This window comes from Streptomyces sp. NPDC012935 (genome assembly GCF_042900345.1).
In the GTDB taxonomy this organism is placed as follows: Bacteria; Actinomycetota; Actinomycetes; order Streptomycetales; family Streptomycetaceae; genus Streptomyces.
Genome location: NZ_JBIBBC010000003.1, coordinates 57174 through 169778 on the forward strand (window position 1 = coordinate 57174; position 112605 = coordinate 169778).

Here is a 112605-nt window from a genome sequence, read left to right on the forward strand (position 1 = left end):
CCCCCGGCTCGTCCAGTATGGCGAGCTATCGTCCGAGTTTGTACGGTGCCGGGCGCGAGCCGGGGCCGAGTCGTGCCATGGCGCGCAGGATGTGTTTGGGCGGGAGTTGCCAGCGCAGACGTGCGGGAACAGCGCGCAGCAGGGTGCCCGTGGCACGCAACTGACGGGTGACGGTGGCGGGTTCCGGCACCGGTCTGCCGTACAGCTCGTGGGCGTACGGCGGCAGAGCGGCGTACGCCAGCTGCGCCACGCGCCGCCACAGCACCTCGCGCGCCGGGACGAGAAGGGGATGCGTCGGCGGGCGGAGCAGGAAGTCGTCCACCGCGCGTGCCTCGGATCCGCACGCGAGCTCGGGCCGCACCTTGTCGAAGTACGCCGCCATCTCGGCCTGGTTGGCCGGTACGGCGTCGGGGTCCAGGCCCACCAGGCGGGCGCTGACGCGGTGTTCGTCGATGTAGCGGTCGGCCTGCGCGTCGGTGAGGCGGAAGCCGGAGCGCCGCGCGACCTGCAGATACGAGTCGATCTCCGCACAGTGCACCCACAGCAGCAGCTCGGGCTCGTCGACACCGTACCGCTCCCCCGTGTCCGGGTCGGTGGCGCTCAGCATGCTGTGGATCTTCCGCACGCGCGCGCCGGCCTTCTCGGCGGCCTCGGTGGTGCCGTACGAGATCGTCCCGACGAAGTTGGCGGTGCGCAGGAGGCGGCCCCAGGCGTCGTGCCGGAAGTCGCTGTTCTGCATGACGCCGCGGACGGCACGCGGATGGAGGGCCTGGAAGTAGAGCGCGCGGATTCCGGCGACCCACATCATGGGGTCGCCGTGCATCTGCCAGGTCACGGAGCTCGGGGTGAACAGCCCGGGATCGCCCATGCCCGCAGGCTAACGCCGTACCCTCGGCATCCCCAGCCCGATCCACGAGATGATCTCCCGCTGGATCTCGTTGTTGCCGCCGCCGAAGGTGAAGATGACGGCCGAGCGGTAGCCCCGCTCCAGTTCGCCGTGGAGCACCGCGCCCGCCGACCCCTCCTTCAGGGCGCCGGGTGCGGCGACGATCTCCATCAGCCAGGCGTACGCGTCCCGGCGCGCCTCGGAGCCGTAGACCTTCACCGCGGAGGCGTCCTGTGGGGTGAGCGTGCCGTCCTGCACGGCGCTCACCATCTTCCAGTTCAGGAGCTTGAGCGCGTCGAGTTTGGCGTGGGTCTGGGCGAGCCGGCGGCGCACCCAGGGCAGGTCGACCACCCGGCGGCCGTCGGCGAGCTTGGTCTCCATGGCCCAGCGCTGGACGTCGTGCAGCGCGCGGATGGCCATCGTGCCGTGGGCGGCGAGCGTGACGCGTTCGTGGTTGAGCTGGTTGGTGATCAGGCGCCAGCCCTGGTTCTCGGCGCCGACGCGGCGGGAGACCGGGACGCGGATGTTCTCGTAGTAGCTGGCGGTGGTGTCGTGCGAGGCGAGGGTGTTGATGAGGGTGCAGGAGTAACCCGGGTCCGTGGTCGGGACGAGGAGCATGGTGATGCCCTTGTGCGGCGGGGCGTCCGGGTCGGTGCGAACGGCCAGCCAGACCCAGTCGGCGGTGTCGCCGTTGGTCGTCCAGATCTTCTGCCCGCTGACGACGTACTCGTCGCCGTCGCGCACGGCTCGTGTCCGCAGGGCGGCCAGGTCCGTGCCCGCGTCGGGCTCGCTGTAGCCGATCGCGAAGTCGATCTCGCCGGAGAGGATCTTCGGCAGGAAGTACGCCTTCTGCTCCTCCGTGCCGTACTGCATGATCGTCGGGCCGACGGTGTTGAGCGCCATCAGCGGCAGCGGTACGCCCGCCTGGGCCGCCTCGTCGAAGAAGATGAACTGCTCGATCGCGGTCAGACCGCGTCCGCCGTACTCCTTGGGCCAGCCCACTCCGAGCCACCCGTCCGCGCCGAGCCGCCTGATCGTCCGGCGGTAGTGGCGCTTCTGGGCGGCCGGGTCGGTGATGGGGGCACCTCCCACGCCTTTCGGGCTGTGGGGGAGGGTCTGCGCGAGGTCCGGCACCAACTGGGCGAAGTAGTCGCGCAGTTCGGTGCGCAGCCGCTGCTGCTCGGGCGAGTATTCGAGATGCACGGCGCCTCCAGGCTCCCCAAGGCCGGTCCTGTCGGCGCACACCGTAGAACGTGTTCCAGAAATTGGGAATGGCGAGGAGCGACGGGATGCGGTGCGGCCCGCTGCGGCGCGGCGGTGCAACCCGTCAGTCGAGCGTGCTCATGAAGTCCGTGCAGGCCCGTGCGCAGTCCCGGCAGGCCTTCGCGGCGTCCTCGGCGCCCGGGTGCCCGTCGAAGACGTGCGCGCACTCCAGGCACACGGACCGCGTCCACTCCAGCTGGACCCGCAGGGCCGCCTCGGCGTCCCCGTCCATGCGGCCCTGCTCGGACAGCACACGGCAGGTCGCGTCGCACACCTCGGCGCACAGGATGCCCTTGCGTCGCACGAGGTCCTGATCCTCGGCCGCGTCCGGGTCGACGAGGCTCGCTCGCAGGGCGCAGGTCCGGGCGCACTCGGTGCAGGCCTGTGCGCACGCGAAGCGGTCCTCGAGGAACTGGACGAGCTCTTGCTGGGATGCTGTCGATGTCACAAGGGGCGGGTAGCCGGAGCCGGGCGCACCAAACCCCGACTCTCTCGCCCGGCAGCCGGGCGTTCCAGCTGGTCGCGGCAAACGGGTTCTTCAGGGTTGCCGGACGTGTTCATCGAGGTGCCAGGGGTACCCGCGAGCCCATGGACACGACTTGGATGGACATCGCCGCAGCTCGGGGCGCGCTCGCCGTCGGGTTGCTCGTCGCCGGTGTGGTCGTCGTGGCGCTGCTCATCGGCGCCTTTGTCCTGGGCGCCCGGATCAGGCGCCGGGAACCGCGTCCGCCCCGTCCGGAGGAACAGCCCAGGCTGCCCGACGGGGGCCCGGTCCACGAGGTCCGGGAGCGCCGGGAGCCCGCCGAGGTGCCCAAGAGCGACCAGCGGGTCACCCCGCACGACCTTCCCGCCCACGGCAACATGCCCTCCCGGACCAGCCCGTCGCAGGAACGCCCGCGCTGGAGCGAGGGCGGGAGCGGATCGTTCGGCAGCGGCGGTACGTGACGCCGCGACCGGCGGAGGACCTGCGCCTCACCCGGTGTGGCCGGTCCCGTCGACGAACCGTCGTGCCAGGTCGCGATGGTGCTCCACCACCCCTGCGACCTGGGCGCCGGTGACGGTGGCCCCCGGCATGCCGCCCAGTCGTGCCATCTGCTCGGCGAGGCTCAGGTGCTCCGCGCGGGCGTGCCGACGACAGGCCAGGCAGGTGACGCTCTCGGGCCGCGGTGAGGTCATCGCGAACGGCACCGCAGCCCGCAACCGGTGGCGACCCTCTCCGGCAGATCGCCTACCAGGCCGAACGTGCCGGCCAGAAGATCGCGCACGCGGGCGTCGTAGCGGGTCGCGCTCTGTTCGACGTGGATGTGCGGATCGACACCGTCCATGCGCCCATCCTGCCAGTGGGCGTGCGACGCCCGCCGCCGGTCAGTACGGTGCTGTTCTGGCGTTCGAAGCTGGGAGGCGGCATGGCCGGCAACAAGGCGGAGAAGCTGCCGCGCAAGGCGTACGAGAAGGAACTGCTGCGCCTGCAGCTGGAGTTGGCGAAACTGCAGGAGTGGGTGCGGGCCGAGGGCGCCCGGCTGGTCGTGGTCTTCGAGGGGCGGGACGCGGCGGGCAAGGGCGGCACGATCAAGCGGGTCACGGAGCACCTCAATCCCCGGGTCGCGCGGATCGCGGCGCTGCCCAAGCCGACCGAGCGCGAGCGGACCCAGTGGTACTTCCAGCGGTACATCGGGCATCTGCCCGCCGCCGGGGAGATCGTGCTGTTCGACCGCAGCTGGTACAACCGCGCCGGTGTCGAGCACGTCATGGGCTTCTGCACCAAGGAGGAGTACCAGCTCTTCATGCGCCAGTGCCCGGTCTTCGAGCGGATGCTGGTGGAGGACGGGATCCTGCTGCGCAAGTACTGGTTCTCGGTGAGCGACGAGGAGCAGCAGGAACGCTTCCGGCGCCGGCTTGAGGATCCCCTGCGGCGCTGGAAGCTGTCCCCTATGGACCTGGAGTCTGTCGCCCGCTGGGAGGAGTACTCGCGGGCCAAGGACGAGATGATGGTGCACACCGACATCACCGAGGCGCCCTGGTACGTCGTCGAGAGCGACGACAAGCGCCGGGCCCGGCTGAACATGATCGCCCACCTGCTGGGCTCCGTGGCGTACCAGGCGGTCCACCCGCCCGAGCTGGACCTGCCCGAACGTCCGGAGTCGACCGGCTACCGGCGGCCGCCCCGCGATCTGCGGAACTACGTCCCGGACCATGCGGCGAGCCTGTGAGCCTCACTCCCCGCCTGAGCCTCACTCCCCGCCTGAGCCTCACTCCCCGCCTGAGCCTCACTCCCCGCCTGAGCCTGACTCCCCGCCGGACCGGACGACGGCGACCGGGCACTGCGCGTGGTGGAGCAGGGCCTGACTGACCGAGCCGAGGAGCAGCCCGGCGAACCCGCCCCGGCCGCGCGCCCCGACCACGACGAGCGCGGCGTCGGCGCTGGCCTCGACGAGGGTGTGGCGGATCCGGCCGCGCACCAGCCTGCGGCGCACGACGACGTCCGGGTACCGCTCGCGCAGTCCGCCCAGCGCCTCGGCGAGCACGCGCTCCTCCTCGTCACGCAGCCGGCCCTCGTCGTACGTCACGAAAGGCGGGTCGGCGGGACTGTCGTAGGCCCGCTCGGACCGGGTGCTCCAGGCGTGCAGCGCCACCAGGTCCGTGCCGTGCGCGGCCGCCACGGCGAAGGCGAACTCGACGGCTCCCCGTGCCGCGGGCGAGCCGTCGACGGCGAGGAGCACGGGCCCCTCCGGGTCCGGCCTGCCGCGCACCACAAGCACGGGGCAGGCCGCGTGGGCGGCCATATGACCGGCGGTGGAGCCGAGCAGCAGGGCGCCGAATCGGCTGTGGCCACGGCTTCCCACCACCGCAAGGGACGCGGTGCGCGACTCGATCTCCAGCACCGTCACCGGTTCCCCGACGACGACGTCCCGCGTGATCTCGACGTGCGGCGCCAGCTCGCGCGCGCGCTCCTCGGCCTTGGTGAGCGTGCCGTCGATCAGCTCACGCATCCCGGCGCCGCTCGGCTCCCAGGGCCGGCCGCCGTGCGGGATGTGCGCGGCCGGCCAGCCGAAGGCGTGCACCAGCCGCAGCCCCACGCCGTGCAGTCCGGCCTCGCGCGCCGCGATCTCCACGGCCGCCATGCTCGACGGCGAACCGTCCACCCCTACGACAACCGGGCCGTGCATCGCGCTCCCCTTTCCGCGCGGTATCCACCTTCTACGCAGGATCCGCGAGGGCTGTCCTTCCAGCCTCTCCCCGTCGGCCGCTTCCCGCACCGGGCCGGCGTCACGAATTCGAAGCCGACGACGAGCCGGTCAGTCGGGCAGGACGAAACGCCCCGTTCCCCCGGGGGGCAGCGACACACCGCGACCCGGCAGCCGCACGTCGATCGGTGAGCCGTCGGAGGACGGGACCTCGATCTCCAGCAGCCCGCGTTCCAGGCGCAGCCGTACACCCCAGTGCCCCTGGTAGCGCAGGGGGAACCCGTAGGAGGACAGCTCTGGCAGCGGTACGGGGTCCAGCCACAGGGCGCCGCCGCGGGTCTCCAGGCCGGTCAGTCCGCGCTGTACGAGGTCGAGGGTGCCGGCCATGGCGCCGAGGTGGATGCCCTCGCCGGTGGTGCCGCCCTGGACGTCGGCGATGTCGCCCTGGAGGGCCTCCTGGACGAACTTCCACGCCTCGCTGCGCCGGCACCGGGCCAGGACCCAGCCGTGGACCAGCCCGCTGAGGGTGGAGCCGTGGCTGGTGCGGTGCATGTAGTAGTCGACGGTGCGCTGCCACATGTGCTCGTCCAGCCGGACGCCCAACCGGTGGAACAGACTGCCCAGTTCGGACGGGGCGAAGAGGTAGCCGAGCATCAGCACGTCGGCCTGCTTGGAGGCCTTGTAGCGGTTGACGGTGTCACCCTCCGCCTCCAGGATCCGGTCCAGCCGCCGGATGTCGCCGTAATGGCCGCGGTAGCCGTTCCAGTCGAGCTCGGCGAGGTCGCCGTAGCCCGCGAACTGGCTGATGACGTCGTCGTGGAAGGGGACGTGGAGGGTGTGCGAGACGTCGTCCCACCGTTCGAGCTCGCCGACGTCCAGTCCGGTGCGTTCGACGAGTTCGCGCCGACGGGGCTCGGGCAGGCTGTCCAGCAGCTCCAGCGTGCGGGTGAGCACCCAGGCCGCGGTGACGTTGGTGTACGCGTTGTCGTCCAGGCCGGGTGCGCCCGCGTCCGGGTACGCCTCGTGGTACTCGTCGGGGCCGACGACGCCCTTGATGCGATGGCGGCCCAGGCTGTCGTCGTAGACGGCCTTGTCCGCCCAGAAGCGTGCGATCTGCAGGAGCATCTCGGCGCCCTTGGTGTGCAGGAACTCCATGTCGCCGCTCGCCTCGCAGTACTGCCACACGTTGTACGCGATCGCCGAGCCGACGTGATGCTGGAGCCGGGAGTGGTCGGGCAGCCAGCGTCCCGAGCGCGGGTTGAGATGGAGCTGCTGGGTCTCCTCACGGCCGTCGCTGCCGCTCTGCCAGGGGTACATCGCGCCCTTGTGACCTGCCGCCCTGGCGCTGGTGCAGGCCTGTTCGAGGCGCCGGTGGCGGTGCCGGAGCAGGGCGCGGGAGACCTCCGGGAAGTGCATGTTGAGGTAGGGCAGCACGAACAGCTCGTCCCAGAAGACATGGCCACGGTAGGCCTCGCCGTGCAGTCCGCGGGCGGGGACGCCCACGTCGAGGTCGGCGGTGTGCGGGGAGAGCGTCTGCAGGACGTGGAACAGGTGCAGCCGCAGGATGCGGCCCGACTCGCCGGGGATGTCGAGCGCGGCGCGCCGCCAGAGCTGGGCCCAGGCGGTGAGGTGCGACCCGACCAGGGTGTCGAAGCCGGGGGCCCGGCCCACCCGGTCGACGGCGGCGTGGAGCGGGTCGCTGATGGCCGGGTCGCGGGAGGTGTGCAGGGCGACGGTCTTGTCGACGGTGACGGTGCGGCCAGGGGGCAGGTCGATGGTCAACCGCTGGATGGCGTACGGCCGTTCGTGGCTGCTCGTGACCGCAACGTCGGCGTCGGTGGTCAGCCTGGAGGCGATACCGATCCGGATGTCGGAGGTGCGGGTGCGGCAGCGCAGCCAGACCGTGTCCGGGGCGGCGGTGCCGGAGTGGATGTGCGTCAGATGGCGGCCGTCGAGGTCCCGGTAGCGGGCCACGCCGGAGTTGGTGACGCCCCCGTCCAGGGCCGCCTCCACTTCGAGCGGGCCGGAGAATCCCTCGGCCGTGAACTCGGTGCGCAGCGCCGCCAGATGGGGGTCGGCCATGTGCACCAGCCTCTGCTGGCGCACCGTCAGCACCCGGTCGTCGCCGAGGCCGTACCGCGTCCGGCGTTCCAGCAGCCCCACGGACAGGTGCAGCATCAGCCGGTGGTCGAGCACGTCCGCGGTGTCGGGGACGATCCAGTCCCCGTCAGGGAGGCGGAAGCGCAGGGGCAGCCAGTTCGGGACGTTGACCATGTCCTCGTTCTCGACCTTGCGGCCCGCGATCTTGGAGGTGAGCCGGTTGTAGATGCCCGCCACGTACGTCCCCGGATAGTGCACGTCGTCGGCGACGCACTCGGGCAGCGCGCCCCGGCTTGCGAAGTAGCCGTTGCCGAGCGTGCACAGCGATTCCCGCAGTCGTTCGTCACGGGGCTTGTAGCCCTCGTACTCCCAGCTCCAGCCCGTTCCGTCGATCTGCGAGCCCAGATCCGTGCCATCGGCCGCCGAGATCAGCCCTGCTTCCTCGGCCGCCGAGCTCAGGGCAGCTCCCTCGGCTTCCAGGCTCCGGTCCATCACGTCGGCGCTCCTCCCGCGCAGAGTTCTGCGAGGTCCCGTACGACGATGTCGGCGCCGTGCCGCAGCAGCCGCGCCCCGGTCTGCGCACCTGCGGTCCGGTCCACGCCGACCACCAGGGCGAATCCGCCGCGCCGGCCCGCCTCCACGCCCGCCAGGGCGTCCTCGACGACGGCGGCCTGACCGGCGGGGGCGCCGAGCCGGCGGACCGCCTCCAGGAACAGGTCGGGCTGCGGCTTGCCCGCGAGGCCCAGACGAGCCGCCTCACCGCCGTCCACCAGGGCGTCGAACAGGTCGAGCACTCCGGCCCGCTCCAGCAGCTCACCGGCGTGCCGGGACGCGGAGGCGGCCGCCCGGGGCACGCCCGCCGCGCGCAGGGCCCGCACCAGCCGTACGGTCCCCGGGTAGGCGTCGACGCCGTGCTCGCGCAGCCGCTCGGTGAAGAGGCGTTCCTTGTCCTCGGCGACGGCACGCACCGTCTCGTCCGAGGCGTCGATGCCGCGTGCGGCGAGGAAGGCCGCGGCGCCGTCGAGGCGGGACCTGCCGTCCACATGACGCAGATAGTCGTCCCCCACGTCGAAGGGGCGGCGCTGATCGGGGTCCTCGGGCGGGTGGGCGTGCAGGTAACCGTCGAAGGCCACTTTCCAGGCAGCTGCGTGCACCCGGGCCGAGTCGGTGATCACTCCGTCGGTGTCGAAGACGACGGCGTGCACGTCGCGCAGGGCGGGGGCGAGCGCCTCGCGCGCCCGGTCGGGGGTGAGGGGACTGTGCATCACTCACCCCCGCCGCGGCAGGCCGGCATCAGGGCCGGGTGTGCGGCAGCGCCGCGCGCATACGGCATCCGGGGGATGGCCGCGTGCACCGGCGTCACAGAACGCGAACCGCACGGCGCCCTCACCTCCAGTGGACTGCGCTCCCGCGCCCGGCGGGATCCGCTCATGGGTACCCGCCGGGCTCGCGTTGTCACCTCCTGACACCGCTACCGCCGCCTCCCGCCGCCGCAAGCCGCCTCACTCCGCCTCCCGCCGCCGAGTGCGCCGACGGGCCCTGGCGCATCAGCCGCGCGCATGGTGTGCTGGAGGTGACGGGAAGGACCCAGACCGGCGCGGGGAAGCGGATGACGGCCGTGCACCGCGCAATCAGGATCCGCGAGAAGTGGATAGGGCCCTTCCCGCCCCCGTGTCCTGCTCCGCCCAGTGTCCTGCTCCACCCCCGAGATGTCGCCCGCGCGCCCGTGCGTGCGTCAGTCGCCGCGGTACAGCGCTGTGAGCAACTCGATCGCAGCCTGAGCTGCGGGATGCGGGTCGTCGCGCCACCAGGCCAGCCGTACGGCGATGGGTTCGGCGTCCCGCAGCGGCCGGTAGACGACGCCGGGGCGCGGGTACTGGTGGGCGGTGGCCTCGGCGGTCATGCCGACACACCGGCCGGTGGAGATCACGGTGAGCCAGTCGTCGACGTCGTGCGTCTCCTCGGTCGCCGGACGCGATTCGGGCGGCCACAGGTCGGTCGTGGTGGTACCGGTGCGGCGGTCGACGAGCAGGGTGCGTCCGCAGAGGTCGGCCAGCCGGACCGAGCGGCGCCGGGCCAGCGGATCGTCGGCGGCCACGGCGCACAGCCGCCGCTCGAGTCCGACGATGGCGGTCTCGAACCGCCGGTCGTCCACCGGCCTGCGCACGACGGACAGATCGCAGGCTCCTTCGCCCAGACCCGCGGTGGGCGAGTTGGCGCGGACGAGCTGCAGGTCCGTGCCGGGGCGGGCGGCGGCCCAGCGGCGCTGGAAGGCCGGTGTGTGCCGGCCGAGCGCCGCCCAGGCGTAGCCCATCCGCAGCCGGGCGTGCCCGGAGGCGGCCTCCCGGACCAGGTCGTCCACCTCGCCGAGCACCCGTCGGGCGTGCGCCAGGACCCCCAGCCCGGTCGCCGTCGGGGTCACCTCGCGGGAGGTCCGCCGCAACAGCCTTACGCCCAGGGCACGTTCGAGCGAGGCCAGCGAGCGGGAGACGGCCGCCTGGGAGACACCGAGGGCGATCGCGGCGTCGGTGAACGTACCCTCGTCGACGATCGCGACAAGGCAGCGCAGCTGCCGCAGCTCCAGATCCGTGACCCGATCCATGAGTCAAGCGTATAGATGGCTCTGCGGACGCATTTTGCGCAAAGATCAAGTGGTCGCACGATCGGCGCATGCGCACCCGTTCCGCACCCGCGCCCGCCACCGCGCCCGCGTCCCTTCCTGCGTCCGCGCCTGCTCCGGCGCCCATACCCACGCTCTCCTTCGATGGCCGCAAGCAGACCGGCGAACGTCTCGCCGGAGTGGCCACGATGGTCGGCAGCGGACTGTCCACACAGACCGGCGCCGCGATCGGCTCCCTCGCCTTCCCGGTCCTCGGCCCGGTCGGTGTCGTCGCGGTGCGCCAGTACGTCGCCGCCGCCGTCCTGCTGGCCGTGAGCAGGCCGAGGCTGCGTTCGTTCACCTGGAGTCAGTGGTGGCCGGTCGCGGCGCTGGCCCTGGTGTTCGGCACCATGAACCTCTCGCTGTACTCGTCGATCGAGCGCGTAGGCCTGGGGCTGGCGGTGACGCTGGAGTTCCTAGGCCCGCTCACCATCGCTCTGGCCACGTCGCGCCGCCGCGTGGACGTGTGCTGCGCGGTGATCGCCGCGGCCGGTGTCGTCATCCTCATGCGCCCGCAACCTTCGACCGACTACGTCGGGCTGGTCCTGGGCCTGCTGGCGGCCGTCTGCTGGGCGTCGTACATCCTGCTCAACCGGACCGTCGGCCGGCGCATCCCCGGAGCCCAGGGCGCGGCCGCCGCGTCCGGCATCTCCGCCGTGATGTTCCTGCCGATCGGCGTCGTCATCGCCGTCCAGCACCCGCCCACGGCCGACGCCCTGGCCTGCGCCGTCGCCGCCGGGCTCCTCTCCTCGGCCGTGCCGTACCTCGCGGACCTGTTCACCCTCCGCCACGTCCCGGCCCGGGCCTTCGGTCTGTTCATGAGCGTCAACCCGGTCCTCGCTGCCGTGGTCGGCCTGATCGGTCTGGGTCAGGACCTGGGCGGGCTCGAGTGGGCGAGCATCGGCGCCATCGTCGCGGCCAATGCGTTGAGCATCATCACGTCACGGGACTGACGCGGGGCGGCCTTGAGGTGATCGGGGTCGTGCAGCGCGGGAACGTGGACGCGCGAGTGCCGCCGCATGCACCGGTGGCCCCGCGTGGATCAGATGGCCTCGCGGATGGCCCGTTCGAAGCCCTCGACATGGCTGCGGGCGAGCTGGGCCGCCTTGTCGGGGTCACCGGCGACGATCGACTCGACCAGCGGTCCGTGCTCCTCGACATGGCCGGCCATGTCGGACAGGCGGTCGACGAACAGGCACCAGATGCGGGTCGCCAGGTTGTCGTGGCGGACGAGGGTGTCCTCCAGGTACGGATTGTGCGTGGCGGCGTAGATGGCGCGGTGGACCTGAAGGTCCAGGTGCATGAGTTCGGCGGCGGCGCGCTGCCGCGGCCCCTCGCTCTCCAGCTCCACCCGCAAGGCCGTCAGGACTGCCCGGTCCGCGGCCGTCGCACGGCGTGCGGCCTGGGCGGCGGCCAGGGGTTCCAGTTCCAGGCGCACTTCGGAGATGTGGGCCAGGTCGGTGATGTTGACGTCGGTGGCGAAGGTGCCGCGTCGGGGGTAGGTCGTGATGAGCCGCTCATACTGGAGCCGCTTGAGCGCCTCTCGCACCGGCGTCCGTCCGACGCCGAGCGACTGCGCCAGCTGGTCCTCGTTGATCGGCGCTCCCGGGCGGATCTCGAGCATGACGAGCCGGTCGCGGATGGCGCGGTAGGCCCGCTCGGCGAGGGACACTTCCTCGCCTCTCGGCGCGGTCGCCACGTTCTGCATGAAAGCCCCCTTGACCTGTCCGGCGAGCTCTCATACCGTACAGCAGAGGTTGATATATCAGTTGCTCATTAGTTGGCTCCCAGGATGGTGCACAGATGGCAGCGAACCCGTCGATCACCACGTCCACCTCTCCCCTGTCCCTCCCGCTGAGCGAGCTCGACCCGGATGTCGCCGCCGCCGTCGACGCGGAGCTCCGACGGCAGCAGTCCACCCTGGAGATGATCGCCTCGGAGAACTTCGCCCCGGCCGCCGTCATGGAGGCCCAGGGCTCGGTGCTGACCAACAAGTACGCCGAGGGCTACCCGGGCCGTCGCTACTACGGCGGCTGCGAACACGTCGACGTCGTCGAGCAGTTGGCCATCGCCCGCGTGAAGGAACTGTTCGGCGCGGAGGCCGCGAACGTGCAGCCGCACTCCGGCGCCCAGGCCAACGCGGCAGCGATGTTCGCCCTGCTCGAACCGGGCGACACGATCCTCGGCCTCGACCTGGCGCACGGCGGTCACCTGACCCACGGCATGCGCATCAACTACTCCGGCAAGCTGTATGACGTCGTGCCGTACCACGTGCGCGAGTGCGACCTGCGCGTCGACATGGACGAGGTCGAGCAGCTCGCTCTCGCGCACCGGCCCAAGATGATCGTCGCCGGCTGGTCGGCCTACCCCCGGCGGCTGGACTTCGCCGCGTTCCGGCGGATCGCCGACGCGGTGGGCGCGTACCTCATGGTCGACATGGCGCACTTCGCCGGCCTGGTGGCCGCGGGCCTGCACCCGAACCCGGTGCCGTACGCCGATGTCGTCACGACCACCACGCACAAGACCCTCGGCGGCCCGCGCGGCGGGGTGATCCTCAGCCGTGCCGGTCTGGCCAAGAAGATCAACTCGGCGGTCTTCCCGGGCCAGCAGGGTGGCCCGCTGGAGCATGTCATCGCGGCCAAGGCGGTGGCCTTCAAGGTGGCGGCGGGCGAGGAGTTCAAGGAGCGCCAGCAGCGCACGCTGGACGGCGCCCGCATCCTCGCCGGACGGCTGCTGGCCGATGACGTGGCCGAGGCCGGGATCACCGTGCTGACCGGCGGCACCGAGGTCCATCTGGTCCTCGTCGACCTGCGCAACTCCGCGCTCGACGGGAAGCAGGCCGAGGACCGGCTGCACCGCATCGGCATCACCGTCAACCGCAACGCCGTGCCGTTCGACCCGCGCCCGCCGATGATCTCGTCGGGGCTGCGGATCGGAACTCCGGCCCTGGCCACCCGCGGCTTCGGCGAGACGGAGTTCCGGGAGGCCGCCGACATCATCGCCCAGGCCCTGATGGCGGAGCAGCTCGGCGACGAGCGCGCCGGCCTGCTGCGGGACCGGGTCGCGAAGCTCGCCGGCGCGTTCCCCCTCTATCCCCACCTGACCGGGAATCCCGACCTGATCGGAGACGCGGCATGACCGCCCAGCCGCTGCCGGAGCACCCGGACTTCCTCTGGCGCAACCCCGAGCCGCGCACCTCCTACGACGTCGTCATCGTCGGCGCCGGAGGGCACGGCCTGGCCACCGCGTACTACCTCGCCAAGAACCACGGCATCACCAACGTCGCCGTCCTGGAGAAGGGCTGGCTGGCCGGCGGCAACATGGCGCGCAACACCACGATCATCCGCTCGAACTACCTGTGGGACGAGAGCGCGGCGATCTACGAGTACGCGCTCAAGCTGTGGGAGGGCCTCCCGGAGGAGCTGGACTACGACTTCCTGTTCAGCCAGCGCGGCGTCCTGAACCTCGCGCACACCCTGCAGGACGTCCGCGAGGGCGTGCGGCGCGTCAACGCCAACCGCCTCAACGGAGTCGACGCCCAGTGGCTCGAACCGGACGAGGTCGCCAAGGTCTGCCCCATCCTCAACGTCTCGTCCCGCACCCGCTATCCGGTCCTCGGCGGCACCTTCCAGCCCCGGGCCGGTATCGCCAAGCACGACCACGTCGCCTGGGCGCTCGCCCGCGGGGCCGACGAGTTGGGCGTGGACCTGATCCAGGGCTGCGAGGTCACCGGCTTCCTCAAGGACGGCGAGCGGGTCGTGGGCGTCGAGACCAACCGGGGCCGCATCCTCGCCGGCCGGGTCGGTCTCGCGTCCGCCGGGCACAGCAGTGTGCTGGCCGAGCGGGCGGGCGTACGGCTGCCGGTGCAGTCACACCCGCTGCAGGCGCTGGTCTCCGAGCTGCACGAGCCGGTGCACCCGACGGTCGTCATGTCGAACCACGTGCACGTCTACGTGTCCCAGGCCCACAAGGGCGAGCTGGTGATGGGCGCGGGGGTCGACTCGTACAACGGCTACGGCCAGCGCGGCTCCTTCCACGTCATCGAGCAGCAGATGGCCGCCGCCGTGGAACTGTTCCCCGTCTTCGCCCGCGCGCACGTGCTGCGGACCTGGGGCGGCATCGTCGACGTCACCCCGGACGCCTCCCCGATCATCGGGACGACGCCCGTCGAGAACCTCTACGTCAACTGCGGCTGGGGCACCGGCGGTTTCAAGGCCACCCCGGCCGCCGGCTGGACCTTCGCGCACACCATCGCCACGGGCGAACCGCATCCGCTGAACGCTCCCTTCGCCCTCGAACGTTTCGCGACGGGCGCGTTGATCGACGAACACGGCGCGGCAGCCGTGGCCCACTGAAAGCCTGTTGAGAGAAGGTCACCGTGCTGCTGATCAGCTGCCCATGGTGCGGCCCCCGCGACGAGACCGAGTACCACTACGGCGGACAGGCCCATGTCCCCTACCCCGAGACGCCGGCCGACCTCACCGACGAGCAGTGGGCCGAGTACGTCTTCTACCGGGACAACCCCAAGGGACCCTTCGCCGAGCGGTGGATGCACAGCACCGGTTGCCGGCGCTGGTTCAACGTCCTGCGCGACACCGTCACCTACGAGGTGCTGAGCTCCTACCGGCTCGGCGAGCCCCGCCCCGAACTGCCCCAGGCCGGAGGGAACGACCGATGACCGACCAGCGATTCCGGCGGCGGCAGGGCGGCCGTATCGACCGTGCCCGCGTGCTGCGGTTCACCGTCGACGGGCGGGAGCTGACCGGTCACCCCGGAGACACCGTCGCCTCCGCGATGCTGGCGAACGGTGTTGTCGAGGTCGCCCCGTCGCTCTACCGCGGCCGCCCGCGCGGCATCGTCGCCGCGGGCGTGGAGGAGCCCAACGCCCTGGTGCAGATCGACGGTCCGTGCTCGGAGGGCATGCTCCCGGCCACGACCGTGGAGCTGTACGACGGGCTCTCCGCCACCACCCTCTCCGGGATGGGCCGGCTCGACCCGGCCCCCGACCCCGCCGTGTACGACAAGAAATACGTCCACACCGACGTCCTGGTGATCGGCGCCGGACCGGCCGGACTCGCGGCCGCCGCCGCTGCCGCCGGCTCCGGCGCCCGCGTGATCCTGCTCGACGACCAGCCCGAGCCCGGCGGTTCGCTGCTCTCCGGCACCCGGACCGGCCTCGACTGGGTCGCCGAGGTGCGCGCGGCACTCGGCGCCGCCCCCGACGTCGTGGTCCTGCAACGCACCACGGCCTTCGGGTCGTACGACGACAACTACGTACTGGCCCTCCAGCGGCGCACCGACCACCTCGGAGCCGATGCCCCCGACCCGTCCGAGGGCGTCTCGCGTCAGCGGCTGTGGCACATCCGGGCCCGCCAGGTCGTCCTGGCGACCGGGGCCCACGAGCGTCCGCTGGTGTTCGCCGGCAACGACCTGCCCGGGGTGATGCTCGCCGGGGCAGTGCGTTCGTACCTCAACCGGTATGCGGTGGTGCCGGGTTCGAGGGCTGTCGTCAGCACGACCAACGACAGCGCGTACGACACCGTCGCCGATCTGCACGCCGCCGGGCTGGACGTCGCCGTCGTCGTGGACGCCCGCCCGGAACTGTCCCACAGGGCCTCCGAGGTCGCCGGGGCGACCGGGGTGCGGGTGCTGACGGGCAGTGCGGTGGTGTCCGCCGCGGGCGGCGGACGGCTGACCGGAGTCACCGTGCAGGCCCTCGACGAGGACGGCGAACTCACCGGTGCGGCCGAGTCGTTCGACTGCGACCTGCTCGCCGTCTCGGGCGGGTGGAGCCCGGTGGTGCATCTGCACAGCCAGCGTCAGGGCCGGCTGCGCTGGGACGAGGAGCTGGTCGCGTTCGTCCCTGACGGGACCGTGCGGGACCAGCACGTCGTGGGTGCGGCGCGTGGGACGTACGACCTCGACGGCTGTCTGGCCGAAGGGGCACGGGCCGGTGCGCGGGCCGCGACGGACGCCGGGTTCCCGGTCCCCGTGCCGTCGCCCGGCGCTGCGCGATCCGCGCCCGGTCCGGTGCGCGCACTGTGGCTGGTCCCCGCCCCCGACGGCGAACCCGCCACCTGGGACATGCACTTCGTCGACCTCCAGCGCGACGTCACCGTCGCGGACGTCTGGCGGTCCACCGGCGCCGGCATGCGCGGCGTGGAGCACGTCAAGCGGTACACCTCGCTCGGCACGGCGAACGACCAGGGCAAGACCTCCGGCGTCAACGCCATCGGCGTGATCGCCGAGGCCCTCGGCGGTTCACTGGGCGAGATCGGCACCACGGCCTATCGGGCGCCGTACACGCCGATCGCATTCGCGGCCCTGGCCGGGCGTGAGCGCGGCGAGTTGTTCGACCCGGAGCGCATGACGTCCATCCATACCTGGCATGTCGCTCAAGGGGCGGTGTTCGAGGACGTCGGACAGTGGAAGCGGCCCCGTTACTACCCCGGGCCCGGCGAGGACATGGACACGGCCGTGGCCCGCGAGTGCCGGGCGGCCCGTGAGGGGGTGGCGTTCATGGACGCCTCCACTCTCGGCAAGATCGAGATCTGGGGCACGGACGCCGGCGAGTTCCTCAACCGCATGTACACGAACGCCTTCAAGAAGCTGAAGCCCGGGACGGCCCGCTACGGGGTCATGTGCAAGCCCGACGGCATGATCTTCGACGACGGCGTGACCCTGCGCCTCGACGACAACCGCTACTTCATGACCACCACGACCGGCGGTGCCGCCGGGGTCCTGGACTGGCTGGAGGAGTGGTTGCAGACGGAGTGGCCCGAACTCGACGTCCACTGCACCTCGGTGACCGAGCAGTGGGCGACGATCGCCGTCGTGGGGCCGCAGTCACGCGAGGTCGTCGCCCATCTCGCCCCCGACGTCGACCTGTCGAACGAGGCGTTCCCCTTCATGGCCTTCCGTGAGACCACGCTGGCCTCCGGCATACCGGCCCGTATCTGCCGGATCTCCTTCTCCGGTGAACTCGCCTACGAGATCAACGTCTCCGCGTGGTACGGCCTGGCGGTCTGGGAGGAGGTGTACGCGATCGGCCGGCCGTACGACATCACCCCGTACGGCACCGAGACCATGCACGTCCTGCGCGCCGAGAAGGGCTACATCATCGTCGGCCAGGACACCGACGGCACCGTCACCCCGCAGGACGCGGGCATGTCCTGGGTGGTCTCCAAGCAGAAGGAATTCATCGGCAAGCGGTCCTACTCCCGCGCCGACACCTCCCGCACCGACCGCAAGCAACTGGTCGGCCTGCTGCCGACCGACCGCACGACCCGGCTGCCCGAGGGCGCCCAGCTCGTCGCGCCGGACGTCTCCTTCGAGAGGGTGCCCGTGCCGATGCTCGGCCACGTCACCTCCAGCTACCACAGCCCGGCCCTCGGCCGCCCGTTCGCCCTGGCCCTCGTCGCCGACGGGAGGGCGAGGATCGGCGAGACCCTGCTCGCCCCCGTGGGCGAGGCCCTGGTGCCCGTCGAGGTGACCGACTTCGTCCTCTACGACCCCGAAGGGACCAAGCGAGATGGCTGAGCCCACGACCGACACAGGCGCCGGCCCGGTGGCATCGCGCACCAGCCCCCTGGCGCATCTGGAGGAACGGATGTGCGCCGCGACCGTCACCGGCGCCAGGGGCGTCACGCTGACCGAGCGGCCGTTCCTCTCGATGGTGAACCTGCGCGTCGATCCCGCCTCCGGGGCGGCCGACCGCGTGGCGAAGGCCCTGGGGGCACCACTCCCCCAACTGTGCGGCCACACCACCGCTTCCGACGCCCGCACCATCGCCTGGCTCGGTCCCGACGAGTGGCTCGTACTCTCCGAAGGCGCTTCCGTGGCCACCGAACTGAAGGAGGCACTCGCAACGGACCCCGGTTCGGTCGTGGACGTCTCCGCAAACCGCACCACGCTGGAGCTGAGTGGCCCGAGCGCCCGGGAGGTGCTGGAGAAGGGCTGCGCGCTGGACCTGCACCCTCGAGCCTTCGGCCCCGGCCGGGCGGTGTCGACCACGGTGGGGCCGGTAGCGGTGCTGCTGTGGCAGGTCGACGACGAGCCGACGTACCGGCTCTTCCCGCGGTCCTCGTTCGCCGACTACCTGGCCCGCTGGCTCATCGACGCGATGAGCGAGTACCGGGGGCCGGAGGTCCCCTGACAGGGCCCAGGCTTTCGTCCGGTCCCAGGGTTCGTCTCCCCGACTACGAGGAGTCAGGCAGGCTGACCGGGCTCAGGGACGACGGCCGCCGGCCCGACGGCACGATGGAGGGCCTCGCGGCAGGCCACGATGGTGGGGTGCCGGCCGCGGCCTCGTCGTACGGCGGTGAAGATACGGCGTGTCCGCTGCCCACGGATGAGTGCCGGGCCACCAATGCCTCAACCGATACCGGTGCCCGTCCCGCCGGCGGGGGCTTGTGGCGGACCGGCCTGGTCACAATGTCCTCAACCCGAAGATCATCGTCCACACCGGCCTCCTCCCCGCTCTGGCCCCGCCGCGCCTGCCCGCCGCCTGGTCCCTGACGCTCCTCGTCCTCCCCCACGCCGTCCTCAGCCGCGCGTGGCTGGGCACCTACGTGTTCCTGCTGTCCAGGGCCAGGCGCGTCCTCGAAACGCCGCGGACCCGCCGTGCGCTCGGGCTGATCACAGGCGTCGCTCTGATCGGTCTGGGCCTCGCGCTCGCGACGGCCTCCGGCTGATCGCCGATGCCACCCGGCTCGGGAAGCCACGGGCGCCGGTGGACGGCACGGCTGCGCCGCCTCCGTGCGAGGGAACTGTCACAGGAGGGAACTGTCACAGAGGGACAGCACGTTGTCGGAGAGAACGGGCGGGTTCATGATGGCCGGTCGGGCGCCTGCGCCATCAGGTGTCCGCGAGCAATCCGTGCTGCGTGATGCGCCGGTCGGTGATCGCCGGGCCGCGACGGGTGACGCCATCCGCAAGGTGGCGGGCTCGCAGTTGAGCGCTGTATACGGGGATGCGGAGCTGGTGCGTCAGGGGACATCGGCGATGGCGCCGTCCGCCGCGCGAGGAGGAGGAAGTGCCGGCCGGCGCGCGAGGAGAGGGATTGCCGGCCGCCGCGCGGGGAGAGGGAGTGCCGGCCGCCTCACGAGGAGGAGGGAGTGCCGTCCGGATGCACGACCAGGAGGCCCTACAGCTGCCACCGCACCAGGAGCGGAGGGTCGCGGGCCGCTACCTGCTGCTGTCGCGCCTCGGCGAGGGCAACATGGGAAAGGTGTGGCGGGCACGTGACGAGACGCTGCACCGCGACGTCGCCGTCAAGGTGGTGCATGCCCCCGCCGGGCTGTGTTCGAGGACGCCCGCGCGGGACAGGGGCGCGCCCTCGGTCACCTGCGCACGTGACCTTCGCTGCCGCAAGGGCGATACTGCCGACATCAGGGCTTCGGCGACGACACGCCCTGTCGCCGGAACCTCCCGAACCCACCCACGACCGCCACGGACCGCCAGGATCGAAGCCTTGCCCCACCTGCCCTGACCTGGAAAAGAGCAGGTCAGGAGGCCTGGCGCCAGTCTCACCAGGAGGTACCCATGAAGATGCTGATCAACGTCGCGGAGACCGTGGTCGCGGACGCACTGCGCGGAATGGCTGCCGCTCATCCCGAGCTGGTCGTCGATGTGGACAACCGGGTGATCGTCCGGCGGGACGCGCCCGTGGAGGGGAAGGTCGCCCTCATTTCCGGCGGCGGGTCGGGGCACGAGCCGCTGCACGGTGGATTCGTCGGTCCGGGGATGCTGTCGGCGGCGTGTCCGGGTGAGGTGTTCACCTCGCCGGTGCCGGATCAGATGGCGCGGGCCGCGGCCGCCGTGGACAGCGGGGCGGGTGTGCTGTTCATCGTGAAGAACTACACGGGCGACGTCCTCAACTTCGACATGGCCGCCGAGCTGGCCGAGGACGAGGGCATCCAGGTCGCGAAGGTGCTCGTCAACGACGACGTGGCGGTCACCGACAGCCTCTACACGGCCGGGCGGCGCGGCACGGGCGCGACCCTGTTCGTGGAGAAGATCGCCGGTGCCGCCGCCGAGGAGGGGCAGCCGCTGGAGCGGGTCGAGGCCATCGGGCGGCAGGTCAACGAGAACTCCCGCAGCTTCGGCGTCGCCCTCAGCGCCTGCACCACCCCCGCCAAGGGCAGTCCCACCTTCGATCTGCCGCCCGGAGAGCTGGAGTTGGGCATCGGCATCCACGGCGAGCCCGGCCGGGAGCGGCGCGCGATGATGACCTCGGGCGAGATCGCCGACTTCTCGGTGGGCGCGATCCTGGACGACATGACCCCGCGCAATCCCGTGCTCGTCCTGGTCAACGGCATGGGTGCGACACCGCTGTTGGAGCTGTACGGCTTCAACGCCGAGGTCCAGCGGGTGCTCGCCCAGCGCGGAGTTACCGTCGCCCACACGCTGGTCGGCAACTACGTCACCTCCCTCGACATGGCCGGCGCCTCGGTCACCCTGTGCCAGGTCGACGAGGAGCTGCTGCGGCTGTGGAACGCGCCGGTGAAGACGCCGGGCCTGCGGTGGGGTATGTGATCCGGAGCCGGACGACCGCAACGCACCTGCCATGCAAGGAGATCCAGTGCTCAACGCCGATTTCTTCCGCCGTTGGATGACGGCGACCGCCGCCTCCGTCGACCGTGAGGCGGAACGGCTCACCTCCCTCGACTCACCCATCGGGGACGCCGACCACGGCAGCAACCTGCAGCGGGGGTTCACCGCCGTCTCGACGGCGCTGGAGAAGGAGGCCCCGCAGACGCCCGGCGCGATCCTGATGCTCGCCGGGCGGCAGCTGATCTCGACGGTCGGCGGGGCGTCCGGTCCGCTGTACGGGACCCTGCTGCGCCGGACCGGCAAGGCCCTCGGGGACGACGGCGAGGTGAGCGAGGACCAGTTCGGGCAGGCGCTGCGGGCCGGGGTGGACGCGGTCATGACGCTCGGGGGTGCGGCGCCGGGCGACAAGACCATGATCGACGCGCTGGTGCCGGCGGTGGACGCCCTCGGTGACGGTTTTGCCGCAGCGCGGGCCGCGGCCGAGGAAGGTGCCCTGGCGACGACGCCGTTGCAGGCCCGCAAGGGCCGGGCGAGCTATCTCGGCGAGCGCAGCATCGGCCACCAGGATCCGGGCGCCACGTCATCGGCGCTGCTGATCGCGGCACTGGCGGAGGCGAACGGTGAGTGACGCGAAGAAGGACGAGGGACTCGTAGGCGTCGTCCTCGTCTCGCACAGCGCGCAGGTGGCCGCGTCGGTCGCCGAGCTGGCCCGGGGGCTCGCAGGCGGCTCGACGACCGTGCCGGTGGCCCCGGCAGGCGGCACCGAGGCCGGCGAACTCGGCACCAGCTCCGAACTGATCGCCGCCGCTGCCGCCTCCGTCGACCGCGGCGCCGGAGTGGCGGTCCTCACGGACCTGGGCAGTGCGGTCCTCACGGTCAAGGCCCTCCTCGCGGAGGGCGACGAACTCCCCGACAACACACGCCTGGTGGACGCCCCGTTCGTCGAGGGCGCGGTGGCCGCGGTCGTCACGGCAGCGGCGGGCGCCGACCTGGCGGCGGTGGAGGCGGCGGCTGCGGAGGCGTACACGTACCGGAAGGTGTGAAGCGGCCTGCGGCAGCCGTGGCGGCCGGGGCCCCTCGCGGGCAGTGTTCCGGCTACCGGGATGCGCGCAGCGGGGCCCTGGCTGCCGCTGTGCCGGACGGCGGTCGACTCCTGCGGCCCGGGTCGACCGTTGCCTGGGCCGCCGAACTCCACGGGGCCCGATCACCGGCTCCGTGAACCAGTGACGGGCGCTCATGGCAGCCGCTGCACCGGCCCGATTGCCGCCGCGTGAACCGCTGACAAAGACTCCCGAGGGCTCTCGGCAACCACCGACGAGTCCGGCCTCCCCCTCGTGGCCCGCCGCCCCCGCGCGCCACGACCGCACCAGGCCGCCCCCGAGCCCCTCCGTCAAACGGGCTCGGCGCCCACACCCCGCGCACTCGCTGCCGTTCCCTGCGGGCGGCATCCCCGCACCACCGCGAGGGTGGTGGCCGCCGCTCCAGGGCCCCCGGCGAGTCGCGCCCGCCGCTGTGGCTGCCCGCCGAGGCGGCCGGCTTCATGCCGGCCGGCGGCCCCTCATCCGCCGAGGGCGACACGGCCACCGCCTGAACTGCCGCCAGGGGCCGGGGGCCTGAGTCCACGACAGGACCCGGCCGCCCGGCCGCCCGCGTCCGGCGCGGGGGCAGCGACGACAGCGGTCCCGCGCAGGCGACATGAACTCCCCAGCCCTCAGGGTGAGTTCAGCGGTGAGGAGCTTCAGCATACGTAACACCACGTACGGGCGACCAACGGCCATTGACGACCGCCCTCTTGATGTGATCGCGTCAGCCGCGTCATATTGGTCCGGACCATTGCCGCGAGGCCGCCCCGGGAGGCAGAGTCGTGCGACGCGTTCTGGCACTCGTTTCAGCCCTCGGGGTGGCGCTCGCGCTGCTGTCGTCCTGTGCATGGGGCGGCACGGACGGGGACGGTGCCCCGCCGCCCGGGGCGCCCACGGGTGTCACGGCCGCCGCGGGCAGCGCGACCAGCGTGCATGTCATGTGGACCGCGGTCTCCACGGAAGGCGGCGTCCGCGTCTACGAGGTGTTTCGGGGCTCCACGAAGGTGAAGGAAGTGCCGGGCTCCGCGCACATGGTGGATGTCACCATGCTCAAGCCCGCCACCACCTATGCGTTCACCGTCCGGGCCCGTGACACGGACGGGCGTATCGGGCCGCCGAGCAAGGAGGTACGGGCGACGACTCCCAGGGCCGTGGCCGCCGACCGTGCCGCCCCGACGCGGCCGGGGAAGATCACCGGCCGGGCGGTCGGCAGCCGAGCGGTTCAGCTGTCGTGGTCGGCGGCCACGGACGACCGGGACGTGGTGTCGTACGACATCCATCAGAGCGGCACAAAGATCCACAGTGTGGGCGGCAACCAGACGGCAACGGTGGTCACGGGGCTCAGGCCGGGCACCCGCTACTCCTTCACCCTCCGGGCCCGCGACGCGGCCGACAACCTGTCACCGGCCACGGCGCCCGTACGGATCACCACGCCCGGCACCGACGACGGTCGCGGCACCGCGCCGACCGCCTTCCGGGCGACGACGCATCGCGCGGACGGGGCGTACCACCTCGACCTGAGCTGGGTGCCGCCGCGCACGGACGGCGTCGTCGCGGAGTACCAGATCCAGGTCGACGGCAAGGCGGCCACCTCGTTGGTGTACGGCGGAAACCCGCCGCGCGACAAGGCCGCGTACAGCTTCTACCTGGGCCCCGACTCCGGGGTCAGCCACCGGGTGCGGATCCGCGGCAGGCTACCGGACGGCACCTGGGGTGGCTTCTCCGCGGAGCGGACGGTGACGACCGGCGCGCAGGGCTGACAGCCGGTCCTGCCTCCCCCGGATGCAGCAAGGAGTCACCTGACCGGGGGCGGCCCGCATGCGGGGCGGACCCGGGGCGCGTTGGCTGCCCCTGAGGCAGCACGGGCGTTCCCGACCCTCGGCGGCGCAAGGGATGTACCGCCAACCGTGCCGCCGGAGGGCATTCCATGCGCAATTCATCGCTCTTCCTCCGCTCGGGCCTGACCGTGGCAGCCGCCTCACTCCCCTTCGTCGTGGCCGCCGGTCCGGCCGCCGCGCAATCGGGGATCTCCGTGAGCACCACCGGGTCCACGGTCTCCGTCACGACCAGTGCGTGCACCAATGTCAACGGCAGCTGGGGCACCGCCTCGCTGCTCACCAGCAGCCAGGCGAACTTCGCGCAGGGGCGTCAGGTCTCCCTGTCCGGCACGGACCGGCTCCAGTCGGCGGCGTGGTCCAGCGTGAACCCCGGCACCTACACCGTCATCGTCGTGTGCTCCAACGGCTCGACGGCGGGCACCCAGTCGGTCATCGTCTCGACCAGCCCGACCCGCACACCCACCCCCAGGGCCTCGCCCTCGCGCGGCGTGATGGGCGGTGTGGGCGGTTCCTCGACGGACTTCGGCACCCTCACGCTGGTGGGCGGCGGCGTCCTGGTGGGCGCGGGTGGCCTGGCCGCGGCCTGGTATCTGCGCCGCAAGGCCAAGCCGTACCGGCTCTGAGGGCCGGGTCCCCGGCGCAACTGCAGGCCGGCCGGCTCACGCAGGCTCACGCCCCGGCAGCTCGGCGAACTCGTCCAGCGCGTGCGTGAGCCACTGCGTCCAGAAGGTCTCCAGATCGATGCCGGCGCGCAGCACCAGGTGCCGCAACCGGTCCTGGGAGCTGTCCTTGCCGGGCGGGAAGTCGCGCTGCTCGATCTGCTCGTACTCGGCCAACTGCCGCTGATGCAGATCGAGATGGCGGCGCAGATCGGCCTCGATGCCCTTGATGCCCTCGGTCCCCACCACCGCCGCGGCACGCATCCGCAGCAGCAGGGTGTCGCGGTGGGGCCTCGGGTCCTGGGACGCGGCCGTCCAGCGGGCCAGTTCGGCGCGGCCCGCGGGCAGGACCTCGTAGGACTTCTTCTGCCCCCGGGCCGGCTGCTCGCTCGCCAGGGCGCGGATGAACCCCTCGGCCTCCAGTTTTCCCAGCTCCCGATAGATCTGCTGATGCGTCGCCGACCAGAAGTACCCGATCGACTTGTCGAAGCGACGGGTCAGCTCCAGCCCCGAGGACGGCTTTTCGAGCAGGGCGGTGAGGATCGCGTGCGGGAGTGACATGGGGCTCATCCTAGGGACGCGAGAAGGTCGTCCTACGAGTGCGGCCACTCGCTCCTACAGGCTCGCCGCCAGCTCCGTCCCCTGCTTGATGGCACGCTTGGCGTCCAGCTCGGCGGCCACGTCGGCGCCGCCGATGAGGTGCGCGCTGCGGCCCGCGGCGACGAGCGCCTCGTACAGGTCGCGGCGCGGCTCCTGCCCGGTGCACAGCACGATCGTGTCGACCTCGAGGACCGTGCTCTCCTCGCCGACGGTGACATGCAGTCCGGCGTCGTCGATACGGTCGTAGCGCACGCCCGGGACCATGGTGACGCCCCGGTGCTTGAGCTCGGCCCGGTGGATCCAACCGGTGGTCTTGCCGAGGCCCGCGCCGACCTTGCTGGTCTTGCGCTGGAGCAGGTGGACGGTGCGCGGCGGGGCGGGCCGCTCGGGGGCGGCGAGGCCGCCGGGGCCCGTGTAGTCCATGTCGACGCCCCAGTGGCGGAAGTACGTCTCGGGGTCCTCGCTCGCCTTGTCGCCGCCGTCGGTGAGGAACTCGGCGACGTCGAAGCCGATGCCGCCCGCGCCGAGGACGGCGACGCGGTCACCGACGGGGGCGCCGTCGCGCAGCACGTCGAGGTAGCCGACGACGCTCGGGTGGTCGACGCCGGGGATGTCCGGGGTGCGCGGGGTGACGCCGGTGGCGACGACGACCTCGTCGTAGCCGGCGAGGTCGTCGGCCGACACCCAGGTGTTCAGCCGTACGTCCACGCCCTGCCAGTCGAGCTGGTGGCGGAAGTAGCGCAGGGTTTCGTCGAACTCCTGCTTGCCGGGGACCTTGCGGGCGACGTTCAGCTGGCCGCCGATCTCGCTCGCGGCGTCGAACAGCGTGACCTCGTGGCCGCGTTCCGCCGCGCTCACGGCGCAGGCGAGACCGGCGGGTCCGGCGCCCACGACGGCGACCCGCAAGCGCCGCCGCGTCGGGGACAGCGTCAGCTCGGTCTCGTGGCAGGCGCGCGGGTTGACCAGGCAGGATGTGATCTTGCCGCTGAAGGTGTGGTCGAGGCAGGCCTGGTTGCAGCCGATGCAGGTGTTGATGGCCTCCGGTTTCCCGGCGGCGGCCTTGGCGACGAAGTCGGGGTCGGCAAGCATCGGGCGGGCCATCGACACCATGTCCGCGCAGCCGTCGGCCAGCAACTCCTCCGCCAGTTCGGGGGTGTTGATGCGGTTGGTGGTGACGAGCGGGACCGACACCTCGCCCATCAGCCGCTTGGTCACCCAGGTGTAGGCGCCGCGGGGCACGGACGTGGCGATGGTCGGGATGCGCGCCTCGTGCCAGCCGATGCCGGTGTTGATGATCGTCGCGCCGGCGGCCTCGACGGCCTTCGCGAGCTTGATCACCTCGTCGAGGGTCGAGCCGCCGGGCACGAGGTCCAGCATGGACAGCCGGTAGACGATGATGAAGTCCTCGCCGACGGCCTCGCGCACCCGCCGCACGATCTCGACCGGAAAGCGCATCCGGTTCTCGTACGCGCCGCCCCAGCGGTCGGTACGGCGGTTGGTCTGCCGGGCGATGAACTCGTTGATGAGGTAGCCCTCGGAGCCCATGATCTCCACGCCGTCGTACCCGGCGTGGCGGGCGAGGCGGGCTGCACGTGCGTAGTCGTCGATGGTCCGCTCGACCTCGGCGTCGACGAGCTCGCGAGGCTGGAAGGGGCTGATCGGCGCCTGGATCGGGCTCGGGGCGACGAGGTCCTGGTGGTAGGCGTACCGGCCGAAGTGCAGGATCTGCATCGCGATCCGGCCGCCCGCGCCGTGCACGGCGTCGGTGATGACGCGGTGCTGCTCGGCCTCCGCCTCGGTGGTGAGCTTGGCGCCGCCCTCGTAGGGCCGCCCCTCGTCGTTGGGCGCGATGCCACCGGTGACGATGAGCCCCACTCCCCCGCGCGCCCGCTCGGCGTAGAACGCAGCCATGCGCTCGAAGCCGCGCTCGGCCTCCTCCAGGCCCACATGCATGGAGCCCATGAGGACGCGGTTGGGCAGCGTGGTGAAGCCCAGGTCGAGCGGGCTCAGCAGGTGCGAGTAACGGCTCATGGGGACCCTCCGTGGGCGGTGTCGTGCCTGACGTAGTTGTAGAGGACCGCACCGGGTTTATGCAACTAGTTGCACAACCAGGAAGGGGTGACACCGACCACTACCGCCGCTCCCGGCACCGCCCGGGCTCGGGCACAGTGACGCCATGACCGCACACGGTGGCCCCATGACCGCACACGCCGACGTGATCGACCTCGCCCAGCGCCTGATCCGCTCCCCCAGCCGCGCCGGCATCGACGACTACGGGCCCGTCCTCGGCGTCCTGGAGGACTGGCTCGCCGGGCGGGAACTGCCGTATCGCCGCCTCTACGGCGAGACGGGCAGCGCCGTCGGCCTGCTGATCGAGGTCGCGGGTGACCGGCCGGGTCCCTGGTGGGCACTGGACGCCTGCGTCGACACCGCCCCTTACGGCGACGAGGCCGCCTGGTCGTTCGCGCCCGACTCCGGCGAGGTCGTCGACGGCTGGCTGCGCGGCAGGGGCGCCGCGGACTCCAAGCTCGCCGCGGCGATGTTCTGCGGCATCGCGGCCGAACTGCGCGGCCGGGCCGACGCCCTGCAGGGCGGGCTGGCGGTGCTCCTCGACGTCGACGAGCACACGGGCGGCTTCGGCGGCGCCCGTGCCTACCTCGCCGACCCCGCGGCGCCCCGACCGGCCGGGGTGATGATCGGCTACCCGGGGCTCGATGAAGTCGTGGTCGGCGGGCGGGGCCTGTGGCGGGCCACGATCGCGGTGCACGCGGCCTCGGGCCACTCGGGGTCACGCCGCTCGACCCCCGGCGCCGTCTCGCGCGCGGCGCATCTCGTACGGTTCCTGGAAGGAGCCGAACTCCCCGGCCCCAACGGCGAGTTCCCGCTGCCGCCGAAGCTGACCCTGACCTCCTGCCACGGCGGCCAGGGCTTCTCGGTGGTGCCCGACCGGTGCGAGCTGGGCGTCGACATCCGCACCACCCCGGCCTTCGACGCCCGCGCCGCCGAGCAGCTGGTCCGCGAGGCGGTGGCCGAGCTGGACGCGAAGGTGTCAGCACCGCGGCCGACCACCGTCACGCCGGTGGCGTCCTGGCCGCCGTATCGACTGGGCACGGACCGGCAGCCCGCCGCGGCGCTGCTGGATGCCGCCGCCGGGGAGGGCCTGGTCGTGCGGCCGAAGACCGCCGGCCCTTCGAACATCGGCAATCTGCTCGCGGGCGAGGGCATCCCGGCCACGGCCGGCTTCGGCGTCCGGTACGAGGGGCTGCACGGCGTGGACGAGCGGGCCTGCCTGGAGGACCTGCCCGCCGTCCACGCCGTCTACCGGCGTGCCGTGCTCAGCCTGCTGGGCCCGTCCTCATGAGGGGCCGGACAGGCGCGTCACGACACGCCGGTCCGGCTCTCCAGCACCACATGCAGCTCCCGCTCCTGGTCGCCCGAGGCCGAGGTCAGGTCGTGCACCGTGAACATGGAGTCCAGCGTCGTACGGAGCCGTTCGATGGCCCAGTAGCCGCCCTGTGCGTCGGCCTCGACGGACGCCGAGAGCCGGGCGGGCACCGGGCACTCCTGGGCGTCCGTCACCTCGAACGTGCCGAGCCACACCATGGGGCGCGTCTCATGAAGCTGCTGCGGCACGTCCTCGGGGGTCCGGTCGGACTCGAAGCACGCATTCAGCGCGTCGAACACGATCCGGGCGTCTTCCTTGCTGCATCCGCTGATCTCGACGGAGACGGGTTCCTCGTGCAGTCGTTCACGGACCATCGTGATCGCTCCTCTCGTGGCCGCACCGCGGTGCCACGGGTTGCCCGCGGAACCGGACCCCAATCCCAAGAAAAGCACCACGTTCGGCCCGGCACTACCGGCGGAACCACACCGTCCGCACACAGGGCCGGCCCTGGTCGCGCGTGAACCGGCAGCTCATCGCGTGAACCGGTACGTCTTGCTGTCCGTCAGCACGCAGAATCCCGGCGAGATGACGATCACGCGCAGGGTGCCGGTACGACGGTCGTAGTCGATGCCCTCCGTCTCGAACTCACCCGAGCAGGAGCTGCGCAGCGGGAGCTGGCGCAGGGCCGTGACGTGTCCGGTCACGTCGGAGGAGCCCGGCTCGGCGGAGAGGTCGATCTGGAGCAGCGGCTTGGTCATGCCGAAGAGGGTGCCCGCGGGGTCGTCGGAGGCGCACAGCAGCGTCGTGGCGCCGAGGAAGTCGCAGCCCTGGATGTCACGTACGGCGCGGTCCAGCCGGATGCTGGACGTCCAGGGGAGGTTCGCCGACGGCGACGTGCCGGGGTTGACGCCGGGGGTCGGGTGGACCAGCAGGCGGGTCATGGTGCCCCACTCGCCCGAGACCATCCACTGGCCGCCGGGCGTGATGGCGACGAAGGAGTTGTTCAGCGCCTCCCCGGAGCCCAGCGCGTGGACGTATTCGGACCAGGTCCCGCCAGGCGCCTGCACCCGGAACATCTTCGCGCTGCCGGAGTCCGCCTGGTACGGCTCGATGTAGTAGCCGTTGTAGGAGGCGTCGGGGTCGCCCACGTGGTTCCAGCCGCGGCTGCTGACGGAGACGGGGATGGTGCCGATGCCCGTGTAGCGGTTCGGGCTGTTCGCCGGGACCTCCACGGAGGTCAGCCCCTGGCTCTCGGTCAGCGGGTCGGCGCGGTCGGAGCCCACCTCCGTCCAGGTGTCGGCGGCCTGCGCGGGCGTCGCGGTGGACAGCACGGCGGCGGAGGCGAGGGCGACGAGGCAGGTCAGAGCGGTTTGACAACGTTGCCGGACACGCAGGGCCATGGGACCGACTCCTTGGGGGGTGGGTGCGGGTCGGCGGACAGTCTGGCGGGCTCGAATGGTCATGTACAGACCAAGCAAGAGAACATGCGCTGTCTGATCGGCCACAGTCACGTGCCCCGGTGATGACTTCGGCGGACGCCTGCCGCCGTGTTGAGGGATGGTGGAAGAGAACGACCAAGGGGGGCCCGGAGACGGTTGAACGCGGTAGAACAAGGGGAGTCGGCACGGGGGAATGGCGTGCCGCGCGGAGGATGGGCGAAGGCGGTGCGGATGTCAGCAGCCGAACGTCCCGTGGCCGGCGGCGACGAGCCGGTGCGCGGGCCGGTAGGGCCGAGCGGGTTGCTCGATGTGCTCGGCGTGGCCTCGGTCGTGCTGGACGTCGAGGGCCGCATCGTGCTGTGGAGCCCCCAGGCCGAGCAGTTGTTCGGCTATCCCGCGCAGGAGGCGCTGGGCGAGTACGCCGCCCGGATCATGGTCCACGAGCAGTACGTGGATCTGGTCGTCAAGTTGTTCGCCGACGTCATGGAGACCGGCGAGGGCTGGGCCGGGGCGTTCCCGATCCGGCGCAAGGACGGCAGCACGCGGCTGGTGGAGTTCCGCAACATGCGGCTGCTGGACGACCAGGGGGACGTCTACGCACTGGGGCTGTGCGCCGACCAGTCGACGGTCCGCCAGGTGGAGCGGGACGTCGCACTGTCGACCCGGACGATCGCCCAGGCTCCGATCGGGCTGGCCGTCATGGACACCGAGCTTCGCTACGTCACGGTCAACCCGGCACTGGCAGAGCTCAACGGCATCCCGGCCGACGAGCACCTCGGCCGCACGCCACGTGAGCTGCTGCCCGACCCCGACGCCGCCGAAGCCATCGAGGCGGCTCTGCGCGAGGTCTTGCGGACCGGCGACGCGCTCATCAACCAGCGCATCATGGGCCGGACCCTGGCCGACCCGGACGTGGAGCACTTCTGGTCCATCTCGCTGTACCGGCTGGAGGACTCCGCCGGGACGGTGCTCGGTGTGGCCGGCATGGCAATGGACATCACCGAGCAGCACCAGGCGGCCGTCGAGGCCGAGACGGCTCGGCGGCGTCTGGCCCTGATCGCCGACGCCACCGCGCGCATCGGCACCACGCTGGAGCTGGACCGCACGGCACACGAGCTGGCCGAGGTCGCCGTGCCGGAGCTCGCCGACGTGGCGGCCGTGGATCTGCTGGAAGCCGTGGTGGAGGGCAGACGCAGCAGCCTCGGGCCCGCGGAGTCGGCGGTGATCCGCGCCCTGGCCGTCAAGGCGGGGCACGACACGGTGGCCCTCGACGCCGCCGACCCGCCCGGCCAGGTCGCCCGCTACGGTCCCGACCGCCTGGTCACGGAGTGCGTGCGCACCGCCGGCCCGATCATGGTGGCGCACGTCGAGGAGAAGGACCTGCCGCGCATCGCCCGCTCCCCCGAGGCCGCCGTCCAGCTGAGCCGCGCGGGCGTGCACTCCTATCTGGCGGTGCCGCTGATCGCGCGCGGTGAGGTACTCGGCGCCCTGGATCTCAAACGCACCCGCAATCCGCTGCCGTTCAGCGAGGACGACCTGTTGCTCGCCCGTGAGTTGGCGTCCCGGGCGGCCGTGCAGATCGACAACGCCCGCTGGTACCAGAACGCCCGCGACACCGCCCTCACCCTGCAGCGCAGCCTGCTGCCCAGCCATCCTCCGGTGACCGGCGGCCTGGAGGTCGCCTCCCGCTACCAGCCCGCGGGCGCCAGCGCCGAGGTCGGCGGCGACTGGTTCGACGTGATCCCCCTGGAGGGCGGCAAGACCGCGCTCGTCGTCGGCGACGTGATGGGCAGCGGCATCGACGCCGCGACGACCATGGGCCGCCTTCGCACGGCGACGCACACGCTTGCCTCCCTCGACGTCGAACCGGCCCGGCTCCTGGAACACCTCGACAAGATCACCGAGGGCCTCGACCACTCCATCGCCACCTGCGTCTACGTCGTCCACGACCCGCAGCAGCGCCAGTGCCGGATCGCCAACGCCGGACACCTGCCGCCGGCCCGCCTCCGCCCCGGCCACAACCCGCAGTTCCTCGAACTGCCCACCGGGGTACCGCTGGGCGTGGGCGGAGTCCCGTTCTCCACGACAACCGTCGAGCTCGAACCGGGTGACCGCCTGGTCCTCTACACCGACGGCCTCGTCGAGACCCGTCAACACCCGCTCGACGAACGCCTGGCCGCTCTCCTCCAGCTCCTCGACGGCCCCGACGGTCCGCTGGAAGAAGTCTGCGACCTCCTGCTGCGCACCCTGCACCAGCCCGAGAACTCCGACGACGTGGCACTGCTCATCGCGCGTGTTCTGCCACCGGGTTGATCGACGGGCGCCGCCGAGGGGTGCGTGAGCAAGGACACCCGATCCTGGTCCGCGTGCCGCTTTCCCAACAGGCCCTAGTGGTCGGCCCCGTTGAGGCCGACCACGACATTCGCGTACAGCTCGTCCGAGACGATCAGACGCGCCGACAGCCCACTGCGGGTGAACGCCTCCAGGGCCGTCGACGCCTGGCGTTCGCTCGTCTCGATCAGCAGGCAGCCGCCGGGGGCCAGCCATCGGGGAGCCTCGGCGGCAACCCGGCGCAGGACGTCGAGCCCGTCCGGACCGCCGTCGAGGGCGACGTGCGGCTCGTGGTCGCGGGCCTCCGCAGGCAGGAGTGCGACTTCGTCGGTGGGTACGTACGGCACGTTCGCCGCGAGTATCCCGACCCGGCCGCGCAGGGTGCCGGGCAGCGCCTCGAACAGGTCCCCGGTGTGCACCTGACCGCCGAACGGGGCAACGTTGCAGCGGGCGCAGCACACCGCCGCCGGGTCGATGTCGGCGGCGTGCAGCTCGACCGGGCCGAGGGCCGCCGCCAGCGCCGCGCCGACCGCGCCCGAGCCGCAGCACAGGTCCACGACGACGGAGGCGTCCCGGGCGTGGGCGAGGGCCTGCTCGACCAGGAACTCGGTACGGCGACGGGGGACGAAGACGCCGGGTTCCACGGCGATGCGCAGGCCGCGGAACTCGGCCCAGCCCACGACGAGTTCGAGGGGCAGGCCGGTGACACGCCGGTCCACCATGGCGGCCAGCTCGTCCGGGGTGCCGGCGGCGGCCACGATCAGCCGGGCCTCGTCCTCGGCGAAGACACAGCCGGCTGCACGGAGTGCGGTCACGACGGCGTCGCGCGTGAGCGGCGCGGGAGCAGACGGCAAGGCAGCCGGGGGCAGCGGAGAAGACGAGGGTGACGGGGAGGAGAGAGAAGGCATGGAAGCCGAGAGCCTTTCGGAAGCCGAAGGATGCTCTCGCGGTCGCCTACCGGCGGTGATCCGCGCCGATTCGAGGGGAGAGCACCCGACCTGACACAGCGGTAATGGGTCTCACCTCCTGGACTCCGTGCGGCGGGGACTGTCCCGGCCGGAGAGAAACCCTACCCCAACGATCACTAGCGCTCCCGCGCCTCGGCGAAAGCGGGCCACCGGAACGCGTACGGTTGAATGAGCAAGAATGAGCAAGCACTGATCACGCTCGACCCGCGGGCCGCCGACGGCGGCCTGGAGGCACCACCCGTATGAACGTCACCCGAGGCTTCACCGGACGCCCACGCGTCCGCAACGCCGCACTGCCGCCCGGTCAGTACGACGCGGGCGACGACTGGCCCGTCCTGTCCGCCGAGGTCACGCCCGAGCTGACGCCCGCCGAGTGGAGTTTCCGCATCGACGGTCTGGTCGAGGAGCCACGCGGCTGGAGCTGGGAGCAGGCGCACGAGCTGCCGACGTCCGGGTACGAGGGCGACATCCACTGCGTGACGAGCTGGTCGAAGTTCGGTGTGCGGTTCGGGGGCGTCTCGATGGACGCCTTCCTTGCCGTGGTCCGGCCCCATGCGTCCGCCACACATGCCGTCGCCTATTCACACACCGGCTACTCCACGAACCTTCCGCTCGCCGACCTGACCGGCGGACGGGCCTGGATCGCCTGGGAGTACGACGGCGAGCCGCTGGCCCCGGAGCACGGTGGCCCGGCACGGCTGCTCGTGCCGCACCTGTACTTCTGGAAGAGCGCCAAGTGGATCGCGGGCCTGCGGATCCTCGACCACGACGAGCCCGGCTTCTGGGAGCAGAACGGCTACCACGCCCGGGGCAACCCGTGGGAAGAGCAGCGGTACTCCGGTGACTGAGGCGATGGACGACGTGACTGAAGCAACCCTGGCAACCGTGGCGTTCGCTCCCCCGACCCGTTTCGCGGTGCCCGGGCGGATCGCCGTCGGCGACCAGGCCGCGGCGACGTGGCAGACCGCCACGATCACCGAGGTCCGCCGCGAGACCCCGCATGCCGCTACGTTCCGTCTCGCGGTACCTGCCTGGGTCGGTCATCTGCCCGGCCAGCACCTGATGCTGCGCCTGACGGCACAGGACGGCTATACCGCCCAGCGCCACTACTCGATCGCGTCCGCACCGGACGATTCGGGCCACATCGAGCTCACCGTGGACCATGTCGAGGACGGTGAGGTCTCCAGCTGGTTCCACACGGTGGCCGAGCCCGGTGACACGGTCGAGGTGCGCGGCCCGGTCAGCGGCTTCTTCGCCTGGCCCGGCGACCGGCCCGCACTGCTGGTCGGCGCCGGCTCCGGCGTCGTACCGCTGATGTCGATGGTGCGGCACCACCGGGCGCGGGGCCTGGACGTGCCGCTGCGACTGCTGGTGTCGGCGCGCAGCCCCGAGGAGCTGATCTACGCGCGGGAGTACGGCGCGGAGACGACGCCTGTGTTCACGCGCAGTGCGCCGCAGGGTGTGCCCGTGGGACGTATGGCCGCCGCACATGTGGCGCCACTGCTGGCCGAGCAGCCACCCGGTGGGTGGGAGGCCTATGTGTGCGGCTCCAACGGATTCGCGGAGCACGCCTCGAGGCTGCTCGTGGCGGCAGGTCAGCCTGTGGACCGCATCCGGATCGAACGATTCGGCTGAACGGCCCCCCGCACAGCGACGCATTTCGTCCGGGATCGTCAGGAACCATGTCCGGCGTACGGGGTACCTGGACGCCATGCGATATCGGGTGCGTGGCTGGCGCTGGCGGCGCAGTCCACTGCGGCGCCGGTCGGATGTCGTCGAGGCGTGGACGGTGCTCACCGTGACCCTCTTGCTGCTCTTGGTCGCGCCACTGGTCGGGGTGCTCGCGGCATGGTGGGCTCATGACGGCGCCAGGACCGTGGCCCGGGAGCAGCGGGACGATCGCCGGCACGTCAGGGCCGAGGTCATCGGCAAGTCCGCCGACGCGGTTCCCCTGGCGCAGGGCGGACGGCAGCCGTCAGCCAGAACGACGGTGCGCTGGACCGAGCCGGGAGGCGGTCCGCGTACGGCCACGGCGCGCGTCCCGGCGGGCACGCGGGCCGGCGACACGGTCGACCTGTGGCTCGACTCCCGGGGCCGGAGCACGGCCCCGCCTGCGAGCGGCATCGCCGTCTGGCAGCACACCGTCACCATCGGCGTCTGTGCCGCGGGGGGCGCGGTCGCGGTGATTCTGCTCGGCCATGCCGTCGTACGCCGCAGCGCGATGCGGCGGCGGCTGGCCGAGTGGGAGCAGGAGTGGGCCCAGACGGAGCCCGACTGGTCGCACCGGCGGGCGTGAGCGCGGCGCCAGCCTGACGCCGCCTGCCGCCTGCCGCCTGCCGCCTGCCGCCTGCCGGGGGCCATCTACCGTCTGCCGCCTGCCGCGGGCCACGCACGATATGCCGTCTGCCACCGGCCACCCGCCAGGGGCCAGCGGGCCTCGGGCCATCTGCCGCCCACCGCGGCCATCTACCGTCTGCCACCTGCCACCCACTACGCGCCAGCGGGCCAACGGGCCAACGGGCCAGCGGGCCGTATGCCGCCCACCGCGGGCCATCTACCGTCTGCCACCCGCCACCCGCCACCCGTCACGGGCCACGGACCGCGCACGATATGCCGCCCACCGGGGGCCACCTACCGTCTGCCACCCGCCCCCCGCCGTCTAGGCACGCCGCTGCATCCGCCGCGCGATCCGTTCGTGCCCGCGCAACGCGTCCGCCAGGCCGGCCAACCGGGGCTCGCCGCGGTCCACCAGGATCCGGCCGCCGACCACCGTGGTCCAGGCCCGGGCCGGCCCGCAGCGCAGCCAGGCCTCCACGGGGTCGCTCAGCGCGCCGGCGAGGGCGACCTCGTGCAGGTCCCAGACGACGAGGTCGGCGCAGGCCCCGGGCCGCAGGTGGCCCAGCTCGTCGGCCCGGCCCAGGCAGCGCGCCGAGCCACGGGTGGCGATGTCGAGGGCGTCGCGTGCGGTCATCGCGCCGGGTCCGCCGCGGTAGCGGCCCAGCAGCAGTGCCGCCCTGGTCTCCATCCAGAGGGAGGCGTGGTCGGTCGAGGCGGAGCCGTCGCAGCCGATGCCGACGGGCAGGCCGAGCTCGCGCATCTCTTTCACGCGCGCGGTGCCGCCGCCGATGAGCATGTTGGAGCTGGGGCAGTGCGCCACGCCGACGCCCGCGGCGGCGAGTCGGCGCAGCTCGTCGCCGGTCGGGTAGATGCAGTGCGCGACCCAGCTGCGGTCACTCATCCACCCCGTCTGCTCGAAGTACTCGACGGGACGGCAGCCGTAGGTCTCGAGGCAGTACGTGTCCTCGTCATGGTCCTCGGCGAGGTGTGTGTGCAGCCGTACGTCGTGGCGCTCGGCGAGTTCGGCGGTCGCCGTCATCAGCGACTTGGTCACCGAGAACGGTGAGCAGGGCGCGAGCGCGACCCGCACCAGCGCGCCCGGTGCGGGGTCGTGGTACGTCGTGATCAGGCGCTCGCTGTCGGCCAGCACCTCGTCCTCGGTCTGGGTGACGCTCCGCGGCGGCAGGCCTCCGTCGTCGACGGAGCGGGTCATCGAGCCACGGGTGGCGTGGAAGCGGAAGCCGATGTCGCGGGCGGCGCGGATCTCGGCGTCGACCAGGCGCGGGCGGGGATGGACGTAGAGGTGGTCGGCGGACGTGGTGCAGCCGCCCATCAGCAGTTCGGCCATGCCGACGTACGCCGACACGTACGCGGCCTCCTCGTCGAGGTCCGCCCACAGGGGGTAGAGGGTGGTCAGCCAGTCGAACAGGGAGCCGTTCACAGCGGGCGCGTAGGAGCGGGTGAGGTTCTGGTAGATGTGATGGTGGGTGTTGACCAGGCCCGGGGTGACCAGGCGTCCGGCTGCCGAGACGGTGGTGCGGGCCTCGGGCTCGCTCCCGGCGGTACCGACGCCGGTGACCCGACCACCGGTGACGGCCAGCCAGCCGCCCGGGATCTCCCGGTCCCCGTCCACGATGAGCAGTTCGGCGTCCTTGACCAGCAGTTCCGCGGCCCCGACCGGGGGTTGACGGCAGACGTCATGGCGCCATCGTAGGCACACGGCACGGGAAAGTTCTGGCGAGTCGTCCGATCACCCACGTACGGTGTGATCATCCGCAGTCACTCTTGGCAAAGGCGGTCCTCCATGGCCCTGTTCGACCTTCCGCTCGACGAACTGCGCGAGTACCGCAGCAAGTCCGTCGAACCCGAGGACTTCGACTCGTTCTGGTCCAAGACCCTTGAGGAAGCGCGCGAACACGATCTGGACGCCCGCTTCGAGCCGGTCGACACGGGGCTGGCCACGGTGCAGGTGTACGACGTGACGTTCGCCGGGTTCGGCGGTCACCCGGTGAAGGGCTGGCTGCGGCTGCCCGCCGGGGCCACCGAGCCGGTGCCGCTGGTGGTGGAGTTCCTCGGGTACGGCGGCGGGCGCGGCCTGCCGCACGAGAACCTGCTGTGGGCCTCCTCGGGCAGGGCGCACTTCATGATGGACACGCGGGGCCAGGGCAGCGCGTGGGGCGCCGGTGGTGGCACGCCGGACCCGGTGGGTGCGGCGCCCGCGTACCCCGGGTTCATGACGCGTGGCGTCGACGCGCCCGAGAACTACTACTACCGCCGGGTGTTCACCGACGCGGTCCGTGCCGTCGAGGCGGCCCGTTCCCACCCGCTGACGGATGCCTCGCGCACGGTCGCGCTGGGTGCGAGCCAGGGCGGCGGCATCACGATCGCGGTCGGCGGCCTGATCCCGGACCTGACGGCGATCGCGCCGGACGTGCCCTTCCTGTGCGACTACCCGCGCGCGGCGACCCTGACGGACCGCCACCCGTACCGGGAGATCGCCCTCTACCTCAAGACGCACCGGGGCCGCACCGAGGACGTCCTGCGCACCCTGTCGTACTTCGACGGCGTCCACTTCGCGGCACGCGGCCGGGCCCCCGCCCTGTTCTCGGCGGCCCTGGAGGACCAGACCTGCCCGCCGTCCACCGTCTTCGCGGCCTTCAACGCCTGGGCCTACGACGAGAAGGCCATCGAGGTGTACGACTTCAACGACCACGAGGGTGGCGGCCCGTTCCACGAGGCGGCCAAGCTGGACTGGCTGCGCACGCACGGCTGAGAGGTCCGGCATGCGGACGCGTGAGGCCGCGGAGCGCTTCGTCCGGGTCTGGCAGCGGGCTTGGACGGAACACGACGTGGACGCCCTCGTGGAGCTGTATGCCGAGGGCTGTGTCCACCGCTCGATGCCGTTCCGCGCGCCGCACCGCGGGCGGGCGGCACTGGCCGAGTATCTGCGCTGGTCGTTCGCCACTGAGCGGGTGACCGACGTGCGCTTCTCCGCGCCGCTGGTCGGCGAGGACGGGGTGGCCGTGGCCGAGTTCCGGGTCTTCGCCGAGGAGGACGGCGCGCCGGCCACGCTGGCCGGTTGCGTCTTCGTGCGGTTCGACGCCGCCGGGCTCGCCGTCGAGACCCGCGACTACTGGCACACCGTCGAGGGCCACCGGGAGCCGGACGGCGCGCTGTTCTTCGGGTGAGCTCGGTCCGTTCGGTGCGTTCGGCGTGTTCGGCGTGTTCGGCGTGTTCGACTCCTTCCGTCCAGTCCGACCAGTCGGTACGTTCAGGGAGCCCGGTCACGCGGTCGCGGTCCGGGTTTCCGGTGGACGTCTGCGGACGACTAGGGGTGGGCCATGGCGGAGCACGAGGCACAGGTGCACGGGCACTGCGATCCGCGGTTCGCGGCGGTGCGGACGGCGTTCGAGGCGAACTTCCGTGAGCGCGGGGAGCTGGGCGCCGCGGTCGCGGTAAGGGTCGGCGCCGAGACCGTCGTGGACCTGTGGGGCGGGTGGGCCGACGCGGCTCACCGTCGCCCCTGGGAGCGCGACACGCTGGTCAACGTGTGGTCGACGACCAAGGGGCCGACGGCGCTGTGCGCGCACATCCTGGTCGACCGGGGGCTGCTCGACCTGGACGCGCCGGTGGCGGCGTACTGGCCGGAGTTCGCCGCCGCGGGCAAGGAGCAGATCCTCGTACGGCACCTGCTGTCGCACCGCGCCGGACTGTCCGGGCTGCGGGAGCCGCACTCGCTTCAGCAGCTCTGCAACTGGGAGTTGACGACCCAGCGCCTCGCGGCGATGGAACCGTGGTGGGCGCCGGGGACGCAGTCCGGATATCACGCGCTCACGTACGGGTTCCTGGTCGGTGAGGTCGTGCGGCGGGTCTCGGGACTGCTGCCCGGGGCCTTCCTGGAGCGGGAGGTGACCGGGCCGCTCGGCATCGACTTCGTGATCGGACTGCCGGACAAGGAGTGCGGACGGGCGGCCGAGCTGGTGCATGCCCCAGTCGCCTCGGACAGCGAACAGGCTGCGATCTTCAGCCAGTTGGCGCCCGCCGCCATCGCCGCGCTGGCCAACCCGGCCGTGGGGGCGGCTCAGGCCAACTCGGCCGAGTGGCGGGCCGCCGAGGTCCCCGCAGCGAACGGGCACGGCACGGCTCGGGGGGTTGCGGCGCTGTATGGCATCTTCGCGGGGCGGGGGTCGTACGACGGTCATCGCGTCCTCTCCCCCGAGGCGGCCGAGCGGGTGCGTGAGGGGCAGGGCGCCTGCCGCGATCTGGTGCTCGGGGCCGGGTTCGAGAGCGAGACGGAGGTCGGGCTCGGCCTGTGGCTGAGCGGGGCCAACGGGTCGTACGGGCCCAACCCGCGGGCTTTCGGACACGACGGCTTCGGCGGCTCCTGTGGTCTGGCCGACCCGGAGGCCGGGGTGTCGCTGGGCTATGTGATGAACCGGATGGGGCCTCATATCGCCAACGACCCGCGGAAGATGGCGCTGATCGACGCCCTGTACGGCGCTCTGTGACGGCCTGTCGGCGCGGACCGTTTCGGCCGAAGTGACAGACCGCCCTTCCGTCGTGGTTTAGACCAATGCTTAGATCTGGTGGCGCAACGAACCCGCACGGCTACAACACGTCACCAACAGGAGGCGCGGCATGGCCCGCACCACCCCGCACGACCGCCCCCTCACCGAAACGCAACCTCTCTACTGGAAGATCGCCACCCGGTTGCTCGACGAGCTGAGCGACGGGACCGTCCCGCCCGGTGAACGGCTGCCGTCGGAACGGCAGTTGGCGCTGCACTACGGGGTCAGCCGGGAGACCGTACGGCAGGCGCTGGAGGTGCTGCGCCACCGTGGCCTGGTCGCCACCGACCGGCGGGGCAGCCATGCCACCCTGTCCGGTCCGCCGGTCGAGACCCCGTCGACCCTCACCTTCCCGGTCGGCGCCCGGGCGGCCGGCCCGGGCGCCGTGGACCGGGCGACTGTCGCCTGGGAGACTCCCCCGCCGGATCACGCCGCGGCGCTGGGACTGGCCACGCACCGGCCGACCCTGGTGCACCGGTACGAGTCCGCGGGCGCCGACGGTCGTGGGCGGCGTACGGCACTGACATCGTTCTCGGCTGTGGCCCTCGCCGAGGTGGCGGAGCTCGCCCGCTGCCGTGACCGCGCCGACGGCGACCGCAGCGAGCACACCGCGTCCGCCCAACTGCGCCGCGCCTACGACTGGATGCGCAAGGCGGGCCTCACCCTCCACCACCGGGACACCATCACCCGGCTCCCGGGCGCACCCTCGGTGCGGGTCACCCGGCGCGTGCACGACCAGTACGCTCGCCCACTGGAGATCACGGACCTGGTGATGGACGCCCAACAGGACGCTCTGGTCTACGAGTTCACGCTGCCCGCGGCGGTCTGACCGGCCTGGTCCGGGCGCCGCGCCAGCACCATCCGCACCCGGGGGCTCCCGTCCCGCCGCCGTCCGAACTCGGGCAGCACCTGCGACTCCACCTCGAAGCCGGCCCGGGCCAGTTCGTCGCGTACCTCCGCGAGCCGGAAGGCCCGGTAGTACATGACGAACTGCGGCCGCCACACGGCGTTGCGCACCCGCATCACCGTGTCGAAGCCCAGCAGCATCCAGTAGCCGAGGGACGCGGGGCGGGGCGGGGCCACGACCGGGAAGGCGAAGCACCCGCCGGGCCGCAGGACGGAGTGGACCTGGGCGAACAGGCCAGGCAGCTCACGGGGAAGGAAGTGCCCGAACGCCCCGAAGCTGACCACGAGGTCGAAGGCCGGGGCGAACGGCAGGGCGCGGGCGTCGGCACGGACCCAGCCGACGCGCTGCTCCCCGGTCCGCTCCCGTCGCCGGGCGACGTCGAGCATGCCGGCGCTGAAGTCGACGCCGGTGACGCTGCGCCGGCACACCCCGGCCAGCACGTCGACACCCGCGCCCGTACCGCAGCACAGGTCGAGGCCGTCGTCGTACGGGCCCGTGCGGCCGAGCGCCGACGTGACCGCGCGGAGCACGGAGTCCGGCGTGCGGAACGGCGTGTGGTCGAACTTCGGGGCGAGCAGGTCGTATCCGCGCTCGACGGACGACAGGGCCTGGACGGCGAGTTCGCGCAGGGAGGGGCCTTCGGGGCTGAACATCCGCGTCACCCCGTGGCCACTCGGTGCCGCAGGACGGTGAGAACGCGCTCGCACCAGCGCAGAATCTCCTGTTCGAAGGAGATTCCGGCCAGCAGCGTCAGATACGGCCCGACGCGCTCGGCCTCGCGCAGGTACTCGTCCTCGGTACGCCCGTCGAGGAGGCGGTCGCGGACGCGTTCGTAGCGGTCGAGCTTGCCGCGCGACCACGTCACGCGCTCCTCGATCAGGGCGCGGGTGGCCTCGGGGTCCTCCATGGCCTGGAGTTTGATCAGGAGTTCGTCGCGGATGGCGGTGGGCCGCCGGGGCGGCTCGGCGGCGAAGGTCCGCAGGTCCTCGCGTCCGGCCTCGGTGAGCGTGAACATCCGCTTGTTCGGCCGTCGTTCCTGCTGCACGAACCGGGCCTCGACGAGGCCGTCCTGCGCGAGCCGCTCCAGCTCCCGGTAGAGCTGCTGCGGGGTCGCGGGCCAGAAGTTGGCGAACGACACGTCGAAGACCTTCGACAGCTCGTAACCGGAGGCCTCGCCCTCCAGGAGCGCGGCGAGGACGGCGTACTTGAGGGACATGTGGACACGTTAACAGGAGGTGATTATTCTCATCGGCACCTACTCAACTATTTGACTATGAGGTGATCCGATGCGTGCGTTCCGCGAGGCGGTGGAAGCAGGCGACGCCGACGCCGTCGAGGCCCTGCTGGCGCCGGACGTCGTCTTCACCAGCCCGGCCGTCTTCAAGCCGTACGCCGGCAAGCCGATCACGGCGGCGATTCTGCGCGCCGTCGTGCGGGTCTTCGAGGACTTCCGCTATGTGCGCGAGATCAACGACCCGGGCGGCCGCGATCACGCCCTGGTCTTCACCGCGCGCGTGGGCGACCGGGAGATCACCGGCTGCGACTTCCTGCACGTGAACGAGGACGGGCTGATCGACGACTTCATGGTCATGATCCGTCCGCTGTCGGGCTTGCAGGCGCTGGCCGAGGCGATGGGCGCGCAGTTCGACCGGATCGCGAAGGAGGCGCAGGCGCAGTCGGCGTGACAGCCGGCTCCGGCCACTCGGGACGTCGGCGCCGGGGCCCGCGCAGCAGCACCAGTGCGCGGGCCGGCCCTGCCGCCGCGACCGGCTCCGGGCCGGTGGCGTAGAGCGAGGACATACCGCGGCGGGCGTCGGACGCGGTCATCGGGGACTCCAGACGAACGGCCGTCACCCGGATCGACACTCCGCGAGCCGCCTCTCGAGGAACTTCCGTTCCGCGTCGTTCTCCACCAGCTCCAGCGCACTGAGGTACGCCTGCGCCGCCTCGTCCGTACGGCCACTGCGGCGCAGCAGATCGGCGCGGGTGGCCGGCAGCAGGTGGTACCCGGCGAGTTCGCCCTCGCCCTCCAGCTCCGCGACCAGGGCCAGGCCGGCGTCCGTGCCCTCGGCCATACCGACGGCCACCGCACGGTTCAGGCGGACCACGGCGGAGGGCACCCGGCGCGCCAACTCGCCGTACAGGGCGGCGATGTCGGCCCAGTCGGTGTCCTCGGCGGTGGGCGCGGTGGTGTGGCAGGCGGCGATGGCGGCCTGGATCTGGTACGGCCCGGGGCGGCCGCGCCGCAGCGCGGTCTCCAGCAGGTCGGCGCCCTCGTCGGCCTCGGCGCGGTCCCAGGCCGTGCGGTCCTGGTCCTCCAGGGTCACCAGGTCACCGGCGGCGTCCACGCGGGTGTGCCGGCGGGCGTCGTGCAGCAGCAGGAGCGCGAGCAGGCCGAGCACCTCGGGCTCGTCGGGCATCAGACGGGCCAGGACGCGAGCGAGGCGGATCGCCTCGGCACAGAGGTTCGTCCGGACGAGATCGGCGCCGGCGGTGGCCGCGTAGCCCTCGTTGAACAGCAGGTAGATCACACCGAGCACGCCCGTCGTGCGCTCGGGCAGGAGGTGCGCGGGCGGGATCCGGTACGGGATCCCGGCGTTGCGGATCTTCCGTTTGGCGCGCACCAGGCGCTGGGCCATGGTCGCCTCGGGGACGAGGAAGGCGCGTGCGATCTCCGGTGTGGTCAGCCCCGCGAGCGTGCGCAGTGTCAGCGCGACCCTGGCCTCGATGGGCAGCGCGGGGTGACAGCAGGTGAAGATCAGCCGCAGCCGGTCGTCCTGCACCCCGCTGCCGTCACCGCTGGCGTCCTCGGGTCCGTACGGCGGTTCGTCGCGGGCCAGCACCGCCACCTCCCGGAGTTTCGCCGCCCCCACCGCCTCCCGGCGCAGTACGTCCAGGGCGCGGTTGCGTGCGGTCGTGGTCAGCCACGCGCCGGGGCGGCGCGGCACTCCCTCGCGCCGCCACCGGTCGAGGGCCTGGGCGAAGGCGTCCTGGGCGCACTCCTCGGCGAGGTCCCAGTCGCCGGTCACCCGGATCAGGGTGGCGACGACCTGGCCCCATTCCTCGCGGAAGGCGGCGGCGACGGCTTCCTCGACGCCGTTCGTGGCGCTCACTCCCAGACCGGCCGTACTTCGATCGAGCCGCCGCCGAGGGCCGCGGGATGCCGGGACGCCAGCGAGATGGCCTCGTCAAGGTCGGCGACCTCGATGATGTCGATGCCGGCGACGTACTCCTTGGACTCCACGAAGGGCCCGTCGCTGAGCAGCACTTCGTCGCCCTGGACGCGGACCGTCGTGGCGTCGGTGTGCGGCCGCAGGCGGGCCCCGCCCTTGACGACGTCACGGCTGCGGACCTCGTCGATGTACGAGGTGAAACGGGGGTCCTCGGCGATCTCCTCAGGGCTGAGTTCCTCGCCGCCGACCGGTGTGCAGATGAACAGGACGTACTTCATGACCGCTCCTCGGTGGTGGGGGAGACGTGTTCGTGCGCGATCAGCCAGCGCAGACCGGCGTCGCGGTAGCCGGTGGTGACGCGCATCAGGTCGTCGATCGGGGCGCCGTCCGTGCGGGTGGCGCGCAGGCGGACCAGGGCGTGGCCGAAGGCGATGCTCTCGTCGACGTGGACGCGGAAGTCCAGTACCTCGCGGGTGACGGGCCCGGTGACGTACGTGAGCCCTTCCTCCATCGACTTGCGCAGGGCGCCGACCCCACGGAGTTCCCGGCCGTCGCGGAACTCCGCCACGTCCGGCGCGTAGCAGGCAGCCATGCGGTCGACGTCGCGCTCCCGCAGCGCCGAGGTCAGCTCGGCGTCCAGTGCGCGGATCTGGGTCGCGGCGTCCTCGTCCTCCCAGAAGGGCCGCACCTCCATGGCCCCGAGGGCGGCCACGGGATGCCGCGACGCCGCTTCGACCGCCTCCTCCAGACTGTCGCACTCCAGGACGTCGAACCCGGCGACGTACTCCTTCGTCTCCGCGAAGGGGCCGTCGCTGCGCAGCACCTCGCCGCCGCGCACCCGTACGGTGACCGCCCGGTCGGGGAGCGCGAGCCGGTGGCCGTGCAGGCGTACGCGGCGGTCGCCGAGGTCTTCGACCCAGGGTTCGACGGGGGCCATGCCCGAGGCGTCGGCGGTGTCGTCACCGCAGACGAGCAGCATGTACTTCATGGATCCTCCCGGTCCTCATGAGCTTCCTACACCCCACCGACGAACAGGGCCCGGCCGAATCGACACCCGGGCGGTCCGCGCCCGGATTTTCTGCCCCCGCGCACGGTCCGTTCGCGATTGGATGTCCTCATGACCACCGACGAGCACGCGCGGATGATGTCGGCCAACCAGGCGAACTGGGACGCCCGCACCCCCGTCCACCTCGCCAGCCGGTTCTACGGCCTCGACGGGGATCTCGATCCCGCGCGCTGGTTCGCCTCCTTCGAGTGGGACGACCTCGGTGAGCTGGCCGGCCGCGATGTGCTCCATCTGCAGTGCCACCTCGGCACCGAGACGATCGCCTTCGCGCAGCGCGGGGCGCGGGCCGTCGGCCTGGACTTCTCCGCGGCGTCCGTGGCCGCCGCGGACGGCATCGCGCAGAAGGCCGGGCTCGACGTCACGTACGTTCAGGCCAACGTGTATGACGCCGTGGAGGCCCTGGGACAAAGGCAGTTCGACGTGGTGTACACGGGCAAGGGCGCGCTGTGCTACCTGCCCGACCTCGACCGCTGGGCCGGTGTGGTGGCCCAACTCCTGCGTCCGGGCGGGCGGTTGTACATCGTCGAGTTCCACCCGCTGCTCAACTCCCTCGGTCCCAAGCCCGGTCCGGGCGAGGGGCCCGAGCTGCTCCTGCGCCATGACTACCTGGGCGGCGACGGCGCCGTACACCGGGACGCGACACGCACCTACACCGACGGGCCTGCCGTCGAGGGCGCCACGGACAGTTACGAGTGGATGCACGGAATAGGAGAGGTCGTAGACGCGTTGAGCGGAGCAGGACTGACCGTCCGGCGGCTGCGTGAGAGCGACGAGCTGCCCTGGCAGCGCTGGCCGCAGATGGAGCGCACGCCCTCCGGCTGGTGGCGTCTTCCCGAGCCCCGCATCCCGTTGCTCTACGGAATGCTCGCCACGCGCTGAGCCTTCGTGCTACCGTCGCGACAGCACCTGTGTACGCCCGGTTGTGGCGCCGGTGCCAGTTCTCTCTCAGATCGCCGGTAGGCGTACCGGCTTCTCATCACCATCTCGTGACCAGCGGTTCCGCCGTGTCCGAGGTGTTGTTTCCCGCCGCCCGAAGGCGCTTCGTCCGCCTTCCCGGTTTCCGCGGCACACCCCTTCCCTCCGCATGTCCCATGCCTTCCGTCCGTGAAAGGACACACCACCATGACCACCACACTCGAACACCCCCCGGTCCAGCAGCAGGCCCCGGCCGTCACCGGTGTCCTCGACATCGACGCGAGCGGCAAGGGGTACCTGCGCGCCGACAACCTGCTGCCCGCGCCCTCCGACCTTCAGGTCTCCCCCGCTCTCATCCGCCGGTACGGCCTGCGCAAGGGCGACCTCGTGGACGGCGTACGCGGCGACCGGCGCTCCCTCACCGAAGTCGCCCACGTCAACGGCCGCGCCCCGGTCAAGAACCGCCCCGGCTTCGGCGATCTGACGCCGCTGCACCCGCGTGAGCGGATCCGCCTCGAACACCGGGCGTCCGGCCTGGCCGGGCGTGTCCACGACCTGATCGCCCCGGTCGGCAAGGGCCAGCGGGGCCTGATCGTCGCCCCGCCCAAGACCGGCAAGACCGTGCTGCTCCAGCAGATCGCGGCCGCTGTCGCGGGTAACCACCCGGAGTGCCGGCTGATGGTGGTGCTCCTCGACGAACGCCCCGAGGAGGTCACCGACATGCGGCGCTCGGTGCGGGGTGAGGTGTACGCCTCGACCTTCGACCGGGCGCCCAAGCAGCACATCGCGCTGGCCGAGCTCGTCATCGAACGTGCCAAGCGGCTCGTCGAGGCGGGCGAGGACGTCGTCATCCTGCTCGACTCCCTGACCCGGCTGTGCCGGGCGCACAACAACGCGGCCGGGTCCGGTGGCCGCACCCTGAGCGGCGGCGTCGACGCGGCCGCGCTGCAGGGTCCGAAGCGGTTCTTCGGCGCCGCACGCCTCGCCGAGGAGGGCGGTTCGCTCACCATCCTCGCCACGGCCCTCGTGGAGACCGGCTCCCGGGCCGACGACTTCTACTTCGAGGAGCTCAAGAGCACCGGCAACATGGAGCTGCGCCTGAGCCGGGACCTCGCCTCCCGCCGCGTCTTCCCCGCCGTCGACATCAACCCCTCCGGCACCCGCCGCGAGGAACTGCTCCTCCCCCCGGCAGAGTTGACCGCCGTGCGCGGACTGCGCCGGGCCCTGCAGACCCGGGACGGCCAGTCCCATCTGGAAACCCTCCTGGAGCGCATGCGCGAGACGCCCGACAACGCCACGTTCCTTCGGCGGATCCAGCCGACACTTCCCGGCGAATGACAGAGCGGATGACGGATCCGCGCCGGCATCGCCCGTCCGGGTGCCGACGCGCCCCGACCGGCCCGGGCAGCACGGTGTAACGCGCGTCCGTTCCTACGTTGGCGATATGAAGATCGGATTTACTTCCCGGGCCCTGGTGTCCGCCTGCGCGCTGTGCGCGACCGGCCTGCTGGCACTCGCGCCCGCCACCGCCGTCGCCCGCCCGGGCCGCGACCCCGACGCCCCAGGCAGGCACCAGGCGGCAACGCCGCCTCCCACCCAGCTCTACGGGTCCGGCACACAGGTGCGGCCGCACGCCGGGGCACCCCGTGTTCCGAGTGTCTCCGCGCTGTCGTGGCTGGTGGCCGACGCCGACACCGGCGAGGTGCTCGCCGCGTACAACGCGCATCGGAAGCTGCCGCCCGCCAGCACGCTCAAGTCCCTGTTCGCCCTCACCGTGCTGCCGACCCTGCCCGGCGGCATCCGGCACACGGTCCGCGAGGAGGAGCTCGCCGGGATCGGGCCCGGCAGCAGTCTGGTCGGGGTCGCCGAAGGACGCACGTACCGGGTCGCCGATCTTTGGCGCGGGGTGTTCCTCAGCTCCGGCAACGACGCCGTGCGGGTGCTGGCCTCGCTCAACGGCGGCTGGCGCTACACGGCCGAGCGCATGCAGGCCAAGGCGCGCTCCCTGGGCGCCCTCGACACGCGCGTGGTGTCGCCGGACGGCTACGACATGCCCGGCCAGGTGTCGTCGGCGTACGACCTGGCGGTGTTCGGCCGGGCGGGGCTGCGCAACGCCGAGTTCGCGCGGTACTGCAGCACCGCACAGGCGCGGTTCCCCGGCCGGGGCGGCTGGTCGTACGGGATCCAGAACACCAATCGGCTGCTGACCGGCGCGAACGGCGTGGACCGCTATCCGGGCCTGATCGGCATCAAGAACGGCTACACCAGCCATGCGGGCAACACGCTCATCGCCGCCGCCCGCCGCGGCGAGCGCACCCTCGTCGTCACCGTGATGAACCCCCGGGCGGGCGGGGTCGCCGTCTACGAGGAAGCCGGCGAACTGCTCGACTGGGGATTCGGAGCGGCCGGGCGGGTCGAACCGGTGGGCTCGCTGGACGCGTTGCGGGTCAAGCCGAGGCCGGGGCCCGCCACGGTGCCCGTGGTCGCCGCGGTGGAACCGGAGGCCGAGCCGGGCTGGGCCGAGGCCTTCGCGATCGCGGGCGCCGCCGGGGTGGGCGCCGGTGCCGTGTCGCTGGTGACCCGGGGCAGGGTCGAGCGGTCGACGCCGACGTGACCGACCGGCAGCCACAGCAGCAGGCCGAGCGTGATCCAGGCGTAGCTGTTGCTGCCGAGGAAGCCGTCGACACCGGACGCGTCGTCGAACCACAGCCACACCACGCTGGTGCACAACACGGCGTACAGGGCGCCCGCGGTCCGCAGGTGCCCGGCGCGGACGAGGACGGCGAAGGACGGCAGCAGCCACACCAGGTGGTGGACCCAGGTGATCGGGCTGACCAGACAGGCGGTCAGTCCGGTCAGCGCGAACGCCGCCGTCCAGTCCCCCGTCACGACCGCGCGGCGGGTGCGCGCCACCCAGATGCCCAGGACCACCAGCACCACGACCGCCCAGACCTCGCGGCTCGACACGTCCAGCCGGGCCAGGATGCCCTGCAGCGACTGGTTGGAGACGTAGTCGAGGCGGCCCACGCGGGTGGTGTCCCACATCGCGTGCGTCCAGTAGAAGCGGGAGGCGTCGGGGGCCACCCATGCCGCCAGCGCCGTGGCCGCGGCGGCGACGGCCGTGGCCACCGCGGCGGCTCGCCAGCGCCGGGCCACCAGGAGCAGGCCGATGAACGCGGCCGGCGTCAGCTTGATCGCGGCCGCGAGGCCGATGCCCACCCCAGCCCAGCGCTCCCTGCCCGTCGCGAGCAACCAGCAGTCGAGGAGCACCAGAGCCAGCAGCAGGATGTTCACCTGGCCGAAGCTGAAGGTGTCCCTCAGCGGTTCGAACAGGGCCAGCCCGCAGGCGACGAGGGCACAGCCGTACCAGCCGTAGCGTCGCCAGGACCGTCCCGCCAGCACCCGCAGCGAGAAGGCCAGTGCCGCCAGGTTGAGCAGCAGCGCCACCGCGATCGCGACATGCAGATCGACCAGCGCCATGGGCAGCATGACGACGGCGGCGAACGGCGGGTAGGTGAAGCCGTACGTCGTGCCGGGCACCCGGTAGTCGTAGAGACGGCCGCCGTGGTGGATCCAGCTGTCCACGGTGCCGTAGTAGACGCGCAGGTCGAACCAGTCGCGCAGCAGCGGCACGGTGGCGGTGAAGACGGTCACGGCGGCGGCGAGCACGAGGACCAGCACGAGCCGGCCGCGGTCGGTACGCGGAAGTCTCATGCGGTGCGCTCCAGAGCCGGGGCCTGCGCAGCGAGATGCGCCTGCCACAGAACGACGACGGCGAGCACGCCCCCGGAGACCGCCAGCACCAGCTGGCCGACGTCCGCGGCGCCGCCGCTGGGCAGGACGGCGAGCGCGAGCACTCCCGTCAGGGCCGCCACCCGGTGCCGTACCGAGGTGCTGGGCGCGGCGGCGGCGATGAGGAACAGGCCCCACAGGGCGTACCAGGGGCGGATCGCCGGTCCGAAGGCGGCCACGGCCGCCAGGCTCAGACCGAGCGCGTACACGGGGCGCGGACGCCAGCGCCACCATATGAGGAGCACCAGAACCCCGGTGAGCACCAGGCCGAAGGTGTGCCACACCGGCACGGCCAGCGGCGCCAGATCGCTGCCGGCCTGCTCCAGCATGGAGGCGGTGGCACGGCCGAGCAGGCTGGTGAGCGCCCAGTTCTGCGAGGAGACCGGCGTGTCCAGGGCGCCTATCCAGCCGTATCCCGTGCCCGCCACGGCCGTCGCGGCGACGGTGGTGGCGGCGGACGCGGCCGCCGTGGTGAACACGGCCTTCACCGGGTGGTGCCCGGCCCGCACCTGGAGCAGTACGACCGCGGCGAGACCCAGCGCCGCGGGCGCCTTGACGAGGGCGGCGAGCGTGACGAGCACGGCGCCCAGGACCGGCCACCGGCCGAGCGCGGCGACCAGGCCGGCACCGAGAAGGCCGAGCATGATGGCGTCGTTGTGGGCGCCCGCCACCAGGTGCAGCAGCACGAGCGGATTCAGGGCCCCCAGCCACAGCGCCGCGGACGGGTCGGCTCCGCTGTGCCGGGCCAGGCGCGGCAGCGCGGCCGCCATCAGCGCCACCCCGAGGAGGGCTATCAGGCGCATGCCGAGCAGTCCGGCGGGCAGTTCACCGCGGGTCACGGCGGACAGGGCGGAGGCGACGCCGAGGAACACCGGGCCGTACGGGGCCCCCGTGTGCTGCCACAGCGGGGCGACCTCGTCCGCGAGCGGGCCGCCGAGGTGGGAGGGGCCGTACGAGTACACGTCGATGTGCGCGTCGACCATGGCCCCTTGGGCCAGGTAGCTGTACACGTCCCGGCTGAACAGCGGCGGCGCGATCAGCAGCGGGGTGGCCCACACCGCCAGCACCAGCAGCAGGGCACGTGGCGTCGGCGGATCGGCGCTGCGCACGAGGCGCCCGAGCATCAGCCACGCCGCTATCAGCAGGACGACGCCGAAGTACACGCCGACGAGGCCCAGCGCCGCGTGCGCCGAGCTCGGGGCCAGGATTTCCCGGACCGGCAGCGCACCGGCCGACTCACCGCCCAGGGCGAGGAAGGCGGTGCCGGCCAGACCGAGGATCTGGCAGCGGCGGAGATCGATGGGGAAAGCCATGGCCAACACTCGGTCAGGGTGTCAACGCGGGGTGGCCGGAAGTTGACGCGGTGCCCTCCGGGGGGAGACCGTGATGTGACCGGCGCGTGATCAAAGTGCGAGGCGGTGTGGTGGCTGAGGAGCATCTGCCTGGTGCGGTGGTTCGCAGGCTGCGGGCCGTTGGGGGCTTGTCGCGCAGATCCCCGCGCCCCTGTCGGCGTGACCGCAGCCCGCGTCAGACAGCTCCGTCAGAACACCGACAGCCCTGTCAGCGTTGTGAATCGGTCCAGCGCTGCCACTCCAGCCACCGAATTGCCCCGTTCATCCAGACCCGGGCTCCACACGCACAAGGTGCACCGGCCCGGCACCACCGCGATGATGCCGCCGCCCACTCCGCTCTTGCCGGGCAGGCCCACCCGGTACGCCAATTCACCCGCCGCGTCGTACGTCCCGCAGGTCAGCATGACCGCGTTGACCTGCTTGGCCTGGCTGCGGGTGAGCAGGCGGGTGCCGTCGGCGCGGACGCCGTGGCGGGCCAGGAAGGAGGTGGCCAGGGCGAGGTCGGCGCAGGACGCCGTGATGGAGCACTGGCGGAAGTACTGGTCGAGCAGGACCGGTACGGGGTTGTCGATGTTGCCGTAGGACGCCATGAAATGGCCGAGCGCGGCGTTGCGGTCGCCGTGCGTGGACTCGGAGGCGGCGACGTCCTTGTCGAAGTCCAGAGCCGGGTTGTGGCTCTCGGCACGCAGGAAGGCCAGGAGCTCGCCCGCCGCGTCTCCGGTACGGGTCTGGAGCCGGTCGGTGACGACGAGGGCTCCGGCGTTGATGAACGGGTTGCGTGGGATGCCGTTCTCGTACTCCAGCTGGACCAGGGAGTTGAAGGGGTTGCCGGAGGGCTCGCGGCCCACGTGCTCCCAGAGTTCGTCGCCCTCGCGGGCCAGGTCGAGGGCGAGGGTGAAGACCTTGGTGATGGACTGCGTGGAGAACGGCTCGCGCCAGTCCCCCACGCCGTACACCGTGCCGTCGAGTTCCGCGACGGCCATGCCGAAGCTGCGCGGGTCGCAGGCCGCGAGCGCCGGGATGTAGTCGGCGGGCCGGCCGCGGCCGGGCGTCCGCTCGATCTCCTCCGCGATGCGCTCCAGGATCGGCTGGAAGGTCAGTGACGACGTCGACGCTGCCATGATCACCATTGTGCCTTCCTGCCGGTCCGGGTGCGCTTCGGCGGTCAGCGGCCGGTTCAGGCCAGGGCCCGGCCGCTGCCCGCGATGACCTCCGGGCGCAGCAGGTCGGCAAGGGTCTCGGCGGGCAACAGGCCCTTCTCCAGTACGAGTTCGGCGACGCCGCGGCCGCTGACGAGGGCCTCCTTGGCGATGTCGGTGGCGGCCGTGTAGCCGATGTGCGGGTTCAGGGCGGTGACCAGGCCGATGGAGTTCTCCACGGTCCGGCGCAGCGCTTCGGTGTTGGCGGTGATGCCGTCCACGCAGCGCTCGGCGAGGGTCAGACAGGCGGCCCGCAGATGAGTGATCGACTCCGACAGGGAGTGCAGGATGATCGGCTCGAAGGCGTTGAGCTGGAGCTGTCCGGCCTCGGCGGCCATGGTGATGGCGACGTCGTTGCCGATCACCTCGAAGGCGACCTGGTTGACGACCTCGGGGATCACCGGGTTGACCTTGCCGGGCATGATCGACGAACCGGCCTGCACCGGAGGCAGGTTGATCTCGCCCAGACCCGCGCGCGGACCGGACGACAGCAGCCGCAGGTCGTTGCAGCTCTTGCTGAGCTTGACGGCGATGCGCTTGAGCACGCCTGACATCTGGACGAACGCGCCGCAGTCCTGGGTCGCCTCGACCAGGTTGGCCGCGGTGACCAGCTGGAGCCCGGTGAGCCCGGCGAGGTGGCGGCGGGCCGACTCGGCGTACCCGGCGGGGGCGTTCAGCCCGGTTCCGATGGCGGTCGCACCCAGGTTGATCTCATGGATCAGCTCGACGGCTTCGGCAAGCCGGGACCGGTCCTCGTCGATCATGACGGCATACGCGGAGAACTCCTGACCGAGCGTCATCGGCACCGCGTCCTGCAGCTGCGTACGGCCCATCTTGAGCACGTCGCGGAATTCGACGGCCTTGCGGGCGAACGCGTCCTGGAGTACGGCCATCGCCTTGAGCAGCCCGCGCACCGCGAACACCGTGGCGACCTTGACGGCGGTCGGGTAGACGTCGTTGGTCGACTGGCCGAGGTTGACGTCCTCGTTGGGGTGCAGATGCTGGTACTGGCCCTTCTCGAACCCCAGCAGCTCCAACGCCCGGTTGGCCACGACCTCGTTGGCGTTCATGTTGGTCGAGGTGCCGGCGCCGCCCTGGATGACGTCGACGACGAACTGGTCGTGCAGCTTGCCCGACCGGATCTCGCGGCAGGCGGCGACGATGGCGGCGGCCTTCTTCGCCTCCAGTAGCCCGAGCTCCTCATTGGCGAGGGCGGCGGCCTCCTTGACGGCGGCGAGGGCGTCGATCAGGTGGGGGTACGCGGAGATCGGCGTCCCGGTGATGGGGAAGTTCTCCGTGGCGCGCAGGGTGTGAACACCCCAGTAGGCGTCGGCGGGGACGTCCCGATCGCCCAGCAGATCGTGCTCACTACGGGTGACGACGTTCATGAGGGAACGGTTCTTCTTTCTGAGAGGGTGAGGTCAGCGCCCCCGTCAGGGGCGCGGGGAACTGCGCGACAAGCCACAAACAGCCCGCAGCCGCCGTACGAGCAATCCGGCACATCCTCAGGCGCAAGCAGAAACCACAACCGGCTGCAGCGAACGAACGGGCCGCACACACCCGACCGCCTGGCCGCCTCCAAGCAGCGCCTCGCCCTGGAACTCGGTGAGCAACTCCGGATCCACCCCGGCCCACGCAAGAGCCGCGGCAGCAACCGGCACCCGCGCCCGATTCGCCCCATCGGCGATCTTCACGGCAACGGCCCGGCCGTCCGGAAGCGCAGCGACCTGAACGCCCTCGAACCCGTCCTTGGCCAACAGCCCCGGCACGGCCCGCATCAACGCGGCCACATCCCGCCCGGACCCGGACGCCATCTCCGCATGCTCCCGCATCGCGTCGGCGACCCGAGCCTCGGGCGTACCCGGCACCGCGGTGGTGATACGAGCCGCCGCGCGGGCGAGGCCGTGCAGCGAGACGGAGAACAGCGGCGCCCCGCACCCGTCGACGGTCACCCGCGCGATGCGCTGCCCCGTGAGGTCCTCGACGATCTCGGCGATCGCCTGCTGCAGCGGGTGCCCGGGGTCGAGGTAGTCGTCCAGGGACCAGCCGTTGAGCACGCAGGTGTACAGCATCGCCGCGTGCTTTCCGGAGCAGTTCTGGGCGAGCCGGGAGGGCATGCGGCCCTCCCGCACCCAGGCGTCCCGGACGACCGGGTCGAACGGCATGTCCGGGACGTTGCGCAGGTGGTCCTCGGTGAGGGCGGCGAGTTCGAGGATGCGCCGGGTTCCGGCGAGGTGGCGTTCCTCGCCGGAGTGGCTCGCCGCGGTGAGCGAGAGGAGCTCGCCGTCGAGCGGGAGCCCCGCCCGGGCCATGGCGACGGCCTGGACGGGCTTGAGCGCGGAGCGCGGGTAGAAGGCGGCCTCGATGTCACCGAGCTGGAACTCCACCTTGCCGTCGGCGCCGAGGACGACGACGGAACCGTAGTGGGTGCCTTCGATCATTCCGCCGCGTATGAGGTGGGCGACGGGGGCGTGGAGGGGTTCGCGGACAAGGGGTGCGTCCGCCATGGAGCTGATGTACATCACTGCCTGGCTGTCCTGGGTCGATGAGGGGTCGTCGACCGACACGGGTTCACGCGTCGGCCTTGGTGGCGGTGCGGGCGACACGGCCGCGGATGGCGTACCAGCCCGCGACCAGCGCCCCGACGATCAGCGGCAGGCACAGCACGGTGGTGCGGCCGGCGCCTCCGTCGGCGTACATGAGGACCAGGACGGAGGCGAGGAACGCCAGCGTCACGAGTTCGGTCCAGGGGGAGCCCGGCAGTCGGTAGCCGGGCCGGTCGAGTTCGCCCCTCTGGGTCTTCTGCCAGAAGAGCAGGTGACAGATCATGATCATGCCCCAGGTGGCGAGGATGCCGATCGCGGCGAAGTTCAGCACGATCTCGAACGCATCGGCCGGGACGACGAAGTTGAGTCCGACGCCGAGGACACAGATACCGCTGGTCAGCAGGATGCCGCCGTACGGGACCTGGCTGCGGCTCATCACCGAGGTGAACTTCGGGGCGGAGCCGGACATGGCCATGGAGCGCAGGATGCGGCCGGTGGAGTACAGGCCGGAGTTGAGCGAGGACATGGCCGCGGTCATCACGACCAGGTTCATGACGCCTCCGGCCGCCGGGATGCCGATGTTGGCCAGCACGGTGACGAACGGGCTCTCGCCCGCCTTGTACGACGACCAGGGCAGCAGCATCGAGAGCAGCAGGACGGAGCCGACGTAGAAGAGGCCCACGCGCCACATGATCGAGTTGATCGCCTTGGGCATGATCTTCTCGGGGTTCTCGGTCTCACCGGCGGCGACGCCGACCAGCTCGACGGAGGCGTAGGCGAAGACGACGCCCTGGACGATCAGCAGCATGGGCAGCAGGCCGTTGGGGAAGAGGCCGCCGTTGTCGGTGATCAGGGACGGGCCGGGGGTGTGGCCGTCCACGGGCTGCTGGGTCACCAGCAGGAAGATGCCGATGCACATGAAGACGACGAGCGCGCCGACCTTGATGATCGCGAACCAGAACTCCAGCTCGCCGAAGATCTTCACCGAGATCAGGTTCACGGTGAGGACGACCGCGAGGGCTATCAGCGCGATCACCCACTGCGGGATGTCGGAGAACATGCCCCAGTAGTGCGTGTACGTCGCCACCGCGGTGATGTCGGCGATGCCGGTGGTCGCCCAGTTCAGGAAGTACATCCAGCCCGCGGTGTACGCGCCTTTCTCACCCATGAACTCCCGGGCGTACGACACGAAGGCGCCGGAGGACGGGCGGTACAGGACGAGTTCGCCGAGGGCGCGCACGACGAGGAAGGCGAAGACGCCGCAGACCGCGTAGGCGATGAACAGGGACGGTCCGGCGTCGGCGAGCCGGCCGCCGGCGCCGAGGAACAGGCCGGTGCCGATGGCTCCGCCGATGGCGATCATGTTGACGTGCCGTGACTTCAGCGACTTGCTGTAGCCGGCGTCTCCGGCGTCGACATGGCCGGAACGTTTCTGCACGCCCTCGTGCAGGGACTGCTCACTCACGCCTCGGGTCCACCTTCCGTGGTGCTGTCCGTGCGCGCGGGGCGCACGATGTCGGTGAGGGTCGTCTCGACGCGGTCGAGGTGATGCGCCATGGCGTCGGTCGCGTCGAGTTCGGAACCGTCGATCAGCGCCTCGACGATGGCCCTGTGCTCGCGGTTGGACTGCTCGCGCCGGCCGCCCAGCTCGTTGAGGAAGGCCGACTGACGCGCCAGTGCGTCGCGGATCTCCTCGATGACCCGGCGGAAGACCGGATTCTGGGCTGCTTCGGCCACGGCCAGGTGGAAGAGGGTGTCCATCGCGACCCACGCGGTGGTGTCCGTCTCCCGCTCCATACGGTCGAGCAGGTGAGCCAGGTGGTCGAGGTTCTCCGGAGTGCGGCGCAGTGCCGCATATCCGGCGACCGGGATCTCGACGTGCCGGCGCACCTCCAGCAGGTCGCTGGCCGCGTAGTCGCCGAAGGTCGGGTCCTCGACCGCGCTGGCGACGACGAAGGTGCCCTTGCCGGTCTTGGAGACGGTCAGGCCCATGGTCTGCAGGGCCCTGAGGGCCTCGCGCAGTACCGGCCGGCTGATCTCCAGGCTGCGGCAGAGCTCCGCCTCGGACGGGAGTTTGTCCCCGATGGCGTACTCGCCCCGCTCGATGGCACTGCGGAGGTGCGCCAAAACCGCTTCCATGGCGCTGACCCGCCTCGGCGGCTGTCCGGCTGTCCGGCTGTCTGACAGGTTCACGGGAGTGATACTCCGGGTGAGGTGTGGGTGGTGTCAAGGGGAGCCGGTGGGTGAGGTTCACCGAGGGTGAACCCGCAAAGCTGATCGCGTTCCGCCCGGCCGGGCGACCGGCAGGCGTCCGTCTCAGCTGCTGATCACACCCGCACCCAAGAGCCCGAAGAGCAGCAGCCCGACCACGATCCGGTAGATCACGAAGGCGTTGAAGGTGTGCTTGGCGACGAACTTCAGCAGCCAGGCGATGGAGGCGTAGGCGACGACGAAGGAGACGGCGGTGCCTACGGCCAGGGGCAGCGCGGCCGTGCCCGTCGTGCCGAGGGCGTCCTTCAGCTCGTAGATGCCGGCGCCGGTCAGGGCCGGGATGCCGAGGAAGAAGGACAGCCGGGTGGCGGCGACCCGGTCCAGGTCGAGCATCAGCGCGGTGGACATCGTGGCGCCGGAGCGCGAGAAGCCGGGGAAGAGCAGGGCGAGGATCTGGGAGCTGCCGACGAGCATCGCGTCCTTGAAGGAGGTGTCGTCCTCCCCTCGCTTGTGCCGGCCCATCCGGTCCGCGGCCCACATCACGCCGCTGCCGACGATCAGGGAGCCGGCGACCACCCACAGGGAGGCGAGCGGCCCCTTGATCAGCGGCTTGGCGACCAGACCCACGACGATGATCGGGATCGTCGCGCAGATCACCCACCAGGCGAACTGGTAGTCGTGGTGGTACCGCTCCTCCTTGTCCCGCAGCCCGCGCAGCCATGCGGAGACGATCCGCACGATGTCCTTGAAGAAGTACACGAGCACGGCGGCGATCGCGCCGACCTGGATGACGGCCGAGAACCCGACGACCGCGTCGTCGTCGACGGGGATGCCCATGAGCCCCTCGACGATCTTCAGATGCCCGGTCGAGGACACGGGCAGGAACTCGGTCACCCCCTCGACGGCTCCGAGGACGACGGCCTGACCGACGCTGATGGCGCTCATAAGATCCAGTTCCGGGGTCGGCGGGACAGCAGTGGCGCGAACTGTCCTACCAGGTGCGGGTGTGGTTCCTGGGCCGACTGCGGCGGTGTCGTCGCCTAGGACCACACCGCCTGGGCGATTTCCACCCCCGCGAACGCCGCTCCGAGACCCGCGATCACACTCCCCACGACGTTGACGACGGCGTAGAGCCCGGCCCCCGTCCCGGTCAGCCGCAGGGTCTCGTACGAGAAGGTCGAGTACGTGGTCAGAGCCCCGCACAGCCCGGTGCCGAGCAGCAGCCGCAGCTGGGAACTCGCGGCTCCCTCGGCCGCCGCGCCGGCGAGCAGGCCGAGGACCAGGCAGCCGCTGACGTTGACGACGAAGGTGCCCCAGGGGAACACCGAGTCGTGCCGGGACTGCACCGCCCGGTCGGTGAGATAGCGCAACGGCGCGCCTACGACGGCGCCCGCGATCACCAGGAGCCAGTTCACGGCGACTTCTTACCTTCCGGGTACCGGATGACCTCGCAGTCGTCGAGGGTGACGAGCCCTTCGGTGACGAGTTCGTCGAGCTGCGGCAGGAAGGCCCGTACGCGCTCCTCGGTGTCGACGATCACGATCGCGACCGGCAGGTCCTCGCTCAAGGACAGCAGCCGTGAGGTGTGGATCAGCGAGGAGGCGCCGAAGCCCTCGACGCCGCGGAAGACGCTGGCACCCGCGAGGCCGGCCGCGTTGGCGCGGTGCACGATCTCCGAGTAGAGGGGCTTGTGGTGCCAGATGTCGTGCTCGCCGACGAATACGGTGAGGCGCAGGGCGCTGCCGGTCAGCCTGGTCATGGCTGCCTCCGTTTCAGGACGCGGCGAGTCGCCGCCGTCGCGAGCCAGACTGCCGTGAGTGCCGCGACCAGGGTGGCGGCGAGGTAGGCCAGTCCGGTGCGGGTGTGGCCGCCGTCGACGAGCTGCTGGATGTCGACGGCGTAGGTGGAGAAGGTGGTGAAGCCGCCGAGCACTCCGGTGCCGACGAAGGGGCGGACGAGGCGGTGGACGGGCCGTACGTCGGTGATGATCACCATGAGCACGCCGATCATGGCGCAGCCGACGACGTTGGTCCAGAAGGTCGCCCAGGGGAAGCCCCCGGACTGGACAGGCCACCACAGGGAGACCGCGTACCGGGCCGTGGCGCCGATGGCTCCGCCGAGTGCCACCACCGTGACGATCGGCGCCTGCGTCCGCCACGCGGGCTGCCGCGGGAGCCGGAGGCTCTCGGTGTCCGGGGCTGTCATGGTCGTACGTCTCCTACTCGCCGGGGCCCGGGCAGCCGGGCGCGATCGCAAGTAGGGACCGTTGGCGGCAGGTGCGCCGCGGTTCGGGTTCGGCGGGCCCCACCGCCGCGCCGCGACGATGATCGCGGCCGCTGAACAGCCTAACCCCCCACGCGCCGGCGGGTCACTTCGGCTCGGGCGCCTCGTAGAGCGCCACGCCCCGCTCCCACAGGCTCCCGAGGACCAGGTGACCGCCGGTCTCGCAGACGCTGGTGACCATGCGGAAGCCGGAGTGGCGGCGGGCCAGGTGGTGGACGACCCGACCGGTGTCGTCGACGGCGAGCACGCCGATCGTGCCCGTGGGACGGAAGGGGGCGCGCACGGCGGCACGGGCTGCGGTGCGGCGTACGGCGGGGGCGGCGCGGTGCAGGAGGTCCAGCGGGGGCACGCGCGGGCCGGCCAGCGCCACCCAGATCGGGCCGTCGGGTGTGCCGCGCCAGAGGTTGTCCGGCATGCCCGGCAGGTTCTCGGCGAAGGGCTCGCTGTGTCCGGCGCGGGGTCCGGTGAGCCAGTAGCGGGTGAGGCGGCAGTCACTGGTCTCGGCGACGACCAGGAAGGAACCGTCGGCGCTCGCGGCGAGGCCGTTGGCGAACTGGAGCCCGTCCAGGAGGACTTCGGGACTGTCGCTGCCCGGGGCGAGGCGCAGCAGGCGGCCCGTGGCGGTGTGTTCGACGACGTCGCCGATCCAGTGCTCCAGGGGGTGGCGGCGGCTGCTGACGGTGAAACAGACACTGCCGTCGGGCAGGGCGACGGCATTGCTGCAGAACCGCAGCCGCTCCCCCGCCACCGAGTCGGCGAGGACGCGTACGGTGCCGTCGCCGAGGTCCACGCGGAGCAGTCCGCGTTCCGCGTCGCACACCAACAGGGCGTCGTCCGGGAGGAGTTCGAGGCCCAGTGGCCGCCCGCCGGTCTCGGCGAGCACCTCGACACGGACCTCGGTACGGGACTCGGCCGCGTCCGCCAAGCCGTCGAGGCGCAGGATACGGCCGTCCTCGACACCGGTCAGGACACGCCCGCGGGCGTCCGCGACGACGTCCTCCGGGCCTCGGCCGCCGATCGCGACGTAGCGCTGCGGGACGAGCGCCTCCGGACGTTGCATGTGCCTCTTCCCTTCGCCGCCCTGGTGTGCCAGGGCCCGTCGGCTCCCGGCTCCGCGTCTGGGTTCTGCGCCTACCAGCCCTTCTCGAACATGCGCGCGACCTCGGCGATCCGCATGTCGTCGCGGCGGTAGTACACGCGCCGCCGGATCCGCTTGGTGCGCAGCATGCCGAGGTCCGCGAGCAGGCCGAGGTGGATCTCGGCGACCTTGCGCGGCACGCCCAGCTTCGCAGCCACCGCGTCCGCGGTGACGCCGTCCTCGACGGGATCGCCAAGTCGCCGCTTCGGGAAGTGCGCGACCGGATCCTTCAGCCATTCCAGGATGTCCAGGCGCGTTGCGCTGACGGGAGTTCTCAGCATCTCGTCCCCCCTCCGTCGGGCCGCGTCGTACCGCGTCTTCCCACTGTCCCGCAGTCGAAGCCGTCGTGTCCGGGACTCTTGGACCGTTGTCCGGTACCGAACGGCCGTACGACATAGGGACGTTCGACACAGGGCCGATGTTCTGCGTCCCGGAGGCGGTGGGGCCCGGCCGCTCGGGCGCGGCCGGGCCCCTTGATCACACAATCAACGAACTCGACGAACTCACCGGTGGCTGAACCACGCCATCGAGGAGAGGGCCGCGTCGTCGTAGCCGAACAGGGCCTGGTTCTCCCAGCCGTTGCCGGATGAGGCGTCGGTCGGGTCCCAGCCGTTGCCGGTGACGGCGCTCCAGGTCGCCTCCCAGTAGAAGACGCCGAGTCCGCGGCCGTTCGGGACGGCCTCCACGATGCTCGTCACGTCGTTCATCCAGCGGCGCTGCCCGGCCGTGTTCGCCGGGTAGCCGGAGACCAGTTCGTCGGCGGTGTTGATGATCTCCTCGTGCGCGTCCTTGCTGTCCAGCCGGAACGGGTACGCCGTCTCGGCGACGAAGACCGGCTTGCCGTAGCGGGCGGCCGCGTCGTCCAGGGTCGTCTGGAAGTCGTGGAGCGAGCCGTGCCAGTAGCCGTAGTAGGACAGACCGATCGCGTCGAACTTCACGCCGTTCGCGACCGCGCTGTCGAACCACCAGCGGGTGCCGGACAGGTCGCCGCCCTTGGCGAGGTGCAGCGCGACGGTGGTGGCCGAGTTGACGGCCTTGACCGCGTCATAGCCGGAGTTGAGCAGACCGGCGAGCTGCGACCAGTTGTCCGTGGAACCCTCGGACCACAGCATGCCGCCGTTGATCTCGTTGCCCACCTGGACCATGTCGGCGGTGGTGCCCTGGGCCTTCAACGCGTTCAGCACGTCGTACGTGTGGTTGTACACGTCGGTCCTGAGCCGGCTGTACGAGTGACCGGCCCAGGCGGCCGGCTTGCTCTGGGCGCCCGGGTCGGCCCAGGTGTCCGAGTAGTGGAAGTCGACGAGCAGCTTCATGCCGGAGGCCTTGACGCGCTTGGCCATGGCCAGCACGCGCGTCTTGTTGTTGTAGCCGTCGGCCGGGTTGACCCAGACCTTCAGACGTGCGTAGTTCATGCCGGCGTTCTTCAGAATGGTGATCGCGTCGCCGGTCGTGCCGGAACCGGTCCGGTAGACGCCGCCCTTGGCCTCGCTCTTGGCCAGGGAGGAGATGTCGGCGCCGTGGATCGACGTGCCGCCCGTGCCGGACGCGAACGTCAGGTCGTCGACATTGATCCAGTTCCCCGCGTTCGCGTCACTGTTGATGCTGATCGTGCACTGGTTGCCGGTCACAGTGACCGGCACGACGATACGGATCCAGCCGCTCGCCGAGACCGGAAGGTCGGTGCGCTGCTCGGCGCCGCCGCAGTTCTTCAGCGCTATGTACGCCGAGTTCTGGCCACCGCCGGAGCGAACCCAGGCGGAGAGCCGGTAGTTCCCGTTGGTCAGCCCGGACAGGTACTGGTACGTCTCGACCTTGTAGGCGGAGGACGCCCAGTGGGTCAGTCGGTAACTCCCGCCGTGGCCCCCGGCCTCGGTGAAGGAGGCCGCGCTCTGGCCGGCCGCCGAGTACGTGGACCAGCCGGCCGGGGTCGCGGTGCCGGTGCCGTCTGACTCGAAGCCTGCGTTGGTGAGCGTGCTCGCCGCCGAGGCGGTCTGCGCGGGCAGGGCGGTGAGGGCGAGTCCGGCGGCGAGCGGCAGCAGCAGGGCCCGGAGGGTGCGTCTGGGATGGAACATCGTCGTCCGTCGTCCCTTCGACGTAGGGGGATGGGGATCCCTCACCGCCGCGCTGGGGAAACCGCGGTGAGGAGCCCCTCCGCCCGCGGCTCGTGGCACGCGCGGGCGGAGGGGAGTCGGCTCAGCCGTCGAGTCGTACGACCCGCACGGCTCCCGCGGGGACCTCGAGGCGGCCCGCGGCGCGTTCGCCGGTCAGCAGCTCGGTGCCGGGCGCCTCCAGCGGCACCTTGGCGTCCGAGGTGGTGTGGTTGATCGCGAACAGGTAGCTGCCCGACTCGCCGGTACGGCGCACGACCTCGACGTCACGGGGCAGGTCGACACGCGGGGCGACCTGCGCGTCCTCCATCGCCCAGCCCAGCAGCGCGTCGAGGCCCTCGGCGCCCAGGCGCGTGGAGACGTACCAGGCGGTGCCCTCGCCGAAGCGGTGCCTGGTGACGGCGGGGTGCCCCGCCGTCAGGCCGTCGGCGTACGTCCAGACGGTCTCGGCGCCGCGCGGGACGACGAACTCGCTCCATACATCGCCGCTGAGCTCGGAGCCGTCCGGGCCGGTGATGCGCACCAACTGGTCCTGGAGCAGCGGCGAGAACTCCTCGACGGTCAGGCCGAGGACGTCACGCAGCGGCCCGGGGTAGGCGCCCTCGTGCACGGCGTCATGCTCGTCGACGATGCCGGAGAAGTACGACACGACGAGGGTGCCGCCGTTCTCGACGTACTCCGTGAGGTTGCTCCCGGCCGCCTCGGTCAGCAGGTACGAGGCCGGTACGACGACAAGGGGATACCTCGACAAGTCGGCTTCGGGGTGGGCGAAGTCGACCGTGAGGTGGCGGTCGTAGAGCGCCTCGTAGAAGGCGTCGGCGCGCTCGCGGGCGTCGTGCTCCTCGCTGGGGCGCCAGTCGAGGTTCTGCGCCCACCAGGAGTGCCAGTCCCAGAGCATCGCCACGTCGGCCTGCGTGCGGGTGCCGCGCACGGCGCCCAACGAGTCGAGAGCGGCGCCGAGTTCGACGACCTCACGCCATACGCGTGTGCCGGTGCCGCCGTGCGGGACCATCGCCGAGTGGAACTTCTCGGCGCCCCGCCGGGACTGCCGCCACTGGAAGAACATGGCGCCCTCGGAGCCGCGCGCCACGTGGGCGAGGGAGTTGCGGGCCATCTGGCCGGGGGCCTTGGCGGGGTTGCGGGGCTGCCAGTTGACGCCCGAGGTGGAGTGCTCCAGGAGGATCCAGGGGGCTCCCCCGGCGACCGAGCGGGTCAGGTCGGCGGCCATGGCGAGGTTGACGTGGGTGCGGCGGCCGTCGGTGATCAGGTAGTGGTCGTTGGTTACGATGTCGACCTCGCGGCCCCAGGCCCAGTAGTCGACGGAGTCGCACTGGCTCAGGGCCGTCATGAAGTTGGTCGTGACCGGGACGCCCGGCGCGAGACGGTGCAGGATGTCCCGTTCCATACGGAAGTTCTCGCGCATGGTGGCGTCGGCGAACCGCTTGTAGTCCAGCGCCTGGGCCGGGTTGACGGTCGTCGGCGTCAGGCGCGGCGGGTTGATCTCCTCCAGGTCCGCGTACCGCTGCCCCCAGAAGGCCGTGCCCCAGGCCTCGTTGACGGACTCGACCGTGCCGTACGTCGACTCCAGCCAGCGCCGGAAGTGTGCCGCGCAGGAGTCGCAGTAACAGGCCGAGACGGGGACGCCGTACTCGTTGTGCACGTGCCACATCGCCAGCGCCGGGTGGTCGCCGTAGCGTTCGGCGAGCCGGGTGGTGATGCTCGCGGCGGCCGCCCGGTAGTCGGCGTTGCTGTGGCAGACGGCCCCACGCGAGCCGAACTCGTGGCGCACGCCCTCCGCCGTCACGGGCAGGGCCTCGGGGTGGGCCCGGTAGAACCACACCGGCGGGCAGACGGTGGGGGTGCCCAGGTCGACCCGGATGCCGTTCTCGTGCAGTAGGTCAAGCAGGCGGTCCAGCCAGCCGAATTCGTACGCCCCCGGTGACGGCTCCAGCAGGGCCCAGGAGAAGATCCCGACGCTCACCATCGTGACGCCGGCCTCCCGCATCAGCCGGACGTCCTCCTGCCAGACGCTCTGCGGCCACTGCTCGGGGTTGTAGTCCCCACCGAAGGCGAGCCTCGTGAGGCCCCTGGGGGTGGTCTCCGGCATGGAATGTCTCCCGATTAATCGATCAGTTGGGAACGTGCACACACATCCTCGGCGATGCGAGCCCAACATAACCGCACAGCAACAACCATTGACAAGTGTCCGGGATGTTTCTCTACTGTGAACGCTCACAGAAGCATGGCAGGTCTTCGCAGCAGGCGGAGACCCCAGGTCAGGGGAGAGATCCATGCCCATCACGAAGCGCCGGCGGCTCTTCGTCAGAAGCGCCGCCACGTCCGTCGCCGTCGTCCTCGGCGCCACCGCCCTCGCCGCGTGCGGCTCGTCCGGGAGCGACAGCGAAACCGAGTCCGGTCCCGTCTCACTGACGTACTGGACCTGGACGCCCGGCATGGACAAGGTCGTCGACCTGTGGAACAAGGGGCAGGGCAAGAAGGACCGGATCACGGTCAAGGTGAAGAAGCAGGCGTCCGGCGACACGCTGGTCACCAAGATCCTCACCGCCCACAAGGCGGGTAAGGCGCCCGACCTCGTCCAGGCCGAGTACCAGGCGCTGCCGACGCTGGTCAGCAATGACGCGGTCGCCGACATAGCGAGCGAGGTCGGCGACGCGAAGGGCAAGTTCGCCGAGGGGGTCTGGCAGCAGACGACGCTGGGCACGGACGCGGTGTACGCGGTGCCGCAGGACATCGGGCCGATGATGTTCTACTACCGCGAGGACCTCTTCAAGCAGTACGGCCTGAAGGTCCCGGCCACCTGGGACGAGTTCGCCGAGACCGCACGCGCGCTGAAGAGGAAGGCCCCGGACAAGGACCTGACCACCTTCTCGGCCAGTGACTCCGGCCTCTTCGCTGGACTGGCCCAGCAGGCCGGCGCCAAGTGGTGGACGACCTCCGGCGACAAGTGGAAGGTCGGCATCGACGACGCGGCCTCCCAGAAGGTCGCCAAGTTCTGGGGCGACCTCGTGAAGGAGGGCGCCGTCGACAACCAGCCGATGTACACGCCGGCCTGGAACAAGGCACTCAACACGGGCAAGCAGATCGCCTGGGTCAGCGCGGTGTGGGCCCCGGGCACCCTGACCACGGCCGCGCCCGACACCAAGGGCAAGTGGGCCATGGCCCCGCTCCCCCAGTGGTCCGACTCGGACAACGTCACGGGCAGCTGGGGCGGTTCCTCCACCGCCGTCACCACGGACTCCGAGCACAAGGCGGCTGCCGCGAAGTTCGCCGCCTGGCTGAACACCAACGGCGACGCTCTCAACGCCCTCGCCAAGGAGAGCGGCATCTATCCGGCCTCCACCTCGGCCCAGCTCAGCGGCGCGTTCACCACGCCGCCGGACTACTTCTCCAACCAGCCCGACTTCTACACGAAGGCCGCCGAGATCGCCGAGAGCACGGCGCCGTCCGCGTGGGGCCCGAACGTGAACGTCGCGTACACCACCTTCAAGGACGCCTTCGGCTCCGCCGCCAAGAACAAGTCGGACTTCGCCGCCGCCCTGAAGTCCATGCAGGACGACACGGTCGCCGACCTCGAGAAGCAGGGCTTCGAGGTCGCCGAGTGACCAGCACAAGCCGGAAGGCGTACGGGGTGAAGGGGGCCCCGTACGCCTTCCTCCTTCCCGCGACGAGCCTCTTCCTGCTCTTCTTCGCCCTGCCCATCGGCTACGCGATCTGGCTCAGCTTCCGAAAGGTGCAGGTCTCCGGACTCGGGCTCGGCTCCGGCGCCCGCAAGGAGGTCTGGGCCGGCCTGGAGAACTACACCGACGCCCTCACCGACAGCGAGTTGCTGACCGGGGCACTGCGCGTGCTCGGTTACGGCTGCATCGTGGTGCCCGTGATGCTGGGTCTCGCCCTGCTGTTCGCGCTGATGCTGGACTCCGAGAAGGTGCGGCTCGCGCCCTTCACCCGGCTCGCGATCTTCCTGCCGTACGCGATCCCTGGCGTGGTGGCCGCGCTGCTGTGGGGCTTTCTGTACCTGCCGGACGTCAGCCCCTTCTACTACGTGCTGGAGAAGCTGGGCATGCCGCAGCCGGACCTGCTCGACGGCGGTCCGCTGTACCTCGCTCTGTCGAACATCGCGGTGTGGGGTGGCACCGGCTTCAACATGATCGTCATCTACACCTCGCTGCGGGCCATCCCGGCCGAGGTGTACGAGGCAGCCAAGCTGGACGGTGCCACGCCGCTGCAGATCGCGCTGCGGATCAAGATCCCGATGGTGGCGCCCTCGCTGGTGCTGACCTTCTTCTTCTCGATCATCGCCACGCTCCAGGTGTTCAACGAGCCGACCACCCTCAAGCCGCTCACCAACTCCGTGTCCACGACATGGAGTCCGCTGATGAAGGTGTACCAGGACGCCTTCGGCAAGGGCGACATCCACGCGGCGGCCGCCCAGGCCACGATCATCGCCCTGGCCACGCTGCTGCTCTCCTTCGGCTTCCTGCGGGCCGCGAACCGTCGTAACAAGCAGGAGGCAGCACGATGAGTTCTCTTGCTGTGAGCAAGACCGGCCCGGCTGCCGGCACCGCCCCCGGCACCGTCCGGAATCGCCCGCCGCTGCGCCGCCGGATCGCACTGATCCCAACGGTCACGCTGCTGCTCGGCGCGGTGTACTGCCTGCTGCCGGTCGCCTGGGTGGTGATCGCGGCGACGAAGTCCGGCAGCGAGCTGTTCTCCACGTTCACCTTCCTGCCGGGCACGGGCTTCGCCGACAACTTCGCGGACCTGAGCGCCTATCGCGACGGCGTGTACTGGCAGTGGATGGGCAACTCCGCCCTGTACGCCGGTCTCGGCGCCCTGCTGTCGACGCTGGTCTCGGCGTTCAGCGGCTACGCGCTCGCCATCTACCGCTTCCCCGGCCGCGAGACGATCTTCAACGTGCTGCTGGCGGGCGTGCTGATGCCGCCGGTCATCCTCGCCATCCCGCAGTACCTGCTGCTGGCGAAGGCCGACCTCACGGACTCGTACCTGTCCGTGCTGCTGCCGCAGATCCTCTCGCCGTACGGCGTCTACCTCTCGCGGATCTACGCGGCCGCCGCCGTCCCCGCCGACGTGGTCGAGGCCGGACGGATGGACGGGGCGAGCGAGTGGCGGATCTTCACGCGGGTCGCGCTGCCGATGATGGTGCCGGGCATGGTGACCGTGTTCCTGTTCCAGTTCGTGGCGATCTGGAACAACTTCCTGCTGCCGTACATCATGCTCAGCGACGACGAGAAGTTCCCGATCACGCTCGGTCTGTACACGCTCCTCGAGCAGGGCGCCAACACCCCGGCGCTGTACACGTTGGTGGTCACCGGCGCGTTCCTCGCGGTGTTCCCGCTGGTCGCGCTCTTCCTGGTCATCCAGCGGTTCTGGAGCCTGGATCTGCTCTCCGGGGCCGTAAAGTCATGACCATGAGCAACACGGGGGGCCGACGCAAGCCGCCGACGATCCACGACGTGGCGCGCGAGGCCGGAGTCTCACGGGGCACGGTCTCGCGCGTGCTCAACGGCGGGCACTACGTCAGCCCGACCGCGCAGGAGGCGGTCAACGCGGCGATCCGCAAGACGGGTTACGTCGTCAACCGGCACGCGCGCTCACTGATCACGGGACGTTCGGACTCGATCGGCTTCCTGCTGACCGAGCCGCAGGAGAGGTTCTTCGAGGACCCCAACTTCAACGTCCTGCTGAGCGGTTGCACGCAGGCGCTGGCCGCGCACGACATTCCGTTGCTGCTGATGCTGGCCGGCACGAAGGACGAACGGCGGCGCATCACGCGGTACATCACGGCGGGGCACGTGGACGGGGTGCTGCTGGTGTCCAGCCACTCCGGTGACCGGGTGGCCGAGGAACTGCGCGAGGCGGGTGTGCCGCTCGTCCAGTGCGGCAAGCCCATGGGGCCCGGCTCCAAGGTGAGTTACGTGGCGGCGGACGACCGGGACGGCGCCCGTGACATGGTGCGCCACCTGCTGTCCGTGGGCCGTCGCCGGGTCGGGGTGGTGAGCGGTCCGCTGGACACGCCGGGCGGTGTCGATCGCCTCGCCGGCTACAAGGAGGTGCTCACGGAGGCGGGCGTCGAGATCGACGAGCGGCTCATCGCCTCCGGCGACTACAGCCGTGCCAGCGGCGACGCCGGCACCGAGCGGCTGCTGGCGCAGGCCCCGGACATGGACGCCTTGTTCGTGGCGTCCGACCTGATGGCACAGGGCGCCCTGGCCGCGCTCCACCGGGCCGGCCGCCGGGTGCCCGAGGACGTGGCCGTCGGCGGCTTCGACGACTCCGCCGCCGCGACGGAGGCCATCCCTGCCCTCACGACGATCCGGCAGCCCTACGACCGCATCAGCGCCGAGATGGTGCGGCTGCTGCTCGCGCAGATCGGCGGCGAGGACCCGGCTGCGGTGATCCTGCCGACGGAGCTGGTGAAGCGGGACTCGACGTAGGCGCGTGGCGGGCCGTGAGGGCGCGCCGCACGGCGTTCCGGCCGTCGGCGCGCCCCCTCTGTGACCGGTCCGGAATGAATGGGAATGAATGGGAGGGGAGGGAGGGGATGGCACGGGACCCGGTCAGGAATGAAGAAGCCGCCCGCCAGTCCCCCGGCCTAGCGTGAAACCACCGACGAGAACCGTCGGGACATTTCACGTCAGGAGGACGTCATGACCGCCGGAGTCAACACGATCATCTACCCCGTCAAGGACCTGGACCGGGCGAAGGCCCTGTTCAAGGCCCTGCTGGGCACGGATCCCTATGCGGACGAGCCGTACTACGTCGGCTTCAAGGACGCCGGACACGACGTCGGCCTCGACCCCAACGGACACGCGAAGGGCATGACCGGTCCGGTCCCCTACTGGCACGTCGACGACATCAGGACGGCCCTCGCCGCCCTGCTGGAGGCGGGCGCCGAAACGCTGCAGGACGTCCACGACGTCGGCGGCGGCCGGCTGATCGCCTCCGTGAAGGACGCGGACGGCAATCTCGTCGGGCTCCTTCAGGACGCGACCGGCTGAGACCGTCCCCGAAGCTCGCCTTCGATTCCGTGCGCGCGCACTAGTTGCATAGACAACAAATGGCCGGATCGGTGCTACCGTGCCTGGTATGGCAGTCAAGACGGCCGACGCCGGGCTCGAGGAACGGTGGCGGGACATCCTCTCCGTACACGCGCGCACGATGTGCGAGATCGACCGTGTACTGCACCCGCACGGCCTGGGCGCGAGCGACTTCGAGGTGCTCGACATCCTCGCGTCGGCGGCACCCAAGGAGGGCGAGCAGTGCCGGGTGCAGAACCTGGTCGGCCGGGTTCATCTCAGCCAGAGCGCACTGTCCCGGCTCATAGGGCGGCTGGAGAAGGACGGCCTGGTGGAGCGGTCCGTCTGCGCGGAGGACCGGCGCGGCGTGTACGTCACCCTCACCCGCAAGGGGCGTGATCTGCACGCCGAGGTGCTGCCGCTGCAGCGGGACGTGCTGGCGCGGATGCTGAGCGGCTGAGGCCGGAGTCGGACGACGGACTGCCGGCCTGGGCGTCGGGCCTCGGGTGACGGGCCTCGGGCCTCGGGCCTCGGGCCTCGGGCCTCGGACAGCCGACCTGGGCGTTCGGGCCTCGGACGACGGACTGCCGACCTGGGCGTTCGGGCCTCGGGCGTCGGACTGTCGACCTGGGCGTCGGGCGTCAGATCACGAACTCGGTGCCGTCCGGAAGTACTTCCACGCCCGCCTCGGACACCTGCGCACGAGCCGCCGAGGCGGGATCGAGCAAGGGATTCGTGTCGGTCAGGTGGGTGTAGATCCGGCGGGCATGCGGGTGCCGGGTCAGGGCGGCAAGGCTGCCGCCCCGTCCGGAGACCGGAAGTCGGCGCCTGGCCTGCGGGGTCTCATCCGCCGCGAAGTGCGTGCCGTCCATGACGACGCAGTCCGCCCCCTCGATCAGGTCGTCCAGCATCGGACTCCAGGTGCGCACGCGGGGCGCATACACGAGTACGCAGCCGGTCGCCAGGTCCTCGATGCGGTAGGCCGTCACCCAGCGGTCGTCCGACGCACGGGCCGGTACGTATGCCGGCGGGTCACCCGCGACGGGGTGGGCCGTGACGACCAGGCCGCCGGCCAGCACGAACCCGCCCTCCGTCAGGCTGTCCGCCCACTCCCACGGGTCATGACGGTCGAGGGCCGCTCGCGCCGGCGCCAGGGCGGCGAGAACCGGCGGGGCGGCGTATGTCTTCAGCCCGGGCACATCGCGCAGCACGGCCAGGCCAGCCACGTGATTGGCTTCGGCGTCGGTCAGCAGCACTCCCCGTACGGGAGTGTGCCGCGGGCTGGGCCACAGGGCGCAGGCCGCGGTGAGCTGGGCACGGATGTCGGGCGAGGTGTTCAGCAGCCACCAGTCGCGGGAGTTTCCGGTGACTGCGGCGCATTCCGGGCCGCGGGCGGGCAGCTTGCCGTCGCGGGCGGCGGCGCATCGCGCGCAGGCACAGTTCCAGCGTGGGAACCCGTCTCCGGCGGCAGTACCGAGCAGTACGAACCTCAAGACGCCCCCCACCCTTTTCGCGTCGGCCCTCCCGGTGGGATCTTCCCTCTCCGTGTGGCCGAAGCACCCTGTGGCGGGGAGCAGTTCCGGCCGACCTTCACCGGCCGTGCGGGGCACCGGCGGTGCGGGGCTGCTCGGCAGGCGTCAGGGGCGGCTGGGGTGACACAGCGCGAAGGGGACCAGCGGCTGGGGTGCCACTCGTCCCCCTCACATCTTCAGTCCGTCGTCGGCGCTAGGGCCGCGCCAGCAGAGTCCGCACGCCCTCCGACGTCAGGGTCAGCGGGTGTGAGGAGCCGGCGTCTATGGTCAGGGCCAGATCCTCGGACGGCCACTGCGAGGCGAGTGCGCCCAGCGGTACCAGGCGGTAGCGGGAGACGAACGGCAGCAGCTCGGCCATCGCGGGCTCGGAGGTGAAGACGGGGACGACCGGCTCGCCGTCCGACCGCTCGATGACCGGCAGCGCCACGGCGCCGGGGTCGATGGCGTCCTGCTCATTGGCGTCGTCGGGGACGGGGACCAGGACGTCGCTGCTCGCGAGCGTGTCCATCGCCGTCTGGTCCTCGCTGTTCCCGGCCAGCGCGTCCAGCGCACGCCGGGCCGGTGTGGCGGTGTTGTCGTTCGCTGGTGTCTCCATGGCAGATCCCCTGGTAGCGGCGGTAGTGCGGGCCGCCCGGGCCGTGATCGACCCTGGTGCGGCCCTGCTCGCGTACCCGATCCGGACCGGAGCATTCCTATTGCCGTCCAGGGGATATGAATGCTGGTCGGAGGGCCCTTCACCGGGGAACACCCGGCGGCGGGATCAGGGATCAGGGGATCAGCGGAATGTGGTCGGACGGCTGTCCCAGGCGGTCGCAGCCGACGCGGCGGGCGAAGGGCTCGGCCATGCTGGGGCCCACGTGGGTCCAGTGCGTGGCCGCGTCCCGGAAGTTCGGTCATGGCAGCATGCCTCACGCGTCCGGAGTCCGGGACAGACGACGACAGGGCAGAGCCCGCTCCTGGACGACGCCGCCACCGCCGTCGTCCGCCTGCACCCGGTACACGTGTGCACCCGGCGCGCGCGTCACCGCCTCCGTAAGGCTGCCGTCCGTGAAGAGAATCCCGGTCCCGTCGGCCAGAGCCCACCCGGCGGGCAGCGCTCCGCCGCCCACCGCCGACCGGTAGGAGGACCGGCGTCCCGGTTCGCTGTCGTAGTGCGGGCAGACCGAGCCCGGCAGCAGCCCCAAGCCGTCCGGCAGGGAGGTCAGCGGGCCGAAGGAGTCGGTGTGGGAGGCCTCGGCCCAGCAGTTGGCGCCTGCGCTGATGCCGCACAGCAGGGTGCCGCGGTCGTAGGCCTCGCGCAGAAGCCGGTCCACTCCGTGTACGCGCCATACGGCGAGCAGGTTCGCGGTGTTTCCGCCACCAACGTAGACGACGTCCTGGGCAAGCAGGTGGGCGCGCAGGGCCTCGTCGTCGACGGTCCGTCGGAACAGTGGCAGGACGCAGGGAGTGCAGGAGGGGTGGGTGCGGAACGCGGTCAGGAATCTTTCCGCATACGCCGGCGCGTCCCCGCTCGCGGTGGGCAGAAAACAGACCTTGGGCCGGGGTGTGCGCGCGTGTCCGAGGAGCCAGTCGTCGATCAGGCCGTCGTCCTCGGTGGAGAAGCCGCCTCCGAGGAGGGCCAGGCGGCGGGGCGGAACGTGGGGCACCGGCGTGCCTCCTCGGGGCCGGGAAGTGTTCGGGAACGATCCCGCGGTCCGGGCGGCGGGCGCAATCGAAATTTGCCCTGCTCGCGCCGCGGGCGACTGTCGGTAGGCCTTCGTTCGTGGGCCTTCGGCGCATGGACGGGCAGGCCGGCCTCCACGGCGGGCGGACAGTCGTAGCCTGAAGGGGTAAGGACAGGCTCCCGCCCTCGTGGGCGCGGGAGGCGGCGTATGCGGTACGACGATCGCAGGGCGGCCGGGCGGCTGCTGGCCGAGGCGCTGGAGGAGTGGCGCGGTCAGGACGTGGTGGTGCTGGGGCTGCCACGAGGCGGGATGCCCGTGGCGGCCGAAGTGGCCCGGCATCTCGGTGCCCCGCTGGATGTGCTGGTGGTGCGCAAGCTGGGCGTGCCCCGGCAGCCCGAGTGGGGGTTCGGCGCGATCGGCGAGCACGGTGTGCGCGTCCTCAACCAGGACGTGATCAGCGAGGCCGGCCTGGACGCCGCCGAGCAGGACGCCGTGGAGCGAACGGAGCGGGCCGAGCTGGAGCGCCGTGTGCGCGAGTACCGGCAGGGCCGGGCCGCGCTGCCGGTCGCCGGGCGTGTCGCGGTCGTGGTGGACGACGGGCTCGCCACCGGCGCCACGGCCGAGGCGGCGTGTCGGGTCGTACGCGGCCAGGGCGCGGCCCGGGTCGTGCTCGCCGTGCCCGTCGGGCCCACTCACAGCGTCGCCCGACTGCGGCGGGCCGCGGACGAGGTGGTGTGCCCGCAGCCGCTGCGGGCCCTCGGCTCGGTCGGCGCCTGGTACCGGAACTTCGCCCAGACCTCGGACGCCGAGGTCACGTACCTGCTCGCCGAGGCCGCCCGCTCCACGCCCCGTTCGCCCGCCGGGCAGTCCCCCGAGGGGGAACCCTCGTCGCGGCCGAACCGGGACGTACTGATCCCGGCCGCCGGGGCTCGGCTGGGCGCCCACCTGGTCTTGCCGGACGGGGCGCCCGCGGCGGTGGCGTTCGCACACGGCAGCGGCAGCGGCCGGCACAGCCCGCGCAACCGCTACGTCGCCTCCGCCCTCAACCGCGCGGGTCTGGCCACGCTGCTGCTCGACCTGCTCAGCGACGACGAGGCCCACGACCGGCACAACGTCTTCGACATCTTCCTGCTCGCCCGCCGTCTGCACGCCGCGTCCCTGTGGCTGCGCGGTGAAACCGGCCTGCCCGTCGCCTACTTCGGGGCCAGTACCGGAGCCGCCGCGGCGCTGGAGGCCGCCGCGCTGTCCGGGTCCGGCATCCGCTCCGTCGTCTCCCGTGGCGGCCGCCCCGACCTGGCCACCCCGGCGGCGCTGACCCGGCTGCGGGCGCCGACGCTGCTCATCGTCGGCAGCCGCGACACCCAGGTGCTCAGCCTCAACCGCCTGGCCGCCGACCGGATGCACTGCGAGCACCGGATCGCCGTCGTCCCCGGCGCCACGCACCTCTTCGAGGAACACGGCACCCTCACCAGCGTCGCCGAACTGGCCCGCGACTGGTTCACCGCCCACCTCGACCGGCCCACCGCCGGGACGTCGCCGCGCCGGTCGCGGTAGCGGCAACGGCCCTCGCACGGCTCGATCCGGTCCGTCCGGAGGCCCCGGTTCCACTCACCCCCGGAGCGATGGAGATTATGTGCAGGACATATGCCTGGACCCAGGATCCGCGCCGAGAGGGACCTCACGTGAGCGAACCGAACGACCCCGTCTGCCCGGAGTGCGGTACACCCCGGGCCTCGGACGGAACACCGGCCTGCTCCTGCGCCCGCCGTGCCTCGGACGCCCGCCGCGACGCGCGCACGGCTGAGGCGGCGGCAGCGGAGGACTTCGCTCCGCTGCGGATACGACCCTTCGTGGAGCTCGGTGACGATGCCGGGGCGACGGACCGGACGACGGACCGGACGACAGCGGACGAAGTACCCCAGGGAACAAAGGACTTGGAGACATCACGGGCCTTGGCGACACAAAGGGGCGCGGGGGGCGCGGACGACACCCCCACGTCCCCCCTCCCCGTCCCGGCCTCCGCCCCCACCTCCCCCTCCGCCCCCGCCTCCGCAGACGCAGAACCCGTCGAGACCCCCACCCCCAACTCGCAAGCCCCGCAAGGCCCCCCACGCAAGCGCCGCCCCCTTCTGATCGCCGGAGCGGGCGCCACCGTGGTCGTCCTGGTGACCGGTGCCGTCCTGGGCGGGCTCCACCTCTACGACAGCCCCTCCCGGGCCAGGGCCACGTCCGACGACGTACGGCCGCCCGTCCCGGACAACTCCACCGAGGACGGCACGTCCCCTGAGGGCCAGTCCGCCGCCACGGCCACCGCATCGTCGGCTTCGAGCCCGACGTCCTCGCCCGTAACGCCCCCGGCCGACAGCTCGGCAACCCCGGCCAACTCCTCCGCCACCCCCTCCGCGGCCCCCTCCGGCACGGGCGCCGGCACCAGCGCCGCTGCCCCCGAACCCACCGCCGCGGAGGGGCGGCCCCCGGTCCTCCGCCTCGGCGACCAGGGTCCGGAAGTCACCGAACTCCAGCTGCGCCTGCGGCAGATCGGCCTCTACGCCGGGGACACCGACGGCGACTACGATCGCGGGGTGGAAGGCTCGGTCCGCACCTACCAGCTCACGCGCGTCATCCTCAGCGACGGGTCCGGCGTCTACGGTCAGGCGACCCGTGCCGCACTGGAATCCGAGACCTCGGAGCCGTGACCACCCGAGGCGGCCGGACATTGCGGGTGACTCAGGTCGTCTCCTGCAGCAGTTCGGCGACCGTCGTCACCCGGATCAACGGCCGGTACAGGTCCAGTACGTGCAACGCCTTGGCATGCGAGTCCTCGTCCGCCCCCGCGCAGGCGTCGGCGACGACCAGCACCTCGACGCCCGCGTCGGCGGCGGCCACGGCGGTCGACAGGACGCAGCAGTCGGTGCTGACACCGGCCAGGACGAGGCGTCCCTGAGGGGTGGCGCGCCGGGCGAGTTCCGGGGTCCACTTCCCGAAGGTGGCGGCGTCGAGCACGTACCGTGCGCCGGACGCGAACTCGTCCGCCAGCTGCCAGAGCTGAGCGTCAGCCGGTTGCAGGGCGAAGGGCCACCGCTCGTAGTACGCCCGCCAGGCGCCCGTCGGGCGCTCGGGTGCCACGAACCGGGTGAACGTGACCCGGTCCCCGAACGCCGGCAGAAGTCGGCGTACGCCCGCCGCCGCCTCGGCGAATCGCGGTGTGGCCCAGGGGCTGTCGGGGTCGGCGAAGACACGCTGCATGTCGATGACGGTGAGCAACCCGGTGGTCATACGGTCGTCGCCCCCTCGTCCGCCGTAGGGGTCGGCGCCTGGGCCTCCTGTGCGCGGACGCGCCCACGACGCAGCACCAGGGTGCCGAGGAAGCCCGCGGCGAGGGCCGCGAGGACGCCGAGGTTGGCGTAGGCCCAGGAGCCGGTTCTGCCGCCAAGACCCAGTGGGGCGAGCAGATAGCCCTGCCAGTCCAGCCAGTTCGCCGTCGAGTTGGTGACCAGCCCCCATCCGAGGGCGGTGGCCGTGAGGGTCAGGAGCAGCGGGGTGAGCGGTACGTCGCCGTAGCGGCCGGTCGGGCGGTAGAGGTCGGGCTCGTCGTAGTCGCGGCGGCGCAGGGTCAGATCGGCGAGCATGATCCCGCACCAGGCGGCGATGGGGACGCCGAGCGTGGTGAGGAAGCCCATGAACGGGCCGAGGAAGTCGTCGGCGAAGAACACGATGTAAATCGAGCCCACGATCATCAGCACGCCGTCGACCAGCGCGGCCACGTAGCGCGGCACGCGCAGGCCCGCCGAGAGCAGGGCGAGACCGGACGAGTAGATGTCGAGGACCGCACCGCCGACCAGACCGAGGACCGCGACGACCGCGAACGGGACCAGGAACCAGGTCGGCAGGATCGTCGTCAGCGCCCCGATCGGGTCGGCGGCGACCGCGGCGCCGAGCTTGCTGGACGAGCCGGCCAGCAGGAGGCCGAGGACGAGCAGGAGCAGCGGCGCCAGCGAGCCGCCGAAGGCGGTCCAGCCGATCACGCCCCGGCTCGACGCGCTGCGTGGCAGATAGCGGGAGTAGTCGGCGGCCGCGTTGACCCAGCCGAGGCCGAAGCCGGTCATCATGAAGACGAGTGCGCCGATGAACTCCTGGGCGGAGCCCGTGGGTACGGCGCTGACGACGGACCAGTGGATCTCGTCGGCGACGAGGACGACGTAGACGACGGTGAGCACGCCGGTGACGGCGGTGATCACGGTCTGCAGCCGCATGATCAGGTCGAAGCCCATGACCCCCACGACCACGGTCAACGCAGCGACCAGGACGAGTGCGACCACCTTGGTCCCGGTGCCGCCGCCCCAGCCGAGCCGTCCGAAGACGGTGGCGGTGGCCATGGTGGCGAGGGCGCAGAGCACGGTCTCCCAGCCGACGGTGAGGACCCAGGAGATGACCGACGGCAGGCGGTTGCCGCGCACCCCGTAGGCGGCGCGACCGAGGACCATCGTCGGCGCGGATCCGCGTTTCCCGGCCACGGCCACGAACCCGCACAGCAGGAACGAGAAGACGATGCCGACGATTCCGGCGGCCAGCGCCTGCCAGAAGGAGATTCCGAAGCCGAGCGCGAAAGCGCCGTAACTCAGGCCCAGGATGGACACGTTGGCCCCGAACCAGGGCCAGAACAGGGTGCGTGGCGTGCCCTTGCGCTCGGCGTCGGCGATCACGTCGAGGCCGTGCGTCTCCAGTTGGAGCTTCCCGCTCGCGGGTCGCCCGTCGAGTGGGTCCGGGGGTGTGATCATTCCGGCATCGTCGCACCGCTCTTCCCGCCGCGGAACACCGTCTGCCGGAGTCCGTCGCGCTGGTTGCCATGCGACAGTCACTCATCCGAGTGGCTCTTGGTGTACCCCGTGCGCTCCGAGGGTGATGTTCCTGTGACAACAGCACCCACTGCACAGGAGTACGAATGCGTATTCGCACCGCACTTGCTGCCACGGCCCTCGGAACCCTGGTCGTCTTCGGCGGCGCTGCCGCTGCCCACGCCGATGTCGACGACCAGAGCAGCTTCGGCGTCGGAAGCCAGGAGAACCAGGGCTGGCAGGAGCCCACGTTCAACGACCAGAGTGGCTCCGCCTTCGGCGCCGGGGGCAGCCAGGCCACGGAAGAGGGCTCCGGCTTCGGAGACGCCGAAGGCTCGTTCCTGCAGTAGCCAGAAATGGCCGACGAGGACGTCTCGTACGCGCGTCGCGCACGAGGCGTCCTCGGCCATTGCAGCCACTCGGGCCCGCCACAGCACTTGGCGCGCGGGCGGGGCGGCGAGCTGATTCAGCCCAGCTTCTTGAGCAGTTCGACGGCGAGCGGGGCGGCTGAGGACGGGTTCTGGCCGGTGACCAGGTTGCGGTCGACGACCACGTGCGGGGCCCACGGCTCGCCCACCTGGACCTGCACACCCGCCTCGGTGAGCCGGTCCTGCAGCAGCCACTTGGCCTTGTCGGCGAAGCCGGACTGCGCCTCCTCGGCATTGGTGAACGCAGCCACCCGGTATCCGGCGAAGGTGTTGGTGCCGTCGGCCCTGGTGGCGGCGAGCAGTGCGGCCGGGGCGTGGCAGACGACGCCCAGCGGTTTGCCACTCTCCAGCGCGAGGGTCAGCAGCCTGCCGGACTCGGCGTTGACGGACAGGTCCTCCATCGGGCCGTGGCCGCCGGGGTAGAACACGGCGGCGTAGTCGTCGAGGTTCACGTCCTCCAGCCGGACCGGCTGCCGCAGCTCCGTCATCGCGGCGAGTACGGCGGCGACCCGGTCGGCGTTCTCCTGACCGTCGTTGAACTCGGGCGCGAGGCTGCCCTTGTCGACGGCCGGGACGACTCCGCCCGGCGTGGCCACGACGACCTCGTGCCCGGCGGCCGTGAACGCCTCGTACGGGGCGACGGCCTCCTCGGCCCAGAAGCCGGTGGGGTGCTTGGTGCCGTCGGCCAGCGTCCAGTGGTGGGCGCCGGTCATCACGAACAGGATCTTCGACATGGGGGCTCTTTCGGGAGACGGTAGGTCGATGCCTCGACGGTACGCAGCTCGTGCCATTGGAATCCAATAGGCTTACACATATGAGACATAGGGATTCCGATGAGAGGGAGGAGAGAGCCCAGCTCAGCGGTGTGGCGCCGGTTGACCTCAACCTGTTGCGCACGTTCCTGGCCGTGTACCGCACGGGTTCCTTCACTGCCGCCGCCCGGGTGCTTGGCCTGTCCCAGCCGACCGTCACCACACAGATCCGCGCGCTGGAGCGGCAGCTGGGCAAGGAGTTGTTCCAGCGTCTGGCGCGCGGCGTCGCCCCCGCTCCCCACGCGGACGAGCTCGCGTCCCGGATCGTCGAGCCGCTGGACGCCCTCGCGGGCGTCACCGGGCAGGGCGGCTCAGCCGACGATGTCCAGCCTGCGGAGCCGGTGCATCTCGCCGGTCCGGCCGAGCTGCTGACCCTCTGCGTCATGCCGGCCCTCGCGCCGCTGGTCGACAGGAACGTACGGTTGCGGGTCACCCCCGGCCTGACGGAGCCGCTCCTGGAGGAGTTGCGGGCCGGCCACCACGACCTGGTCCTCTCGACGTACCGGCCGCGTGGCCGCGCCCTGGCCTCGGTGCCGCTGATGGACGAGGAGTTCGTACTGGTCTCGGCCCCCTCCTGGGCGGAGCGCATCGGCGGGCCGACACCGATCGCGACAGCCGGGCCCGCCGCGCTGCACGGTGTGCCGCTGGTCGCCTACGCCGAGGACGTACCGATCGTGCGTCGCTACTGGCGTCATGTCTTCGGCAGACGTCTGGCGCGCCAGCCGGCGGTCACCATGCCCGACCTGAACGGGGTCAAGGCCGCGGTGGCGGGCGGGGCCGGGTTCAGCGTGCTCCCGCGTTACCTGTGTGCCGCCGAGCTGGCGTCGGGCGCGCTGGTCCTGCTGCACGACCCGGACGATCCGCCGATCAACACCGGTTTCCTCGTCCAGCGTCCGGGCTCGTCCGGCAGTCCCCATGTCGCGCTGGTCCGCGACCACCTGCTGGAAGGCGCGCGGGACTGGTGACCGGCGATGCCGGGGCTCGCCGCGCGCGCCCCGGACGGGCATCCGTGAGCAGGGCTGCTCGCGTCCAGGGCGCCCACCGAAGCCAAGTTCACCGCCGCCGGGAGGCCGACCCGGGCGGGGCCTGGCCGTCGACCCGCGCTCGGAAGACTGATCAGCGTGCGGATACCGCGGGCCGGCCTCCGCTCGCGGCCGCGCCGACCGCGCAGGCCCCGGCCGCGCACTCCGTCAGCCACTGGTCGAAGTCGGCGTCGTAGCGGGTGCCGATCTCGGAGGCGTAGACGGCGTATCCGCCCGCGTAGTCACCGACGCGGAAGCGGGCGAGCATGCGGTGGACGTCGGCCGGGTGGCGCTCGAACATGTAGCGGACGGCGAGATATCCCCACGGGTAGGTGCGGGTCACGTCGCTGTTGGTGTACGTGTTCTGGAACAGCGTGCTCAGCCGGTACGTGTGCTTGCCCGCCTCCGCGATCGCCCGGTCGTAGGTGATGCCGCGGTAGCCGTAGGAGACGTACTCGGCCACTCCCTCGATCCACCAGACGTCCGGCACCGAGATCTGCTGGGCGAAGTCGCCCTTCATGTTGTGGCGGGCGTCGAGGTAGTGCGTGTATTCGTGGTTGAGGTTCCAGATGCGGGCGGCGTGACCGTCGTCCTGCTCCTTCTGGTACATGACCGCGAACGGCCGGTTGGCCGGGTCCTCCGGGTCTCCGATCAGGGTCATGCCGCCGTTGTCCGTGCTGATCCCGAAGATCGCCCCGGCGTAGGTGCGGTAGGCGGCGGGGCCGGCGAAGACGACGAGGTCGATGGTCGACAGGTACTGGCCGGGTATCGGGCCGTCGTCCTTGACCAGGTCGTGCACGTACGCGTCCTGGCCGAGCACACTGTCGCACGCCGCGTCGAGGTCGGCCGGGGTGAGCGCCTGGGCCCGGATCGTGTGGGTGGCGTCGCAGGAGTGGGTGATCGGCAGGGCGGCCCTGGTCAGTTGGCCGGTCAGGTCGCAGACGGCGTAGTAGGAGCAGTTGGCTCCGTCGTAGTACTCGGCCTGCGTCGCCACCGCGACCCACAGTCCGGCCGTCGGGCCGGTGATCCGCGACGCGCTCAGCAGCTGCCTGGTCAGCGGCCGCACCATGCCTCGCAGCGACGGGTGTTCGACGTAACGGGCCAGGTTCATCCCGGCGTTGGACGCCAGGTACGCCCGGTCGGTGGGCAGCAGGTCGAGGTGATCGAGCGCGAACCTGTGAAGGGTCCGGACGATGTACGGGTCGGCGGCCACGGCACCCACGTAGTCCGCGTTCCAATTGCCGCGCCACAGCGGGGTGTAGACCGCGTTGACAGCCGCGAGCATGCTGGGGACGGCGTCATAGGAGCTGTCGTATCCGTTCAGCACCCTCCGGTAGACCTTCAGATAGCGGGCCTGCTGGTCGGCGCTGTCGGTGAGGATGACGACCTCGCTCAGCACGTCGCCGTTCGCCGCCGTGACGTCCCTCGACGGTGTGCGGGCGAAGAAGGCGTCCAGACCGCGGACGGTGTTCCGGGACAGACGTGTGCCGTACGCGCCGACGTCGGTGGGGTTGTTGAACTGCACGTAGTAACCGGCGCGCAGGAAGAGCACGAGCTGCCAGATGCGGGTGGAGTTGTCGCCGCGATAGCTCTGCGCCGTGCGCGTGAACGCCTCGGCGACGGTGACCATCTGGGCCTCACGGAAGACGGCGCGGGCGTCGGTGCCGGTGACCGCGAAGAGGCTGTTGACGCAGTCCGTGGTCGAGGCCTTGACGAAGGCCACCAGCGCGGATCCCGTTCGCCTCCCGAAGTCGGCGGGACTGCAAGGGGCCGCCTTCGGAACCTCCTGCGCGCCGGGGCGGTCGGGCTCGGGCCTCGGCGTCAGGGGCGGCAGATGGGCGGGGGTGCGCTGCCGGTCGCGTACGACGGCGTGGGTCGTGGCGTCGGCGGTGGATCCGGTCGGGGGCGGGGGCGGCGTCGGCTTCCCCGACCGGGTGGGGAGCGGGGCGGCCTCGGCCGCGGGTGTCGCGAGCGCGGGCGTCGACAGCAGGCCGGCCAGGGTGACGCATGCGACGAGCGCGGCGGCCGTGTGTCTGGGCAGCACGAAGCGGTAGCGCATCTGGATTCCTCCACGGATGGATGCGCCTCGATACGGGTGCTGAGGCGTGTGTGGCACTGTCTCAGCGCCCGCCAGGGCCAACAATGGCGTGTGACATAGCACATTGCACTGACCGCCCATAACGTCAGGCGTCGTGGGCGTGACCGAAGTGGAGTCGGGAGTTGCGCCTCAGGGGAGCCGGGAGCTACGCCTCGCTCACGTTCCACATGCGGGCTGCCCACGTCCTCAAGTGGGGGGACTGGCCGACGAGTTCACGGTATGCGGCGGTGGCGGACTGCAGCAGTGCGTCGGCCGTCGCCTCGGTGACCACGTCACGCCGCCACGCCAGCACGTAACGGCACCACAGCGGCGTGCCGATCAGCGGCTTGACGACGACCTGCGGGATGGGGCGAGTCGTCGCCTGCACGACGGCGACGCCGAGCCCGTCGGCGATCATTCCCTGCAACTCCAGCCGGTCGCCCAGGAATTCGTGCACCGCCGAAGGGCTGAAGCCGGCCGCCGCGCAGGCCGCGTGGAAGACGCCGGGCCATCCGGCCCCGTCGTCCGGCGTCAGGAACCAGGCCTCCTCGGCCAGATCCGCGAGGGCGACCTGAGCACGGTGCGCGAGCGGGTGGCGGGACGGCAGGGCGACGAAGTTCGGCTCGGTGACGATCCCGCGATGGGCCACGGCGTCGGAGTGCTCCAGCTCCCGGCCCGGGTAGTCCGCGGCGATGGCCACGTCCACCCCGCCCTCCTCCAGCAGTTCGACGATCCGGGAGGAGGCATACACGCTGCTCACCGCGAGCGAGACGTCCGGCAGCCGGTCGCGGACGCCCGACAGCATGCCCGCGAGCATCGGAGAGTTGGTCGCCGCCACACGCAGCGTCCGCCGGGAGGGCGCGGCGCCGGAGGCCGGCCGGCGTCCGATCGCGTCGGCGCGGGTGAGGACGTCGCGGGCCTGGGCGACCACCTCGAAGCCGTACGCGGTCAACCGCACCCCGGCCGGCCCGCGTTCGAACACCGCCTCACCGAAGTACCGCTCGATCCGCCGGAGTTGGGTGCTCATCGCGGGCTGCGAGTAGCCCAGCTCCGCCGCCGCCCGGCCCACGCTCCCCGCGTCCGCGATGGCGCACAGCACGCGCAGATGCCGTAGCTCCAGCTCCACCCTTCACTCCTCTTCCATATAGCGGGAAAACCATCCAAATTGGGGCACACTCCCACCTCAACGACCCCCCTTTGAACGATCGTCGCACCCTGCGGTTAGCATATGAGCGCCACCTAGCTCGAAAGATAGGCCCGTGACTGTCAACGACGACTCGTTCACCAACTGGAAGACCCGCGAGGAGATCGCGGAGTCGATGATCCCGCTCATCGGGAAGCTGCACCGGGAGCGGGACGTCACCGTCCTCCTCCACAGCCGCTCCCTGGTGAACAAGTCGGTGGTCAGCATCCTGAAGACCCACCGGTTCGCCCGGCAGATCGCCGGTGAGGAGCTCTCGGTCACCGAGACGCTGCCGTTCGTGCAGGCCCTCACCGCGCTCGACCTCGGCCCGTCCCAGATCGACATCGGCATGCTCGCCGCGACGTACAAGGCCGACGACCGCGGTCTGACCGTCGAGGCCTTCACCGCCGAGGCCGTCGCCGGTGCCACCGGCGCCAACAAGATCGAGCGCCGCGAGGGCCGCGACGTCGTCCTGTACGGCTTCGGCCGCATCGGCCGCCTCGTCGCCCGCCTGCTGATCGAGAAGTCCGGCTCGGGCAACGGCCTGCGGCTGCGTGCCATCGTCGTGCGCGGCGGCGGCGAGCAGGACATCGTCAAGCGCGCCTCCCTGCTGCGCCGCGACTCCATCCACGGCCAGTTCCAGGGCACGATCACCGTGGACGAGGCGAGCAGCACGATCTTCGCCAACGGCAACGCGATCAAGGTGATCTACGCGAACGACCCGTCCGAGGTCGACTACACGGCGTACGGCATCAAGAACGCCATCCTCATCGACAACACCGGCAAGTGGCGCGACCGCGAGGGCCTGTCCGAGCACCTGCGCCCCGGCATCGACAAGGTCGTCCTGACCGCGCCGGGCAAGGGCGATGTCCCCAACATCGTGCACGGCGTCAACCACGACACCCTCAAGCCGGACGAGCAGATCCTGTCCTGCGCCTCCTGCACCACGAACGCCATAGTCCCGCCGCTGAAGGCGATGGAGGACGAGTACGGCGTGCTGCGTGGTCACGTGGAGACCGTGCACTCGTTCACCAACGACCAGAACCTGCTGGACAACTACCACAAGTCCGAGCGCCGTGGCCGCTCCGCGCCGCTGAACATGGTCATCACCGAGACCGGCGCAGCGTCGGCGGTCGCCAAGGCGCTGCCCGACCTCAAGGCGCGGATCACCGGCAGCTCGATCCGTGTCCCGGTGCCGGACGTGTCCATCGCGATCCTGAACCTCCAGCTCAAGCGGGAGACGACGCGTGAGGAGGTCCTCGACCACCTGCGTGATGTGTCGCTGACCTCTCCGCTGCGCCGCCAGATCGACTTCATCACGGCCCCCGACGCGGTCTCCAGCGACTTCATCGGCTCGCGCCACGCCTCGATCATCGACGCCGGCGCGCTGAAGGTGGAGGGCGACAACGCGATCCTCTACCTCTGGTACGACAACGAGTTCGGATACTCCTGCCAGGTCATCCGCGTCGTCCAGCACGTCTCCGGGGTGGAGTACCCGACCTACCCGGCCCCGGCGGTCTGATCCAGCCCGCGTCGACCCGTCTGTCGCCCTGCGCTGAGCTGCGGCAGGCGGGTCGGCGTCCGCGGAGCCCTCAGTGGCCGCGGAAGGCCTCCTCCAGCCACCACGATCCCCGATCGGCGACGACCTTGGCGTCGACGAGCAACGGCACGGTCCGCGGCCCGGCGACCCAGTCCGCGACAGGCTTCAGGTCGGCCCGGGTCCGCACGGTCACCGCCTCGAAGCCGTAGCCCCGCCCCACGGCGGCGATGTCCGTCGGCGGGAAGCGGACCGTGTCCAGCGGGTGCCCGTGCGGACCGAAGTGGTGCACCTCGGCGCCGTAGGCCTCGTCGTCGTACACGACGACCACCATCGGCAGCCCGAGCCGGCGCACGGTGTCCAGATCCACCGCACTCATCAGCGCACCCCCGTCCCCGAGCGCCGCCACGGGCAGCCGGTCCGGCTGTGCCAGGGCCGCCTCGGTCGCGGTCGCCAGCCCCAGCCCGATCGACTGGAACGCCTGCGTGAAGCAGAAGCCGTTCTCGTCCGGCACCGACCAGTACGCGCTCGGGTAGCCCATGAAGTTGCCGGAGTCCACGCCGACCACCCGCTCCGCGGGCAGGATGTCGTCGAGGGCGATGCTCAACGTCCGCGGATCGATCCGCTCCCGCGTGCTCCTGTCCTCGTACGGCACGTCACGCAGCCGCCCCCGCGCCGCGATGGCGGTGCCGACCTCCGCGGTCCGATACCCCTGCCACTGCCCGTCGCCCACCTCGAACGCCTGGCGCGCGGTGAGCTGGACGTCTCCGGTGACTCCGAGCTGCACCGGCCGGTGCGCCCCGAGCGCCGACGACTCGTCGTCGACCTGTACGACGGTGGCGTGGGCGCCGATGAGGTTGCCGTGCCGCATCGTCCACATGTTCAGGGCGCAGCCCCAGGCGACGATCAGGTCCGCGCCCTGGAGCAGTTCGGCGACCAGGGGCGACGCGAAGCCGCCGGAGATGCCCAGGGACCAGGGGTTCTTGCGAAAGAGCCCGTGAGTGACGGCCGAGGTCGCCAGCAGCGCGCCGTACCGTTCGGCGAGCGCCTCCAGAGCCTCGCGGCAGCCCGGCCCGCGTGCTCCCCGGCCGGCCACGAATACCGGCCGTCGGGCCTGTCCGAGCAGCCGGGACAAGGCAGCAACCTCGTCTGTGTCCGGCTCGACCGGGGCCCGCTGCGGCGGGGGCGCCGCCCGGGCCAGGGCACCGTCCGGCGCCTCCAGCGCCTGCACGGGCAGCGGAAGGTTGAGCAGGACGGTACGCCGCTCCCCCACCGCCAGCCGTACCGCCGCGCACGCCTGCTCGACCGCTTCCTCCGCCGACGTGACACGGACCGTAGCCGCGCCCACCGCGCGGGCCAACGCCTCTTGGTCGACATAGAAGTTGGACCGGGGCTCGGTCACCTCGGCGGCCAGGACGACGAGTGGCGTACGACTCTTCGCGGCTTCCGTGATTCCGGTCATCGCGTTGGTCAGACCGGGCCCCTGATGCACACTCACGGCGGCGACCGTGCCGCTGGTCCGGGCGTACGCGTCGGCCATCGTCGCCGCGCCGCCCTCATGGCGTGCGGCGACGAACCGCGCCCCCGCCGCGACCATCGCGTTCGTCACATGGAAGTTGCCCGATCCGACCACCCCGAAGACCTGGCCGACCCCGGCCGCGCACAGGGCCCGGCCGACCGCTTCCGCGACCTTCATGAGCGCTCCACCAGGGCAAGCACCCGCGCCGGAGCCCCGGAGCCGGTGACGATGGGCAGCGGTCCGGCGATGACGACGGCGCCGGTCGGCGGCAGCGCGGCGAGGTTCTGCAACTGCGTCAGACCGTACTTGCCGCTGCCCATGAGATAGGAGTGACACGGAAAGGCCGGCTCGAACGAGTGCGCGCCCCCGGCATCCGTCCCCACCGTCTCGACGCCGAGACCGGTCACCGGCGACTCCTCGGCCACCCAACGGGCGCACTCCACCGACAGACCCGGGGTGTGCGGGCCGTTCTCGTCGGCGTTGAGGAACGCCTCCTGTGAGTGCGAGCGGGCATCCCAGCCGGTGCGCAGCAACAGCCAACCCCCGTCGGGCAAGGGGACGTTCTCGGCTTCCCAGGCCTTCACATGGTCGACCTCGACCAGGAAGTCGGGGTTCTTGGCCACCTCGGTGGTGAAGTCGAGGACGACGGCCGGTGCGATCAGCTTGCCGGCCGGCACGGAGGCCACGTCGGTGAGGTCCTTGCCGGTGACCCAGTGGTTGGGGGCGTCGAAGTGGGTGCCGGTGTGCTCGCCGCTGCGGAAGTTGTTCCAGTACCAGGCGGGGCCACGGTCGTCGTACCGGCTGATCTCCTCCAGCTCGAAGACGGCCGTCTGCCCGAACTGGGGCGGCAGTTGGATCACCGGTGTCGACGACGACAGGGGCGAGGTGAGGTCGACGACTTCGATCGATCCACCCCGCAGCCCGGACACCAGCGCGGCAAGGACGGACGGCTCGGGCATGGGCGCCTCCTCGGTCGTGCTCTCCATTTCAGCATCGCAGCCGAATTTCCCACCCCGCGACGCGTCAATGACAAGAGTGGCGACGTGAGCGTCGCCTCCGCCTCGTACACGGCGTCGATCGCCCCCGCCGGTTCGGTCACCCTGGGCTTCACGGCCACGAAGGGCAGCGCCAACCCGAGCCCGGCCGCCTTCACTCTGAACGACTCCGCGTGCACGCTGCCCTGACCGCAGGCACCCGCCGGCCTTGGCGTCCTGGCAGGTCAGGACGCCAAGGAAGCCGCACCTCCAGAGCACAGGACCGTGACAGGAACCACACAGTCCCCGTGTACGGCACACGGAGACCGTGCGGATAAGGTGAGCCTGGCCTAATTGATGGCCCCATGTGCATATGAGGGAGCCCTGTCATGCTTCACCGGCGCCGCGGCACAGCCGCCGTCGCTCTTGCCGTCGCCGCCGCACTGTCCCTCGCGGCCTGTGGCAGCTCCAACGACGGCTCGGACAACGCGGGTTCCGCAGCCGGGTCCGGCAACAAGAAGGACGTGGCCAAGGGCGGCAAGGATTTCGCGTCCGCCGCCGAGAAGACCGCCGCGATGGGTACCGACGCCAAGCCGGGCCAGTGGCCGCGCACCATCGAGCACGCCATGGGCGAGACGGTCATCGACTCCCAGCCCAAGCGTGTCGTGGTCCTGGACGTCGGCGAGCTCGACAACGTCGTCTCGCTCGGCGTCAAGCCCGTCGGCCTCGCCCCCACCGAGGGCTCCCCCGAGCTGCCTTCCTACCTGAAGAAGGACGCCGGCAGCCCCAAGAACGTCGGCACGATCAACAACCTCAACCTGGAGGCGATCGCCGGCCTCAAGCCGGACCTGATCCTCGGCAGCCAGCTGCGTGCCGCGGACAAGTACGACGAGCTGTCGAAGATCGCGCCCACCGTCTTCTCCATCCGCCCCGGCTTCACGTGGAAGGAGAACTACCTCCTGAACGCCGCGGCCCTGGACAAGACCACCGACGCCAAGGCGAAGCTCGCCGCCTACGACAAGAAGGTCGACGCGCTCGACGCCAAGCTGGGCGCCGCCAAGCCGACCGTGTCGATGGTGCGTTACCTGCCCGACGGTGTGATCCGGCTGTACGCCAACGCCTCGTTCATCGGCACCATCCTCAAGGACGCCGGCATCCCGCGCCCGAAGAACCAGGACATCGAGGACCTGGCCGCCGAGGTCAGTGCCGAGAACATCGACCAGGCCGACGCGGACTACATCTTCACCGGCGTGTACGGCGACGCGAAGGCCACCGACAAGTCCCGCGCGCAGGGCAACCCGCTGTGGAAGAACCTGAAGGCGGTCAAGGCCGGCCACGCGTACGACGTCCCGGACGAGACCTGGTACCTGGGTCTGGGTGTCACCGCGGCCGACGAGGTCCTCGCGGACCTGGAGAAGTACCTCACCAAGTAGGCCCTCGTACAGGGGGATTCGGCTGCCACCCGGCAAGAGCAACAGCAAGAGGAACCGCATGTCCCGTGCCACCCGGCGTCGTATCGCCTGGACGGTCACGGGCATGCTCCTGCTGCTGGTCGCCGCCCTGCTGAGCCTCGCGCTCGGCAGCCGGCAGATCCCTCCGGCCCAAGTGTTCGACGCCCTCCTGCACGGCGGCAGCAGCGACAACGCGCAGGTCGTGCGGGCGCTGCGGATTCCCCGCACGGTCATCGGCGTGATGGTCGGGCTCGCCCTCGCGGTCGCCGGCGTCGTGATGCAGGGCATCACCCGCAACCCGATCGCCGAGCCCGGCGTTCTCGGGGTCAGCCAGGGCGCCTCGCTGGGTGTCGTCTGCGCGATCGCGTTCCTCGGGGTGCACTCGCCGGCCGGCTATGTGTGGTTCGCGTTCGCCGGTGCGGGGCTGGCCGCGGTGGCCGCCTATGCGGTGGCGGGCAGCGGACGCGACGGTGCCTCGCCGGTCAAACTGGCGCTGGCCGGGGCCGCGATGAACGCCTTCATCGCCTCGGTGGTGTCCGCCATCGTCACCACCGACGCCCGCGCCCTCGACGAGTTCCGCTTCTGGGACGTCGGCTCGATCGGCGGCCGGGACGGTGACGTCGTCGCGCAGACCTGGCCGTTCGTCCTCGTCGGGCTGCTGCTGGTCGCCGTCGTGGCGCGAGGGCTGGACGCCCTGGCGCTCGGGGACGACGTGGCCAGGGGCCTCGGTCACCGGGTGGCGCTCCTGCGGGCCGTCGGCGCGCTCGCCGCGACCGTGCTCACCGGGGTCGCCGTCGCGGTCGCCGGTCCGATCGCGTTCGTCGGGCTCGCGGTTCCGCACATCGCCCGAGCCCTGGTGGGCGCCGACCACCGGTGGGTGCTGGCCCTGTCGGCGCTGCTGGGTCCCGCGGTGATCCTCGTGTCGGACGTGCTCAGCCGGGTCCTCTTCGCGCCCTCGGAGGTGCCGGTGGCCGTGATGACCGCGTTGCTCGGCGTGCCGTTCCTGGTCGCGCTGGTACGCAGGAAGGCGACGGTGCCGGCGTGACCCAGCCCCTCGATCGAACCGCCCCCGCACCTCGTGGCGTCCGCCCCCGCGGCTACACCGTCGTCCGCGTGCGGGACGGCAGCTTCCTGCTGCACCGCCGGGCGTGTGCCCTCGCCGTACTGCTGGCAGCCGTACTCGCGGTGACGGTCGTCGTGTCCCTGTGCGTCGGCGAGTCGTACGTCTCCCCCACGGAGGTCGTACGGGTGCTGCTCGGGCAGCCGAGCCCCGACGAGCTCGTCGTCGGCACCCTGCGCCTGCCCCGCCTGGTGACCGGGCTGCTGGTCGGCGCGGCGTTCGGCGTCTCCGGCGCGCTGATCCAGACCGTCGCCCGCAACTCGCTCGCCAGTCCGGACGTCATCGGCGTCACGCACGGCGCGGGCGCGGCGACGGTGACCGCGATGACCTTCGGGCTCACGTCGTACACCGTCCTGCCGTACGTCTCCGTCCTCGGCGGGCTCTCGGCCGCCGCGCTCGTCTATGCCTTCGCCTGGCGGGGTGGTCTGCACGCGACGCGCTTCGTGCTCGTCGGAATCGGCGTGTCCATCGCGCTCGGCTCGCTGACCAGGCTGTTTCTCACCAAGGGCGACTATCTGGTCGCCCAGCAGGCCAAGGTGTGGCTGACGGGCTCGCTCAACGGCCGCGGCTACGATCAGGCCGCGCCGCTGGCCTGGATCCTGCTGGCCCTGGTTCCGGCCCTGCTGTGGGCGGCGCACGCGCAGCGCATGGTGTCCCTGGACGACAGCACGGCGACCGCGCTGGGCGTGCGGCTCGGCCCGGTCCGGCTGGGTCTGACCGCGCTCGGCGTCGTACTGGCTTCCGTGGCGACCGGCGCCGCCGGCCCGGTCGACTTCGTGGCGCTGCTGGCCCCGCAGATCGCCCACCGGCTGACCCGCACCGCCCAGATCCCGCTGCTCTCCTCCGCCCTGACCGGCGCCACGATCGTGCTCGTCGCAGACGTGCTGGCCCGCCGGGTGTTCTCCCCGGTCGAGCTGCCGGTGGGCGTCCTCACGGCGGCCGTCGGCGCGCCGTATCTGATGTGGCTGATCGCCCGCACTCGCATTCGTCGCTGAGAAGGGAACCCGAGCGGGGAAAAAGGCGTTCTCCTCTGGTAACGGGGTGGGTCGGCTCGATGGCCGACGACAGGAACGAGGGTGACACGATGAGCGAAAAGGCCCGGAAGCTGTTCGAGGCACTCGACCTCGACGAGAACGGGACCCTGACCCGCGAAGAGGTGATCATCGCTCTGCGCAGCAAAGGCCCGTCCCTGGCCGCTTCTGGAGATCTGCCGATCTGGGCCGTCGGAGACGAGTACGCCTCGTCGGCGCTGTTCGACGCAGCCGACCAGAACGGGGACGCGGTGCTGACCCTGGAGGAGTTCGCAGCGGTGGTGGACCGCCGCTTCGGCTGGAGGTGACACCGGATGACCGCCGCCGCGCCGGCCGCCTCCCCTACGGGCCAGGCTTGACCGTCTTCATCGTGACGACATAGTCGGGGCGGCCCGGTGGTGAGTCCGACCCACCGGGCCGGCTCCCCGTTGGTCAGTCGCACCCCTGCTCAACACCTGCGCCTGACGCGCGCCGCCCGTCAGCGCCTGGGCCCCGCCCGATCCAACGTTGTGCACTTTATTGACGACAGTCACTGGAGAGCCTACCTTCGCGGTGTCCTTCCCCCCGTCAAGGGAGACCGCGATGCCCCCGTCCCCCGTCGCATCACCGTCACCACCCCCGTCCCCGAACCGCCAAAGCGCCCGGCAGCTGCGCCGGGTCGCCCTCTCCGGGCTGCTCGGTACCGCCGTGGAGTTCTACGACTTCCTCGTCTACGGCACGGTCGCCGCCCTGGTGTTCGGCGAGCTGTTCTTCCCGGGCGCCGACCCGGCCGTCGGCACGGTCGCCGCGTTCGGCACGTTCGCCGCCGGCTATGTCGCCCGCCCGCTCGGCGGCATCGTCTTCGGCCACTTCGGTGACCGGCTCGGCCGCAAGTCCATGCTGCTGCTCACGATGGGCTTGATGGGCGGCGCCAGCTTCCTCATCGGCCTGCTGCCCACGTACGGCACGATCGGCGTCTGGGCGCCCGTCCTGCTGATCACCCTGCGCGTCGTCCAGGGCATCGCCATCGGCGGTGAGTGGGGCGGCGCCACCCTCATGGTCGTCGAGCACGCCGGGGAGAAGCGCCGCGGCCTGTGGTCGAGCTTCACGCAGATGGGAGCCCCGCTCGGCTCCCTGCTCTCCTCACTCGTCGTCACCTTCGTGGTCGCCATGCCCAGGGACCAGTTCACGGCGTGGGGCTGGCGCGTGCCGTTCCTGCTGAGCGTGGTGCTGCTCGGCGTCGGCCTCTTCGTCCGGCTGAAGGTGGTCGAGAGTCCGCTCTTCGCCGAGGTGAAGAAGGAGCGCACCGAGGCGCGGCTGCCGGTCGTCGACGTACTGCGGCGTCCCCGGCCGCTGCTGCTTGCCTGCTGTGTCGGCATCGGCGCCTTCACCGCCCAGTCCCTGCTGACCAGTTACCTGATCGCGTACGCCACCGGCATCGGATACGCCCGCCCGCAGGTGCTCACCGCGCTCACGGTCTCCGCCTGCGTCGCTCTGGTCGTCCTGCCCTGCGCCTCCGCGCTGTCCGACCGTGTCGGCCGCCGCCCGGTCGTCCTCGCCGGAGCCCTCACTTCGGCCGCGCTCGCCTTCCCCGTCCTCGCCCTGGTCGACTCGAAGTCGCCCGGACTGCTGATCCTCGCCGTCGTCCTCGGCCACGGCATCGCCCAGTCCGTGATGTACGGCCCGCTGGGCGCCCTGCTCACCGAGATGTTCGGCACCCGGGTCCGCTACACCGGAGCCTCGCTCGGCTACCAGGGCGCCACCCTGATCGGCGCCGGCTTCTCCCCGATGCTCGCCGGCAGCCTGGTGGCCGGAAGCGGCAACGGCACCCCCGTCGCCCTGCTGATCTGCGGGGGCTCGCTCATCACCGCGCTGACCGTCTGGTTCGTGCGCGAGACCAACCGCACGTCCTTGTCCGGCACGGCGCCCGAACGCACCGACTCCCGCCGGACGGAGGGGATCTCCGCGTGACGACCACCACCGCGACCCCGGCACCGCACGAACGCCGGCCCCGCCGCCGTACCCGTATCGCCGGTGCGGCCGCCCTTCTGCTCGCCGCCGGCGTGCTGCCCGCCACGACCGCTGCCGCCGCCTCCGACACGACCCACGTCGACGGCCGACTCCCCTCGGGCGCCACGTACATGATGGACGTGCCCGCCCAATGGAACGGCACCGTCCTGCTGTTCAGTCACGGCTACGCGACCGGCCCGGCCAACCCCGCCCAGGACGCCCCGGACGACGCCACGAAGGCTCTGCTCCTGAAGAACGGATACGCCCTCGCCGGTTCCTCCTACGCCACCACCGGCTGGGCGGTGACGGACGCGGTCCCCGATCAGCTCGCCACCCTCACCGCCTTCACCGGACGCTTCGGGACGGCGTCCCGCACCATCGCCTGGGGGCGGTCGTACGGCGGACTCGTCACCACCGCCATCGCCGAGCGGCATCCGGACCGGATCGACGGTTCGATCTCCCTGTGCGGCCTGGTCCACGGCGGGGTGGCCAACTGGAACAACACCCTCGATCCCGTCTTCGCCATCAAGACGCTCCTCGCGCCCGGCACCGACGTCCCTCTGGTGAACATCGCCGACCAGTCGGCCGCCGACGCCGCCGCCGACGCCCTGACCTCCGTGGTCGACTCGGCGCAGACGACGGCCGAGGGGCGGGCCAGGATCGCGCTGGCCGCCGCCCTGCACAACATCCCCGTCTGGAACCAGCCCACGCAGCCCCGGCCGGCCGCGACCGACTGGGACGCCCAGCAGGCCAACCAGTACGAGGCGGTCAAAGGCCTGCTGAAGATCGCCGCCTTCAACCGGCGTCAGGAGGCGGAGGCACGGGCGGGCGGCAACATGTCCTGGAACACCGGCGTCGACTACGCGAAGCTGCTCGGCCGGTCCTCCGTGCGCAAAGAGGTCACCGAGCTGTACCGGAAGGCCGGCCTGTCCCTGCGTGCCGACCTCGCCACCCTCAACCGCGCCCCGCGCATCGGCGCCGACCGCAGCGCCGTGGAGTGGATGAGCGGCACCAGCTCCTTCACCGGCAGGCTGACCAAGCCGCAGCTGTCGGTCCACACCATCGGCGACGCCCTCGTCCCCGTCCAGACGGAGAGCGCCCTGAAGCGGGCCGTCACCGCCGCCGGGTCGGCGTCCCTGCTGCGGCAGGCGTACACCGACAACGCCGGCCACTGCACCTTCAGCCCCGCCGAGCAGCTGGCCGCCCTGCACACCCTGGAGGACCGTCTCACGGCCGGCACATGGGTCGGCACGGACTCGAAGTCTCTCAACTCCCGTGCCACGGCGGCCGATCCGACCACGCCCACCCGCTATGTGCGCTACCGCCCCGCCCCGTACCCGCGCCCCTACGACCTTGCCCACCGAGCCGACGGCCGCTGATGCCGTACGACCGCCCGCCGTGCCTGCGGTGGGCGGTCGTACGCTGTGCACCGTGGAGGACGACGACATCCTGGACACCCCGGTCACCTCGGAGGGCCCGCAGCCGCGCCCGCAGTCGCTCATGCTCGCCTTCTTCGGCAATCACGTCCTGGACGAAGGTGACCTGTGCGTCTACTCGGGCAGCATCATCGAGGTGCTCGGCCGAGTGGGGGTCGGTGAACAGGCCGTACGCTCCACACTCACCCGCATGGTCAACCGCGGTCTGCTGCGGCGCCGGCGCGAGGGCCGCAAGATGTTCTTCGGCCTGACCCCGCAGGCGACGCGCGTCCTCGAGGACGGCCGTACCCGCATCTGGAAGCAGGGGGCGGTCAACGACGACTGGGACGGCTCCTGGACCCTGCTCGGCTTCTCCCTCCCCGACTCCTGGAAACGCCGGCGCCACGACCTGCGCTCCCGGCTGGCCTGGTCCGGATTCGGTGCGCTGTACAGCGGGCTGTGGATCGCCCCCGGGAAGGTCGACGTCGCCGCCGTGGTCTCGGAGCTCGATCTGGCCGACCACGTCAAGATCTTCCACGCCCTGGCGGACGACAGCACCGACATCGCGCAGATGATCCACGGCACCTGGGACCTGGAGAGCATCGCCGCTCGTTACGTCACCTTCGACAAGCGGTGGACCGCACACCTCGACGCGGGGCCCGGGGACGACCCGATCGGAACCCGGCTGCGGCTGGTCAGCGAATGGCTCTGGACCATCCGCACGGACCCGAGGCTGCCCGCCCGGCACCTTCCCGCCGAGTGGCCGGCCCGTGCGGCTCAGGAGACCTTCCGGCGCGTCGCCGAGCACACCGAGCTGCCTGCGCGGCGAATGGCCGGCGAACTGCTGGAGACCACCCCGTTCGGGTAGGTGGGCAGCGCCGCCAGCCGCCCGACCCGGGCGGAAATGCGCTCCGGATGGCGGACGGGAACCTCCGGCGACGCGCGAAACGCCGCCGTGGTCCTTCGCGGCCCTCCCCCGACCGGCGAACATGCCATGTCATGGACATCTTGCTCGTCGCCAGCGCGTTCAACAGCCTGTCCCAGCGTGTGTACGCCGAACTGTCCGACCAGGGACACCGGGTTGGGGTCGTACTCGCCTCGCACGGACCCGAAGCGGTCCGCGCCGCCGTACGCGAAACGCGGCCGGAGCTGGTCATCGCTCCGATGCTGAAGACGGCGCTGCCGGAGGACGTGTGGCAGGAGCACACCTGTCTGATCGTGCATCCGGGCCCACCCGGCGACCGCGGCCCGTCCTCCCTCGACTGGGCGATCGGTGAGGAGGCGACGCGCTGGGGGGTGACGGTGCTTCAGGCCGAGGCGGCGATGGACGCGGGCGACATCTGGGCGGACGGGTCCTTCCCGGTGCCGCCGGTCGGCAAGAGCGACCTGTACCGCAACGAGGCCTCCGACGCCGCCGCGGCCGCCGTCCTGCTGGCGGTGGAACGATTCGCCGAAGGATCGTTCAAGCCGAAGGCACAGAGCGATCCCGCGATTGCGGTGGTGTGGCGCGACTTCCTCCGCCAGGAGCGGCGACGGATCGACTGGGAGAACGACAGCACCGCGAAGGTGCTGCGCAAGCTCCGCGGGGCCGACTCACAGCCGGGTGTCCTGGACGAGCTGTGCGGAAGGGAAGTGTTCCTGCACGGCGGGCACGGCGAGGACCGACTGCGCGGGCGCCCCGGCGCACTGCTCGCGACGCGGTGCGGCGCGGTCTGCCGGGCCACCCGGGACGGCGCGGTGTGGATCCCGGAGCTGCGCCCCCGCAAGAACTCCGGCGACCCGGCGCCGTTCCGCCGCCCCGCGGCCTCGGTGCTCGCCGGCTTCCCGGTTCCGCCCGGCAGCAGGCAGGTGGCACCACGCCATGACGGCGGCCCGCACTGGCTGCCGGAGGACGCCGCCCCGCTCGAACTGCCCGCGGAGCGCACCACCTGGACCGACATCCGCTACCGGCAGCACGGCGAGGTCGGTTTCCTGTCCTTCTCCTTCCCGGGCGGGGCGATGAGCACCGACCAGTGCCGCAGGCTGCTCGCCGCATACCGGCGCGCGCTCACCCGTCCCACCTCGGTGCTCGTGCTCGGTGGAACCCGCGACTTCTTCTCCAACGGCATCCATCTGAACGTCATCGAGGCGTCGCCCGACCCGGCGGGCGAGTCGTGGGCCAACCTCAACGCCATGAACGACCTGGTCGAGGCGGTACTGCGCACGACCGACCGCCTGGTGGTCGCCGCCCTCGGCGGCAACGCGGCAGCCGGCGGCGTGATGCTCGCCCTGGCCGCCGACCAGGTCTGGTGCCGCACGGGCAGCGTCCTGAACCCGCACTACCGGCGCATGGGCCTGTACGGATCGGAGTACTGGACGTACACCCTGCCGCGCCGCACCGGAGCCGGGACGGCAGCGCGGCTCACGACCGAGGCACTGCCGGTGAGCGCGGCGGCGGCCGCACGGATCGGGCTGGTGGACCGTCTGGTGCCGGTCCCGGCACAGGAGTTCACCGGGGAAGTCGAGCACATGGCTGCCGCCCTCGCCGAGGCCCCGGACCTCGCGGCCCGGATCGCCGCGAAGGCCGCGGCGCGGCAGGCGGACGAGGCGCGGCAACCGCTCGGCGAGTACCGGCGGGACGAACTCGCCCGCATGCGCGCCATCTTCTTCGACCCGCGTGCCCCGTACCACGCCCTGCGCTCGGCCTTCGTCCGCAAGCAGCCGAGCGGCTCGGCCAACCCGCTGGCCACCGGGGGCGCGCGATGAGCACACGCCTGCTGGTGGCCGGCGTCGGCAACATCTTCCTCGCGGACGACGCCTTCGGCCCCGAGGTGATCCGCGCCCTCGACCGGCGCCCCCTGCCGCCCGAGGTGCGGGTGCGGGACTTCGGCATCCGCGGCATGGACCTGGCGTACGAGCTGCTCGACGGCTACGACACGGCCGTACTGGTCGACGCGTCCGTCCGGGGACACGAGCCGGGCACCCTGTCCCTGATCGAGCCGGAGCTTCCCGACGGCACCGCGGGCGGGCCCGTTCCCGAGGCGCACGGCATGGACCCGGCGAAGGTCCTTGCACTGGCCACCCACCTGGGCGACGAGCCGCTGCCACGCGTCCTCGTCCTGGCCTGCGAGCCCGAGCTGCGGCTGCGCGGCGACGAGGACATCGCGCCGGGCATCAGCGAGACCGTGCGCGACGCCATCGGGCGGGCCGTCGCCGCGCTGCACGTGATGGTCCCGGCGCTGCTCGCCGACCCGAACGCCACGCCCCCGTTGAGCCGCCCGGAGGAATCCACGGGCCCGTGCGCGGCCGGTCTCCCCCGCCTGGTGGCGAAGGGCGCGGAGGATCGATAGCGGTCCGAACCCCCGATCCCCCGCTGGGAGCAGCGCGCATGTGCGATTCCGTGGACGAGGTCACTCAGGCCGTCCTGGCGAAGAACGACGATCTGGCCGCGAGCCTGCGCGCGGAACTGGCCCGGCGTGGTGTGAGCGTGGCCAACCTGCTGTCCAGCCCGGGCAGCGGCAAGACGGAACTGCTCGGGCGGGTGCTGGCCAGGGCGGTCGAGCGGGGCATCCCCGTGGCCGCGCTCACCGCCGACCTGGCGACCGACAACGACGCCCACCGCCTCGCCCGTTCGGGAGCGCCGGTGAAACAGCTGCTGACCGACGGGCTGTGCCATCTGGAAGCCCGGCAGCTGCGCGGGCATGTGGAGAGCTGGCTGCCGGAGGGCACGTCGCTGCTCTTCGTGGAGAACGTCGGCAACCTCGTCTGCCCGGCCTCCTACGACCTCGGCGAGAGCCTGCGGATCGTGCTCATGGCGGTGACGGAGGGCGAGGACAAGCCGCTGAAGTACCCCACGGCCTTCGGCTCCGCCCATCTGGTGGTGCTCACCAAGACCGACCTGGCCGGCCCCGCCGGTTTCGACCAGGCCGCCTTCGCCGCCAACATCCAGCGGGTCAACCCCGGGGTGGAGCTCATGTTCTCCTGCGCCCGGACGGGTGACGGGGTGGACACCCTCCTCGACCGGGTGCTCGCGGTGCGGGACGGGGCCGCGGTCCACCGGCCTCCGCTGGCGCCCCGTCCCCACAGCCACAGCCACAGCCAGACCCCCACCCACACCCACGGCCACACGCCTGAGGACGCCGCTTCCGGCCTCGCGGCCGGCCGCGTCTCGTGACGGCGCCCACCACACAGGCGGTTCGCCGCCGCGTCACCGTGCGCGGCACGGTGCAGGGCGTCGGTTTCCGCCCGTACGTACACCGCCTGGCCTCCGATCTCGCCCTGGCAGGGTTCGTGAGCAACACGGCGAGCGGCGTCCTCATCGAGGTGGAGGGCCCGCCGGACGGCGTCGTCGACTTCTGCGAAAGGCTGGCCGCCCAGCCCCCGCCGCTGGCCTCCGTCACCGCCGTCGGATTCGAGGAACTGCCCGTCACGGGTGCCGACGGCACCTTCACCATCCGCTCCACCGACCGCTCCCCCGGCCGCACGCTCCTGCCGCCCGACACGGCGACGTGCGCCGACTGTCTGCGGGAGCTGGCCGATCCGGCCGATCGCCGCCACCGGCACCCGTTCGTCACCTGCACGCACTGCGGGCCGCGTTTCACCATCGCCACGGGCATGCCGTACGACCGGGCGGTCACGACCATGTCCGGCTTCCCGATGTGTCCCGACTGCGCCCGGGAGTACGGCGATCCCGGCGACCGCCGCTTCCACGCCCAGCCCGTGGCCTGCCCCGACTGCGGCCCCCGGCTGCGTCTGGTGCCCGCTGCCGGGAGCGGGGTCCGGCCCGCGCGGGACGCCGATGCCCTGACAGCGGCGCGGGCGCTGCTCGCCGCCGGAGGGATCGTCGCCGTCAAGGGCCTCGGCGGCTACCACCTGGCGTGCGACGCCACCGACGGGCGCGCCGTCGACAGGCTGCGCACCCGCAAGGCACGTGGCGGCAAACCGTTCGCGGTGATGTGCGCGGACCTCGATGTCGTGCGGCGGATCGCCGTGCCGTCCGCGTCCGAGACGGCCGCCCTCACCAGCCCACGGCGCCCCATCGTCCTGCTGCGCCGGCGCTCGGAGCACGACATCGTCGCGCCCGGGGTCTGCCCCGGCAGCCCGCACGTGGGCGTGATGCTGCCCTACACCCCCGTACACGCCCTGCTGTTCGGCCTGCCCGGCGATCCGCCGGGCCCGCGGGCGCTGGTCATGACGAGCGGCAACCGCTCGGGGGAGCCGATCGTCACGGACGACGACGAGGCCCTGACCCGGCTGGCCGGTCTCGCCGACGCTTGGCTGGCCCACGACCGGCCCATCGCGTCGCCGTGCGACGACTCCCTGCTGCGGGTACGTCCCGACGGCACGGAGCAGGTGCTGCGCCGGTCCCGGGGATACGCGCCCCGTCCCCTGCGTCTGCCGGTCGCGGTGCGGCCCGCGCTCGCCGTGGGCGGCGACCTGAAGAACGCGCTGTGCCTCGGCGAGGGCGATCACGCCTGGTTCGGCCCGCACATCGGCGACATGGGCGAGCTGGCCACCCTGGAGGCGGCCCGGCGGGCGGAGTCGCAGATGCGGTCCCTGACCGGCGTCAGCCCGGAGCTCGTCGCCGCCGACCGGCACCCGGGGTACCACTCGTCGCGCTGGGCCCGGCAGAGGTCCTCGCAACTGCCTGCGCTTTCCCCGGTGTTCGTCCAGCATCACCACGCGCACATCGCCTCGGCGATGGCCGAGCACGGCCTCGACGGCAGCACCCCCGTGATCGGCGTCGCCTTCGACGGTACGGGCTACGGCGACGACGGCACCGTCTGGGGCGGCGAGATCCTGCTCGCCGACTACAACGGCTTCCGGCGCTTCGGCCACCTCGCCCCCGCCCCGCTCCCCGGTGGCGACGCGGGTGTGGCCAACCCGTGCCGCCTGGCGCTGGCGCGGCTGTGGGCGGCAGGCCTGCGCTGGGACACGGACCTGCACAGCGTGGCCGCCTGCGCTCCCGATGAACTGGCCGTGCTGGAGCGCCAGTTGACGCGCGGTCTGGCCTGTGTGGCGACCTCCAGCATGGGCCGGCTCTTCGACGCGGTGTCGTCGCTCGTCGGCGTGTGTCATCGCGCGCAGTACGAGGCGCAGGCCGCCATGGAGCTGGAGTCAGCCGCCGCCGCGGCCTGGGACGCCGACACCTCGGCGTACGTCTTCGGGCTCGTCGGCGGCGTGTACGACCCGGCGCCCGTGCTCGGCGCACTGATCGCAGATCAGCGCCGTGGCACCCCGGCCCCCGTGCTCGCCGCTCGCTTCCACCGCGGCGTGGCGCGGGCCGTCGTGGCGGTCTGCCGGCGGGCACGCCAGGACACCGGATTGACCACCGTCGCCCTCAGCGGCGGGGTGTTCGCCAACGCGCTGCTGGAGGAGGAGTGCACGCGGCTGCTGACCGGAGACGGCTTCTCGGTGCTCCGGCACGGCGAAGTCCCGCCGAACGACGGCGGATTGGCCCTCGGCCAGCTGGTGGTCGCGGCGCACGAACGACAGAAGGAGTGACCCATGTGCTTGGCAGTGCCCGGCAAGGTCGTGTCCATCGACGACAGCTCGGACCCGCTCACCGGTCTGATCGACTTCGGTGGGGCGCAGAAAGAGGCGTGTCTGGAGTACGTGAGCGACGTGCGGGTGGGTGAGTACGTCATCGTGCACGTCGGCTTCGCGCTCCAGCGCCTGGACGAGGAGTCGGCGCTGGCCTCCCTGAAGCTCTTCGAGGAACTGGGGCTGCTGGAGGAGGAGTTCGGGGACGCCTGGGAGCAGGCGGCCAAGGAGGCGGGCGGCGCCGCGGTGACGCAGCGCCAGGACAGCGGAAGTGAGGCCCGGTGAAGTACATCGACGAGTTCAACGACCCCGATCTCGCCCGGCGGCTGCTGGACGAGATCCGTGCCACCGCCACCCGGCCCTGGGCCCTGATGGAGGTGTGCGGCGGGCAGACCCACTCGATCATCCGGCACGGCATCGACCAGCTGCTGCCCGAGATGGTGGAGTTGATCCACGGCCCCGGCTGCCCCGTCTGTGTCACGCCGCTGGACGTCATCGACAAGGCGCTGGAGATCGCCTCGCGGCCCGACGTGATCTTCTGTTCCTTCGGCGACATGCTCCGCGTGCCGGGCACCGACCGCGACCTGTTCCGGGTCAAGGGCGAGGGCGGCGACGTACGCGTGGTCTACTCCCCGCTCGACGCCCTGGAGCTGGCCCGCCGCAACCCGGACCGGGAGGTGGTGTTCTTCGCGATCGGCTTCGAGACGACAGCCCCGGCCAACGCGATGGCCGTCCACCAGGCACGCCGGCTGGGCCTGACCAACTTCAGCCTGCTGGTGTCCCATGTGCGGGTGCCCCCGGCGATCGAGGCGATCATGACGGCGCCCGAGTGCCGGGTGCAGGGGTTCCTGGCCGCCGGGCACGTCTGCAGCGTGATGGGGACGGCCGAGTACCCGGCCCTCGCCGAGCGGTTCGGCGTTCCGATGGTGGTGACCGGCTTCGAACCGCTGGACATCCTGGAGGGCATCCGCCTGGCGGTGCGCCAGCTGGAGCGCGGTGAGCACCGCGTGGAGAACGCGTACCCGCGGGCCGTGCGCGAGGAGGGCAATCCGGCCGCCGTGCGCATGATCGAGGAGGTGTTCGAGGTCACCGACCGGAACTGGCGTGGCATCGGGCGCATCCCGCGGAGCGGCTGGCGGCTGACCGACGCCTTCCGTGCCTACGACGCGGAGCACCGCTTCGACGTCAGCGGCATCCGAACCGAGGAGCCCGCCGAGTGCCGCAGCGGCGAGGTCCTCCAGGGGCTGATCAAGCCGACCGAGTGTGCCGCGTTCGGCACCACCTGCACGCCACGCACGCCGCTCGGCGCCACGATGGTCTCCAGCGAAGGTGCCTGCGCGGCCTACTACCTGTACCGCCGCATGAACGCCCCGACGCCGCAGGCCGACCGGGCCGCGCGGGAGGAGATGAACCCCGTTGCCTGAGCAACTCGCCGAGACGGTCGACCCGGCCAACTGGTCCTGCCCCGCCCCGCTGCGTGACCAGGGGGTCGTGGTGATGGGGCACGGCGGCGGCGGTGCGCTGTCGGCGGAACTGATGGAGCAGGTCTTCACCCCCGCCTACGGCAATGCCACGCTGGCCGGGCTCGCGGACTCCGCCGTCCTCGAACTGGGCGGCGCCCGGCTGGCGTTCTCCACCGACTCCTACGTGGTCAGGCCGCTGTTCTTCCCCGGCGGCAGCCTCGGCGACCTCGCGGTCAACGGCACCGTCAACGACCTGGCGATGAGCGGTGCCAGGCCCGCGTACCTGTCCGCCGCCTTCGTGCTGGAGGAGGGCGTGGAGCTGGCCGTGGTCGAGCGGATCGCCCGGGCCATGGGCACCGCGGCCGAGGCCGCCGGGGTCACGATCGCCACGGGTGACACCAAGGTGGTGGAGTCCGGGCACGGCGACGGCGTGTACGTCACCACCGCCGGCGTGGGACTCGTGCCCGACGGGGTGGACATCCGGCCCCAGCGCGCGCGGCCCGGTGACGTCGTGATCGTCAGCGGGCCGATCGGCCTGCACGGAGTGGCGATCATGAGCGTGCGGGAGGGGCTGGAGTTCGGGGTGGAGGTGGCCAGCGACACCGCGCCGCTGGCCGGGCTGGTGGCGGCCATGCTGGCGGTCACCCCGGACATCCATGTGCTGCGCGACCCCACCAGGGGCGGCCTCGGCGCGTCCCTCAACGAGATCGCGAGAGCCTCCGGAACCGGTGTCCGGCTGCGGGAGCGGGAAATTCCGGTGCCGGACGCGGTGGCGAACGCCTGTGGCTTCCTGGGGCTCGACCCCCTCTACGTCGCCAACGAGGGCCGGCTGGTCGCCTTCGTCCACCCGTCGGAGGCGGAGGACGTCCTCGCGGCGATGCGCGCCCACCCGCAGGGCGCCGGGGCCACTGTGGTCGGCGAGTGCGTCGCCGACCACCCTGGAATGGTGGTGGTGGCGACGGGTCTCGGCGGGACCCGGGTGGTGGATCTGCCGCTGGGTGAGCAGTTGCCGCGTATCTGCTGATCAGGTCCGGACGTGCGTGGGCCCCGCCGAGCGTGTTCGGCGGGGCCCACGCACGCTATGCCGAGGCCGGTAACGGCTCGATGCCGGCGATCTCCAGTTCCCGGCCGCTGCGCAGGTCCGAGGAGGGCTCGTCGCAGCGCGGGCACCAGAAGAACGGCGGCATGCCCACCGGGAACTCCTCGGCGCACCGGCTGCACCAGGCCTGCGCGGGGATCTGCTCGACCACGAGGCGCGCCTCGGCCAGAGGGGTTCCGTCGCGGGCCACCTCGAAGGCGAAATCCAGGGCGTCGGGGACGACACCCGCCAGTTCGCCGACCCGCACGGTCACCGCCGAGACGGACTCGGTTCCGTCCGCCCGGGCCAGCTCACCGGCCCGCTCGATGATCGCGGTCGCGATCGACAGTTCGTGCACAACCGGCTCACGGGTACCGGCGACCGGCGCGGAACCCGCCGGCCATCCGCCAGATCCGCGCCTCCCGCCTGAGGCTGGGCCATTCCCAGGCCAGCAGGGCGAGGACCAAGCCGCCTGCCAAGGCGGCCTCGGCCATCAGCACCCGCTGCCCGCTCATCCCGGCTCGTCTGCCCGTGGCAGCCGACCACTGTGCTCGTTGGACCTTCATTGCGGCGACTCCCTGCTGTCTCTCATCCCGGTGAGATGTTCGGCATGGTCTCCACGAGCGCGTCATGCCGTTTCCAATGGATCCCGGTGGAACGGCGCGCGTCGGCGGTGCCGTCCTCGTGGTGGCCCTTCTGGTCCTTGTACCGCCCCCGGTTGCCCTGGTGCATGCCGGCCACGTGCCCGGGGGTGTCGGGCTTCGCCTGGGCCCGGCCCACTCTGATGCTGCCCATGGGGTGATCTCCTTCCTCGACTCCGACCTGCGGAGTACGTGCTCAGGACCGTTCGGTGAGGTCCTCGAAGAACCGCTCGACGGCCGGCCAGACCTGGCCGCCGCCGGACAGCCCGCGCCATTCCCGGCGTACGACCGCGACCATCCGGTAGCAGTCGTCGATCGGCACGATCCAGTGGTGGTCGAGGCCGTGGACGGTGTTCACCAGCAGTGCCTCAACCTCGGGTTCCACGGTGGCGAGCTGCGGACACGTCTCGGCGAGTCCGAGCCAGGCCGCCGCGTCCACCTCCCACCGCATGGCGCCCGCCGGGCTCGGGCCCTGGGCGGTGACGGTGCCGTCCGCCCGGGGTACGAAGAAGACCAGGCCGACGGGTACGCCCAGCGCCGCCGTGTCGACCTTGGGCAGCCGGATCCGGCGCCGGGGCACCAGCCGGTAGTGGCCGTCACCCGCCCCGGCCCCGGCGAACAGCACCGAGCAGGGGCCGCAGACACACCGCACCTCGTCCTGTCCGGTGTCGTACAGGTGCGCGTGCTCGTCCGGCACCGGCGCGGCGCACAGATCGCACGCCTCCGCCCCGGCCGCCGCCGTGCGGTCGGCCGAGGAGCGGATGAGGCGGGCCAGGGCTCCGTCGGTGGTCACCGTGCGCCCCGGTGCGTCAGCGTGGCGAGCGGGACGAACGCGGGCGGGGGTGCGGGAGCAGCCGCGGTGAGCGGTTCCACCGCCGTCAGCTCGGGTGCCACGGCGAGCACCGCCTCGCGGACCGCGTCGGTGACGTCCGTGGCACCAGCACCGGCACCGCAACCGGAGCCGGAGCCGCATCCGCCGCCCGACGTCATGCGCACGCGCGCCACCTGTCCCTCCACACCGGCCCACTCCACGTCGCCGCCGCGTTCCTGTACGGCGGGCCGCAGCCGCTCGACCGCGCGGGCCGCCCGGCGCTCGGCGGGCTCGGGGTGGACATCGTGCAGGACCAGCAGGTGGCCCAGCAGCTCGTCGTCGGCCAGGCGCTCGGCCAGCTGACCGTCCGCGTGGTCCATGACGCGGGCCAGCGCCTCGCCGTAGACCTCGGTCAGCAGTCCCACGGCCTCGGTCGCGGAGCGTGTGGTGGGGCCGGGTGCGGACTCCAGGCCCGCCAGCAGCTCGTCGAGCCGGGCGAGCCGGGCCTCCACGTCCGGGTCCGCCAGCCGGGCGGCACCGGCCTCAGCCATGGTTCGCCCCGTACGTGGGCGAGTGCAGGGTGGTGAGCGTCTTGCCCTTGCCGACGTACATGTGCACACCGCACGGCAGACAGGGGTCGAAGCTGCGGACCGTGCGCATGATGTCGACGCCCTTGAAGTCGTCCGGCCCGTTCTCCTCGAAGATGGGCTGGCCCTGGACGGCGTCCTCGTACGGGCCGGGGGTGCCGTAGATGTCGCGGGGGCTGGCGTTCCACGGGGTGGGCGGGTACGGGTGGTAGTTGGCGATCTTCTTGTCCTTGATCACCAGGTGGTGGGAGAGGACACCGCGGACCGCCTCGTGGAAGCCGCAGCCGATGGCCTCGTCGGGCACCTCGTAGTTCTCGAAGACCTTGGTCTCGCCGGCCCGCACCAGCCCCATGGCCTCTTCCAGGAACTGCAGGGCCATGGCGGCCGCGTAGGCGACGAAGTAGGGCCGGGCGCGGTCGCGTTCGATGGTGTTGCTCCACTGCGGGATGCGCCACTCGAGGGTCGTCTCCGGCAGGCTCTCGCCCTTGGGCAGCGAGATGCGCACGCTGTGGCCGGTGGCCTTGATGTAGGGGGTGTCCACCAGGCCGCTCAGCGCGGTCGACCACAGCCGGGCCAGCGGGCCGCCGCCGGTGTCGAGGGCTAGGTGCTGGTCGGTGCGCTTGTCGTACCAGCGCGGGCTCATCACCCAGCTGTACTTGTCGTCGAAGTTGCGCTTCTGCGGCACCGGGACGGTGGTCTGGTTCCACGGGTGGCGCATGTCGACGGGGTTGCCGAGCGGGTCGTGGGTGACGAAGGGGGATTCGTTCACCCAGTCCTCGTAGTAGGAGCTGCCGAGCATGATGCGCAGGCCGAGGTTGATGTCGACGAGGTTGTTGGTGACCAGTTCGCCGTCGACGATGATGCCGGGGGTGACGTACATCGCCTTGCCCCAGGTGTTCATCGTCTCGTAGCGGTAGTCGACGACCTTGGGGTCCTGGAAGGCGCCCCAGCAGCCCAGCAGGACGCGGCGGCGGCCGACCTCCTCGTAGCCGGGCAGTGCCTCGTAGAAGAAGTCGAAGACGTCGTCGTTCATGGCGACGGCCTTCTTCACGAAGTCGATGACCCGCATCAGGCGGGCGAGGTAGTCGGTGAAGGCGGTCGGCTGCGGCATCGTGCCGACGCCGCCCGGGTACAGCGTGGACGGGTGGACGTGCCGCCCCTCCATCAGGCAGAACATCTCGCGGGTGACCCGGCTGACCTTCAGGGCCTCCTTGTAGACCTCGCCCTCGAAGGGGTTGAAGGCCTTCATGATGTCGGCGATCGTGCGGTAGCCGTGGATCTCCCCGCGGGGCGCCTCGGTGCGTTCCGCGCGGGCCAGCAGTCCGGGGTTGGTGGCCTTGACCATCGCCTCGCAGAAGTCCACGAAGACGAGGTTGTCCTGGAAGATCGTGTGGTCGAACATGTACTCGGCCGCTTCGCCGAGGTTGACGATGTGCTCGGCCAGCGGGGGCGGCTTGACGCCGTAGGCCATCTGCTGCGCGTAGTCGGAGCAGGTGGTGTGGTTGTCGCCGCAGATGCCGCAGATCCGGGACGTGATGAAGCCCGCGTCGCGCGGGTCCTTGCCCTTCATGAACACGGAGTAGCCGCGGAAGAGCGATGAGGTGCTGTGGCATTCCACGACTTCCCGGTTGGCGAAGTCGATCTTCGTGTAGATGCCCAGGTTCCCGATGATCCGCGTGATCGGATCCCAGGACATGTCCACGAGTTGTGGCGGCTTGCGCTCCGTGGGCCGGGCCTCGGTGGTGGTCATCTGCGGTGCTGCCCCTCGCTGTCGGTGATGTGCGGGTGGGTCGTGAGGTGGAGGTCGTGCGGCTTGCGGACCTGCGCGCGGAGCGCCATCAGGGGCGCCAGTGCGGGTCGTATCCGCTGGTCAGCTTGCGCTTGTTGTGGCGCCACCTGGGCTCGTGGTTGACCAGCTCGTTCGTCATGCCGCGGAGCCTGCGGATGACGGCCCCGTACGGCTTGATGGCCAGGGACGACAGCGTGCCGCCCGGGGGCTCGTCCATGAACGGCATGAACGCGTCGGGGAAGCCGGGCATCGTGCAGCCGATGCAGATGCCGCCGACGTTCGGGCAGCCGCCGATGCCGGCCATCCAGCCGCGCTTGGGCACGTTGCAGTTGACGACCGGACCCCAACAGCCCGTCTTGACCAGGCACTTGGGCGAGTTGTAGTCCTTGGCGAAGCTGGCCTGCTCGTAATACGAGCCGCGGTCGCAGCCCTCGTGGACCGTCCTGCCGAACAGCCACTGCGGGCGCAGCATGTGGTCCAGCGGGGGCGGTGGCGCGGAGCCGGCGGCGTGGTAGAGGACCCAGACCAGGGTCTCCATGAAGTTCTCGGGCTGGATCGGGCAGCCGGGCACGTTGACGATGGGCAGGCCGCCCTGGGAGGTGTAGTCCCAGCCGAGGTAATCGGCGAGGCCCATGCAGCCGGTCGGGTTGCCGGACATGGCGTGGATGCCGCCGAAGGTGGCGCAGGTGCCGGCGGCCACCACCGCCCAGGCCTTGGGGGCCAGTTGGTCGATCCACCAGTTCAGGGTCTGCGGCTCACCGGTCTCCGGGTCGTTGCCGAAGGACGTCCAGTAGCCGTCGCCCTCGATGATGTTCTGGTTGGGGATCGAGCCCTCGATAACGAGGATGAACGGTGACAAATCGCCCCGCGCCGCGGCCCGGTAGGGAGCAAGGAAGTCCTCGCCGCCCAGACTGGGCGAGAGCACCTTGTTGACCAGGTTCACCTTCGGCAGGCCCGGGATCAGACCGAGGACCAGATCCTCGATGGAGGGCTGGTCGGCGGCGGTGAGGGAGACGGTGTCGCCGTCGCAGCTCATGCCCTCGGAGATCCAGAGGATGGTGATCTCGTCGAAGCCCTCTCGGTCCTCGCCTCGACTGGGTTCTTTGCTGACCTCGGCGGTACTGCTGTGCGTTGCCATGTCATCGGCCTCCGCTGCGGGGGGTTTTGGATGGAGCGGGCTCCAGTGGCTCGAGTTCGTCCGGCCGGAAGTAGAGGAAGCGGCCGTACCAGGTGTGCAGTTCGGCCGCGGGATCGTCGTCGACGGTGACGGCGAGGTGCACGCTGCCGTCCACGTCGTGGAAGACGGCGGCGACCTCGGCGGTCCGCCCGGCCAGGAACATGTCCTGGGCGTCGGCGCCGCGACCGCGTGGGCGGAGCCTTACGCGGCTGCCCGCGCCGAGGGCTGCGCCGTCCACGAGCACGGTGTCGGTGGACGGGGAGAGACCGTCGTCGGCGCCCTCCTGCCACCAGGCCGGGCGTTCGGAGGGCGGCGTCGCCAGGGTTGCCGGGGTGGCCTGGGTGGCCTGGGTGGCCTGGGTGGCCTGGGTGGCCTGGGTGGCCTGGGTGGTCGGCGTGGCCGACGGCGTCAGGGAGCGGACGGCGCCGTGCAACCGCTCGAAGACTTCCTGAGGCATGGTGTCGACCCGGTCGAGGATCGCGGCCGCCCGCGGGTCGGTGGCGCGCGCCTCCTGCTTCTCCTCGTCGGTCAGCAGCATCGTGCGCAGGGTGAGGATCTCGTCGATCTCCGCCGCGTCGTGCAGGTCGCCGGGGCTCTCCGGGGCGACCTGAGGGTGGTCGGGCAGGATGATCGGGGCGGACAGCAGGACGCGGCCGACCGCGTCCGGCTCACCGCCGAGCACGGGGAACGTGAACTCGTTGCGGCACGCGCTCGCATGGGCACTCAGGTCCGCGGGCGGATCGGTCGGCGAGACGAACTCGACGCCGTCACCGCCGATGAGGGTGTGCGTGGCGATGAGCGCTCGGCGCAGCGCCTCGTCGCGCGGGGTTCGCGGATCCGGCGCGGGTCCCGTGTTCGTGGTGCGCACCCGGAGCCGGCACAGATACGGCGCGAGGCGCTCGGCGGCGACGGTGAGACTCGCCCGTACCTCTTCGCGACGCCGCACCACCCGGCCCGGGTGTCCCGGCAGTGGTTCGACGTCCTCGCCGGCCGGCGCTGCCACCGCGACAGTGTGTTCACGCTGCAGGAGCTCGTCCAGTGGGATCACGGCATCGAACTCGCGCGGCACGGCCTCGTCGAAGGTCAGGTGCGTCGTGCCGTCGTCGGTGCGCAGCGACTCGACGGGGCGGTGTCCGCCGTCCCGGTCCGCTTCCTCGACCTGCTTGCGCTGCATCTGCAGACAGCGAAGTCGCACCCGTACGACCGCGCCGGGCTGCCGGAGCCTCAGCAGGCACTCGGTCTGCTGGTACCAGGAGTCCGCGGAGCCGGAGATGCCCGCGACGACGGGACCGTCCGACTCCACCCAGTCCCGGGGGAACAGCACCCCGAACTGCCATCGGACACGGTTCTTGGCCGAGGAGCGCCGGTAGGGATAGAGGAGGTAGCCCTCGTAGAGGACCGCGTCGGCGACCGCGCTCACCTGCTCGAAGACGCCTCCGGACCGGCCCGGCGGCAGGTCCGCGTCCTCTCCGGGGTCAGCGCACGCAGTGCCGCCCTCGGCCCATCCCTCCGCCGCCATCGCGCCTCCTCGTCGCAGTGTGCACGCGCATCCCTTCCACCACGCTCACACCACTCACGCACCCTCGCCTCCTCCGGCGCAGCGAGGCTGAGCCATTCGGGTTGGGGACGTCAGTCCGTCGGCACGGTCGCCGGCAGGCCCAGCGCGGTGGAGACATGGCGCCAGATGGAGGCGAGCGCCGTGTCGAGGGTGACGGCGGGGTCGCGCAGCATGACGCGGATGCCGTAGCCGTCGCTGAGGGACAGGACGAGGGTGCTGAGGTCGTCCACGTCGGTCGGCGTGAACTCGCCGGAGGCGATACCGCGTCGCACCGCGTCCCCCACCCAGGCGTGCAGCTGGGCGTACAGGTCGACGGCGAAGACCCGGGTGGTCTCGTCGCGCAGCGCCCGGACCCACAGTTCCTGCCAGAGCCGCCAGTCCTGGGTCAACTGGGGGTCGGTGGGCAGCAGGTTGCGCAGGATGCGGGCCAGGATGACCGCCGCCGGGACCGTCTCCGCGTCACGTTCGACGTCGACGGCCGTGTTGGCGAAGGAGTGGGTCATCGCCTCGGTGAACAGCTTCTCGCGCGTGTCGAAGTGGTAGTGCAGCAGCGCCGTCGACACACCGGCCCGCTCGGCGACCATGCGCATCCGGATCTTCTCGAACCCGATGTCGGCGATGACCTCGCACGCCGCGGTCAGGATGCGCTCGCGGGTGTCTGCCGTGCGCACCTTCGTGGACACCCTCGGGCTCCCCTCGTTCCGTGGACGTAGGCCATGACCATCTTCCCTCACGGCCGCTCCGCCGGTACCGCTGCCTCGGGACGGCCCTGTGCGTCGTAGACGTGGAAGCCCCGTCCGGACTTCCGCCCCAGCAGCCCGGCCTCCACCATCCGGGACAGCAGTGGGGGTGGAGAGTACTGGGGCTCGCGGAACTCGGCGTACAGCGACTCGGCGATGGCGCGTGTGGTGTCCAGGCCGATCAGGTCGGTCAGGGCGAGTGGGCCGAGGGGATGCGCGCAGCCGAGGACCATGCCGCGGTCGACGTCCTCGACGGTCGCGCTGCCCGACTCCACCATGCGGACGGCGGCCAGGAGATAGGGCACGAGCAGGGCGTTGACGACGAACCCGGCCTTGTCCCGGGTCCGGACCACCTCCTTGTCGAGGGTGCCGGTCACGAAGTCATCGGCCCGTGCCGCCGTGCTGGGCGAGGTGAGCAGCGACGGCACGAGTTCGACGAGCCGCAGGACCGGTACGGGGTTGAAGAAGTGCACGCCGACGACCCGGTCGGGCCGGGTCGTCGCGGTGGCGAGCCTGATGACCGGGATGGAGGAGGTGTTGGTCGCCAGGATCGTGTCCTCGCCGGTGATCACGTGGTCGAGGCGGGTGAAGACGTCGATCTTGAGGGCCTCGTCCTCGGCGACGGCTTCGACCACCAGGTCGTGGTCGTGCAGTGCCTCGATCTCATGGACGACGGTGACCAGGGACTCGGCGGTCTCCCGTCCTTCGTCGCTCAGCCTGCCGTGTGCGGTGGCCCGGTCGAGCGAGCGGGTGATGCGGAGGCGGCCGGCCCGGGCCGCCTCCGCATCACGCTCGACGACCGTGACCGGTACGCCGGCCCGTGCGCAGACCTCGGCGATGCCGGCGCCCATCAGCCCGCAGCCGACGACTCCCACGCGCTTGATGTCGGTCATCCGAATCCCTCTTTCTGGTCTGCGGCGGTACGGGTCAGGCGCTGGGCAGGTCCAGAACCCCCGAGCCGCGCTTGATGAGTTCGTTGGCGATGATCAGCCGCTGGATCTCGGAGGTGCCCTCCCAGATCCGGTCCACGCGCAGCTCGCGGTAGAGCCGTTCGACGGCGTACGAGCGGTCGTAGCCGCGCCCGCCGTGGATCTGCAGGCACCGGTCGATCACCCGGCCCGAGGCCTCGCTCGCCGAGAGCTTGGCGATGGCCGCCTTGGCGTGCAGGGTCTTGCGGTCCTCGGCCGAGGCCTGGTCGATCTCCCAGGCGACCTGGTGCGTGTAGGCGCGGTTGACGGCGATGTCCACGGCGCAGTCGGCGAGCATGCCCTGGATCAGCTGGTACGAGGAGATCGGCGCCCCGAACTGCTCCCGCTGCACGGCCCAGTCACGGGAGAGTTCCAGTGCCCGTTCGGCGGCGCCGATGGTGCGGGCGGCGATCATCAGGCGTTCCTCGGTGAACCACGAGCGCGTGATGTCGTATCCCTCGCCGATGCCGCCGAGCACGGCGTCCTCGCCGACCTGGACGTCGGTGAAGGTGAACTCGGGGTGCTCGTACACGAAGGTGTGCATCCAGCGCGGAACCCGCGTCATCTCGATACCGGGGGTGTCCTTGTCGACCAGGAAGAGGGTCGGTGCGCGCTCCGGGCCGGCCGCCGCGAGCACGATCATGAAGTCGGCGTGGTCGCCGACGGTCACGAACCACTTCTCGCCGTTGAGCACCCAGCCCTGGTCGTTCTTCGTCGCCGTGGTGGCCAGGTTCTGCGGGTCGGAGCCGGCGCCGGGCTCGGTGACGGCGTAGCAGTCGCGCCGCTCACCGTTGATCACCGGGATGAGGAAGCGCTCGCGCTGCTCGGGGGTGCAGAACCGCAGCGCGTTCGCGGGCCGCCACACCATGTCCCACAGGGCGCCGGTGAGCCGCCCCAACTCCTCCTGCACGGTGACCTGTTCGGCGATGGTGAGTCCGGCGCCGCCCCATTCGGCCGGCATGTTGACGGCCTGGAGTCCGGCGTCCAGCACGGCGTCACGGACCTTGGTGTGGGCGTCGGCCGGCAGGCCGTTGTCCTCCTCGCACCGGATCTCGTAGCCGGCGATGAAGTCGGTGAGGG

Annotated in this window: 109 protein-coding genes and 1 pseudogene (1 of these 110 cut by a window edge); 53 read left to right on the forward strand and 57 right to left on the reverse strand. The window is 71.5% G+C overall.

Going from position 1 to position 112605, the window contains the following annotated elements; genetic code table 11:
• Positions 1-25: 25 nt before the first annotated feature.
• The 3 genes from ACFY5C_RS09140 to ACFY5C_RS09150 form a co-directional block, all read right to left on the reverse strand.
• Positions 26-868: an oxygenase MpaB family protein gene (locus ACFY5C_RS09140; protein ID WP_389442348.1), complete on the reverse strand. Its 843-nt coding sequence runs from the start codon at positions 866-868 to the stop codon at positions 26-28.
• Positions 869-877: 9 nt separating this feature from the next.
• Positions 878-2089: an acyl-CoA dehydrogenase family protein gene (locus tag ACFY5C_RS09145; RefSeq protein WP_389442350.1), complete on the reverse strand. Its 1212-nt coding sequence runs from the start codon at positions 2087-2089 to the stop codon at positions 878-880.
• Between the two features lie 124 nt (positions 2090-2213).
• Positions 2214-2597 carry a ferredoxin gene (locus ACFY5C_RS09150; protein WP_389442352.1) on the reverse strand — a complete coding sequence of 128 codons (384 nt, stop codon included), beginning with the start codon at positions 2595-2597 and terminating at the stop codon, positions 2214-2216.
• Positions 2598-2737: 140 nt separating this feature from the next.
• Between ACFY5C_RS09150 and ACFY5C_RS09155 the strand changes: the two genes are divergently transcribed.
• Entirely contained in the window at positions 2738-3094 is a 357-nt protein-coding gene (locus ACFY5C_RS09155; RefSeq protein WP_389442354.1) for a DUF6479 family protein, read from the forward strand.
• A gap of 27 nt (positions 3095-3121) precedes the next feature.
• On the opposite strand, the gene ACFY5C_RS09160 is transcribed toward ACFY5C_RS09155, so the two are convergent.
• Together ACFY5C_RS09160 and ACFY5C_RS09165 are read right to left on the reverse strand one after the other, a co-directional pair.
• On the reverse strand, positions 3122-3325 hold the full coding sequence (locus ACFY5C_RS09160; RefSeq protein WP_389442355.1) for a hypothetical protein: 204 nt from the start codon (positions 3323-3325) through the stop codon (positions 3122-3124).
• Positions 3322-3474 carry a hypothetical protein gene (locus ACFY5C_RS09165; RefSeq protein ID WP_389442357.1) on the reverse strand — a complete coding sequence of 51 codons (153 nt, stop codon included), beginning with the start codon at positions 3472-3474 and terminating at the stop codon, positions 3322-3324. Before ACFY5C_RS09165 ends, ACFY5C_RS09160 begins: the two co-directional genes overlap by 4 nt.
• Positions 3475-3555: 81 nt before the next feature.
• Between ACFY5C_RS09165 and ppk2 the strand changes: the two genes are divergently transcribed.
• Positions 3556-4359 carry a polyphosphate kinase 2 gene (ppk2, locus tag ACFY5C_RS09170; RefSeq protein ID WP_389442359.1) on the forward strand — a complete coding sequence of 268 codons (804 nt, stop codon included), beginning with the start codon at positions 3556-3558 and terminating at the stop codon, positions 4357-4359.
• A gap of 57 nt (positions 4360-4416) precedes the next feature.
• Here ppk2 and ACFY5C_RS09175 read toward each other — a convergent pair whose 3' ends face one another.
• The 4 genes from ACFY5C_RS09175 to ACFY5C_RS09190 all read right to left on the reverse strand — a co-directional run bounded on the left by ACFY5C_RS09175 (position 4417) and on the right by ACFY5C_RS09190 (position 10036).
• Positions 4417-5316 (reverse strand): universal stress protein, encoded by a 900-nt coding sequence (locus tag ACFY5C_RS09175; protein ID WP_389442360.1) that lies wholly within the window; start codon positions 5314-5316, stop codon positions 4417-4419.
• A 129-nt stretch (positions 5317-5445) separates the two neighbouring features.
• A complete protein-coding gene (locus tag ACFY5C_RS09180; RefSeq protein WP_389443361.1) occupies positions 5446-7926 on the reverse strand; it encodes a glycoside hydrolase family 65 protein in 2481 nt (826 codons plus the stop codon).
• Entirely contained in the window at positions 7926-8699 is a 774-nt protein-coding gene (locus tag ACFY5C_RS09185; RefSeq protein WP_389442362.1) for an HAD family hydrolase, read from the reverse strand. Before ACFY5C_RS09185 ends, ACFY5C_RS09180 begins: the two co-directional genes overlap by 1 nt.
• Positions 8700-9169: 470 nt before the next feature.
• A complete protein-coding gene (locus ACFY5C_RS09190) occupies positions 9170-10036 on the reverse strand; it encodes a LysR family transcriptional regulator (protein ID WP_389442364.1) in 867 nt (288 codons plus the stop codon).
• 68 nt (positions 10037-10104) lie between these two features.
• Here ACFY5C_RS09190 and ACFY5C_RS09195 point away from each other — a divergent pair, with 68 nt between their 5' ends.
• Positions 10105-11046, forward strand: a complete 942-nt coding sequence (locus ACFY5C_RS09195; protein ID WP_389442366.1) for a DMT family transporter — start codon at positions 10105-10107, stop codon at positions 11044-11046.
• Positions 11047-11135: 89 nt separating this feature from the next.
• On the opposite strand, the gene ACFY5C_RS09200 is transcribed toward ACFY5C_RS09195, so the two are convergent.
• Positions 11136-11801 (reverse strand): GntR family transcriptional regulator, encoded by a 666-nt coding sequence (locus ACFY5C_RS09200; RefSeq protein WP_389442368.1) that lies wholly within the window; start codon positions 11799-11801, stop codon positions 11136-11138.
• Between the two features lie 95 nt (positions 11802-11896).
• Here ACFY5C_RS09200 and glyA point away from each other — a divergent pair, with 95 nt between their 5' ends.
• The 11 genes from glyA (at position 11897) to ACFY5C_RS09255 (ending at position 24190) form a co-directional block, all read left to right on the forward strand.
• Positions 11897-13231 (forward strand): serine hydroxymethyltransferase, encoded by a 1335-nt coding sequence (glyA, locus tag ACFY5C_RS09205; protein ID WP_389442370.1) that lies wholly within the window; start codon positions 11897-11899, stop codon positions 13229-13231.
• The gene (locus ACFY5C_RS09210) at positions 13228-14448 is read left to right on the forward strand and encodes a sarcosine oxidase subunit beta family protein (RefSeq protein WP_389442372.1); all 1221 of its coding nucleotides are present in this window, start codon (positions 13228-13230) and stop codon (positions 14446-14448) included. The genes glyA and ACFY5C_RS09210 overlap by 4 nt, the downstream gene beginning before the upstream one ends.
• 23 nt (positions 14449-14471) lie before the next feature.
• Positions 14472-14771 carry a sarcosine oxidase subunit delta gene (locus tag ACFY5C_RS09215; protein WP_383597760.1) on the forward strand — a complete coding sequence of 100 codons (300 nt, stop codon included), beginning with the start codon at positions 14472-14474 and terminating at the stop codon, positions 14769-14771.
• Positions 14768-17632: a sarcosine oxidase subunit alpha family protein gene (locus ACFY5C_RS09220; RefSeq protein WP_389442374.1), complete on the forward strand. Its 2865-nt coding sequence runs from the start codon at positions 14768-14770 to the stop codon at positions 17630-17632. The genes ACFY5C_RS09215 and ACFY5C_RS09220 overlap by 4 nt, the downstream gene beginning before the upstream one ends.
• Positions 17625-18248 carry a sarcosine oxidase subunit gamma gene (locus ACFY5C_RS09225; RefSeq protein ID WP_389442377.1) on the forward strand — a complete coding sequence of 208 codons (624 nt, stop codon included), beginning with the start codon at positions 17625-17627 and terminating at the stop codon, positions 18246-18248. The genes ACFY5C_RS09220 and ACFY5C_RS09225 overlap by 8 nt, the downstream gene beginning before the upstream one ends.
• 256 nt (positions 18249-18504) lie before the next feature.
• Entirely contained in the window at positions 18505-18786 is a 282-nt protein-coding gene (locus ACFY5C_RS09230; protein WP_389442379.1) for a LysE family transporter, read from the forward strand.
• A gap of 850 nt (positions 18787-19636) precedes the next feature.
• Positions 19637-20629, forward strand: a complete 993-nt coding sequence (gene dhaK / locus ACFY5C_RS09235; RefSeq protein WP_389442381.1) for a dihydroxyacetone kinase subunit DhaK — start codon at positions 19637-19639, stop codon at positions 20627-20629.
• 46 nt (positions 20630-20675) lie between these two features.
• Entirely contained in the window at positions 20676-21275 is a 600-nt protein-coding gene (gene dhaL / locus ACFY5C_RS09240) for a dihydroxyacetone kinase subunit DhaL (protein ID WP_389442384.1), read from the forward strand.
• Entirely contained in the window at positions 21268-21690 is a 423-nt protein-coding gene (locus ACFY5C_RS09245) for a PTS-dependent dihydroxyacetone kinase phosphotransferase subunit DhaM (RefSeq protein WP_389442386.1), read from the forward strand. The genes dhaL and ACFY5C_RS09245 overlap by 8 nt, the downstream gene beginning before the upstream one ends.
• An 821-nt stretch (positions 21691-22511) precedes the next feature.
• Positions 22512-23489 (forward strand): fibronectin type III domain-containing protein, encoded by a 978-nt coding sequence (locus ACFY5C_RS09250; protein WP_389442389.1) that lies wholly within the window; start codon positions 22512-22514, stop codon positions 23487-23489.
• A 167-nt stretch (positions 23490-23656) separates the two neighbouring features.
• The gene (locus ACFY5C_RS09255; protein ID WP_389442391.1) at positions 23657-24190 is read left to right on the forward strand and encodes a hypothetical protein; all 534 of its coding nucleotides are present in this window, start codon (positions 23657-23659) and stop codon (positions 24188-24190) included.
• Between the two features lie 36 nt (positions 24191-24226).
• On the opposite strand, the gene ACFY5C_RS09260 is transcribed toward ACFY5C_RS09255, so the two are convergent.
• Positions 24227-24787: a PadR family transcriptional regulator gene (locus ACFY5C_RS09260; protein ID WP_389442393.1), complete on the reverse strand. Its 561-nt coding sequence runs from the start codon at positions 24785-24787 to the stop codon at positions 24227-24229.
• Between the two features lie 54 nt (positions 24788-24841).
• Entirely contained in the window at positions 24842-26857 is a 2016-nt protein-coding gene (locus ACFY5C_RS09265; protein WP_389442395.1) for an FAD-dependent oxidoreductase, read from the reverse strand.
• 145 nt (positions 26858-27002) lie between these two features.
• Between ACFY5C_RS09265 and ACFY5C_RS09270 the strand changes: the two genes are divergently transcribed.
• The gene (locus ACFY5C_RS09270) at positions 27003-28187 is read left to right on the forward strand and encodes a M20 family metallopeptidase (RefSeq protein ID WP_389442398.1); all 1185 of its coding nucleotides are present in this window, start codon (positions 27003-27005) and stop codon (positions 28185-28187) included.
• Positions 28188-28204: 17 nt separating this feature from the next.
• On the opposite strand, the gene ACFY5C_RS09275 is transcribed toward ACFY5C_RS09270, so the two are convergent.
• Together ACFY5C_RS09275 and ACFY5C_RS09280 are read right to left on the reverse strand one after the other, a co-directional pair.
• Positions 28205-28585, reverse strand: coding sequence for a hypothetical protein (locus ACFY5C_RS09275; protein ID WP_389442401.1), 381 nt, complete (start codon positions 28583-28585; stop codon positions 28205-28207).
• Positions 28586-28741: 156 nt separating this feature from the next.
• Positions 28742-29611: a hypothetical protein gene (locus ACFY5C_RS09280; protein WP_389442402.1), complete on the reverse strand. Its 870-nt coding sequence runs from the start codon at positions 29609-29611 to the stop codon at positions 28742-28744.
• A gap of 270 nt (positions 29612-29881) precedes the next feature.
• Between ACFY5C_RS09280 and ACFY5C_RS09285 the strand changes: the two genes are divergently transcribed.
• Positions 29882-31963 carry a SpoIIE family protein phosphatase gene (locus ACFY5C_RS09285; RefSeq protein ID WP_389442404.1) on the forward strand — a complete coding sequence of 694 codons (2082 nt, stop codon included), beginning with the start codon at positions 29882-29884 and terminating at the stop codon, positions 31961-31963.
• A 74-nt stretch (positions 31964-32037) separates the two neighbouring features.
• Here the strand turns inward: ACFY5C_RS09285 and ACFY5C_RS09290 are convergent, their stop codons facing one another.
• The gene (locus ACFY5C_RS09290) at positions 32038-32889 is read right to left on the reverse strand and encodes a putative protein N(5)-glutamine methyltransferase (RefSeq protein ID WP_389442407.1); all 852 of its coding nucleotides are present in this window, start codon (positions 32887-32889) and stop codon (positions 32038-32040) included.
• Positions 32890-33191: 302 nt separating this feature from the next.
• On the opposite strand from ACFY5C_RS09290, the gene ACFY5C_RS09295 reads away from it, so the two are divergent.
• The 3 genes from ACFY5C_RS09295 (at position 33192) to ACFY5C_RS09305 (ending at position 35245) form a co-directional block, all read left to right on the forward strand.
• Positions 33192-33797: a sulfite oxidase-like oxidoreductase gene (locus ACFY5C_RS09295; RefSeq protein WP_389442410.1), complete on the forward strand. Its 606-nt coding sequence runs from the start codon at positions 33192-33194 to the stop codon at positions 33795-33797.
• A 4-nt stretch (positions 33798-33801) separates the two neighbouring features.
• Positions 33802-34584: a ferredoxin reductase gene (locus tag ACFY5C_RS09300; RefSeq protein ID WP_389442413.1), complete on the forward strand. Its 783-nt coding sequence runs from the start codon at positions 33802-33804 to the stop codon at positions 34582-34584.
• Positions 34585-34660: 76 nt separating this feature from the next.
• The gene (locus tag ACFY5C_RS09305) at positions 34661-35245 is read left to right on the forward strand and encodes a hypothetical protein (RefSeq protein WP_389442415.1); all 585 of its coding nucleotides are present in this window, start codon (positions 34661-34663) and stop codon (positions 35243-35245) included.
• 363 nt (positions 35246-35608) lie between these two features.
• Here the strand turns inward: ACFY5C_RS09305 and ACFY5C_RS09310 are convergent, their stop codons facing one another.
• On the reverse strand, positions 35609-37006 hold the full coding sequence (locus tag ACFY5C_RS09310; RefSeq protein WP_389442417.1) for an 8-oxoguanine deaminase: 1398 nt from the start codon (positions 37004-37006) through the stop codon (positions 35609-35611).
• 84 nt (positions 37007-37090) lie between these two features.
• Between ACFY5C_RS09310 and ACFY5C_RS09315 the strand changes: the two genes are divergently transcribed.
• From ACFY5C_RS09315 to ACFY5C_RS09330, 4 genes are all read left to right on the forward strand, one after another.
• Complete coding sequence (locus ACFY5C_RS09315) at positions 37091-38059, forward strand: acetylxylan esterase (RefSeq protein ID WP_389442420.1); 969 nt, start codon at positions 37091-37093, stop codon at positions 38057-38059.
• 10 nt (positions 38060-38069) lie between these two features.
• On the forward strand, positions 38070-38474 hold the full coding sequence (locus ACFY5C_RS09320) for a nuclear transport factor 2 family protein (protein ID WP_389442423.1): 405 nt from the start codon (positions 38070-38072) through the stop codon (positions 38472-38474).
• A gap of 153 nt (positions 38475-38627) precedes the next feature.
• Positions 38628-39794 (forward strand): serine hydrolase domain-containing protein, encoded by a 1167-nt coding sequence (locus ACFY5C_RS09325; protein WP_389442425.1) that lies wholly within the window; start codon positions 38628-38630, stop codon positions 39792-39794.
• Between the two features lie 130 nt (positions 39795-39924).
• Positions 39925-40683: a GntR family transcriptional regulator gene (locus tag ACFY5C_RS09330; protein ID WP_389442427.1), complete on the forward strand. Its 759-nt coding sequence runs from the start codon at positions 39925-39927 to the stop codon at positions 40681-40683.
• On the opposite strand, the gene ACFY5C_RS09335 is transcribed toward ACFY5C_RS09330, so the two are convergent.
• Together ACFY5C_RS09335 and ACFY5C_RS09340 are read right to left on the reverse strand one after the other, a co-directional pair.
• A complete protein-coding gene (locus ACFY5C_RS09335) occupies positions 40653-41414 on the reverse strand; it encodes a class I SAM-dependent methyltransferase (protein ID WP_389442429.1) in 762 nt (253 codons plus the stop codon). The two genes, ACFY5C_RS09330 and ACFY5C_RS09335, sit on opposite strands and share 31 nt — an antisense overlap.
• A 5-nt stretch (positions 41415-41419) precedes the next feature.
• Positions 41420-41977 carry a PadR family transcriptional regulator gene (locus tag ACFY5C_RS09340; RefSeq protein ID WP_389442432.1) on the reverse strand — a complete coding sequence of 186 codons (558 nt, stop codon included), beginning with the start codon at positions 41975-41977 and terminating at the stop codon, positions 41420-41422.
• A gap of 70 nt (positions 41978-42047) precedes the next feature.
• Between ACFY5C_RS09340 and ACFY5C_RS09345 the strand changes: the two genes are divergently transcribed.
• Positions 42048-42446, forward strand: a complete 399-nt coding sequence (locus ACFY5C_RS09345) for a nuclear transport factor 2 family protein (RefSeq protein ID WP_389442435.1) — start codon at positions 42048-42050, stop codon at positions 42444-42446.
• 165 nt (positions 42447-42611) lie between these two features.
• On the opposite strand, the gene ACFY5C_RS09350 is transcribed toward ACFY5C_RS09345, so the two are convergent.
• The 3 genes from ACFY5C_RS09350 to ACFY5C_RS09360 are packed head-to-tail and all read right to left on the reverse strand — an operon-like array spanning position 42612 to position 44922.
• Positions 42612-43874 (reverse strand): RNA polymerase sigma factor, encoded by a 1263-nt coding sequence (locus ACFY5C_RS09350; RefSeq protein WP_389442438.1) that lies wholly within the window; start codon positions 43872-43874, stop codon positions 42612-42614.
• Entirely contained in the window at positions 43871-44212 is a 342-nt protein-coding gene (locus ACFY5C_RS09355; protein WP_369269184.1) for a YciI family protein, read from the reverse strand. The genes ACFY5C_RS09350 and ACFY5C_RS09355 overlap by 4 nt, the downstream gene beginning before the upstream one ends.
• On the reverse strand, positions 44209-44922 hold the full coding sequence (locus tag ACFY5C_RS09360) for a nuclear transport factor 2 family protein (protein WP_389442441.1): 714 nt from the start codon (positions 44920-44922) through the stop codon (positions 44209-44211). The genes ACFY5C_RS09355 and ACFY5C_RS09360 overlap by 4 nt, the downstream gene beginning before the upstream one ends.
• Positions 44923-45051: 129 nt before the next feature.
• On the opposite strand from ACFY5C_RS09360, the gene ACFY5C_RS09365 reads away from it, so the two are divergent.
• The 3 genes and pseudogenes from ACFY5C_RS09365 to ACFY5C_RS09375 all read left to right on the forward strand — a co-directional run.
• On the forward strand, positions 45052-45879 hold the full coding sequence (locus ACFY5C_RS09365) for a class I SAM-dependent methyltransferase (RefSeq protein WP_389442444.1): 828 nt from the start codon (positions 45052-45054) through the stop codon (positions 45877-45879).
• Between the two features lie 243 nt (positions 45880-46122).
• The gene (gene rho / locus ACFY5C_RS09370; RefSeq protein WP_389442446.1) at positions 46123-47253 is read left to right on the forward strand and encodes a transcription termination factor Rho; all 1131 of its coding nucleotides are present in this window, start codon (positions 46123-46125) and stop codon (positions 47251-47253) included.
• A gap of 106 nt (positions 47254-47359) precedes the next feature.
• A pseudogene (locus ACFY5C_RS09375) lies at positions 47360-48196 on the forward strand (D-alanyl-D-alanine carboxypeptidase family protein); the annotation flags it as partial.
• 80 nt (positions 48197-48276) lie between these two features.
• Here the strand turns inward: ACFY5C_RS09375 and ACFY5C_RS09380 are convergent.
• The 15 genes from ACFY5C_RS09380 to ACFY5C_RS09450 form a co-directional block, all read right to left on the reverse strand.
• Positions 48277-49629, reverse strand: a complete 1353-nt coding sequence (locus ACFY5C_RS09380; protein WP_389442449.1) for a glycosyltransferase 87 family protein — start codon at positions 49627-49629, stop codon at positions 48277-48279.
• Positions 49626-51020 (reverse strand): polyprenol phosphomannose-dependent alpha 1,6 mannosyltransferase MptB, encoded by a 1395-nt coding sequence (gene mptB / locus ACFY5C_RS09385; RefSeq protein ID WP_389442451.1) that lies wholly within the window; start codon positions 51018-51020, stop codon positions 49626-49628. Before mptB ends, ACFY5C_RS09380 begins: the two co-directional genes overlap by 4 nt.
• 227 nt (positions 51021-51247) lie before the next feature.
• Positions 51248-52189: a glutaminase gene (locus tag ACFY5C_RS09390; RefSeq protein WP_389442453.1), complete on the reverse strand. Its 942-nt coding sequence runs from the start codon at positions 52187-52189 to the stop codon at positions 51248-51250.
• 47 nt (positions 52190-52236) lie between these two features.
• On the reverse strand, positions 52237-53646 hold the full coding sequence (aspA, locus tag ACFY5C_RS09395; protein ID WP_389442455.1) for an aspartate ammonia-lyase: 1410 nt from the start codon (positions 53644-53646) through the stop codon (positions 52237-52239).
• A gap of 117 nt (positions 53647-53763) precedes the next feature.
• Complete coding sequence (locus ACFY5C_RS09400; protein WP_389442457.1) at positions 53764-54780, reverse strand: asparaginase; 1017 nt, start codon at positions 54778-54780, stop codon at positions 53764-53766.
• A gap of 49 nt (positions 54781-54829) precedes the next feature.
• Positions 54830-56269 carry an amino acid permease gene (locus ACFY5C_RS09405; protein ID WP_389442459.1) on the reverse strand — a complete coding sequence of 480 codons (1440 nt, stop codon included), beginning with the start codon at positions 56267-56269 and terminating at the stop codon, positions 54830-54832.
• A complete protein-coding gene (locus tag ACFY5C_RS09410; RefSeq protein WP_369276077.1) occupies positions 56266-56943 on the reverse strand; it encodes a FadR/GntR family transcriptional regulator in 678 nt (225 codons plus the stop codon). Before ACFY5C_RS09410 ends, ACFY5C_RS09405 begins: the two co-directional genes overlap by 4 nt.
• Before the next feature lie 177 nt (positions 56944-57120).
• Positions 57121-57960 carry an undecaprenyl-diphosphate phosphatase gene (locus tag ACFY5C_RS09415; RefSeq protein ID WP_389442462.1) on the reverse strand — a complete coding sequence of 280 codons (840 nt, stop codon included), beginning with the start codon at positions 57958-57960 and terminating at the stop codon, positions 57121-57123.
• 95 nt (positions 57961-58055) lie between these two features.
• Complete coding sequence (gene crcB, locus ACFY5C_RS09420) at positions 58056-58430, reverse strand: fluoride efflux transporter CrcB (RefSeq protein ID WP_389442464.1); 375 nt, start codon at positions 58428-58430, stop codon at positions 58056-58058.
• The gene (locus ACFY5C_RS09425; protein WP_389442466.1) at positions 58427-58774 is read right to left on the reverse strand and encodes a DUF190 domain-containing protein; all 348 of its coding nucleotides are present in this window, start codon (positions 58772-58774) and stop codon (positions 58427-58429) included. Before ACFY5C_RS09425 ends, crcB (ACFY5C_RS09420) begins: the two co-directional genes overlap by 4 nt.
• A complete protein-coding gene (gene crcB / locus ACFY5C_RS09430) occupies positions 58771-59220 on the reverse strand; it encodes a fluoride efflux transporter CrcB (protein ID WP_389442468.1) in 450 nt (149 codons plus the stop codon). Before crcB (ACFY5C_RS09430) ends, ACFY5C_RS09425 begins: the two co-directional genes overlap by 4 nt.
• 163 nt (positions 59221-59383) lie before the next feature.
• On the reverse strand, positions 59384-60358 hold the full coding sequence (locus ACFY5C_RS09435; protein WP_389442470.1) for an SMP-30/gluconolactonase/LRE family protein: 975 nt from the start codon (positions 60356-60358) through the stop codon (positions 59384-59386).
• 71 nt (positions 60359-60429) lie between these two features.
• Positions 60430-60717 (reverse strand): ArsR family transcriptional regulator, encoded by a 288-nt coding sequence (locus ACFY5C_RS09440; protein WP_389442472.1) that lies wholly within the window; start codon positions 60715-60717, stop codon positions 60430-60432.
• Positions 60718-60939: 222 nt separating this feature from the next.
• On the reverse strand, positions 60940-62508 hold the full coding sequence (locus ACFY5C_RS09445) for an arabinogalactan endo-beta-1,4-galactanase (protein ID WP_389442475.1): 1569 nt from the start codon (positions 62506-62508) through the stop codon (positions 60940-60942).
• Positions 62509-62629: 121 nt separating this feature from the next.
• Positions 62630-64651: a beta-galactosidase gene (locus tag ACFY5C_RS09450; protein ID WP_389442478.1), complete on the reverse strand. Its 2022-nt coding sequence runs from the start codon at positions 64649-64651 to the stop codon at positions 62630-62632.
• Between the two features lie 184 nt (positions 64652-64835).
• On the opposite strand from ACFY5C_RS09450, the gene ACFY5C_RS09455 reads away from it, so the two are divergent.
• The 6 genes from ACFY5C_RS09455 (at position 64836) to ACFY5C_RS09480 (ending at position 70062) form a co-directional block, all read left to right on the forward strand.
• Complete coding sequence (locus ACFY5C_RS09455; RefSeq protein ID WP_389442480.1) at positions 64836-66167, forward strand: ABC transporter substrate-binding protein; 1332 nt, start codon at positions 64836-64838, stop codon at positions 66165-66167.
• Positions 66164-67087 (forward strand): carbohydrate ABC transporter permease, encoded by a 924-nt coding sequence (locus ACFY5C_RS09460; RefSeq protein ID WP_389442483.1) that lies wholly within the window; start codon positions 66164-66166, stop codon positions 67085-67087. The genes ACFY5C_RS09455 and ACFY5C_RS09460 overlap by 4 nt, the downstream gene beginning before the upstream one ends.
• Positions 67084-67992, forward strand: coding sequence for a carbohydrate ABC transporter permease (locus ACFY5C_RS09465; RefSeq protein WP_389442485.1), 909 nt, complete (start codon positions 67084-67086; stop codon positions 67990-67992). Before ACFY5C_RS09460 ends, ACFY5C_RS09465 begins: the two co-directional genes overlap by 4 nt.
• On the forward strand, positions 67989-69020 hold the full coding sequence (locus ACFY5C_RS09470; protein WP_389442487.1) for a LacI family DNA-binding transcriptional regulator: 1032 nt from the start codon (positions 67989-67991) through the stop codon (positions 69018-69020). Before ACFY5C_RS09465 ends, ACFY5C_RS09470 begins: the two co-directional genes overlap by 4 nt.
• A gap of 213 nt (positions 69021-69233) precedes the next feature.
• Positions 69234-69584 carry a VOC family protein gene (locus tag ACFY5C_RS09475; protein ID WP_389442489.1) on the forward strand — a complete coding sequence of 117 codons (351 nt, stop codon included), beginning with the start codon at positions 69234-69236 and terminating at the stop codon, positions 69582-69584.
• An 88-nt stretch (positions 69585-69672) separates the two neighbouring features.
• The gene (locus tag ACFY5C_RS09480; RefSeq protein ID WP_389442491.1) at positions 69673-70062 is read left to right on the forward strand and encodes a MarR family winged helix-turn-helix transcriptional regulator; all 390 of its coding nucleotides are present in this window, start codon (positions 69673-69675) and stop codon (positions 70060-70062) included.
• Positions 70063-70243: 181 nt separating this feature from the next.
• Here ACFY5C_RS09480 and pqqB read toward each other — a convergent pair whose 3' ends face one another.
• The 3 genes from pqqB to ACFY5C_RS09495 form a co-directional block, all read right to left on the reverse strand.
• Positions 70244-71095, reverse strand: a complete 852-nt coding sequence (gene pqqB / locus ACFY5C_RS09485; protein WP_389442494.1) for a pyrroloquinoline quinone biosynthesis protein PqqB — start codon at positions 71093-71095, stop codon at positions 70244-70246.
• Between the two features lie 232 nt (positions 71096-71327).
• Positions 71328-71729, reverse strand: coding sequence for an SseB family protein (locus tag ACFY5C_RS09490; protein ID WP_389442497.1), 402 nt, complete (start codon positions 71727-71729; stop codon positions 71328-71330).
• Positions 71730-72042: 313 nt separating this feature from the next.
• On the reverse strand, positions 72043-72780 hold the full coding sequence (locus ACFY5C_RS09495) for a Type 1 glutamine amidotransferase-like domain-containing protein (protein WP_389442500.1): 738 nt from the start codon (positions 72778-72780) through the stop codon (positions 72043-72045).
• Positions 72781-73005: 225 nt separating this feature from the next.
• On the opposite strand from ACFY5C_RS09495, the gene ACFY5C_RS09500 reads away from it, so the two are divergent.
• Together ACFY5C_RS09500 and ACFY5C_RS09505 are read left to right on the forward strand one after the other, a co-directional pair.
• Entirely contained in the window at positions 73006-74352 is a 1347-nt protein-coding gene (locus ACFY5C_RS09500; protein ID WP_389442503.1) for a phosphoribosyltransferase family protein, read from the forward strand.
• 128 nt (positions 74353-74480) lie between these two features.
• Positions 74481-75494 (forward strand): peptidoglycan-binding protein, encoded by a 1014-nt coding sequence (locus ACFY5C_RS09505; RefSeq protein ID WP_389442506.1) that lies wholly within the window; start codon positions 74481-74483, stop codon positions 75492-75494.
• Between the two features lie 31 nt (positions 75495-75525).
• Here the strand turns inward: ACFY5C_RS09505 and ACFY5C_RS09510 are convergent, their stop codons facing one another.
• Together ACFY5C_RS09510 and ACFY5C_RS09515 are read right to left on the reverse strand one after the other, a co-directional pair.
• The gene (locus tag ACFY5C_RS09510; protein ID WP_389442509.1) at positions 75526-76074 is read right to left on the reverse strand and encodes a cysteine hydrolase family protein; all 549 of its coding nucleotides are present in this window, start codon (positions 76072-76074) and stop codon (positions 75526-75528) included.
• On the reverse strand, positions 76071-77576 hold the full coding sequence (locus ACFY5C_RS09515) for a purine-cytosine permease family protein (RefSeq protein ID WP_389442512.1): 1506 nt from the start codon (positions 77574-77576) through the stop codon (positions 76071-76073). The genes ACFY5C_RS09510 and ACFY5C_RS09515 overlap by 4 nt, the downstream gene beginning before the upstream one ends.
• 164 nt (positions 77577-77740) lie before the next feature.
• Between ACFY5C_RS09515 and ACFY5C_RS09520 the strand changes: the two genes are divergently transcribed.
• Positions 77741-77983, forward strand: a complete 243-nt coding sequence (locus ACFY5C_RS09520) for a hypothetical protein (protein ID WP_389442515.1) — start codon at positions 77741-77743, stop codon at positions 77981-77983.
• Between the two features lie 116 nt (positions 77984-78099).
• Here the strand turns inward: ACFY5C_RS09520 and ACFY5C_RS09525 are convergent, their stop codons facing one another.
• The gene (locus tag ACFY5C_RS09525; protein ID WP_389442517.1) at positions 78100-78795 is read right to left on the reverse strand and encodes a type 1 glutamine amidotransferase domain-containing protein; all 696 of its coding nucleotides are present in this window, start codon (positions 78793-78795) and stop codon (positions 78100-78102) included.
• 80 nt (positions 78796-78875) lie between these two features.
• Between ACFY5C_RS09525 and ACFY5C_RS09530 the strand changes: the two genes are divergently transcribed.
• Entirely contained in the window at positions 78876-79838 is a 963-nt protein-coding gene (locus ACFY5C_RS09530; RefSeq protein ID WP_389442519.1) for a LysR family transcriptional regulator, read from the forward strand.
• A 151-nt stretch (positions 79839-79989) separates the two neighbouring features.
• On the opposite strand, the gene ACFY5C_RS09535 is transcribed toward ACFY5C_RS09530, so the two are convergent.
• Together ACFY5C_RS09535 and ACFY5C_RS09540 are read right to left on the reverse strand one after the other, a co-directional pair.
• A complete protein-coding gene (locus ACFY5C_RS09535; protein ID WP_389442521.1) occupies positions 79990-81954 on the reverse strand; it encodes a collagenase in 1965 nt (654 codons plus the stop codon).
• Between the two features lie 184 nt (positions 81955-82138).
• The gene (locus ACFY5C_RS09540) at positions 82139-83098 is read right to left on the reverse strand and encodes a LysR family transcriptional regulator (RefSeq protein WP_389442524.1); all 960 of its coding nucleotides are present in this window, start codon (positions 83096-83098) and stop codon (positions 82139-82141) included.
• Positions 83099-83231: 133 nt separating this feature from the next.
• On the opposite strand from ACFY5C_RS09540, the gene ACFY5C_RS09545 reads away from it, so the two are divergent.
• Complete coding sequence (locus ACFY5C_RS09545) at positions 83232-84677, forward strand: glyceraldehyde-3-phosphate dehydrogenase (RefSeq protein ID WP_369269224.1); 1446 nt, start codon at positions 83232-83234, stop codon at positions 84675-84677.
• Positions 84678-84747: 70 nt separating this feature from the next.
• On the opposite strand, the gene ACFY5C_RS09550 is transcribed toward ACFY5C_RS09545, so the two are convergent.
• Both ACFY5C_RS09550 and ACFY5C_RS09555 read right to left on the reverse strand, forming a co-directional pair.
• A complete protein-coding gene (locus tag ACFY5C_RS09550; RefSeq protein WP_389442527.1) occupies positions 84748-86388 on the reverse strand; it encodes a thiamine pyrophosphate-binding protein in 1641 nt (546 codons plus the stop codon).
• Positions 86385-87170, reverse strand: coding sequence for a cyclase family protein (locus ACFY5C_RS09555; protein ID WP_389443363.1), 786 nt, complete (start codon positions 87168-87170; stop codon positions 86385-86387). Before ACFY5C_RS09555 ends, ACFY5C_RS09550 begins: the two co-directional genes overlap by 4 nt.
• Positions 87171-87254: 84 nt before the next feature.
• On the opposite strand from ACFY5C_RS09555, the gene ACFY5C_RS09560 reads away from it, so the two are divergent.
• From ACFY5C_RS09560 to hypE, 15 genes are all read left to right on the forward strand, one after another.
• The gene (locus tag ACFY5C_RS09560; protein ID WP_389442529.1) at positions 87255-87395 is read left to right on the forward strand and encodes a cellulose binding domain-containing protein; all 141 of its coding nucleotides are present in this window, start codon (positions 87255-87257) and stop codon (positions 87393-87395) included.
• A 179-nt stretch (positions 87396-87574) separates the two neighbouring features.
• Complete coding sequence (locus tag ACFY5C_RS09565) at positions 87575-88618, forward strand: ABC transporter substrate-binding protein (protein ID WP_389442532.1); 1044 nt, start codon at positions 87575-87577, stop codon at positions 88616-88618.
• A gap of 58 nt (positions 88619-88676) precedes the next feature.
• Positions 88677-89681, forward strand: a complete 1005-nt coding sequence (locus ACFY5C_RS09570) for a FecCD family ABC transporter permease (protein ID WP_389442535.1) — start codon at positions 88677-88679, stop codon at positions 89679-89681.
• A complete protein-coding gene (locus ACFY5C_RS09575; RefSeq protein WP_389442538.1) occupies positions 89678-90751 on the forward strand; it encodes a FecCD family ABC transporter permease in 1074 nt (357 codons plus the stop codon). The genes ACFY5C_RS09570 and ACFY5C_RS09575 overlap by 4 nt, the downstream gene beginning before the upstream one ends.
• An 89-nt stretch (positions 90752-90840) precedes the next feature.
• Positions 90841-91095: an EF-hand domain-containing protein gene (locus tag ACFY5C_RS09580; protein WP_363032180.1), complete on the forward strand. Its 255-nt coding sequence runs from the start codon at positions 90841-90843 to the stop codon at positions 91093-91095.
• 274 nt (positions 91096-91369) lie between these two features.
• Positions 91370-92737, forward strand: coding sequence for an MFS transporter (locus tag ACFY5C_RS09585; protein ID WP_389442540.1), 1368 nt, complete (start codon positions 91370-91372; stop codon positions 92735-92737).
• A complete protein-coding gene (locus tag ACFY5C_RS09590) occupies positions 92734-94155 on the forward strand; it encodes an alpha/beta hydrolase family protein (protein WP_389442543.1) in 1422 nt (473 codons plus the stop codon). The genes ACFY5C_RS09585 and ACFY5C_RS09590 overlap by 4 nt, the downstream gene beginning before the upstream one ends.
• A 52-nt stretch (positions 94156-94207) precedes the next feature.
• Positions 94208-95059, forward strand: coding sequence for a PaaX family transcriptional regulator C-terminal domain-containing protein (locus tag ACFY5C_RS09595; protein ID WP_389442546.1), 852 nt, complete (start codon positions 94208-94210; stop codon positions 95057-95059).
• Between the two features lie 131 nt (positions 95060-95190).
• Positions 95191-96936 (forward strand): hydrogenase maturation protein, encoded by a 1746-nt coding sequence (locus ACFY5C_RS09600; RefSeq protein WP_389442548.1) that lies wholly within the window; start codon positions 95191-95193, stop codon positions 96934-96936.
• The gene (locus ACFY5C_RS09605; RefSeq protein WP_389442551.1) at positions 96933-97520 is read left to right on the forward strand and encodes a hydrogenase maturation protease; all 588 of its coding nucleotides are present in this window, start codon (positions 96933-96935) and stop codon (positions 97518-97520) included. The genes ACFY5C_RS09600 and ACFY5C_RS09605 overlap by 4 nt, the downstream gene beginning before the upstream one ends.
• Positions 97521-97558: 38 nt before the next feature.
• Complete coding sequence (hypB, locus tag ACFY5C_RS09610) at positions 97559-98344, forward strand: hydrogenase nickel incorporation protein HypB (protein ID WP_389442553.1); 786 nt, start codon at positions 97559-97561, stop codon at positions 98342-98344.
• Positions 98341-100674 (forward strand): carbamoyltransferase HypF, encoded by a 2334-nt coding sequence (gene hypF / locus ACFY5C_RS09615; RefSeq protein ID WP_389442555.1) that lies wholly within the window; start codon positions 98341-98343, stop codon positions 100672-100674. The genes hypB and hypF overlap by 4 nt, the downstream gene beginning before the upstream one ends.
• Positions 100675-100677: 3 nt before the next feature.
• A complete protein-coding gene (locus ACFY5C_RS09620) occupies positions 100678-100998 on the forward strand; it encodes a HypC/HybG/HupF family hydrogenase formation chaperone (RefSeq protein ID WP_389442557.1) in 321 nt (106 codons plus the stop codon).
• Positions 100995-102137, forward strand: coding sequence for a hydrogenase formation protein HypD (gene hypD / locus ACFY5C_RS09625; protein WP_389442559.1), 1143 nt, complete (start codon positions 100995-100997; stop codon positions 102135-102137). Before ACFY5C_RS09620 ends, hypD begins: the two co-directional genes overlap by 4 nt.
• Positions 102130-103200 carry a hydrogenase expression/formation protein HypE gene (gene hypE / locus ACFY5C_RS09630; protein ID WP_389442562.1) on the forward strand — a complete coding sequence of 357 codons (1071 nt, stop codon included), beginning with the start codon at positions 102130-102132 and terminating at the stop codon, positions 103198-103200. The genes hypD and hypE overlap by 8 nt, the downstream gene beginning before the upstream one ends.
• A 55-nt stretch (positions 103201-103255) precedes the next feature.
• On the opposite strand, the gene hypA is transcribed toward hypE, so the two are convergent.
• The 11 genes from hypA to ACFY5C_RS09685 form a co-directional block, all read right to left on the reverse strand.
• Positions 103256-103612: a hydrogenase maturation nickel metallochaperone HypA gene (gene hypA / locus ACFY5C_RS09635; protein WP_389442565.1), complete on the reverse strand. Its 357-nt coding sequence runs from the start codon at positions 103610-103612 to the stop codon at positions 103256-103258.
• A gap of 7 nt (positions 103613-103619) precedes the next feature.
• Entirely contained in the window at positions 103620-103820 is a 201-nt protein-coding gene (locus tag ACFY5C_RS09640) for a hypothetical protein (RefSeq protein WP_389442567.1), read from the reverse strand.
• 22 nt (positions 103821-103842) lie between these two features.
• Positions 103843-104049 carry a hypothetical protein gene (locus tag ACFY5C_RS09645; protein WP_328429662.1) on the reverse strand — a complete coding sequence of 69 codons (207 nt, stop codon included), beginning with the start codon at positions 104047-104049 and terminating at the stop codon, positions 103843-103845.
• Positions 104050-104091: 42 nt separating this feature from the next.
• A complete protein-coding gene (locus tag ACFY5C_RS09650) occupies positions 104092-104688 on the reverse strand; it encodes a DUF5947 family protein (protein ID WP_389442568.1) in 597 nt (198 codons plus the stop codon).
• Positions 104685-105257: a NifU family protein gene (locus tag ACFY5C_RS09655; protein ID WP_389442571.1), complete on the reverse strand. Its 573-nt coding sequence runs from the start codon at positions 105255-105257 to the stop codon at positions 104685-104687. The genes ACFY5C_RS09650 and ACFY5C_RS09655 overlap by 4 nt, the downstream gene beginning before the upstream one ends.
• The gene (locus ACFY5C_RS09660; RefSeq protein ID WP_389442573.1) at positions 105250-107043 is read right to left on the reverse strand and encodes a nickel-dependent hydrogenase large subunit; all 1794 of its coding nucleotides are present in this window, start codon (positions 107041-107043) and stop codon (positions 105250-105252) included. Before ACFY5C_RS09660 ends, ACFY5C_RS09655 begins: the two co-directional genes overlap by 8 nt.
• A gap of 88 nt (positions 107044-107131) precedes the next feature.
• Positions 107132-108220 (reverse strand): hydrogenase expression protein HypE, encoded by a 1089-nt coding sequence (locus tag ACFY5C_RS09665; RefSeq protein ID WP_389442576.1) that lies wholly within the window; start codon positions 108218-108220, stop codon positions 107132-107134.
• A 1-nt stretch (position 108221) separates the two neighbouring features.
• Positions 108222-109778, reverse strand: a complete 1557-nt coding sequence (locus ACFY5C_RS09670) for a hypothetical protein (protein WP_389442578.1) — start codon at positions 109776-109778, stop codon at positions 108222-108224.
• A gap of 110 nt (positions 109779-109888) precedes the next feature.
• Complete coding sequence (locus tag ACFY5C_RS09675; protein ID WP_389442580.1) at positions 109889-110500, reverse strand: TetR/AcrR family transcriptional regulator; 612 nt, start codon at positions 110498-110500, stop codon at positions 109889-109891.
• A gap of 47 nt (positions 110501-110547) precedes the next feature.
• Positions 110548-111450 (reverse strand): 3-hydroxybutyryl-CoA dehydrogenase, encoded by a 903-nt coding sequence (locus ACFY5C_RS09680; protein WP_389442582.1) that lies wholly within the window; start codon positions 111448-111450, stop codon positions 110548-110550.
• Between the two features lie 34 nt (positions 111451-111484).
• Positions 111485-112605: the 3' portion of an acyl-CoA dehydrogenase family protein gene (locus ACFY5C_RS09685; protein WP_389442584.1), read on the reverse strand. The gene runs 52 nt beyond the window's last position; the window shows 1121 of its 1173 coding nt (coding positions 53-1173); its start codon lies beyond the right edge, outside the window — the gene reads right to left on this strand; it ends in the stop codon at positions 111485-111487.

Coding starts and splice junctions, on each gene's coding strand:
- ACFY5C_RS09520 (WP_389442515.1), top strand. CDS start 77,741: ATGCGTATTCGCACCGCACTTGCTGCCACGGCCCTCGGAACCCTGGTC.
- ACFY5C_RS09475 (WP_389442489.1), top strand. CDS start 69,234: ATGACCGCCGGAGTCAACACGATCATCTACCCCGTCAAGGACCTGGAC.
- ACFY5C_RS09585 (WP_389442540.1), top strand. CDS start 91,370: ATGCCCCCGTCCCCCGTCGCATCACCGTCACCACCCCCGTCCCCGAAC.
- ACFY5C_RS09345 (WP_389442435.1), top strand. CDS start 42,048: ATGCGTGCGTTCCGCGAGGCGGTGGAAGCAGGCGACGCCGACGCCGTC.
- ACFY5C_RS09140 (WP_389442348.1), bottom strand. CDS start 868: ATGGGCGATCCCGGGCTGTTCACCCCGAGCTCCGTGACCTGGCAGATG.
- ACFY5C_RS09410 (WP_369276077.1), bottom strand. CDS start 56,943: ATGGAAGCGGTTTTGGCGCACCTCCGCAGTGCCATCGAGCGGGGCGAG.
- ACFY5C_RS09200 (WP_389442368.1), bottom strand. CDS start 11,801: ATGCAGAACGTGGCGACCGCGCCGAGAGGCGAGGAAGTGTCCCTCGCC.
- ACFY5C_RS09555 (WP_389443363.1), bottom strand. CDS start 87,170: ATGCCCGAGCCGTCCGTCCTTGCCGCGCTGGTGTCCGGGCTGCGGGGT.
- ACFY5C_RS09165 (WP_389442357.1), bottom strand. CDS start 3,474: ATGGACGGTGTCGATCCGCACATCCACGTCGAACAGAGCGCGACCCGC.
- ACFY5C_RS09565 (WP_389442532.1), top strand. CDS start 87,575: ATGCTTCACCGGCGCCGCGGCACAGCCGCCGTCGCTCTTGCCGTCGCC.
- ACFY5C_RS09580 (WP_363032180.1), top strand. CDS start 90,841: ATGAGCGAAAAGGCCCGGAAGCTGTTCGAGGCACTCGACCTCGACGAG.
- ACFY5C_RS09660 (WP_389442573.1), bottom strand. CDS start 107,043: ATGACCACCACCGAGGCCCGGCCCACGGAGCGCAAGCCGCCACAACTC.
- ACFY5C_RS09190 (WP_389442364.1), bottom strand. CDS start 10,036: ATGGATCGGGTCACGGATCTGGAGCTGCGGCAGCTGCGCTGCCTTGTC.
- ACFY5C_RS09180 (WP_389443361.1), bottom strand. CDS start 7,926: ATGGACCGGAGCCTGGAAGCCGAGGGAGCTGCCCTGAGCTCGGCGGCC.
- ACFY5C_RS09325 (WP_389442425.1), top strand. CDS start 38,628: ATGGCGGAGCACGAGGCACAGGTGCACGGGCACTGCGATCCGCGGTTC.
- ACFY5C_RS09490 (WP_389442497.1), bottom strand. CDS start 71,729: ATGGAGACACCAGCGAACGACAACACCGCCACACCGGCCCGGCGTGCG.
- ACFY5C_RS09275 (WP_389442401.1), bottom strand. CDS start 28,585: ATGGTCCGTGAACGACTGCACGAGGAACCCGTCTCCGTCGAGATCAGC.
- ACFY5C_RS09450 (WP_389442478.1), bottom strand. CDS start 64,651: ATGCCGGAGACCACCCCCAGGGGCCTCACGAGGCTCGCCTTCGGTGGG.
- ACFY5C_RS09315 (WP_389442420.1), top strand. CDS start 37,091: ATGGCCCTGTTCGACCTTCCGCTCGACGAACTGCGCGAGTACCGCAGC.
- ACFY5C_RS09290 (WP_389442407.1), bottom strand. CDS start 32,889: ATGCCTTCTCTCTCCTCCCCGTCACCCTCGTCTTCTCCGCTGCCCCCG.
- ACFY5C_RS09225 (WP_389442377.1), top strand. CDS start 17,625: ATGGCTGAGCCCACGACCGACACAGGCGCCGGCCCGGTGGCATCGCGC.
- ppk2 (WP_389442359.1), top strand. CDS start 3,556: ATGGCCGGCAACAAGGCGGAGAAGCTGCCGCGCAAGGCGTACGAGAAG.
- ACFY5C_RS09265 (WP_389442395.1), bottom strand. CDS start 26,857: ATGAGCCGTTACTCGCACCTGCTGAGCCCGCTCGACCTGGGCTTCACC.
- ACFY5C_RS09510 (WP_389442509.1), bottom strand. CDS start 76,074: ATGACCACCGGGTTGCTCACCGTCATCGACATGCAGCGTGTCTTCGCC.
- ACFY5C_RS09605 (WP_389442551.1), top strand. CDS start 96,933: ATGAGCACACGCCTGCTGGTGGCCGGCGTCGGCAACATCTTCCTCGCG.
- ACFY5C_RS09210 (WP_389442372.1), top strand. CDS start 13,228: ATGACCGCCCAGCCGCTGCCGGAGCACCCGGACTTCCTCTGGCGCAAC.
- ACFY5C_RS09390 (WP_389442453.1), bottom strand. CDS start 52,189: ATGGTGATCATGGCAGCGTCGACGTCGTCACTGACCTTCCAGCCGATC.
- ACFY5C_RS09195 (WP_389442366.1), top strand. CDS start 10,105: ATGCGCACCCGTTCCGCACCCGCGCCCGCCACCGCGCCCGCGTCCCTT.
- ACFY5C_RS09640 (WP_389442567.1), bottom strand. CDS start 103,820: ATGAAGGTCCAACGAGCACAGTGGTCGGCTGCCACGGGCAGACGAGCC.
- ACFY5C_RS09160 (WP_389442355.1), bottom strand. CDS start 3,325: ATGACCTCACCGCGGCCCGAGAGCGTCACCTGCCTGGCCTGTCGTCGG.
- dhaK (WP_389442381.1), top strand. CDS start 19,637: ATGAAGATGCTGATCAACGTCGCGGAGACCGTGGTCGCGGACGCACTG.
- ACFY5C_RS09515 (WP_389442512.1), bottom strand. CDS start 77,576: ATGATCACACCCCCGGACCCACTCGACGGGCGACCCGCGAGCGGGAAG.
- ACFY5C_RS09670 (WP_389442578.1), bottom strand. CDS start 109,778: ATGGCGGCGGAGGGATGGGCCGAGGGCGGCACTGCGTGCGCTGACCCC.
- ACFY5C_RS09320 (WP_389442423.1), top strand. CDS start 38,070: ATGCGGACGCGTGAGGCCGCGGAGCGCTTCGTCCGGGTCTGGCAGCGG.
- ACFY5C_RS09295 (WP_389442410.1), top strand. CDS start 33,192: ATGAACGTCACCCGAGGCTTCACCGGACGCCCACGCGTCCGCAACGCC.
- ACFY5C_RS09500 (WP_389442503.1), top strand. CDS start 73,006: ATGCGGTACGACGATCGCAGGGCGGCCGGGCGGCTGCTGGCCGAGGCG.
- ACFY5C_RS09400 (WP_389442457.1), bottom strand. CDS start 54,780: ATGTACATCAGCTCCATGGCGGACGCACCCCTTGTCCGCGAACCCCTC.
- ACFY5C_RS09300 (WP_389442413.1), top strand. CDS start 33,802: ATGGACGACGTGACTGAAGCAACCCTGGCAACCGTGGCGTTCGCTCCC.
- ACFY5C_RS09335 (WP_389442429.1), bottom strand. CDS start 41,414: ATGTTCAGCCCCGAAGGCCCCTCCCTGCGCGAACTCGCCGTCCAGGCC.
- ACFY5C_RS09255 (WP_389442391.1), top strand. CDS start 23,657: ATGCGCAATTCATCGCTCTTCCTCCGCTCGGGCCTGACCGTGGCAGCC.
- crcB (WP_389442468.1), bottom strand. CDS start 59,220: ATGACAGCCCCGGACACCGAGAGCCTCCGGCTCCCGCGGCAGCCCGCG.
- ACFY5C_RS09645 (WP_328429662.1), bottom strand. CDS start 104,049: ATGGGCAGCATCAGAGTGGGCCGGGCCCAGGCGAAGCCCGACACCCCC.
- ACFY5C_RS09600 (WP_389442548.1), top strand. CDS start 95,191: ATGGACATCTTGCTCGTCGCCAGCGCGTTCAACAGCCTGTCCCAGCGT.
- ACFY5C_RS09680 (WP_389442582.1), bottom strand. CDS start 111,450: ATGACCGACATCAAGCGCGTGGGAGTCGTCGGCTGCGGGCTGATGGGC.
- ACFY5C_RS09445 (WP_389442475.1), bottom strand. CDS start 62,508: ATGTTCCATCCCAGACGCACCCTCCGGGCCCTGCTGCTGCCGCTCGCC.
- ACFY5C_RS09415 (WP_389442462.1), bottom strand. CDS start 57,960: ATGAGCGCCATCAGCGTCGGTCAGGCCGTCGTCCTCGGAGCCGTCGAG.
- ACFY5C_RS09340 (WP_389442432.1), bottom strand. CDS start 41,977: ATGTCCCTCAAGTACGCCGTCCTCGCCGCGCTCCTGGAGGGCGAGGCC.
- ACFY5C_RS09620 (WP_389442557.1), top strand. CDS start 100,678: ATGTGCTTGGCAGTGCCCGGCAAGGTCGTGTCCATCGACGACAGCTCG.
- hypB (WP_389442553.1), top strand. CDS start 97,559: ATGTGCGATTCCGTGGACGAGGTCACTCAGGCCGTCCTGGCGAAGAAC.
- ACFY5C_RS09525 (WP_389442517.1), bottom strand. CDS start 78,795: ATGTCGAAGATCCTGTTCGTGATGACCGGCGCCCACCACTGGACGCTG.
- ACFY5C_RS09330 (WP_389442427.1), top strand. CDS start 39,925: ATGGCCCGCACCACCCCGCACGACCGCCCCCTCACCGAAACGCAACCT.
- ACFY5C_RS09270 (WP_389442398.1), top strand. CDS start 27,003: ATGACCGCACACGGTGGCCCCATGACCGCACACGCCGACGTGATCGAC.
- ACFY5C_RS09185 (WP_389442362.1), bottom strand. CDS start 8,699: ATGCACAGTCCCCTCACCCCCGACCGGGCGCGCGAGGCGCTCGCCCCC.
- ACFY5C_RS09550 (WP_389442527.1), bottom strand. CDS start 86,388: ATGAAGGTCGCGGAAGCGGTCGGCCGGGCCCTGTGCGCGGCCGGGGTC.
- ACFY5C_RS09570 (WP_389442535.1), top strand. CDS start 88,677: ATGTCCCGTGCCACCCGGCGTCGTATCGCCTGGACGGTCACGGGCATG.
- ACFY5C_RS09355 (WP_369269184.1), bottom strand. CDS start 44,212: ATGAAGTACGTCCTGTTCATCTGCACACCGGTCGGCGGCGAGGAACTC.
- ACFY5C_RS09285 (WP_389442404.1), top strand. CDS start 29,882: ATGTCAGCAGCCGAACGTCCCGTGGCCGGCGGCGACGAGCCGGTGCGC.
- ACFY5C_RS09480 (WP_389442491.1), top strand. CDS start 69,673: ATGGCAGTCAAGACGGCCGACGCCGGGCTCGAGGAACGGTGGCGGGAC.
- ACFY5C_RS09455 (WP_389442480.1), top strand. CDS start 64,836: ATGCCCATCACGAAGCGCCGGCGGCTCTTCGTCAGAAGCGCCGCCACG.
- ACFY5C_RS09440 (WP_389442472.1), bottom strand. CDS start 60,717: ATGCTGAGAACTCCCGTCAGCGCAACGCGCCTGGACATCCTGGAATGG.
- ACFY5C_RS09260 (WP_389442393.1), bottom strand. CDS start 24,787: ATGTCACTCCCGCACGCGATCCTCACCGCCCTGCTCGAAAAGCCGTCC.
- ACFY5C_RS09665 (WP_389442576.1), bottom strand. CDS start 108,220: ATGGCAACGCACAGCAGTACCGCCGAGGTCAGCAAAGAACCCAGTCGA.
- ACFY5C_RS09155 (WP_389442354.1), top strand. CDS start 2,738: ATGGACACGACTTGGATGGACATCGCCGCAGCTCGGGGCGCGCTCGCC.
- ACFY5C_RS09465 (WP_389442485.1), top strand. CDS start 67,084: ATGAGTTCTCTTGCTGTGAGCAAGACCGGCCCGGCTGCCGGCACCGCC.
- ACFY5C_RS09380 (WP_389442449.1), bottom strand. CDS start 49,629: ATGAGACTTCCGCGTACCGACCGCGGCCGGCTCGTGCTGGTCCTCGTG.
- ACFY5C_RS09365 (WP_389442444.1), top strand. CDS start 45,052: ATGACCACCGACGAGCACGCGCGGATGATGTCGGCCAACCAGGCGAAC.
- ACFY5C_RS09360 (WP_389442441.1), bottom strand. CDS start 44,922: ATGAAGTACATGCTGCTCGTCTGCGGTGACGACACCGCCGACGCCTCG.
- aspA (WP_389442455.1), bottom strand. CDS start 53,646: ATGAACGTCGTCACCCGTAGTGAGCACGATCTGCTGGGCGATCGGGAC.
- ACFY5C_RS09470 (WP_389442487.1), top strand. CDS start 67,989: ATGACCATGAGCAACACGGGGGGCCGACGCAAGCCGCCGACGATCCAC.
- ACFY5C_RS09655 (WP_389442571.1), bottom strand. CDS start 105,257: ATGGCTGAGGCCGGTGCCGCCCGGCTGGCGGACCCGGACGTGGAGGCC.
- ACFY5C_RS09305 (WP_389442415.1), top strand. CDS start 34,661: ATGCGATATCGGGTGCGTGGCTGGCGCTGGCGGCGCAGTCCACTGCGG.
- ACFY5C_RS09220 (WP_389442374.1), top strand. CDS start 14,768: ATGACCGACCAGCGATTCCGGCGGCGGCAGGGCGGCCGTATCGACCGT.
- ACFY5C_RS09435 (WP_389442470.1), bottom strand. CDS start 60,358: ATGCAACGTCCGGAGGCGCTCGTCCCGCAGCGCTACGTCGCGATCGGC.
- ACFY5C_RS09530 (WP_389442519.1), top strand. CDS start 78,876: ATGAGACATAGGGATTCCGATGAGAGGGAGGAGAGAGCCCAGCTCAGC.
- ACFY5C_RS09175 (WP_389442360.1), bottom strand. CDS start 5,316: ATGCACGGCCCGGTTGTCGTAGGGGTGGACGGTTCGCCGTCGAGCATG.
- ACFY5C_RS09535 (WP_389442521.1), bottom strand. CDS start 81,954: ATGCGCTACCGCTTCGTGCTGCCCAGACACACGGCCGCCGCGCTCGTC.
- mptB (WP_389442451.1), bottom strand. CDS start 51,020: ATGGCTTTCCCCATCGATCTCCGCCGCTGCCAGATCCTCGGTCTGGCC.
- glyA (WP_389442370.1), top strand. CDS start 11,897: ATGGCAGCGAACCCGTCGATCACCACGTCCACCTCTCCCCTGTCCCTC.
- ACFY5C_RS09425 (WP_389442466.1), bottom strand. CDS start 58,774: ATGACCAGGCTGACCGGCAGCGCCCTGCGCCTCACCGTATTCGTCGGC.
- ACFY5C_RS09280 (WP_389442402.1), bottom strand. CDS start 29,611: ATGGCCCTGCGTGTCCGGCAACGTTGTCAAACCGCTCTGACCTGCCTC.
- rho (WP_389442446.1), top strand. CDS start 46,123: ATGACCACCACACTCGAACACCCCCCGGTCCAGCAGCAGGCCCCGGCC.